General features: G+C 67.2%; 106 protein-coding genes, 1 pseudogene and 1 riboswitch (2 of these 108 cut by a window edge). Of the genes and pseudogenes, 48 read left to right on the top strand and 59 right to left on the bottom strand.

Features of this window, described 5'->3' with window-relative positions; genetic code table 11:
* Positions 1-155, bottom strand: the start of a protein-coding gene (locus tag ACSYS9_RS03735; protein ID WP_005408173.1) for an NAD(P) transhydrogenase subunit alpha. The gene continues 166 nt to the left of window position 1, outside the view; 155 of the gene's 321 nt are visible here — the first part of the coding sequence; the start codon lies at positions 153-155; the stop codon falls past the left edge of the window.
* Positions 156-253: 98 nt separating this feature from the next.
* Between ACSYS9_RS03735 and ACSYS9_RS03730 the strand changes: the two genes are divergently transcribed.
* Genes ACSYS9_RS03730 through ACSYS9_RS03720 form a run of 3 tightly spaced genes read left to right on the top strand, consistent with a single transcriptional unit; the run spans position 254 to position 1,626 of the window.
* Positions 254-838, top strand: coding sequence for an RNA polymerase sigma factor (locus ACSYS9_RS03730; protein WP_080356593.1), 585 nt, complete (start codon positions 254-256; stop codon positions 836-838).
* On the top strand, positions 835-1,161 hold the full coding sequence (locus tag ACSYS9_RS03725) for a hypothetical protein (protein WP_032130086.1): 327 nt from the start codon (positions 835-837) through the stop codon (positions 1,159-1,161). Before ACSYS9_RS03730 ends, ACSYS9_RS03725 begins: the two co-directional genes overlap by 4 nt.
* Before the next feature lie 3 nt (positions 1,162-1,164).
* A complete protein-coding gene (locus ACSYS9_RS03720; protein WP_049463518.1) occupies positions 1,165-1,626 on the top strand; it encodes a DUF3106 domain-containing protein in 462 nt (153 codons plus the stop codon).
* 100 nt (positions 1,627-1,726) lie between these two features.
* On the opposite strand, the gene ACSYS9_RS03715 is transcribed toward ACSYS9_RS03720, so the two are convergent.
* Complete coding sequence (locus tag ACSYS9_RS03715; RefSeq protein ID WP_032130088.1) at positions 1,727-2,806, bottom strand: NAD(P) transhydrogenase subunit alpha; 1,080 nt, start codon at positions 2,804-2,806, stop codon at positions 1,727-1,729.
* Positions 2,807-2,858: 52 nt separating this feature from the next.
* A complete protein-coding gene (locus tag ACSYS9_RS03710; RefSeq protein ID WP_049463516.1) occupies positions 2,859-5,180 on the bottom strand; it encodes a DUF1631 domain-containing protein in 2,322 nt (773 codons plus the stop codon).
* 331 nt (positions 5,181-5,511) lie between these two features.
* On the opposite strand from ACSYS9_RS03710, the gene ACSYS9_RS03705 reads away from it, so the two are divergent.
* Genes ACSYS9_RS03705 through ACSYS9_RS03690 form a run of 4 tightly spaced genes read left to right on the top strand, consistent with a single transcriptional unit; the run spans position 5,512 to position 8,381 of the window.
* Positions 5,512-6,093 (top strand): nitroreductase family protein, encoded by a 582-nt coding sequence (locus tag ACSYS9_RS03705; protein ID WP_049399990.1) that lies wholly within the window; start codon positions 5,512-5,514, stop codon positions 6,091-6,093.
* On the top strand, positions 6,090-7,040 hold the full coding sequence (locus ACSYS9_RS03700) for a 5'-3' exonuclease (protein WP_049463514.1): 951 nt from the start codon (positions 6,090-6,092) through the stop codon (positions 7,038-7,040). The genes ACSYS9_RS03705 and ACSYS9_RS03700 overlap by 4 nt, the downstream gene beginning before the upstream one ends.
* Entirely contained in the window at positions 7,037-7,591 is a 555-nt protein-coding gene (locus tag ACSYS9_RS03695; protein WP_010481791.1) for an NUDIX hydrolase, read from the top strand. The genes ACSYS9_RS03700 and ACSYS9_RS03695 overlap by 4 nt, the downstream gene beginning before the upstream one ends.
* Positions 7,584-8,381 carry an N-formylglutamate amidohydrolase gene (locus ACSYS9_RS03690; RefSeq protein WP_049463512.1) on the top strand — a complete coding sequence of 266 codons (798 nt, stop codon included), beginning with the start codon at positions 7,584-7,586 and terminating at the stop codon, positions 8,379-8,381. The genes ACSYS9_RS03695 and ACSYS9_RS03690 overlap by 8 nt, the downstream gene beginning before the upstream one ends.
* Positions 8,382-8,693: 312 nt before the next feature.
* On the opposite strand, the gene ACSYS9_RS03685 is transcribed toward ACSYS9_RS03690, so the two are convergent.
* Positions 8,694-9,365, bottom strand: a complete 672-nt coding sequence (locus tag ACSYS9_RS03685) for a hypothetical protein (protein WP_071229183.1) — start codon at positions 9,363-9,365, stop codon at positions 8,694-8,696.
* On the bottom strand, positions 9,362-10,780 hold the full coding sequence (locus ACSYS9_RS03680; protein WP_049463643.1) for an MFS transporter: 1,419 nt from the start codon (positions 10,778-10,780) through the stop codon (positions 9,362-9,364). Before ACSYS9_RS03680 ends, ACSYS9_RS03685 begins: the two co-directional genes overlap by 4 nt.
* A 105-nt stretch (positions 10,781-10,885) precedes the next feature.
* Here ACSYS9_RS03680 and ACSYS9_RS03675 point away from each other — a divergent pair, with 105 nt between their 5' ends.
* Positions 10,886-11,770, top strand: coding sequence for a LysR family transcriptional regulator (locus ACSYS9_RS03675; protein WP_049463645.1), 885 nt, complete (start codon positions 10,886-10,888; stop codon positions 11,768-11,770).
* Between the two features lie 197 nt (positions 11,771-11,967).
* Here ACSYS9_RS03675 and pip read toward each other — a convergent pair whose 3' ends face one another.
* Positions 11,968-12,909 carry a prolyl aminopeptidase gene (pip, locus tag ACSYS9_RS03670; protein ID WP_014646006.1) on the bottom strand — a complete coding sequence of 314 codons (942 nt, stop codon included), beginning with the start codon at positions 12,907-12,909 and terminating at the stop codon, positions 11,968-11,970.
* 48 nt (positions 12,910-12,957) lie between these two features.
* Complete coding sequence (gene prmC / locus ACSYS9_RS03665; RefSeq protein WP_049463646.1) at positions 12,958-13,815, bottom strand: peptide chain release factor N(5)-glutamine methyltransferase; 858 nt, start codon at positions 13,813-13,815, stop codon at positions 12,958-12,960.
* 349 nt (positions 13,816-14,164) lie between these two features.
* Between prmC and ahpC the strand changes: the two genes are divergently transcribed.
* From ahpC to ACSYS9_RS03640, 5 genes are all read left to right on the top strand, one after another.
* Positions 14,165-14,728 (top strand): alkyl hydroperoxide reductase subunit C, encoded by a 564-nt coding sequence (gene ahpC / locus ACSYS9_RS03660; RefSeq protein ID WP_005408159.1) that lies wholly within the window; start codon positions 14,165-14,167, stop codon positions 14,726-14,728.
* Positions 14,729-14,953: 225 nt separating this feature from the next.
* Positions 14,954-16,546 carry an alkyl hydroperoxide reductase subunit F gene (ahpF, locus tag ACSYS9_RS03655; protein WP_049463647.1) on the top strand — a complete coding sequence of 531 codons (1,593 nt, stop codon included), beginning with the start codon at positions 14,954-14,956 and terminating at the stop codon, positions 16,544-16,546.
* Between the two features lie 85 nt (positions 16,547-16,631).
* Positions 16,632-17,594: a LysR substrate-binding domain-containing protein gene (locus ACSYS9_RS03650; protein WP_032129919.1), complete on the top strand. Its 963-nt coding sequence runs from the start codon at positions 16,632-16,634 to the stop codon at positions 17,592-17,594.
* A 123-nt stretch (positions 17,595-17,717) separates the two neighbouring features.
* Positions 17,718-18,122, top strand: coding sequence for a nucleoside diphosphate kinase regulator (gene rnk / locus ACSYS9_RS03645; RefSeq protein ID WP_005408156.1), 405 nt, complete (start codon positions 17,718-17,720; stop codon positions 18,120-18,122).
* 50 nt (positions 18,123-18,172) lie between these two features.
* Positions 18,173-19,129, top strand: a complete 957-nt coding sequence (locus ACSYS9_RS03640) for a transaldolase (protein ID WP_049463648.1) — start codon at positions 18,173-18,175, stop codon at positions 19,127-19,129.
* A gap of 591 nt (positions 19,130-19,720) precedes the next feature.
* Here ACSYS9_RS03640 and msrA read toward each other — a convergent pair.
* Both msrA and ACSYS9_RS03630 read right to left on the bottom strand, forming a co-directional pair.
* Positions 19,721-20,386 carry a peptide-methionine (S)-S-oxide reductase MsrA gene (msrA, locus tag ACSYS9_RS03635; RefSeq protein WP_049460935.1) on the bottom strand — a complete coding sequence of 222 codons (666 nt, stop codon included), beginning with the start codon at positions 20,384-20,386 and terminating at the stop codon, positions 19,721-19,723.
* Positions 20,387-20,416: 30 nt separating this feature from the next.
* A complete protein-coding gene (locus ACSYS9_RS03630; RefSeq protein WP_049460931.1) occupies positions 20,417-20,680 on the bottom strand; it encodes a putative signal transducing protein in 264 nt (87 codons plus the stop codon).
* Between the two features lie 258 nt (positions 20,681-20,938).
* On the opposite strand from ACSYS9_RS03630, the gene ACSYS9_RS03625 reads away from it, so the two are divergent.
* The 6 genes from ACSYS9_RS03625 (at position 20,939) to ACSYS9_RS03600 (ending at position 26,308) form a co-directional block, all read left to right on the top strand.
* Entirely contained in the window at positions 20,939-22,687 is a 1,749-nt protein-coding gene (locus ACSYS9_RS03625) for a glutamine--tRNA ligase/YqeY domain fusion protein (RefSeq protein ID WP_049460929.1), read from the top strand.
* Between the two features lie 43 nt (positions 22,688-22,730).
* Positions 22,731-23,384: a membrane protein gene (locus ACSYS9_RS03620; RefSeq protein WP_049460927.1), complete on the top strand. Its 654-nt coding sequence runs from the start codon at positions 22,731-22,733 to the stop codon at positions 23,382-23,384.
* A gap of 46 nt (positions 23,385-23,430) precedes the next feature.
* Positions 23,431-24,153, top strand: a complete 723-nt coding sequence (locus ACSYS9_RS03615; protein ID WP_049460925.1) for a DUF6348 family protein — start codon at positions 23,431-23,433, stop codon at positions 24,151-24,153.
* A gap of 98 nt (positions 24,154-24,251) precedes the next feature.
* Complete coding sequence (locus ACSYS9_RS03610) at positions 24,252-24,812, top strand: nucleoside deaminase (protein WP_004154307.1); 561 nt, start codon at positions 24,252-24,254, stop codon at positions 24,810-24,812.
* Positions 24,796-25,863, top strand: coding sequence for a 23S rRNA (cytidine(2498)-2'-O)-methyltransferase RlmM (gene rlmM, locus ACSYS9_RS03605; RefSeq protein ID WP_049460923.1), 1,068 nt, complete (start codon positions 24,796-24,798; stop codon positions 25,861-25,863). The genes ACSYS9_RS03610 and rlmM overlap by 17 nt, the downstream gene beginning before the upstream one ends.
* 49 nt (positions 25,864-25,912) lie before the next feature.
* Positions 25,913-26,308, top strand: coding sequence for a hypothetical protein (locus ACSYS9_RS03600; protein ID WP_049460920.1), 396 nt, complete (start codon positions 25,913-25,915; stop codon positions 26,306-26,308).
* A 211-nt stretch (positions 26,309-26,519) separates the two neighbouring features.
* Here ACSYS9_RS03600 and ACSYS9_RS03595 read toward each other — a convergent pair whose 3' ends face one another.
* Both ACSYS9_RS03595 and ubiH read right to left on the bottom strand, forming a co-directional pair.
* A complete protein-coding gene (locus tag ACSYS9_RS03595) occupies positions 26,520-27,701 on the bottom strand; it encodes a UbiH/UbiF family hydroxylase (protein WP_049398145.1) in 1,182 nt (393 codons plus the stop codon).
* Positions 27,698-28,906, bottom strand: coding sequence for a 2-octaprenyl-6-methoxyphenyl hydroxylase (gene ubiH, locus ACSYS9_RS03590; protein WP_049460918.1), 1,209 nt, complete (start codon positions 28,904-28,906; stop codon positions 27,698-27,700). The genes ACSYS9_RS03595 and ubiH overlap by 4 nt, the downstream gene beginning before the upstream one ends.
* 105 nt (positions 28,907-29,011) lie before the next feature.
* Between ubiH and ACSYS9_RS03585 the strand changes: the two genes are divergently transcribed.
* From ACSYS9_RS03585 to ACSYS9_RS03540, 10 genes are all read left to right on the top strand, one after another.
* A complete protein-coding gene (locus ACSYS9_RS03585) occupies positions 29,012-29,596 on the top strand; it encodes a hypothetical protein (RefSeq protein WP_019338105.1) in 585 nt (194 codons plus the stop codon).
* Between the two features lie 8 nt (positions 29,597-29,604).
* The gene (locus ACSYS9_RS03580) at positions 29,605-30,159 is read left to right on the top strand and encodes a cob(I)yrinic acid a,c-diamide adenosyltransferase (protein WP_049460916.1); all 555 of its coding nucleotides are present in this window, start codon (positions 29,605-29,607) and stop codon (positions 30,157-30,159) included.
* A gap of 9 nt (positions 30,160-30,168) precedes the next feature.
* Positions 30,169-31,107, top strand: a complete 939-nt coding sequence (locus tag ACSYS9_RS03575; RefSeq protein ID WP_049460914.1) for a histone deacetylase family protein — start codon at positions 30,169-30,171, stop codon at positions 31,105-31,107.
* Positions 31,108-31,196: 89 nt separating this feature from the next.
* Positions 31,197-33,698 carry an LPS-assembly protein LptD gene (gene lptD / locus ACSYS9_RS03570; protein WP_080291831.1) on the top strand — a complete coding sequence of 834 codons (2,502 nt, stop codon included), beginning with the start codon at positions 31,197-31,199 and terminating at the stop codon, positions 33,696-33,698.
* Entirely contained in the window at positions 33,695-35,041 is a 1,347-nt protein-coding gene (locus ACSYS9_RS03565; protein ID WP_032129906.1) for a peptidylprolyl isomerase, read from the top strand. The genes lptD and ACSYS9_RS03565 overlap by 4 nt, the downstream gene beginning before the upstream one ends.
* A 3-nt stretch (positions 35,042-35,044) precedes the next feature.
* The gene (pdxA, locus tag ACSYS9_RS03560) at positions 35,045-36,025 is read left to right on the top strand and encodes a 4-hydroxythreonine-4-phosphate dehydrogenase PdxA (RefSeq protein ID WP_049460912.1); all 981 of its coding nucleotides are present in this window, start codon (positions 35,045-35,047) and stop codon (positions 36,023-36,025) included.
* On the top strand, positions 36,022-36,825 hold the full coding sequence (gene rsmA, locus ACSYS9_RS03555) for a 16S rRNA (adenine(1518)-N(6)/adenine(1519)-N(6))-dimethyltransferase RsmA (RefSeq protein WP_049460910.1): 804 nt from the start codon (positions 36,022-36,024) through the stop codon (positions 36,823-36,825). Before pdxA ends, rsmA begins: the two co-directional genes overlap by 4 nt.
* 13 nt (positions 36,826-36,838) lie before the next feature.
* Entirely contained in the window at positions 36,839-37,222 is a 384-nt protein-coding gene (gene apaG, locus ACSYS9_RS03550) for a Co2+/Mg2+ efflux protein ApaG (protein ID WP_005412297.1), read from the top strand.
* 15 nt (positions 37,223-37,237) lie between these two features.
* Entirely contained in the window at positions 37,238-38,257 is a 1,020-nt protein-coding gene (locus ACSYS9_RS03545; protein WP_049460908.1) for a symmetrical bis(5'-nucleosyl)-tetraphosphatase, read from the top strand.
* Positions 38,254-38,901, top strand: a complete 648-nt coding sequence (locus tag ACSYS9_RS03540; protein ID WP_032129902.1) for a DUF1287 domain-containing protein — start codon at positions 38,254-38,256, stop codon at positions 38,899-38,901. The genes ACSYS9_RS03545 and ACSYS9_RS03540 overlap by 4 nt, the downstream gene beginning before the upstream one ends.
* Positions 38,902-38,990: 89 nt before the next feature.
* Here the strand turns inward: ACSYS9_RS03540 and ACSYS9_RS03535 are convergent, their stop codons facing one another.
* The 10 genes from ACSYS9_RS03535 to ACSYS9_RS03490 all read right to left on the bottom strand — a co-directional run bounded on the left by ACSYS9_RS03535 (position 38,991) and on the right by ACSYS9_RS03490 (position 46,893).
* On the bottom strand, positions 38,991-39,482 hold the full coding sequence (locus ACSYS9_RS03535; protein ID WP_049460906.1) for a dihydrofolate reductase: 492 nt from the start codon (positions 39,480-39,482) through the stop codon (positions 38,991-38,993).
* A 13-nt stretch (positions 39,483-39,495) separates the two neighbouring features.
* Complete coding sequence (locus tag ACSYS9_RS03530; protein ID WP_223224670.1) at positions 39,496-40,059, bottom strand: hypothetical protein; 564 nt, start codon at positions 40,057-40,059, stop codon at positions 39,496-39,498.
* Entirely contained in the window at positions 40,056-40,850 is a 795-nt protein-coding gene (locus ACSYS9_RS03525) for a thymidylate synthase (protein WP_049460905.1), read from the bottom strand. Before ACSYS9_RS03525 ends, ACSYS9_RS03530 begins: the two co-directional genes overlap by 4 nt.
* Positions 40,847-41,734 (bottom strand): prolipoprotein diacylglyceryl transferase, encoded by an 888-nt coding sequence (gene lgt, locus ACSYS9_RS03520; RefSeq protein WP_049422854.1) that lies wholly within the window; start codon positions 41,732-41,734, stop codon positions 40,847-40,849. Before lgt ends, ACSYS9_RS03525 begins: the two co-directional genes overlap by 4 nt.
* A 51-nt stretch (positions 41,735-41,785) precedes the next feature.
* A complete protein-coding gene (locus ACSYS9_RS03515) occupies positions 41,786-42,280 on the bottom strand; it encodes a TPM domain-containing protein (protein ID WP_049460903.1) in 495 nt (164 codons plus the stop codon).
* Positions 42,280-43,167 carry a TPM domain-containing protein gene (locus tag ACSYS9_RS03510; protein ID WP_049460901.1) on the bottom strand — a complete coding sequence of 296 codons (888 nt, stop codon included), beginning with the start codon at positions 43,165-43,167 and terminating at the stop codon, positions 42,280-42,282. Before ACSYS9_RS03510 ends, ACSYS9_RS03515 begins: the two co-directional genes overlap by 1 nt.
* Before the next feature lie 3 nt (positions 43,168-43,170).
* Positions 43,171-43,791, bottom strand: coding sequence for a LemA family protein (locus ACSYS9_RS03505; protein ID WP_049460899.1), 621 nt, complete (start codon positions 43,789-43,791; stop codon positions 43,171-43,173).
* Between the two features lie 543 nt (positions 43,792-44,334).
* Positions 44,335-45,495 (bottom strand): MFS transporter, encoded by a 1,161-nt coding sequence (locus ACSYS9_RS03500; RefSeq protein ID WP_032129923.1) that lies wholly within the window; start codon positions 45,493-45,495, stop codon positions 44,335-44,337.
* A 220-nt stretch (positions 45,496-45,715) separates the two neighbouring features.
* On the bottom strand, positions 45,716-46,465 hold the full coding sequence (locus ACSYS9_RS03495) for a TerC family protein (protein ID WP_004144462.1): 750 nt from the start codon (positions 46,463-46,465) through the stop codon (positions 45,716-45,718).
* A 32-nt stretch (positions 46,466-46,497) separates the two neighbouring features.
* Positions 46,498-46,893 (bottom strand): diacylglycerol kinase, encoded by a 396-nt coding sequence (locus ACSYS9_RS03490; protein WP_032129924.1) that lies wholly within the window; start codon positions 46,891-46,893, stop codon positions 46,498-46,500.
* A 213-nt stretch (positions 46,894-47,106) separates the two neighbouring features.
* On the opposite strand from ACSYS9_RS03490, the gene ACSYS9_RS03485 reads away from it, so the two are divergent.
* Positions 47,107-47,808 (top strand): SGNH/GDSL hydrolase family protein, encoded by a 702-nt coding sequence (locus tag ACSYS9_RS03485; protein ID WP_049461812.1) that lies wholly within the window; start codon positions 47,107-47,109, stop codon positions 47,806-47,808.
* Between the two features lie 231 nt (positions 47,809-48,039).
* On the opposite strand, the gene ACSYS9_RS03480 is transcribed toward ACSYS9_RS03485, so the two are convergent.
* The 3 genes from ACSYS9_RS03480 to ACSYS9_RS03470 form a co-directional block, all read right to left on the bottom strand.
* On the bottom strand, positions 48,040-49,311 hold the full coding sequence (locus tag ACSYS9_RS03480) for a sensor histidine kinase (protein WP_032129926.1): 1,272 nt from the start codon (positions 49,309-49,311) through the stop codon (positions 48,040-48,042).
* Positions 49,312-49,466: 155 nt separating this feature from the next.
* Positions 49,467-50,180 (bottom strand): response regulator transcription factor, encoded by a 714-nt coding sequence (locus tag ACSYS9_RS03475; RefSeq protein ID WP_002811889.1) that lies wholly within the window; start codon positions 50,178-50,180, stop codon positions 49,467-49,469.
* Positions 50,181-50,267: 87 nt separating this feature from the next.
* The gene (locus ACSYS9_RS03470; protein WP_049461574.1) at positions 50,268-50,912 is read right to left on the bottom strand and encodes an arylesterase; all 645 of its coding nucleotides are present in this window, start codon (positions 50,910-50,912) and stop codon (positions 50,268-50,270) included.
* 75 nt (positions 50,913-50,987) lie between these two features.
* Here ACSYS9_RS03470 and ACSYS9_RS03465 point away from each other — a divergent pair, with 75 nt between their 5' ends.
* The 3 genes from ACSYS9_RS03465 to ACSYS9_RS03455 all read left to right on the top strand — a co-directional run bounded on the left by ACSYS9_RS03465 (position 50,988) and on the right by ACSYS9_RS03455 (position 54,742).
* The gene (locus ACSYS9_RS03465) at positions 50,988-51,635 is read left to right on the top strand and encodes an ABC transporter ATP-binding protein (RefSeq protein ID WP_049461575.1); all 648 of its coding nucleotides are present in this window, start codon (positions 50,988-50,990) and stop codon (positions 51,633-51,635) included.
* On the top strand, positions 51,632-54,148 hold the full coding sequence (locus ACSYS9_RS03460; RefSeq protein WP_049461576.1) for an ABC transporter permease: 2,517 nt from the start codon (positions 51,632-51,634) through the stop codon (positions 54,146-54,148). Before ACSYS9_RS03465 ends, ACSYS9_RS03460 begins: the two co-directional genes overlap by 4 nt.
* Before the next feature lie 108 nt (positions 54,149-54,256).
* Entirely contained in the window at positions 54,257-54,742 is a 486-nt protein-coding gene (locus ACSYS9_RS03455; protein ID WP_228355089.1) for a hypothetical protein, read from the top strand.
* Positions 54,743-54,957: 215 nt separating this feature from the next.
* On the opposite strand, the gene ACSYS9_RS03450 is transcribed toward ACSYS9_RS03455, so the two are convergent.
* From ACSYS9_RS03450 to ACSYS9_RS03420, 7 genes are all read right to left on the bottom strand, one after another.
* On the bottom strand, positions 54,958-55,359 hold the full coding sequence (locus ACSYS9_RS03450) for a hypothetical protein (protein ID WP_143048246.1): 402 nt from the start codon (positions 55,357-55,359) through the stop codon (positions 54,958-54,960).
* Positions 55,346-55,876 carry a hypothetical protein gene (locus tag ACSYS9_RS03445; RefSeq protein WP_049461579.1) on the bottom strand — a complete coding sequence of 177 codons (531 nt, stop codon included), beginning with the start codon at positions 55,874-55,876 and terminating at the stop codon, positions 55,346-55,348. Before ACSYS9_RS03445 ends, ACSYS9_RS03450 begins: the two co-directional genes overlap by 14 nt.
* Positions 55,877-56,130: 254 nt before the next feature.
* Positions 56,131-57,057, bottom strand: a complete 927-nt coding sequence (locus tag ACSYS9_RS03440; protein ID WP_049461580.1) for a DUF6607 family protein — start codon at positions 57,055-57,057, stop codon at positions 56,131-56,133.
* Between the two features lie 73 nt (positions 57,058-57,130).
* Positions 57,131-57,730: a hypothetical protein gene (locus tag ACSYS9_RS03435; RefSeq protein WP_032129934.1), complete on the bottom strand. Its 600-nt coding sequence runs from the start codon at positions 57,728-57,730 to the stop codon at positions 57,131-57,133.
* Between the two features lie 4 nt (positions 57,731-57,734).
* Positions 57,735-59,978, bottom strand: a complete 2,244-nt coding sequence (locus ACSYS9_RS03430) for a TonB-dependent hemoglobin/transferrin/lactoferrin family receptor (protein ID WP_349675293.1) — start codon at positions 59,976-59,978, stop codon at positions 57,735-57,737.
* A gap of 153 nt (positions 59,979-60,131) precedes the next feature.
* A complete protein-coding gene (hemP, locus tag ACSYS9_RS03425) occupies positions 60,132-60,326 on the bottom strand; it encodes a hemin uptake protein HemP (RefSeq protein ID WP_005412278.1) in 195 nt (64 codons plus the stop codon).
* Positions 60,327-60,615: 289 nt separating this feature from the next.
* Entirely contained in the window at positions 60,616-61,587 is a 972-nt protein-coding gene (locus tag ACSYS9_RS03420; RefSeq protein ID WP_049461583.1) for an aldo/keto reductase, read from the bottom strand.
* A gap of 193 nt (positions 61,588-61,780) precedes the next feature.
* Here ACSYS9_RS03420 and ACSYS9_RS03415 point away from each other — a divergent pair, with 193 nt between their 5' ends.
* The 5 genes from ACSYS9_RS03415 (at position 61,781) to ACSYS9_RS03395 (ending at position 66,795) form a co-directional block, all read left to right on the top strand.
* Entirely contained in the window at positions 61,781-63,079 is a 1,299-nt protein-coding gene (locus tag ACSYS9_RS03415) for a NupC/NupG family nucleoside CNT transporter (protein WP_010481870.1), read from the top strand.
* Positions 63,080-63,104: 25 nt separating this feature from the next.
* Positions 63,105-64,070 carry a ribokinase gene (locus tag ACSYS9_RS03410; RefSeq protein WP_032129936.1) on the top strand — a complete coding sequence of 322 codons (966 nt, stop codon included), beginning with the start codon at positions 63,105-63,107 and terminating at the stop codon, positions 64,068-64,070.
* Positions 64,071-64,218: 148 nt separating this feature from the next.
* Positions 64,219-64,650 (top strand): hypothetical protein, encoded by a 432-nt coding sequence (locus ACSYS9_RS03405; protein WP_049425064.1) that lies wholly within the window; start codon positions 64,219-64,221, stop codon positions 64,648-64,650.
* 147 nt (positions 64,651-64,797) lie between these two features.
* Entirely contained in the window at positions 64,798-65,793 is a 996-nt protein-coding gene (dusB, locus tag ACSYS9_RS03400; protein WP_049425080.1) for a tRNA dihydrouridine synthase DusB, read from the top strand.
* 174 nt (positions 65,794-65,967) lie between these two features.
* A complete protein-coding gene (locus ACSYS9_RS03395) occupies positions 65,968-66,795 on the top strand; it encodes a class I SAM-dependent methyltransferase (protein WP_032129690.1) in 828 nt (275 codons plus the stop codon).
* 172 nt (positions 66,796-66,967) lie between these two features.
* On the opposite strand, the gene ACSYS9_RS03390 is transcribed toward ACSYS9_RS03395, so the two are convergent.
* From ACSYS9_RS03390 to ACSYS9_RS03375, 4 genes are all read right to left on the bottom strand, one after another.
* Positions 66,968-68,035 (bottom strand): metal-dependent hydrolase, encoded by a 1,068-nt coding sequence (locus ACSYS9_RS03390; RefSeq protein WP_049461582.1) that lies wholly within the window; start codon positions 68,033-68,035, stop codon positions 66,968-66,970.
* A gap of 87 nt (positions 68,036-68,122) precedes the next feature.
* The gene (locus ACSYS9_RS03385) at positions 68,123-69,085 is read right to left on the bottom strand and encodes an IS110 family transposase (RefSeq protein WP_228355044.1); all 963 of its coding nucleotides are present in this window, start codon (positions 69,083-69,085) and stop codon (positions 68,123-68,125) included.
* 298 nt (positions 69,086-69,383) lie between these two features.
* The gene (locus tag ACSYS9_RS03380; RefSeq protein ID WP_032129692.1) at positions 69,384-70,184 is read right to left on the bottom strand and encodes a UDP-2,3-diacylglucosamine diphosphatase; all 801 of its coding nucleotides are present in this window, start codon (positions 70,182-70,184) and stop codon (positions 69,384-69,386) included.
* On the bottom strand, positions 70,181-71,896 hold the full coding sequence (locus tag ACSYS9_RS03375; protein WP_049461607.1) for a lysophospholipid acyltransferase family protein: 1,716 nt from the start codon (positions 71,894-71,896) through the stop codon (positions 70,181-70,183). The genes ACSYS9_RS03380 and ACSYS9_RS03375 overlap by 4 nt, the downstream gene beginning before the upstream one ends.
* A 335-nt stretch (positions 71,897-72,231) precedes the next feature.
* Between ACSYS9_RS03375 and metK the strand changes: the two genes are divergently transcribed.
* Positions 72,232-73,443 carry a methionine adenosyltransferase gene (metK, locus tag ACSYS9_RS03370; RefSeq protein ID WP_010481882.1) on the top strand — a complete coding sequence of 404 codons (1,212 nt, stop codon included), beginning with the start codon at positions 72,232-72,234 and terminating at the stop codon, positions 73,441-73,443.
* 138 nt (positions 73,444-73,581) lie between these two features.
* The gene (locus tag ACSYS9_RS03365) at positions 73,582-74,088 is read left to right on the top strand and encodes an acyl-CoA thioesterase (protein WP_049399791.1); all 507 of its coding nucleotides are present in this window, start codon (positions 73,582-73,584) and stop codon (positions 74,086-74,088) included.
* Positions 74,089-74,204: 116 nt separating this feature from the next.
* Here the strand turns inward: ACSYS9_RS03365 and ppc are convergent, their stop codons facing one another.
* Positions 74,205-76,916, bottom strand: coding sequence for a phosphoenolpyruvate carboxylase (gene ppc, locus ACSYS9_RS03360; RefSeq protein WP_049461628.1), 2,712 nt, complete (start codon positions 76,914-76,916; stop codon positions 74,205-74,207).
* 172 nt (positions 76,917-77,088) lie between these two features.
* Positions 77,089-79,605, bottom strand: coding sequence for a S9 family peptidase (locus tag ACSYS9_RS03355; RefSeq protein WP_049461608.1), 2,517 nt, complete (start codon positions 79,603-79,605; stop codon positions 77,089-77,091).
* A 120-nt stretch (positions 79,606-79,725) separates the two neighbouring features.
* A riboswitch (S-adenosyl-L-homocysteine riboswitch) is annotated at positions 79,726-79,809 on the top strand.
* A gap of 36 nt (positions 79,810-79,845) precedes the next feature.
* Between ACSYS9_RS03355 and ahcY the strand changes: the two genes are divergently transcribed.
* The 4 genes from ahcY to ACSYS9_RS03335 all read left to right on the top strand — a co-directional run bounded on the left by ahcY (position 79,846) and on the right by ACSYS9_RS03335 (position 83,361).
* A complete protein-coding gene (ahcY, locus tag ACSYS9_RS03350; RefSeq protein ID WP_014036003.1) occupies positions 79,846-81,291 on the top strand; it encodes an adenosylhomocysteinase in 1,446 nt (481 codons plus the stop codon).
* Between the two features lie 59 nt (positions 81,292-81,350).
* Positions 81,351-82,082 (top strand): GTP pyrophosphokinase, encoded by a 732-nt coding sequence (locus ACSYS9_RS03345; protein WP_161802495.1) that lies wholly within the window; start codon positions 81,351-81,353, stop codon positions 82,080-82,082.
* A 302-nt stretch (positions 82,083-82,384) separates the two neighbouring features.
* Entirely contained in the window at positions 82,385-82,858 is a 474-nt protein-coding gene (gene ybaK, locus ACSYS9_RS03340; RefSeq protein ID WP_049425053.1) for a Cys-tRNA(Pro) deacylase, read from the top strand.
* Positions 82,858-83,361 carry a hypothetical protein gene (locus ACSYS9_RS03335; RefSeq protein WP_049461611.1) on the top strand — a complete coding sequence of 168 codons (504 nt, stop codon included), beginning with the start codon at positions 82,858-82,860 and terminating at the stop codon, positions 83,359-83,361. Before ybaK ends, ACSYS9_RS03335 begins: the two co-directional genes overlap by 1 nt.
* On the opposite strand, the gene ACSYS9_RS03330 is transcribed toward ACSYS9_RS03335, so the two are convergent.
* Positions 83,358-83,990, bottom strand: coding sequence for an energy transducer TonB (locus ACSYS9_RS03330; RefSeq protein ID WP_080356504.1), 633 nt, complete (start codon positions 83,988-83,990; stop codon positions 83,358-83,360). The genes ACSYS9_RS03335 and ACSYS9_RS03330 overlap by 4 nt on opposite strands.
* Positions 83,991-84,081: 91 nt before the next feature.
* On the bottom strand, positions 84,082-84,639 hold the full coding sequence (locus ACSYS9_RS03325; protein WP_049461613.1) for a DUF3228 family protein: 558 nt from the start codon (positions 84,637-84,639) through the stop codon (positions 84,082-84,084).
* Positions 84,640-84,775: 136 nt separating this feature from the next.
* Here ACSYS9_RS03325 and ACSYS9_RS03320 point away from each other — a divergent pair, with 136 nt between their 5' ends.
* Positions 84,776-86,293: an amidohydrolase family protein gene (locus tag ACSYS9_RS03320; protein WP_049461614.1), complete on the top strand. Its 1,518-nt coding sequence runs from the start codon at positions 84,776-84,778 to the stop codon at positions 86,291-86,293.
* 6 nt (positions 86,294-86,299) lie between these two features.
* Here the strand turns inward: ACSYS9_RS03320 and ACSYS9_RS03315 are convergent, their stop codons facing one another.
* The 3 genes from ACSYS9_RS03315 to ACSYS9_RS03305 are packed head-to-tail and all read right to left on the bottom strand — an operon-like array spanning position 86,300 to position 89,025.
* A complete protein-coding gene (locus ACSYS9_RS03315; RefSeq protein WP_049461615.1) occupies positions 86,300-87,031 on the bottom strand; it encodes a LytR/AlgR family response regulator transcription factor in 732 nt (243 codons plus the stop codon).
* A complete protein-coding gene (locus tag ACSYS9_RS03310) occupies positions 87,028-88,074 on the bottom strand; it encodes a sensor histidine kinase (RefSeq protein WP_049461616.1) in 1,047 nt (348 codons plus the stop codon). The genes ACSYS9_RS03315 and ACSYS9_RS03310 overlap by 4 nt, the downstream gene beginning before the upstream one ends.
* A 24-nt stretch (positions 88,075-88,098) precedes the next feature.
* The gene (locus tag ACSYS9_RS03305; RefSeq protein WP_049461617.1) at positions 88,099-89,025 is read right to left on the bottom strand and encodes an alpha/beta fold hydrolase; all 927 of its coding nucleotides are present in this window, start codon (positions 89,023-89,025) and stop codon (positions 88,099-88,101) included.
* A 203-nt stretch (positions 89,026-89,228) separates the two neighbouring features.
* Between ACSYS9_RS03305 and metF the strand changes: the two genes are divergently transcribed.
* Positions 89,229-90,056 carry a methylenetetrahydrofolate reductase [NAD(P)H] gene (gene metF / locus ACSYS9_RS03300; protein WP_049399801.1) on the top strand — a complete coding sequence of 276 codons (828 nt, stop codon included), beginning with the start codon at positions 89,229-89,231 and terminating at the stop codon, positions 90,054-90,056.
* A 40-nt stretch (positions 90,057-90,096) separates the two neighbouring features.
* Positions 90,097-90,687, top strand: coding sequence for a DUF4124 domain-containing protein (locus ACSYS9_RS03295; RefSeq protein WP_049461618.1), 591 nt, complete (start codon positions 90,097-90,099; stop codon positions 90,685-90,687).
* Positions 90,688-90,738: 51 nt separating this feature from the next.
* On the opposite strand, the gene ACSYS9_RS03290 is transcribed toward ACSYS9_RS03295, so the two are convergent.
* The 3 genes from ACSYS9_RS03290 to ACSYS9_RS03280 form a co-directional block, all read right to left on the bottom strand.
* Entirely contained in the window at positions 90,739-91,695 is a 957-nt protein-coding gene (locus ACSYS9_RS03290; RefSeq protein ID WP_049461619.1) for a Nudix family hydrolase, read from the bottom strand.
* A 113-nt stretch (positions 91,696-91,808) separates the two neighbouring features.
* Positions 91,809-94,541, bottom strand: a complete 2,733-nt coding sequence (secA, locus tag ACSYS9_RS03285; protein ID WP_032129708.1) for a preprotein translocase subunit SecA — start codon at positions 94,539-94,541, stop codon at positions 91,809-91,811.
* A 341-nt stretch (positions 94,542-94,882) separates the two neighbouring features.
* Entirely contained in the window at positions 94,883-95,839 is a 957-nt protein-coding gene (locus ACSYS9_RS03280; RefSeq protein WP_049461620.1) for a M23 family metallopeptidase, read from the bottom strand.
* 12 nt (positions 95,840-95,851) lie between these two features.
* Here ACSYS9_RS03280 and ACSYS9_RS03275 point away from each other — a divergent pair, with 12 nt between their 5' ends.
* The gene (locus ACSYS9_RS03275) at positions 95,852-96,301 is read left to right on the top strand and encodes a DUF721 domain-containing protein (protein ID WP_005408086.1); all 450 of its coding nucleotides are present in this window, start codon (positions 95,852-95,854) and stop codon (positions 96,299-96,301) included.
* 282 nt (positions 96,302-96,583) lie between these two features.
* Here the strand turns inward: ACSYS9_RS03275 and lpxC are convergent, their stop codons facing one another.
* From lpxC to rsmH, 14 genes and pseudogenes are all read right to left on the bottom strand, one after another.
* Complete coding sequence (gene lpxC, locus ACSYS9_RS03270; protein WP_005408085.1) at positions 96,584-97,495, bottom strand: UDP-3-O-acyl-N-acetylglucosamine deacetylase; 912 nt, start codon at positions 97,493-97,495, stop codon at positions 96,584-96,586.
* A 205-nt stretch (positions 97,496-97,700) separates the two neighbouring features.
* A complete protein-coding gene (gene ftsZ / locus ACSYS9_RS03265) occupies positions 97,701-98,936 on the bottom strand; it encodes a cell division protein FtsZ (RefSeq protein ID WP_043397963.1) in 1,236 nt (411 codons plus the stop codon).
* A 170-nt stretch (positions 98,937-99,106) separates the two neighbouring features.
* Complete coding sequence (gene ftsA / locus ACSYS9_RS03260; RefSeq protein WP_005408083.1) at positions 99,107-100,342, bottom strand: cell division protein FtsA; 1,236 nt, start codon at positions 100,340-100,342, stop codon at positions 99,107-99,109.
* Positions 100,343-100,410: 68 nt separating this feature from the next.
* Positions 100,411-101,088: pseudogene (locus tag ACSYS9_RS03255) on the bottom strand (cell division protein FtsQ/DivIB); the annotation flags it as partial.
* Entirely contained in the window at positions 101,085-102,047 is a 963-nt protein-coding gene (locus tag ACSYS9_RS03250) for a D-alanine--D-alanine ligase (protein WP_049399805.1), read from the bottom strand. The gene ACSYS9_RS03250 and the pseudogene ACSYS9_RS03255, both read right to left, overlap by 4 nt.
* On the bottom strand, positions 102,044-103,480 hold the full coding sequence (murC, locus tag ACSYS9_RS03245; RefSeq protein ID WP_012510048.1) for a UDP-N-acetylmuramate--L-alanine ligase: 1,437 nt from the start codon (positions 103,478-103,480) through the stop codon (positions 102,044-102,046). The genes ACSYS9_RS03250 and murC overlap by 4 nt, the downstream gene beginning before the upstream one ends.
* A 40-nt stretch (positions 103,481-103,520) precedes the next feature.
* The gene (gene murG, locus ACSYS9_RS03240) at positions 103,521-104,609 is read right to left on the bottom strand and encodes an undecaprenyldiphospho-muramoylpentapeptide beta-N-acetylglucosaminyltransferase (RefSeq protein WP_049461621.1); all 1,089 of its coding nucleotides are present in this window, start codon (positions 104,607-104,609) and stop codon (positions 103,521-103,523) included.
* A complete protein-coding gene (ftsW, locus tag ACSYS9_RS03235; RefSeq protein WP_049399807.1) occupies positions 104,606-105,928 on the bottom strand; it encodes a putative lipid II flippase FtsW in 1,323 nt (440 codons plus the stop codon). Before ftsW ends, murG begins: the two co-directional genes overlap by 4 nt.
* Before the next feature lies 1 nt (position 105,929).
* Positions 105,930-107,015 (bottom strand): phospho-N-acetylmuramoyl-pentapeptide-transferase, encoded by a 1,086-nt coding sequence (gene mraY, locus ACSYS9_RS03230; protein ID WP_010481929.1) that lies wholly within the window; start codon positions 107,013-107,015, stop codon positions 105,930-105,932.
* Positions 107,005-108,399 carry a UDP-N-acetylmuramoyl-tripeptide--D-alanyl-D-alanine ligase gene (locus ACSYS9_RS03225; RefSeq protein ID WP_049461622.1) on the bottom strand — a complete coding sequence of 465 codons (1,395 nt, stop codon included), beginning with the start codon at positions 108,397-108,399 and terminating at the stop codon, positions 107,005-107,007. The genes mraY and ACSYS9_RS03225 overlap by 11 nt, the downstream gene beginning before the upstream one ends.
* A complete protein-coding gene (locus ACSYS9_RS03220; protein WP_049461623.1) occupies positions 108,396-109,904 on the bottom strand; it encodes a UDP-N-acetylmuramoyl-L-alanyl-D-glutamate--2,6-diaminopimelate ligase in 1,509 nt (502 codons plus the stop codon). Before ACSYS9_RS03220 ends, ACSYS9_RS03225 begins: the two co-directional genes overlap by 4 nt.
* Entirely contained in the window at positions 109,901-111,745 is a 1,845-nt protein-coding gene (locus ACSYS9_RS03215) for a peptidoglycan D,D-transpeptidase FtsI family protein (protein ID WP_049461624.1), read from the bottom strand. Before ACSYS9_RS03215 ends, ACSYS9_RS03220 begins: the two co-directional genes overlap by 4 nt.
* Positions 111,742-112,005 carry a cell division protein FtsL gene (gene ftsL / locus ACSYS9_RS03210; RefSeq protein WP_005412242.1) on the bottom strand — a complete coding sequence of 88 codons (264 nt, stop codon included), beginning with the start codon at positions 112,003-112,005 and terminating at the stop codon, positions 111,742-111,744. Before ftsL ends, ACSYS9_RS03215 begins: the two co-directional genes overlap by 4 nt.
* Positions 112,002-112,131 carry the end of a 16S rRNA (cytosine(1402)-N(4))-methyltransferase RsmH gene (gene rsmH / locus ACSYS9_RS03205; protein WP_012510046.1) on the bottom strand. Its footprint extends 839 nt past the window's final position, so the window shows 130 of its 969 coding nt (coding positions 840-969); the start codon falls outside the window, past its right edge — the gene reads right to left on this strand; it ends in the stop codon at positions 112,002-112,004. The genes ftsL and rsmH overlap by 4 nt, the downstream gene beginning before the upstream one ends.

Genomic DNA, 112,131 nt, shown 5'->3' with positions numbered 1-112,131 from the left:
AGCACCACCATTGCACCGATCAGCACGATGCCGTGGATGAAGTTGGAGCCCGACATCAGCGGGGTATGCAGGATCACCGGCACCCGCGAAATGATCACGTGGCCGGCGATGGCTGCCAGCATGAAGATGTACAGCGCTACGAACCCGTCACTCACCGGCAACGCTCCTGCTCTGTCTTCGTCGTCCCATCATAACCATGGGCTGAACCCGGTGCGCGCCCGGCGTCAACCGAAGCCGCGCTCACGCGTTGTCGATGGTGACCCCGAGCGAGGAACCGTACCCTGTGCTGGTGAGCAGCCCCGTCCCCCCGAGCGCCGAGACCGATGCCCTGCCGGCGTCGCTGGAGGCGTTCCTGGCCAGTGTTGGCCCGCGCGCGTTCCGCTTCGCCGAGGCCGGCCTGCGCCAGCGCGAAGACGCCATGGACGCGGTGCAGGACGCGCTGCTGCGCATGCTGGACTACGCCGACAAGCCGGCTGCCGAATGGGCCCCGCTGTTCTGGAGCATCCTGCGCCGGCGCGTGATCGACGTGCAGCGCCGGCGCCGCTTCCGACTGCCGTTCTGGCGCGACAACCAGGACGCCGACGGCGGCGAGATCGACTGGGCCGACCCCGGCCCGGACCCGGCACAGGCGCACGAACAGCGCCAGCAGTACCAACAGCTGGTGGACGCGTTGCGCCGCCTGCCCGCCCGCCAGCGCGAGGCCTTCACCCTGCGCGTGCTGCAGGACCTGGACGGGGCCACCACCGCCCGCGCCATGGGCTGCAGCGAAGGCGCGGTAAAAACCCATCTGGCACGCGCCCGCCAGGCGCTGCAGGATTATCTGGAGACCCACCCGTGAACCGCTCCCTGCCTTCCGATGACACCCTGCGCAGCCTGCACGCGCAGTCGCTGCACGCGCTGTCGCCGGCAACGCTGGCCCGGCTGCGCCAGGCTCGCCACGGCGCCACGGCCGCCCATCGCGGGCGCTGGCGCTGGTGGCTGGCCAGTGCCTGTTCACTGGTGGTGGCACTGGGTATCGGCCTGCAGTTCACCGGCCACGGCACCCTGACGGGCCCTGCGCCGGCACCTGTGCTTGCCTCGGCGGAAGACAACAGCGCGCTCTACGACGAAAATCCCGATCTGTACCTGTGGCTGGGCGATACCGACCTGGCGATGGAGTGAATCATGTCCCGACTGCACACCCTGCCCCTGCTGATGACCCTGTTGCTGCTGCCGGCCTTCCCGGCCCTGGCGCAGAGCGCCGCGCCCGCCCCTGCCGCACGCCCTGCGCCGGCCGCACCGCTGCCGGCGTGGGAACACCTCAGCGAAGCGCAGCGCGAATCCCTGCTGGCGCCGCTGCGCGACCGCTGGAACAGCGCCGATGCCGGCCAGCGCCAGCGCATGCTTTCGCATGGCCAGCGCTGGCAATCGATGAGCCCGGAGGAGCGCGACAAGGCCCGCCGTGGCCTGCGCCGCTTCGAGCACATGAACCCGGAACAGCGTGAGCAGGCCCGGGCCCTGTTCGGTCAGATGCGGAACATGCCGCCGGAACAGCGCGACGCCCTGCGCGAGCGCTGGTCGCAGATGACGCCGGAACAACGCAAGGACTGGGTGCGCGACAACCCGCCGCCGGCGAAGCCGCGGTAACGCCGGCATCCGCAGGGTGGGTGCGGACCCTGGTCCGCACGCTGGGCCGTTCCTCCACGCATGGCGTGGATCTACCGGGAAGGCAACCGGCGCTACCGGCTCACGCCTGCCAGCGTGTCTTCGCCAGCAACTCGTCGTCCCAGTCGAAACTGAGCTCCCCTTCGCGCACGAACAAGGCGACGAAGTTGAGCAGGTTGCGCGCGTACATCTCGCTGGCCTGGGTCGCGCCGCGGCTGGCCAGGCCAAGCGGGCCATCGATGGTCACGCCCTGATGTTCGATGCACTGCCCCGGCTGGGTCAGTGCGCAGTTGCCGCCGCTCTCTGCCGCCAGATCGACAATGACGCTGCCGGTGGCCATGCCTTCCACCATCGCGGCAGTCACGATCGTCGGCGCCGGTCGCCCCGGTACCGCTGCCGTGCAGATCACCACATCCACGCTGCGCAGGTGGTCGGCCAGCCGGCGCTGCTGCTCGGCGCGTTCCTCATCGGTCAACGCACGCGCATAGCCGCCTTCACCGGCTGCACTCACACCAAGATCAAGGAAGCGCGCGCCCAGCGACTGGATCTGCTCGCGGGTTTCCGGGCGCACGTCGAAACCTTCCACCTGTGCACCGAGACGACGCGCGGTGGCGATGGCCTGCAGACCGGCCACACCGGCACCGATCACCAGCACCTTGGCCGGGCGCACGGTACCGGCGGCGGTGGTCAGCATCGGGAAGAAACGCGGCGCACGCTCGGCCGCGATCAGTGCCGCCTTGTAACCGGCCATGCCGGCCTGCGAGCTGAGTACATCCATCGCCTGCGCGCGGGTGGTGCGCGGCAGCTGCTGCAGTGGGAACAGGTGCAGGCGGTCGCCAGCGGCCAATGCCGCAAGCGCCGGATCGCTGGCCGGGGTCAGCAGGCCGACCACGCTGGCAGTGGGCTTGAGCTGCTCCAGCACCGCCACCGGCGGTGCCTGCACGCACAGCAGGATATCGATCTCGGCCCAGCGACCTACATCGAACACACGTGCACCGGCGTCGTCATAGGCAGCATCGGTAAATCCCGCCGCCAGACCGGCGCCGGCCTCATACCAGACAGTGATGCCCAAGGCACCGAGCTTGCGCGCGGTTTCCGGCGTCAACGCCACGCGCCGTTCGCCCGGCGCGGTCTCCTTGATCCCCAGCAACGCCACGGCCATGCAGGTCCCCGCTGATCGGTGAGTTTTCCCGATCCTAGCAGGCGGCCACGGCTCAGTGCAGTGTTGCGCTGCCCGGGTCCAGCCGATCGATCACACCCTGCATCGCGCTGTCGAAGGCGCCATCGTCGACGTGGGCGCGCAGGCGGCCCAGCCGCACCATCACTGCCAGTTCTTCCGGCGAGGCCACGCAGAAGCGCACGCCGCGGCGGTTGACGAACAGCAGGCGCGAGGAAATCGGGCTGACCCAGGACAGCTTGCCGGCCTGCACCTTGCCGTCCTTGTCGACGAAGTCCAGCCAGTTGCCGATTTCCATGCGGCGGAAGCGGTCGGCGTCGGCGTTGTCGAAATCGTCGGCGTCGATCTGCCCGCCGAGCTCCACCGCTGGCGACTCAGCCACCGGCGGCGCCGGCAAGGCAACCTGCGGCAGCTCCGGCAGCGCGCGCTGCAGTTCCGGTCGCGATTCCGCAATGCCCTGCAGGGTGTCGTGCAGGGCGTCGATGGCACCGGTGGCGGCATCGCCGTGCACGCCGACGCTGGCAAATACCTTGGCCAGCACCGGCTGCCAGGCCTGCAGCCACGGCTTGCCGACGATCTGGCGGCGGGCCTCGGCCACTTCCTCCAGCAGGCCGTCAGCCAGGCTCAGTGCCTCGGCCACCGACGCGCCCTCCTCGCCCTCGCGCAGCAGCGCCAGGGTCAGGTGGTGCTGCCATGGCTGGCGCAGGAACTCAGCGATGGCCGGCGGCAGGGTGGCATCGCCGATGCGGCGATCCAGTTCGGCACCCGCCCGGCTGCGGGCCATTTCCAGCTTCTCCTGGCCGCGCTGCGTTTCGGCGGCGCGGCGCTCGGCGATCTCCACGCGGCGGCGATGCTGCACCAGGAACTCGCGGAATTCTTCTTCCAGGGTCAGGAAGATCGCCAGGTTCTCGTTGAACTCGGCCACCAGGCGCTCGATGATTTCCTCGACCTTGGCCATCAGCATGCGCTCGGCCTGGCTTTCGCCGGTATTGCCCTCGCAGGCTTCGGCCAGCGAGTTGAGCAGCTTGCGGGCCGGGTGGGTCTTCTGCACGAACATGCGGCGGTCGAGCATCGCCACCTTGACGAAGGGCACCACCAGGCGGCCGATCAGCTCGCGCGAGCGACCTTCCAGTTCGCGTTCGTCCAGCATCACGTCGAACAGCATGCCGACCAGATCGATCGCATCTTCGTCCTGCGGGTCCAGCCGGGTCTGGCCAGGATCGACGCCGAGACGGGTGGCGCTGGACAGCACTTCACTCTTCAGCCGCTGCGCCAGTGATTCGCCGTCCTCGCCGATGGCCGCACGCAGGGTGGCGCTGGGCGTGGCCTGCAGCAGCGACAGCACCGACATCATCTCGCGCTGGCTCAACGGGCGGTGCTGGCCGACCGCGACCTGCGCTGCCGAGGTGGCGTCCTCGCGAACGTGACGGGTCTGCTGCAGCAGCTCATGCAGGGCCTCCAGCAGCATTCCCTGCTGGCCGGCATACGCCTCGCCGTTGCCGGCATCCTCGCTCCCGAGGTGCTGCTGCATGTGGCCACGGCGCTCGGACCAGCGCGCAGCGAAGCGCTGTGCCCAGGCCGGCGCGGCCTGTTCATCATCGCTGAATTCGGATTCGAAGCCCGCCGCGTGGCGCGGCTCGACCAGATCGTCCGACCCGGGCGCCATGCGCGGGTCGGGCGCGGCAGACATTGGACGCCGCGGCGCCCCCATCTGCGACATCACGCCAGCGGCGGCCAGCTGCTCGTCCAGCTTCTCGTAGATGCGGCCCACCGGCGCGCGCAGGTCACGCTCGCACAGCTTGATCAGCACCAGGTGCACTTCCGGCGCCAGTTCGCAGCCGGCAAAGGCCTCATGGATGGCCACGCCCAGATGTTCGGGGCTGACCGGGTTGTGATCGGCATCCAGCTCGGCGCCGCCGATCAGGCGGCCGAGGCGGCGGTCCAGCCGCGCCAGCACCGGCTTGAAGTCACGCAGCAGCACGGTGGCGAAATTGCGCACCGCCAGCCGCGATTCCAGTACATGTTCAGCCAGCAGGCTCAGGCCATCCTCGGCCGGCCCGGACAGGGTGGCTTCGGCCGACAACGGCTCGCCACTGGCCAGTGCATCCCAGGCCCGCTGCAGGTGGCCGGCGAAGGCGGCGGCGATGTCCTCACGGCGACGGCGCAGCTCGCGCATCGCATCCAGGAACAGCAGCTGCGACGAGCCAGCATTGCCGGCGCGGTCGAACAGTGCATCGTCGAAACGCGCCAGTGCGGCCCCGAACGCCTGGCACAGCGCCGGCAGGACCATGTCCCGGGCACGCTGAAGCTGGACCGGGTCACGGCCCGGCGATCCCATCGGTGTGGGCGCGCTCATCATTCGGGAAGGCTCCCCACCTTCTCTGGTACGACAGACAGCATGGACATCGCGACGGCCGGCACACCCCATGTGCCGGTACGTCGATGGTAGGCCGGCCAGCCCGTCACGGACAGTGAAACAGTCCTCACTTCAAACCTCATGACCGGCGGCCCGGCAAGATAGATATCGTAAGCCGTGCGAGGCCCACGAGGCGAGAGGAAGCGGTCGTCCCTTTCCCGCCAGTGGCATGATGTTCATCACAGTTTGATATTCAGGGGCGGGACGCGACACAGACGGCGTCATTGACCACCCCGACTATAATCAAACACCCGTGATGACCGGTTCAGACTCCATGCCCGACCCCGCTGCCCTGCTTGCCCTGGATGCCCGCCGCTCGGTGCCCTCGCGGCAACTGGGCGAGCCCGGACCGGATCCAGCCACCCTGCAGCGCATGCTGGCCTCGGCCGTGCGCGTGCCCGACCACGGCAAGCGCGTACCGTTCCGCTTCCTGAAGATCGCCGGCGATGCACGTCACACTCTGGGCGACTTCCTGGCCGAGCGCAGCCGCCAGCGCGACCCGCATGCGGGCGAGGCGGTATTCGAGAAGGACCGCCAGCGTTTCAGCCATGCGCCGCTGGTGATCGTGGTGGTGGCCAGCCCGCGGCCGGACCCGAAGGTGCCCGAGCAGGAACAGCTGATGACCGCCGGCTGCGTCTGCTTCGCCCTGCTGCAGGCCGCGCAGGCGCTGGGCTTCGGCGCGCAGTGGCTGACCGCCTGGATGGCCTTCGATCCGGCGGTACAGGCCCACTTGGGCCTGGTCGAAGGCGAACGCATCGCCGGCTTCATCCACATCGGTACACCCAAGGCTGATGTACCTGAGCGCGAGCGCCCCGATCCGGCGGCCCTGCTGCGCGACTGGACGCCGCCGGCATGAGCCTGCCGGCTCCGCCGCCGTCGCTGTATCTGGTCGACGCCAGCATCTACGTGTTCCGCGCCTGGCACTCGCTGCCGGACCAGTTCCAGGACGCGCAGGGCTGGCCGACCAACGCCGTGCACGGCTTCGCCCGCTTCCTGCTGGACCTGCTGGAGCGCGAGCGCCCCCGGCACATCGCCATCGCCTTCGACGAAGCGCTCGACAGCGGCTTCCGCCATCGCCTGTACCCGGCCTACAAGGCCAACCGCGACCCGGCACCGGAGGCGCTCAAGCGCCAGTTCGTACACTGCAAGGCGCTGTGCGCGGCATTGGGCCTTGCGGTGCTGGCCCACCACGAATTCGAAGCCGATGACCTGATCGGCAGCGCCCTGCACGTGCACCGTGGCAGCCACCGCGGGGTGATCATCTCCGCCGACAAGGACCTGTCGCAGCTGCTGCTGGATCACGACGAGCAGTGGGACTACGCACGCAACCAGCGTTGGGACGTAGCCGGAGTGAAGGCGCGGCACGGCGTGCACGCGCACCAGATCGCCGATTACCTGGCACTGTGCGGCGATGCGGTGGACAACATTCCCGGTGTCAGTGGTGTCGGCAGCAAGTCCGCCGCCGTGCTGCTGGCCCACTTCGGCAGCATGGATGCGCTGTACGAACGCCTGGACGAAGTGCCGTTCCTGCGCCTGCGCGGCGCGGCACAGATGGCGGTGCGCCTGCGCGAACAGCGCGAGCACGCCCAGCTCTGGCGCCAGCTGACCACCATCGCGCTGGACGCGCCGCTGGAAGGCAGCCAACCCGGTCTGCTGCGCCAGGCGGCCGACCCGGAGCTGCTCGGTGGCCTGTGCCAGACCCTGCGCTTCGGCCCGATGACCCGCCGCCGGCTGTTCGATGCCGCCGGTGTGGCCGACCCCGTTCCCACTCCATCCTTTTCCAATTCCAGCGAGCCCGCATGAGCCAGCGCAACACCGAAGCCCCGCGTGTCGTCTATGAAGGCAAGTACCAGCGCATGCTGGTGCGCGGCACCTGGGAATACAGCGAACGTACCCACGCCGGTGGCCTGGCCGCGATCATCATCGCCGTCACCCCTGAGGACAAGGTGCTGTTCGTCGAGCAGTTCCGCGTGCCGCTGCAGGCACCCACCATCGAGATGCCGGCCGGCCTGGTCGGCGACATCCACGCCGGCGAATCGATTGAAGTCTCGGCCGTGCGCGAACTGGAAGAAGAAACCGGCTGGACCGCCGATCACGCCGAAGTGCTGATGATCGGCCCGACGTCGTCCGGCGCCAGCAGCGAGAAGATCGCCTTCGTCCGCGCTACCGGCCTGCGCCGGATCGGCGAAGGTGGCGGTGATGACAGCGAGGACATCACCGTGCACGAGATTCCACGCAGTGAGGCCGCGGCCTGGCTGGTGCAGAAGATGGGCGAAGGCTACGAGCTGGACGCCAAGCTCTGGGCCGGCCTGTGGATGATCGAGCACCACCTGGACGGGCGCCCGCGTGGCTGACGCCGACCTGCATGCGCTGCCGGCGCTGCTCGGCGCCGATGATCCGGCAATCTACGCGATTCACCGGCCGCAGGGCGCTTCGCCGTACCTGCTGCTGGCCGACCATGCCGGCCAACAGGTGCCGGGTGCCCTCGCCGGCCTGGGCTTGCCACAGGTCGAACTGGACCGCCACATCGGCTGGGACATCGGCATTGCCGGCACCACCCGCGCGCTGGCCGAACGGCTGGATGCCTGGGCGATCGAACAGACCTATTCGCGGCTGCTGATCGACTGCAACCGCCCACTGGCCTCGCCCACGCTGATTCCGGAAGTGAGCGACCACACCGTGGTCCCGGGCAATGCCGGTCTGTCAGTGGCACAGCGGCAACAGCGCATCGATGCGATCCACGCGCCGTACCACGCACGCATCGACGCCGAACTGGACGCACGCCGCGATGCCGGTCGCCCCACCCTGCTGGTGATGATGCACAGCTTCACCCCGGCGATGAACGGCGCGCAGCGGCCGTGGCATGCCGGCGTGCTGTACCACCAGGACACGCGCTTTGCGCATGCACTGCTGCAGGCACTGCGCGACGAAGGCGACCTGGTGGTGGGCGACAACGAACCGTATTCGGTCAGCAGTACCAGCGACTACGCGGTGCCGGTGCATGGCGAAGGCCGCGGGCTGGTGCACGTGGAACTGGAGATCCGCCAGGACCTGATCGCCGATGCCGCCGGGCAGCTGGCATGGGCGCAGCGGCTGGCGCGGATCTTCAGCGCGCTGCAACCGCAGTTGCTGGCCGCCGGGTGATTTACCCAGGCTTGGTAGTGCCGGCCGCTGGCCGGCAACTGCAATGATCCAACGAACCTGAGGTTGCCGGCCAGCGGCCGGCACTACCGCAATACGGGCGCATCCATCCACGGGAACGGCTTGACCCCGTGCACCTGCACGGTCGCACCGGTGGCGTCGAAGTCATCCTTGGGAGCGGCTGGCGCGGATCTTCAGCGCGTTGCAACCGCAGTTGCTGGCCGCCGGGTGATTTACCCAGGCTTGGTAGTGCCGGCCGCTGGCCGGCAACTGCAATGATCCAACGAACCTGAGGTTGCCGGCCAGCGGCCGGCACTACCGCAATACGGGCGCATCCATCCACGGGAACGGCTTGACCCCGTGCACCTGCACGGTCGCACCGATCGCTTCGAGATCATCCTTGATCGCCTGCGCGCGGCGACGATCCAGCGCCTCACCCAGCACCAGCGGCAACGCACGGCAGCGCGCCAACGCCTCGCCCACCGGCATCTCCAGCAGGCGCGCCACGCGCTGCGCTGCGGCTTTGATCTGCCCCTCCGAGCACGCCTTCAGCGTCAGATCGAAGGAAGCGAAGATGCCTGCGCCCAGCCCTGCCTCGCGCGCCTCCGCTTGTTCCTCAGCACCCGCTTCGCCCAGGGCCTCGTCGATACCTTCGACCTGCTGGAATGCGTCGTACTCGGTGTAGTACGCCAGCGCCTGCGCGTAGTCCTGCAGCGACGACAGCGGGCGTTGCCGCTTCTGCACATCCAGCACGTCGGCAAACATGGCCGGTTCCAGATACGGGAACAGCCCCATCGCTGCCGAAGCGGCCGATCGCTCGCCGTCGTCATCCAGCGCTTCATCACTGGATGACGGCAACCACAACCGCGCAGCCAGCAGGTCCTCGTCGCTGGCCATCACCCAGCCGAAGGCGTTCCACACCTCATCGTCATCGTTGCAGGCAGCGAAGGCATGCAGGGTCTGTTGCAGATCCAGCAGTTCGATCATGCGTCGGTGCTCAGGCAGGCAGTCGCTGCCGAGTCTACCGGCGCCGGGCGCAGGCCCAGCGCGATCACCACGCCGAGCGCGGCGAACAGCGCGGCGCCGTACTGTGCATTGACCATGCCCTGCAACGCATCAGGGCTGGTTGCCGCCTGCGTGCCGCGCGCAGCGTTGGCGACCATCACCAGTACCGCCAATCCCAAGGCGCCGCCGATCTGCTGGGCGGTGGCCGCCATGCCGGACGCGACGCCTTGCTGCGGACCCGGCACGCCCTGCCCGGCCACGATCCACATCGCCGTCCAGCTCATGCCCTGGCCGATGCTGAGCACCACGATGCCCGGCAACAGCGGCCAGTAGCTGGCGCCATGCGGCATCGCCAACGCAACCGCGGCGATGCCGACGGCACCTGCGGCGAAGCCCCAGGCCAGCACCTGCCGTGGCGAACGGCGCCGCAGCATGCGTTCGGCAATCCGGATGCCGAAGGTGCACACCAATGTCGGCAGCAGGAAGGCCATACCGGCCTGCAGCGGGCTCCAGCCATAGCCATCCTGGAAGTAAAGCGCCAGGAAGTAGTACTGCACGCCATAGCTGCTCATGAAAGCGAAGGTCAGACCCAGCGCGGCGCGGAGGCCGGGCAGGCGCAACAGCGAAAACTGCATCAGCGGGTCACGGCTGCGCTTTTCGATCTGTACGAACACCGTCAACAATACGGCTGAAAGCAGCAGGCAGATGAGCGTAGCCGGCGCCGTCCAGCCCCACTCCGGCCCTTGCACCAGGGTGGTGACCAGCAGGCTGCCGCCAGCGGTGACAGTGAGACAACCGGCCAGATCGAAGGAACGGCCCTGCACGCGTGGACCATCGGCCGGCAGCCATGTACCGGCCGCGACCGCGCACGCCGTGGCCAGCGGCACGATCACCGCGAGCACCGCCGGCCAGCCGAACGCCTGGGTCAGCACGCCACCGAGCAGCGTGCCCAGCGCCAGGCCGACCGCGCTGGCCATGCTCCAGATCGCCAGCGCACGATTGCGTACCGGGCCTTCGGCGTACAGCGTGTTGATCAGCGCCAGCGTGGCCGGGAACAGCAGCGCCGCCCCGACGCCTTGTGCGGCGCGCGCGATGATCAACAGCGTGGCGTTCGGCGCCAGCGCACCGAGCAGCGAGGCCAGCGCGAACAGCAGCATGCCCAGCCGGTAGAAGCGGCGGCGGCCGATCAGGTCGGCGGCGCGCCCGCCGAGCAGCAGGCTGCCGCCGAAGGCCACGGTGTAGGCACTGACCACCCATTGCAGCTGCTGCGCGTTGATCTGCAGCGCGCGGCCCATGTCATGCAGGGCAACGAAGATGATGGTGGCATCCAGGGCGATGATCAGCTGGGCGGTGGCCAGCAGGGTCAGCGCCCAGCGCGGGTATTTGAGGGGAGGCATCGGCGGTCTGGCGCGGTGGGGGAGCGCAGTCTCATTGATGCGAGCCAATCAATAAACCCCTCCCCGACCATATCTGTCATGATTTTCGGCATGAATGGAGCCTCGATGGACCTCAATGCGGTGCGCATGCTGGTGCAGGTGGCCGAAGCCCGCAGTTTCACCGTGGCCGCCGGCCAGCTCGGCCTGAGCCAATCCGGCCTGTCGCGCGCGATCGGGCGGCTGGAAGTGTCGCTGGGGGTGAAGCTGCTGCAGCGGAACACCCGCAACGTGGCGCTGACCCCGGATGGCCGCCAGTTCGTGGAACAGGTGGCACCACTGCTGGCCGGCCTGGACGATGCCGAACGGCAACTGGCCGACCGCCCGTGCACGCCCTCGGGCACGTTGAAGATCAGTGCGCCGTCGATGTTCGGGCGCAAGGTGCTGGTGCCGATGCTGGCGCCGTTGCTGCAACAGCATCCGCAGCTGCAGGTGGAAGCGGTGCTCAGCGACCGTCTGGTCGATCTGGTCGAGGAAGGCTTCGATGCCGCGCTGCGCACCGGCGTCATCGCCGACCAGCGCATCGTCGCGCGGCCATTGCGGCCGCTGCGCTGGGTGACGGTGGCCAGCCCCGCCTATCTGGCCCGCTGTGGCGCACCGGACGATGTGGCCGCGCTGCAGGACCATGCCTGCCTGGCGGTGCGCAACCTGCGCAGTGGCCGGCTGGTGGACTGGCAGTTCCTGCAGGACGGGCAACTGCGCGAGTTCACGCCGCCGACGCGGATGGTGTTCGACAGCGGCGATCCGCTGGTGGAAGCGGCCATCGCCGGTATCGGCATCGTGCAGGTGATGGATTTCGCCGTGGCCGATGCGTTGGCCGATGGCCGCCTGCAGCGCGTGCTGCAGCCGTTTGAAGGCCGCAGCCGTGCACTGTCACTGATCTATCCGCCCTCGCGGCAATGCTCGCCGAAGCTGCAGGTACTGGCCGACGCGTTGCTGGCTGGGGAGTGGTAGCGCCGGCCGCTGGCCGGCGCCTCCAGGAATCCAACCGTCTCAGGTTTGCCGGCCAGCGGCCGGCACTACCGCAGCCAGGCGTGGCCTGGCTCTACTGATCAGTGCACCGAACCCGGTCTGGAGCAGAGCCCCCTTGTTGTTCAAGGGGGCGCGCCGACAGGCGCGGGGATAAGGTGGAATGCGTGGATAGTTTTGCCTCAAGCAAAACTGTCGGTGGCGCGCACCAGCGCGTCCACGTTCTCGGCTTCGAACGCCGAGTGACCCGACGCCGGCGTGATTTCCAGCTTCGCCTTCGGCCACACCTTGGTCAGGTCCCAGGCGTTGGCCAGCGGGCAGACCACGTCGTAGCGGCCGTGCACGATCACGCCGGGAATGTCAGCGATGCGGTGTGCGTCGCGCAGCAGCTGGTCTTCCACTTCGAAGAAGCCGCCGTTGACGAAGTAGTGGTTCTCGATGCGGGCAAAGGCCAGCGCGAAGTGCGGGTCTTCGTGGCTGTTGATGAAGTCATCATCGACGTGCAGGAAGCTGGTCGCGCCTTCCCACACCGCCCACGCCTTGGCCGCTTCCAGGCGGGTGGTTTCGTCGTCGCTGGTCAGGCGGCGGTGGAAGGCCGAGATCAGGTCATGACGCTCCACCGAAGGAATCGGCTTGAGGTAATGCTCCCACGCATCCGGGAACAGGCGGTTGGCGCCTTCCTGGTAGAACCATTCCAGCTCCCAGCGACGCAGCATGAAGATGCCGCGCAGGACCAGTTCGGTCACGCGCTGCGGGTGGGTCTCGGCATAGGCCAGCGCCAGGGTCGACCCCCAGCTGCCGCCGAACACCTGCCAGCGATCCACCTTCAGGTGCTCGCGCAGCTTCTCGATATCGGCGACGAGGTCCCAGGTGGTGTTGTCCACCAGGTCCGCGTGCGGGGTGGAACGGCCGGCACCGCGCTGGTCGAACAGGATGATGCGGTACTTGGACGGGTCGTGGAACTGGCGCATCTTGTCGCTGCAGCCGCCGCCCGGGCCACCGTGCAGCATCACCACCGGCTTGCCGTCCGGGTTGCCGCACTGTTCGAAGTACAGCGTGTGGCGGTCGTCGACCTTCAGGGTGCCGACGTCGTAGGGGGTGATGGCGGGGTACAGCGTACGCATGCTTGCAGCTCCAGGGTGATGCCCTGCCGGGGCAGGAGAACCTCCATTCTAGGCCGGACGCCGGCCCAGGGTGATGCGGTCGCGCTGCTCCAGATCCTGCACGGTCTGCACTTCCGCAAAACCCGCCGCGTCGAATAGCGCGCGGATCGCCACGCCCTGGTCCCAACCGTGCTCGATCAGCAGCCAACCGCCGGGCAGCAGGTGGGCCTGGCCACCGTCGACGATGCGGCGGATGTCATCCAGCCCGTCCACGCCGGAGGCCAGCGCGGTGGCCGGTTCGAAGCGCAGGTCGCCCTGGGCCAGGTGCGGATCGTCGCTGGCGATGTACGGCGGGTTGCTGGCGATCAGGTCGAACCGCGCGCCCTGCAGCGGCGCATACCAGTCCTGCCCGCCCTCGGCGAAGCGGACGTTGCGCAGTTCATGGCGCGCAGCATTGCGCGCGGCCACGGCCAGCGCGCCCGGGCTGGCATCGGTGGCCAGCACCTGCGCTTGGGGCCGTTCGCTGGCCAGCGCCAAGGCGATCGCGCCGGTGCCAGTGCCGAGGTCGGCCAGCTGCAGCGATTGGTCTGGCGGCAGCCGCTCCAGCGCCAGCTCGACCAGCAGCTCGGTTTCCGGACGCGGGATCAGCGTGGCCGGGTCGACCTCCAGGTCCAGCGTCCAGAAACCGCGGCGGCCGGTCAGGTAGGCCACCGGCTCACCGGCCACGCGGCGGGCCAGCAACGCTTCGAAGGCGGCCAGGTCGGCGGCGGCCAGCGGATCGGTGGCATGCGCGAACAGCCAGCTGCGCGGGCGCTCCAGCACATGCAGCAGCAGCAGTTCGGCCTCGTGGCGGGCCTCGACGCCGCCGAGGCGGGCACTGGCCTCGGCCACGATCTGGCGCAGGGAGGGTTCGGTTTGGGAAAACATGCCGCAATTGTAGAGCGGAGCCCATGCTCGGCTGCTTCTGGCGCAGTCGAGCTACACATCCACAGGTCCGCAGTCGAGCATGGCTCGACTCTACAAAAGGCTGCAATCCGTTCAGGTTCTGCCCGAGGGGATAAGGAGGGACTATTGGCCCTATTCAGCCGTTCCGGAAGATTTCCCTTGTCACACAGCCAGTTGCAGGATGGGAGCGGCAAGGTTCAGTGCCTGCTCATGACCAAATGATAGATTCCATCTATCAAATAGATGCAATCAATGGATTGTTCTTATCGCCAGCGAGTCGGTAACCTAGCTCCTGTCGATTCACCCACTCCCCTTCACCAGAGGAAAAACGATGTCCCTGATCAACACCCAGATCCAGCCGTTCGAAGCCAACGCTTACCACAATGGCGAGTTCATCAAGGTTTCCGACGCCAGCCTGAAGGGCCAGTGGTCCGTCCTGATCTTCATGCCGGCCGCCTTCACCTTCAACTGCCCGACCGAGATCGAAGACGCCGCTGACCATTACGCCGAGTTCAAGAAGGCCGGCGCCGAGGTCTATATTGTCACCACCGACACCCACTTCTCGCACAAGGTGTGGCACGAAACCTCGCCGGCCGTCGGCAAGGCCCAGTTCCCGCTGGTCGGCGACCCGACCCACCAGCTGACCAACGCCTTCGGCGTGCACATTCCGGAAGAAGGCCTGGCCCTGCGCGGCACCTTCATCATCAACCCGGAAGGCGTGATCAAGACCCTGGAGATCCACTCCAACGAGATCGCCCGTGACGTCTCCGAAACCCTGCGCAAGCTGAAGGCTGCCCAGTTCACCGCCGCCAACCCGAACCAGGTGTGCCCGGCCAAGTGGAAGGAAGGCGAGAAGACCCTGACCCCGTCGCTGGACCTGGTCGGCAAGATCTAAAGCAGTACCGGCCTGCCGTGGCCCCACGCCACGGCGCGCCTTTCATCCCCGTGCCGGTCCCCCCGCCGGCGTGGGGGTGAACCCAAGACAGCCAACGCTCGCCCGCCTTGGCCAGCCAGCCCCTTCCACGGTCGCTGTCTTGGGTTCACCCCTACCCCCTGCTGGTCCGCTACCTTCTACAGCGGTGCCACGCCCCCTGTTTGCCTGAAGCCAGGAGATGACCCGATGTTGGACGCCAACCTGCAGTCGCAGCTGAAGACCTATCTGGAGCGCGTGACCCGCCCGATCCAGATCACCGCGCACGCCGACGACGGCGCCAAGTCGCAGGAAATGCTGGAACTGCTGCAGACCCTGGACAGCCTGTCGGACAAGATCTCGCTGCAGGTGCTGCGCGATGGCCAGGGCCGTGTGCCGTCCTTCGACCTGGGCACCCCGGGCCAGGATATCCACCTGACCTTCGCCGGCCTGCCGATGGGCCACGAGTTCACCTCGCTGGTGCTGGCGCTGCTGCAGGTCGGCGGCCACCCGTCCAAGGCCACCGCCGAGCTGATCGAGCAGGTGCAGAACCTGGAAGGTGAATACAGGTTCGAAACCTACTTCTCGCTGTCCTGCCAGAACTGCCCGGACGTGGTGCAGGCGCTGAACCTGGCCGCGGTACTCAACCCGCGCATCCAGCACGTGGCCATCGACGGTGCCCTGTTCCAGGACGAAGTCGAGAAGCGCGAGATCATGTCGGTGCCGACCGTGTACCTCAACGGTGAAGTCTTCGACCAGGGTCGCATGACCCTCGAGCAGATCGTCGCCAAGCTGGACACCAATGCCAGCAAGCGCGATGCCGAGAAGATCGCCGCCAAGGACGCCTTCGACGTGCTGGTGGTGGGCGGTGGCCCGGCCGGCGCAGCAGCGGCGATCTACGCCGCGCGCAAGGGCATCCGCACCGGCATCGCCGCCGAGCGTTTCGGTGGCCAGGTGCTGGACACCATGGCGATCGAGAACTTCATCTCGGTGAAGGAGACCGAGGGCCCGAAGCTGGCCACGGCGCTGGAACAGCACGTGCGCGAGTACGAGGTGGACATCATGAACCTGCAGCGCGCCAGTGCGCTGGTGCCGGCCGGTGAAGACGGCCTGGTGCAGGTGCAGCTGGAGAACGGCGCGGTGCTGAAGTCGCGTTCGGTGATCCTGTCCACCGGCGCACGCTGGCGCCAGATGAACGTGCCGGGCGAAGACCAGTACCGCAACAAGGGCGTGGCCTACTGCCCGCACTGCGATGGTCCGCTGTTCAAGGGCAAGCGCGTGGCGGTGATCGGCGGCGGCAACTCCGGCGTGGAAGCGGCCATCGATCTGGCCGGCATCGTGTCGCATGTAACCCTGCTGGAGTTCGATTCCAGCCTGCGCGCCGACGAAGTGCTGCAGAAGAAACTGCGCAGCCTGGCCAACGTCACCGTGCTGACCAGCGCACAGACCACCGAAGTGCTGGGCGACGGCAGCCGTGTCACCGGCCTGGTCTACAAGGACCGTGTCGGCGGCGACGCCCACCGCGTCGAGCTGGAAGGCATCTTCGTGCAGATCGGCCTGCTGCCCAACACCGAGTGGCTGAAGGACACCGTGGCGCTGTCGCCGCGTGGCGAGGTCGTCATCGATGACCGCGGCCAGACCAACCTGCCGGGCGTGTTCGCTGCTGGCGATTGCACGACGGTACCCTACAAGCAGATCATCATCGCCATGGGCGCCGGTTCGACCGCCGCACTGAGCGCGTTCGACCACCTGATCCGCTCGTCGGTGAGCAGCAGCAGTGGTGCTGTTGCTGAAGCTGCCTGATCCATCGTTCCCAGATCACCGGGAACATTGTCTGCCTGTCGGGTAACCATGCCGTCAGCCGGTCCGTTACCCCTGGGGTGTAAGGATGAACCTACGTGATCTGAAGTACCTGGTAGCCCTGGCCGACCACAAGCATTTCGGCCGGGCTGCCGCCTCCTGCTTCGTCAGCCAGCCGACGCTGTCCACGCAGATCCGCAAGCTGGAAGAAGAGCTGGGCCTGCCGCTGGTGGAACGTGCACCGCGCAAGGTGATGCTGACCCCGGCCGGCCAGGAAGCAGCAGCACGGGCACGGGTGATCGTGTCCGAAGTGGAACAGCTGAAGGAAGCGGCACGTCGCAGTCGCGATCCGGAAGCCGGTACGGTGCGCCTGGGGATCTTCCCGACCCTGGGCCCGTACCTGCTGCCGCATGTGATTCCGCGCATCCGCGATCGCTTCCCGGAGCTGGAACTGCTGCTGGTCGAGGAAAAGAGCGATGTGCTGCTGGACCGCCTGCGCGAAGGCAAGCTCGACGCTGCACTGCTGGCCCTGCCGGTGATCGACGACCAGCTGCATGCCGAGTTCCTGTTCGAGGAACCCTTCCTGCTGGCCGTATCCGGGCGCCACCCGCTGGCCCGTCGCGAACACCTGGACGTGCAGGAGCTGGCCACGCAGAAGCTGCTGCTGCTGGAAGATGGCCATTGCCTGCGCGACCAGGCACTGGAAGTCTGCCGCCTGTTCGGTGCCAACGAGAAGTCCGAGTTCCGCGCCACCAGCCTGGAAACCCTGCGGCAGATGGTCGCCGCCGACGTCGGCATCACCCTGCTGCCAAGCCTGTCGGTGCAGCCGCCGGTGCCGCGCTCGAACAACATCCGCCTGCTCGACTTCACCGGCGAAGGACGCCCCAGCCGCCGCATCGCGATGATCTGGCGCCGCAGCTCGGCCATGAACGACTTCCTGATGGAGCTGGCCGATCAGTTCAAGCGCCTGCCGCAGGCGCTGTTCACCCTGGAAGCGGTCAACGCCGCCGGCGACACGACCGCCCTGCCCGGCCCCGCGCTGAACGGCTGAACCCCCGCAGCACCGGCCTGGAATCGGCAGGAGTCGATTCCGGTCGCATTTGTCCCCACAATACAGACAGGCGGCGCCAGCAGGTGCCGCCTTTTGCATGGCTTTCAACCAAGGAGCTTCACCATGAGTACCGCCAGCGGCCTGCCGCCGTCGATCACCGTTTCCACCTTCGACATGGACCGCCTGGACGCCATGCTCGAATCCCCTGCGCTGAGCCAGACGCCTGCCGCGCTCGCGCTTGCTGAAGAACTCAACCGTGCCACCGTGCTGGCACCGGACCAGATTCCCGAAGGCATCGTCATGATGCATTCGCGCGTGGAGTGCGAAGATGAAGTGTCGGGCGAGAAGCACGTCCTGACCCTGGTCTTCCCCCGCGAAGCCAACGTCGATGAAGGCAAGGTTTCCGTGCTGGCCCCGGTCGGCAGTGCCCTGCTCGGCCTTTCGATCGGCCAGAGCATCGACTGGAACGCGCCCGGCGGCCGCAAGCTGCGCCTGCGCGTGACCGCGGTCCACAACGACCGCCCCTGATTACCGCTGCGCACCGCGCGCGATTCGATCCCCCTGCACCAGGAGCCGTAATGAGTACCCCGTCCAAACTGTCCCAGCTGCGCGAACTGTCCGTGGTCGTTGCCGATACCGGTGACTACGAGGCGATCAAGCGCCTGCAGCCGGTGGACTGCACCACCAACCCGACCCTGGTGAAGAAGGCGCTGGACCTGCCGGTCTACGCCGAGCTGATCGAACGCGAACTGGCCTGGGGCCGCCAGCAGAGTGGCGACCGCGAAGCCGTGGTGCACGCCGTGGCCGACCGCCTGACCATCGGCGTCGGCGCGCTGCTGAGCACGCTGGTGCCGGGCCGCGTGTCCACCGAAGTGGATGCCGACCAGGCCCACGACACCGCTGCCACCGTAGCCAAGGCCCGCCAGTTCATCCAGATGTACGCCGATGCCGGCGTGCCGCGCGAGAAGATCCTGATCAAGATCGCCGCGACCTGGGAAGGCGTGGAAGCCGCGCGCATCCTGCAGGCCGAAGGCATCGACTGCAACCTGACCCTGATCTTCAACCCGACCCAGGCGCTGGCCTGCAGCGAAGCCGGCGCGTTCCTGATCTCGCCGTTCGTCGGCCGCATCCTGGACTGGTACGTGGCCAACGGCCAGACCCCGGCCAACATCGATGAAGACCCGGGCGTGAAGTTCGTGCGCGGCGTGTATGCCGAATTCAAGCGCCGCGGTTCGCCGACGGTGGTGATGGGCGCCTCGTTCCGTTCGACCGCGCAGATCGAAGCGCTGGCCGGCTGCGACCGCCTGACGATTTCGCCGGACCTGCTGGAGAAGCTGGACGCCGACCACGGCGAGCTGCCGCGCAAGCTGGTGGCCGGTGCGGCGGATGGCGTGGCGGTGACGCCGATCGATGCGGCGAAGTTCGCATCGGATCTGGCGGCCGATCCGATGGCGACCGAGAAGCTGGCGACCGGTATCGATGCGTTTGCCAAGGATCTGCAGGCGCTGCGCGAGCGCATTCGTTCGGAACTGTGAGGATTTCGGCCAACGGCTGAGCCCCTCGTGGCGGATCGATTTGTAGAGTCGAGCTTGCTCGACTGACTGCTAAAGCAAAAGCCGCGCTGGGTCGGGCGGGTTGGGTTCGCGGGAGACGCCGTGAATCCGTCCCTGGAGGCTTGGCCGCGGCATCCATGCCGCGGACACTCCCGCGAACCCAACCCGCCCGCCCTCTGACAGTTTCCGGTGGCCGCGCGCCACGGATGAAAGAAAGAAGAGCAAAGCGGGTCGCGCGCTTCGCTTGCTCGGAGCGGAGCATGGCTCCGCTCTACAGAAAGCACTGCAGGATCAAACAAAAAGGACGCGGCGAACGCCGCGTCCTTTTTGTTTTCCTTCAGTTCGTCAGTAACCCAATGCTCTTGCCCCCCGTCACCGGGAAACTGTCGAAGGCGGGACGGGTGCAGATGGCGGGACCGTCCACGGCATGGATGCCGTGGCCGAGCCCCCATGGACGGGTTTACGGCGTGTCCCGCCATCTGTACCCGTCCCGCCAAACTCACAACAACCCAGAGCCGCTTTGGCTGTTGACGTTGATTTTGACGTTGCCCGCCGCAGGCGGACCACCGCGCGTCAGCGCGGCGCCTCCACATCCAATCCGATCGGGCAGCTCACCCCGGTGCCGCCGATGCCGCAGTAACCGTTCGGGTTCTTCGCCAGGTACTGCTGGTGATAGTCCTCGGCGTAGTAGTACGCCGGTGCCGGGTACACGATCTCGGTGGTGATCGGCCCGTAGCCGGCTGCGGCCAGCTGCGCCTGGTAGGCCTCGCGGCTGGCCAGCGCGGCGGCGTACTGCGCCTCGTCGGTGGCGTGGATCGCCGAACGGTACTGGGTGCCGGTGTCGTTGCCCTGGCGCATGCCCTGGGTCGGGTCGTGGCTTTCCCAGAACAGCTGCAGCAGCCGCTCCAGGCTCACCACCGCCGGGTCGAACACCACCTGCACCACTTCGGTGTGGCCGGTCAGGCCCGAGCACACCTCTTCATAGGTCGGGTTCGGGGTGATGCCGCCGGCGTAGCCCACCGAGGTGCTGTACACGCCCGGTTCGGTCCAGAACTTGCGCTCGGCGCCCCAGAAGCAGCCCAGCGCGAAGCGGATCTGCTGCAGGCCGGCGAAACGGTCCTTCAGCGGATGGCTGTTCACGAAGTGCTGGTTGCTGTGCAGCGGCAGCGGTTGGTCACGCCCCGGCAGTGCTTCTTCCGGGCGCGGCAGGCGCTGCTTGAAGGCGCCGATGCCGAGGATGCCCTGGCCAATTCCCAACATGATGCGCTCCTACGCCGGAAGGCCGGCTATGTCGTCTGCATCGGAAATGGGGGCGTCCGGCGCGTGGCCCAAGTCCAGCGCCGCCACGATGTCCTCGGCCTGCGGCCGTGCCGCACCAGGGATGCCCACCCGCAGCACGCCGAACAGTGGCAGCTCGCCCATGCCGCCCAGCAACGACTCGCCGAACACGAAGGCCGGGATGCCGGCATCCTCCAGCGCGTGCTTGACCAGGTGGGCGTCGAACAGGTTGTCGGCCTTGTACACGATGTGCATGCGGCAGCTCCGTGGGACAGGGTTCCAGCATACGCCCGGGGGCTGAATGGTGGTGGTGACGGCGCATGACCGTTCTGCCGGCCAGCGGCCGGCACTACCCATCCACTTTCCGGTAGCGCCGGCAGCGGGCCGGCGGAATGTGGATCGCCGTGCAGTTGGGTAGTGCCGGCCGCTGGCCGGCATCCCCACACCCTACCGGGCAGCCCTGCCCCGTACGCGTTAGACTGGCGATCTTTCTGCCTTTCTTTTCGCCGACTCATGTCCGAGCACACCCCCGCCAGCCCCGAGACCCCCGCCGACAGCCACGAAAAGCGCGATTTCATCCGCCAGATCGTGCGCGAGGACCTGGCCAGCGGAAAGCACCAGGCGATCAAGACCCGTTTCCCGCCGGAACCGAACGGCTACCTGCACATCGGCCATGCCAAGTCGATCTGCCTGAACTTCGGCATCGCCGGCGAGTTCAGCGGCGTGTGCAACCTGCGCTTCGATGACACCAACCCGGCCAAGGAAGACCCGGAATACGTGGCCGCGATCCAGGACGACGTGCGCTGGCTGGGCTTCAGCTGGAACGAACTGCGCCATGCTTCTGACTACTTCCAGACCTATTACCTGGCCGCCGAAAAGCTGATCGAACAGGGCAAGGCCTATGTCTGCGACCTGTCGGCCGAGGAAGTGCGCGCCTACCGCGGCACCCTGACCGAGCCGGGCCGCCCGTCGCCGTGGCGCGACCGCAGCGTCGAGGAAAACCTCGACCTGTTCCGCCGCATGCGCGCCGGTGAATTCCCGGATGGCGCGCGCACCCTGCGCGCCAAGATCGACATGGCCAGCGGCAACATCAACCTGCGCGATCCGGCGCTGTACCGCATCAAGCACGTCGAGCACCAGAACACCGGCAACGCGTGGCCGATCTACCCGATGTACGACTTCGCGCACGCGCTGGGCGACTCGATCGAGGGCATCACCCACTCGCTGTGCACGCTGGAATTCGAAGACCACCGCCCGCTGTACGACTGGTGCGTGGACAACGTCGATTTCGCCCATGACGACACGCTGACCCAGCCGCTGGTCGACGCCGGCCTGCCGCGCGAAGCCGCCAAGCCGCGCCAGATCGAGTTCTCGCGCCTGAACATCAATTACACGGTGATGAGCAAGCGCAAGCTGATGGCGCTGGTTACCGAGCAGCTGGTGGACGGCTGGGAAGACCCGCGCATGCCGACCCTGCAGGGCCTGCGTCGCCGTGGCTACACCCCGGCCGCGATGCGCCTGTTCGCCGAGCGCGTGGGCATCAGCAAGCAGAATTCGCTGATCGACTTCAGCGTGCTGGAAGGCGCGCTGCGCGAAGACCTGGACAGCGCCGCGCCGCGCCGCATGGCGGTGGTCGACCCGGTCAAGCTGGTGCTGACCAACCTGCCGGAAGGCCACGTAGAGCAGCTCACCTTCAGCAACCACCCGAAGGACGAGAGCTTCGGCAGCCGCGAAGTGCCGTTCGCACGCGAAGTGTGGATCGACCGCGAGGACTTCGCCGAAGTGCCGCCGAAGGGCTGGAAGCGCTTGGTCCCGGGTGGCGAAGTGCGCCTGCGCGGTGCCGGCATCATCCGCTGCGATGAAGTGATCAAGGATGCCGACGGCACCATCACCGAGCTGCGTGGCTGGCTGGATCCGGAATCGCGTCCGGGCATGGAAGGCGCCAACCGCAAGGTCAAGGGCACCATCCACTGGGTCAGCGCCGTACATGGCGTGCCGGCCGAGATCCGCCTGTACGACCGCCTGTTCTCGGTGCCGAACCCCGACGACGAATCGGAAGGCAAGACCTATCGTGATTACCTCAATCCGGAATCGCGCCGCACCGTCACCGGCTATGTCGAGCCGGCCGCGGCCAGCGCTGCCCCGGAGCAGTCGTTCCAGTTCGAACGCACCGGCTACTTCGTGGCCGACCGCCGCGACCACACCGAAGCCAAGCCGGTGTTCAACCGCAGCGTGACCCTGCGCGACACCTGGTCGGCCTGAGGACCTGCGCGGGCGCCAGCACGGCGCCCGCATGACTCCGACGATGATCACCGCCCTTTCCGTCCTGTTCTGGTTCATCTCGCAGCATCCGCTGCTGACGTTCTTTTCGGCGATGGTGCTGGCCGGGCTGGTCTCGTGGTGGCGGCGTTTTCCGGGCTACGCCATCGTGGTGTTCCCGCTGGCGATGCTCAACATCTTCCTCGGCCACTTCCTCAACGCCGCCTTCCTCAACGTGGTGGGCGAGCGTGGTGAAGCGGTGATCGTGAAGTCCGAGCGCACCAGTTCGACGATGAACGAGCAGTACATCTGGCGCTACGAAGGGGTGCTGCGCACCGCCGAGGGCCGCGACGTGGAGGTGGTGTTCCACACCAACACCGCCTCGCTGTGGCCGCTGGAGAACGCGATCCGCATCCCGGCGCCCGACCAGCCGTTCGTGGTCAAGTACACGCCGGGTTTCCCGCGCAACTTCGTCATCCTCACCAACGAATCCCCGCACGGCATCGCCCAGGCCCGTGCCAGCGCGCGCGAGCGGGTGGAAGTGGCGGCACGCAAGCTGCATTTCAGCCCCGGCAACGCCGATTTCCGCGCGGACTATCGCCGCGAGTTGGAAACCTGGCTGCGCGACCACGGCAACGATCCGCAGCAGCAGTCCGACGCGCAGCGATATCGCGCCGAACTTGACGCGCTCGACCGCTAGATCCCCAGGCCTTGCCTGGATGTTCCACCCCATCCACAGGCCTGACATGACCACGACCTCCACCGCCCTCCTCCCGCTGCTGCAGCAGGTCCTGCAGGAGGCCGGCATCGCCAGCCACGTCGACGGCGACGCGCTGCTGCTGGACAGCGGCCTGCACCTGACCCCGCATGCGATGGCCGCGCACGCGCGCGACAACGGCGGCTGGCAGACCTCCACCGTCATCGAGAGCCAGCATCCGGTGCTGTTCGCCGATGGCCTGTTCGAGTACCAGCACGCCAACGGTGCCGATGAGCAGGCATCGCTGCTGTCCGGCTTCCAGGCCTGGGTGCGGGTGGACCTGGCCACGCTGCAGACCGCGATCGGCGCCGAAGACGCGCAGGGCCTGCCGATGATGGGCCTGACCTATCCGGCCGGCGATGACGGCGAGGAACACCAGCGCACCGTAGTGCTGGGGCCGCTGGCGCACTACCGCGCACAGGAGGTGGATGCCTCCACCTGCAGCGAGGACGACCACGGTTCCTGCCCCTGCTGCCTGTTCACCCGCAGCATGGAGGCCTTCGATGAGCTGCTGAAAGCCCGCCAGTTCCTCGCCATCCGCCTGTTCGCCTCGCGCGATGCCGACGGCCTGTGCGAAGCCGACTGCCGGGTCAACGGCCACGACTTCGCCGCCGCCCTGCCCCTGCTGCGCGCCTACGCGGCCAGCTGGCCGCAGGCCGGGCTGGAGTTCCGCAAGCAGTACGTAGTGATCCGCACCGGCTCGCCGGGCTGACCCACCGCCACACCCGATACAGGCCGGTGCGGCTACACTGCGCGCCGGTTTCCCAAGCAACCGCACCTTCTTCCATCCCATTACGAGGCACCCCCGCGATGCTGTACGCGCAAGTCCACCTGACCCTTCCCGCCTGGATCCACGACCAGATCGACCTGGATCGTCGATATCCGGGCGATGAGGCCAAGGTCGCGCTGGCGATCGAGCTGTCGCGGCTGAACGTCGAGCACGCCAGTGGCGGCCCGTTCGGTGCAGTGGTGTTCGGCCCGGATGACAAGGTCATCGCCGCCGGCGTGAACCGGGTGATGCCGCACGCGACCTCGCTGGCGCACGCCGAGAACATGGCCTACATGCTGGCCCAGCAGCGCCTGCAGACCCCGCGCCTGAACGCAGTGCTGTCGCCGGTCACCCTGGCCACCAGTTCGCAGCCGTGCTGCCAGTGCTACGGCGCCACCGTGTGGGCCGGCATCGACCGCCTGCTGATCGGTGCCAACTCGGCCGACGTCGAAGAGCTGACCCCGTTCGATGAAGGCCCGCTGCCGGCCGACTGGGTGGGTGAACTCAACAAGCGCGGCATCGAAGTGGTGCAGGGCCTGAACCGCGACGCCGCGCGCAGCGTGCTGCGTGCCTATGGGGAAAGCGATGGCGCCCGTTACTGAGGCCGGCATCGGCCTGCTGTGCCTGTGCCGGCAGGGCTTCGAGCCCGAGCTGGCCGGCGAACTGCAGTTCCGCGCCGGTGAAGCCGGTTTCGCCGGTTATGCGCGCACCCAGCGCAATGATGGCTACGTGCTGTTCATGTGCGACGAAGCCGCCGCCCTGGCACCGCGCCTGCGCTGGCGCGAGCTGATCTTCGCGCGGCAGAAGCTGGTGGTGCTGGCCGAGCTGCCGCAGCTGGACCCAGCCGACCGCATCACCCCGATGCTGGAGGTGCTGGCCGATGCGCCGCGCTTCGGCGACCTGTGGGTGGAACATCCCGATTCGGACGCCGGCAAGCCGCTGTCCGGGCTGGCCCGTGCCTTCGGCAATGCGCTGCGCCCGGCGCTGCGCAAGGCCGGCAAGCTCACCGACAAGCCGAACGACCGTCTGCCGCGCCTGCACGTGGTGTTCGTCGACGGCACCCACGCCTTCGTCTGCGTAGCCGACCCGGCCGACAGCGCACCGTGGGCACTGGGCATTCCGCGCCTGAAGCTGCTGCCCGAAGCGCCGTCGCGTTCGGCACTGAAGCTGGACGAAGCCCTGCTGACCCTGCTGGCGCCGGAAGAACGCGAAGCGCTGGCCAGGCCCGGCATGCGCGCGGCTGACCTGGGTGCCGCACCCGGCGGCTGGACCTGGGTGCTGACCCGCCAGCACATGCACGTGCTGAGCATCGACAACGGCCCACTGCGCCAGCACGTGCTGGACACCGGCCTGGTCGAGCACCTGCGTGCCGATGGCTTCCACTGGCTCCCGGAACAGCCGCTGGACTGGATGGTCTGCGACATGGTCGAGCAGCCGCGGCGCGTGGCCGAACGCATGGCCACCTGGTTCCGCGAAGGCTGGTGCAGGCACGCGATCTTCAACCTGAAACTGCCGATGAAGAAGCGCTGGGACGAAACCCGCTTGTGCCTGGACCTGTTCCAGGAGCAGGCCTGCAAGCCGCTGGTGGTCCGCGCCAAGCAGCTCTATCACGATCGTGAAGAGATCACCGTGCTGGCGTCGCCGCTGCGCTGAGGCCGTCGTGCCCGCCGGGCGTGGCCCGGCGCTACCGAGGAATGGGACCATGCGATACCGCTCGATTCCGATACTGATCGCCCTGCTGGCAACTGCAACGGCCCTTGCACAGCAGCTGCCGTCCATGCCGGCGCAGGTCCAGCCGCTGGGCCCGACCGGCGGCGCCATCCGCCAGCAGCCACTGGGCGCCGGCCAGGTCACCGGCAGCGTCGAGATTGCACGGCCGGCCGGCGAGGCACAGGTGACCGTGCGTTCGCTGGAACCGAGCAGCGTGGTCGGCCAGTACCGCATCCACTTCGCCGCGCTGGATGTGAACGGTGATGGCTTCATCAGCCGCGAGGAAGCGCAGGCCAATCCGGCGCTGGCCGATGAGTTCAATGCGTTGGACGTGAAGCGTCGCGGCAAGCTGGATCGTGCCGACCTGGCTGGTTGGCTGGTTGATTGATCCACCGGCGCGATCTTCATCCACGCATGGCGTGGATCTACTGGATCAACGGCGGTAGCGGAGCCCGCTTCTGGTAGGTGCCAACCTTGGTTGGCACATCCATCAGGCATCCTGGGCCCAGATGAGGCGAGGGTATTTCCAGCCTTGTGCCAACCAAGGTTGGCACCTACCAGAGCGGCGTTGGCACCTGCCAGAGCGACCTGTATTCCGGTCAGACCCCGGCGGCGCGCTTCCAGAACGCCTGCACCAGCGGCGGCCATTTGCCGACGCAGCCCAGCGCGCGTCCACGGGCCAGGGTCAGGTGCATTTCGTCGTTGGAGAACAGGCGGTTGATCGCATCGAAACTGTAGGCGGCGATGTGGTTGTCGCTGCGCCGTTCGCGTGCCCAGCGCTGCAGGCGCTGCGGCGACAGCCGCGGCTGGCCGCGGCGTTCGGCCGACGGCGCCAGCCACTGCTGCAGGGCGGCGACATCGCGCAGGCCCAGGTTCACGCCCTGCCCGGCCAGCGGATGCACCACATGCGCAGCATCACCCAGCGCCAGCACGCGGCCAGCCACGTAGTGACGGGCCAGCTGGCGACGCAGCGGGAAGGCCGCACGCGGTGACGCCAATCGCAGTTCGCCCAGGCGCGCAGCGAAGGCACGGGTCAGTTCGCGGTTGAAGGCGTCCTCGTCCAGGGCCAGCACGCGAGCCGCTTCATCCTCGGGCAGGGTCCAGACGATCGAACTGCGACGCTCGGCCACCGGCAGCAGCGCCAGCGGCCCGGTCGGCAGGAAGCGCTGCCAGGCCGTGGCCTGGTTGGGAAGATCGCTGTCCACATAGGCCACCACGCCACGCTGGTGGTAGTCATGCTTTTCAACCTCGATCCCGGCCAGCTGGCGCAGGGTTGACTCGGCACCGTCGGCGGCCACCGCCAGTGCCGCTTCCAGGCGGCGCCCGTCATCCAGCCGCAGGCGCACGCCGTCTTCATCCTGTTCCAGCGCTTCCACCCGTGCTGGGCAGTGCAGCTGCACGCCCGCCGCCGGCAGCGCCGCCCACAGACGATCCTGCAGCAGGCCGTTCTCGACGATGTAGCCCAGCTCACGACGGCCGAAGCGATCGGCGTCGAACAGCAGATCCTCGCCACCGGCCGCATCCCACACCTGCATGCGCCGGTAAGGCCAGGCGCGGGCCTGCGCGATCGCCGGCCACACACCCAGGCGGTTCAACAGCTGCACGTTGTCAGCGGCGAAGGCGAACACGCGCAGGTCCGGCTGTGCGGCCTGCCACGGTGCCGGTTCGCGGCCTTCCACCAGCGCAACCGACAGGCCGGCATCGGCCAGCGCCAGCGCACACGCGGCACCGACCACGCCACCACCAACGATGGCCACATCAAGACGCGTGCGCCGGCTCATGCGGCTTCTCCGCGGCACAGGCGCGGCACGTCACCACGGAAGCCCATCGCACCACCGACCAGCATCGACTGCACCGACTCGCGCTGTGCGGCCACCAGGCCGAGGCTGCGCAGCGGCCGCATCAGCGGTGCCGGGTTGCTGGTCAATCGTGCCAGCCCACCGGAGAACGCCACCGTCTGCCGGCGATCTTCCTCGCGCCGCGCGACGTAGGCCTTCAGCAGCGCATCGCTGCCGGCATCCTCATGCGCATCCTCCAGCAGTTCGGCCAGGGTCAGCGCATCGCGAAGGCCCAGGTTGAAGCCCTGTGCGCCCAGCGGATGGATGGTCTGCGCGGCATTGCCGAGCAGCACCGTGCGCTCACCGGCCAGCGCGCGCGCCAGCACCTGGATGAGCGGGTAGGCGCTGCGCGGGCCGGACTCGAGCAGGCGGCCGGCACGCCAGCCGATCGCGCTCTGCAGGCGTTGCAGCCAGGCCGCATCGTCCAACGCCATCACCGCATCGGCCTGGTCGCGCGCTACCCCGTGCACGGTGCCGAAGTGACGATCGCCACGCGGCAGCAGGGCGGTTGGGCCGGTATCGGTGAAGCGTTCCCAGGCGGTGCCATCCGGCGCGCGCTGGCTGCGCACGCGGGCCACGAACAGGGTCTGCTGGAAATCATGGCGGTCGACTTCGATGCCCAGCGCGCCACGCACGCCGCTGGTGGTGCCATCGGCCCCCACCACCAACCGTGCCAGCAGCACGCGTTCGCCAGCCTCGTCAGCCACCCGTACCTGGCGGTAACCATCGACCACCTCACCCAGCCCCAGGAACCGCATCGGCCGGTAACGGCGCAGGCGCGGCAGTTCCTGCAGGCGCGCTTCCAGCGCCTGGCCGAAATCGCGCGCGACCACCACCTGGCCGAACCACGGCCGGTCGTAATCGGCCGCTTCGAGCTGCACACGGCCGAAATCGCCGGCACGACTGACATGGATGCGCCGGATCGGGCCCGGTGCCATCGCCAGCTTCTGCATCACCCCCAGCGCGGTCAGCGCATTGACGGTGGCAGCGGCGAAACTGAGATTGCGCTGGTCGAACACCGCAGGCAGCTCGCCGGCCGGGCTGGCCTCAAGCAGGCCCACGTCGCGGCCCAGCCGGTCCAGGGCGATGGCCAGGCTGGCACCGACCAGGCCACCACCGACAATCAGCACGTCATGTCGTTCACTCATGTGTTCATGATACGCGCTCGCCCCGACTGTACGCCGAACGGGCGGCACCTGCGCCAACCTGCGCGGCGGGCTAGAATGAAACCTGAATCCGCTCCGGGCCCCACCATGTCCGATACCGCCAACCGCGCCTTCGTCCTGTCCGTACTCGTACTGCTGCTGGCGGCGACCCGGGTCAATCACTTCGCGGCCATTCCGGATGCCTCCTGGGCCGTGTTCTTCATCGGTGGCTTCTACCTGGCGCGCTGGACGCGCTGGGCGTTCCCGCTGCTGATGGTGTTCGCGGTGCTGGTGGACTGGATCGTGATCCGCAGCAGCGGTCTGGATTTCTGGCAGCACTACTGCGTGTCGCCGGGCTACTGGCTGCTGCTGCCGGCCTACTTCTCTTTGTGGGCCGGCGGCATGCTGCTGGGCCGCAACTACCAGAGCGCGCGCTGGCCGGTACTGGCCAAGGGCGCACTGCTGCTGGTCGCTTCGGTGGCGGTCTGCCACCTGCTGGCACAGGGCGGTTTCTACTGGAGCAGCCGCAACGTGGCCGAGCCGACCCTGGCCGGCTGGGCACAGAACTACGCGCAGTGGTTCGGGCCCTACCTTCGCACCACGGCGATCTATGTGGCGCTGGCCGCCGCCCTGCAGCTGGCCGTGGAGCAGGTGCTGAAGCTCCAGCAGGCCCGCCGCGACATCCGCCACTGAGCCGCGCCATGGGTCATCGCCTCTCGCGCATCTACACCCGCACCGGCGACGACGGCAGTACCGGCCTTGGCGACGGCCAGCGCGTAGCCAAGGATGACGCCCGCGTGGCGTCCTACGGCACCGTCGACGAGGCCAATGCCGCGCTCGGCCTGCTGTTGGCCGCGCCCCTGCCCGAGGATGTGCGCGCGCTGGTGGTGCATCTGCAGCACCAGTTGTTCGACCTGGGCGCCGAGCTGTGCATTCCCGGCCATGCCGCGATCCACGCCGCCGACGTCTCGGCCCTGGAACAGCAGCTGGACCATTACAACGCCGACCTGCCGATGCTGAAGGAATTCATCCTGCCGGCCGGCGGCGAAGCCGCCGCGCGCTGCCATCTGGCCCGCACCATTGTCCGCCGCGCCGAGCGCGAAACGGTCACCCTGGCCCGCCACGAGGCTGTGCGCAGCGAGGCGCTGCAGTACCTCAACCGGCTGTCGGACCTGCTGTTCGTGCTGGCCCGGGTGCTGGCCCGAGCCGATGGCCACGGCGAAGCGCTGTGGCAGCCACAGCAGCGCCAGCGCTGAGTCGGCACGATGCTGGTCTATACCCACCCGTCCTGCCTGCTGCATGACCCCGGCCCCGGCCATCCGGAGTGCCCGCAGCGCCTGCAGTACGTACTCGACGCACTGCACGCCGCCTTCCCTGATCAGCTGGACTGGCGCGAGGCGCCGCCGGCCAAGTTCGGCGAACTGACCCGGGTCCACGACAGCGCCCTGCTCGACTTCGTGCTGCAGCCGCAGACCGCGCCGCTGCGCCAGCTGGACATGGACACCTGGACCTCGCCAGGTTCGGCCAGCGCCGCCGTGCACGCCGCCGGTGCCGGTGTGGCCGCGGTCGATGCGGTAATGCTGGGCGAGGACCCGCTGGCCTTCTGCGCGGTACGCCCGCCGGGCCACCACGCCACCAGCAGCACGGCGATGGGCTTCTGCCTGCTGAACAACATCGCCATCGCTGCCGCCTATGCCCGTGACCGCCATGGCCTGGAGCGGATCGCGGTGGTCGATTTCGACGTCCACCACGGCAATGGCACCCAGGACATCTTCCAGCACGATGCCCGGGTCTCCTACTACAGCACCCACCAGGCCGGGCTGTTCCCCAATTCCGGCCTGCGCCGCGACCGCGGTGCCGGCAACCTGATGAACATCCTGTTGCCACCGGGCAGCGGCGGCTTCCGCTTCCGCAACGTCTGGGCCGACGAGATGCTGCCAGCCATCGACGACTTCCGTCCGCAGCTGCTGCTGATCTCCGCCGGCTTCGACGCCCACCTGCGCGACCCGCAGGCCGATCTGATGCTGGAGACCGACGATTTCGCCTGGATCACCCGTGAACTGCATGCGCTGGCACGCCGTCACGCCGCCGGCCGGGTGGTCTCGATGCTGGAGGGCGGCTACGACCTGCAGGCCCTGGCCGAGTGCAGCATGGCCCATGTCCAGGCCCTGATCACCCCCTCTGCGGGTGCCTCCGCCGGATGAACCCGAACCGGCAGGCTCCGGCGCCCTTCATTGCCCCTATGCAAGGGATGGGGCAAGCTACCGTCCGTTTTCGCCCGAATCCGAACCGCGTGCGCCGAGCCCTCCGCCTGCTTCCCCTGCCTCTGAGCATCGCCATCAGCCTGCCGGCGATGGCCGATGATAAGCCGCTCAACTGGGGCCTGTGCCCGGCCACCGACGTCATTCCCGCGTTCACCGACGCCCCCACCCCGGTCCCGGCCCAGGACAAGGCTGCTGCCGCAGCCGCCCGCGAGAACCAGCCGACCGACATCGAAGGCGACCAGCTGCTGGGCACCACCACGGTGCCGCAGTACGAGGGCAACGTGGCGCTGCGCCGGGGTGACCAGTTCGTCGGTACCGACAAGCTCAGCTTCGACACCGAGACCGGCAACTACATCGCCGACGGCAATGTCCGCTACCAGGACGGGTCGATCCGGATGGTCGCCAAGCGCGCCGAAGGCAACCAGGAAAGCGACACCCACAAGATCTCCGACATCAAGTACCAGCTGGTATCGCGCCGGGGCAACGGTGATGCCGAGTCGGTCGACCTGCAGGGCGCGGTCGGCCAGATGCACCGCTCCACCTACACCACCTGCGACCCGTCGCAGCCGGTGTGGAAGCTGTCGGCGCCGCAGATCGAAGTGGACAACGACGAAGGCTTCGGCACGGCCCGCAACGCCGTGCTGCGGATCGGCAAGGTGCCGGTGCTGTGGGCGCCCTACTTCAAGTTCCCGATCGATGACCGCCGCAAGACCGGCCTGCTGTTCCCGCAGCTGGGCATGTCCGGGCGCAATGGCTTCGATTATGCGCAGCCGATCTATTTCAACCTGGCGCCGAACTACGACGATACCCTGACCCCGCGCTACATGAGCCGGCGCGGCCTGCTGCTCGACAACGAGTTCCGCTACCTCTACAACGGCGGCCGTGGCGAGGTGCTGACCAGCTACATGCCCAACGACAAGCTGCGCGACCGCGACCGCGGCCGGGTGATGTTCGACGGCTACCACAACGTGAACAGCCACTGGCAGGCCCGCGCCAACCTGGCCTGGGTGAGCGACGAACGCTATGTCGAGGACTTCGCCAACCGCCTGGTGGGGGTGACCGCCTCCAACCTGCAGAGCACCATCGGCCTGTACGGCACCGGCCAGAACTGGACGGCCGGCATCATGGCCGACCGCTGGCAGCTGACCGACTACACCCTCGACGAGCGCGCCCTGCCCTACAACCGCGAGCCACGCCTGTTCTTCAACTGGAACAAGCCGGTGCTGCCGTGGCTGGAAACCGGCATCTACACCGAAGCGGTGCGCTTCACGCATGACGACATCAACTTCAAGAATGCCGTCGGCGCCGGCGAGGATCTGCAGTACACCCGTAATGGAGTGCAGTGGACCGACGGCGTCGGTGTCAGCGGCGGTTCGCGACTGGACGTGAAGCCGTATGTGTCGTTCCCGATCAGTGGCGCAGCTTGGTATGTGACCCCTACCCTGGCCTACCGCTACACCGCCTATCAACTGGACCGTGGTCTAGTGGATGGGGTAAGGGGCATCCAGGCCCAGATCCTGCGCTCGCAGGGCATCGACCCGGCCACGGCCACTCCGGAACAGCTGCGCGGCAATACCTCGCCCAGCCGCAGCCTGCCGATCGGCAGCCTTGATGCCGGCCTGTTCTTCGATCGCGAGACGTCGATCGGAGGCAAGTCATTCCTGCAGACCCTGGAGCCGCGCCTGTTCTACCTGCGCACCCCCTACCGCAACCAGGACGAGCTGCCGATCTTCGACACCCGTGACTTCACCTTCAGCTGGGGCCAGCTGTTCCGCGACTCGCGCTATACCGGCGCCGACCGCCAGAACGATGCCAACCAGCTGACCCTGGCACTGGGCACCCGCTTCATCGACCAGACCACCGGCAAGGAACGCTTCTCGGCCGCGATCGGCCAGATCCAGTACTTCGACGAATCGCGGGTGAGCACCACGCCGGGCGGCGCGCCGGTGGAGAAGGGCAAGTCGGCGTGGATCGCCGACGGCAACTACATGATCAACGACCGCTGGACCCTGGGCGCCACCTACCAGTGGGACCCGAAGTACAAGCGCGAGGATCTGGCCAGCGTCCGCGCCCGTTATCTGATGCCCAACGATGGCGTGATCAACCTCAGCTACCGCTACCGCATCAATGCCGGCGCCCCGGCAACCGCCAACAAGCATGACCGGACCCTGCTGGAGCAGGCCGACCTGTCGTTCCTGTACCCGCTGAATGCGCGCTGGAGCCTGGTGGGCCGGTATTACTACTCGCTGCAGGACAAGGAACCGCTGGAGATCATCGCCGGCGTGCAGTGGGACAGCTGCTGCCTGGCCGTGCGTGCAGTGGCCCGCCGCTACGTGCGCAACCGCGAAGGCGACATGAACAATTCCATCCAGCTGGAGTTCGTCCTCAAGGGCCTCAGCTCCATCGGCCAGGACACGGACCGTACGCTGCGCCGTGCTATCCTCGGCTACAACCGCGACGACCTCTATCTCGTGCCGCCCAGCAACACCGGGGCGACCCGGGATGACTACGATCCGAATCAGATCCCATGACCAAGCGCTTCCCCGTTCTTCTCGCCTCCCTGCTGGCGGTGTCCAGCGTGTCCGCCCCCCTGCAGGTGCTCGCGCAGGAGGCGCAGCCGTTGGACCGCATCGCCGCCGTCGTCGACGAGGACGTGATCCTGCAGAGCGAGCTCCAGCGTGCGATCGCCAACATCAAGGCGCAGTACGCCGGCCGTGAAAACCAGCTGCCGCCGGAAGACGTACTCAGCCGCCAGGTGCTCGAGCGCCTGGTGCTGGTCAAGCTGCAGGTGGCCCGCGCACAGGGCAGCGGCATCCGCGTCAGCGACCAGGAGCTGAACCAGGCGATGAATGCCATCGCTCAGCAGAACGGCTCGAACCTGGATGCACTGCGCCAGCGCCTGGCCCACGACGGCATCGACTTCAACGATTTCCGCGCTTCAGTGCGCGATGAAATCACCGTGCAGCGCCTGCGCCAGAGCTTCGCGCAGAGCCGCATCAGCGTCAGCGAGGGCGAAGTCGACGCCGCCCTGAAGCAGCAGGCCACGGTTGGCAACCAGTACCACCTGGCGCACATCCTGATCGCCCTGCCCGACGGCTCCAACGCCGACCAGATCGCCACCGGCCAGAAGAAGGCCGAAGGCGTGAAGGCCCTGCTGGACAAGGGTGAGCTGGACTTCAACGCCGCCGCCGTGCGTTATTCGGACAGCCCCAACGCGCTGGAAGGCGGCGACCTGGGCTGGCGCAGCCTGGACGAAATCCCGCAGGCCTTCGCGCAGATGATGGAAAAGATGAAGCCCGGCGAAGTGGTCGGCCCGATCCGCGGCCCCAGCGGCTTCCAGCTGCTGAAGCTGGTGGAAGTGCGTGATGCCAGCGCCGCCAGCGGTGGCGAGCACACGGTCACCGAGTACCACGGCCGCCACATCCTGGTGCGCGTGGACGATCACCAGACCGACGCTGCCGCCAAGGCCAAGATCGATACCCTGCGTGCCCGCATCGCCGGTGGCGCGGACTTCGAGACCGTGGCCAAGGAGTCCTCCGAGGACAACAACAGCAAGGGCCAGGGCGGCGATCTGGGCTGGTTCCCGGCCGACGCGTTCGGTCCGGCGTTCGGCCAGCAGGTGTCCGGCATCCAGGACGGTGGCGTCAGCCAGCCGTTCCGCACCGATGCCGGCTGGCACATCGTGCAGCGCGTGGGCACCCGCCAGACCGACGTGACCACTGACAACCAGCGTGCCCAGGTCCGCGAGACCATCGGCCGCCGCAAGCTGGAAGACGAGTACAACCGCTTCCTGCAGGAACTGCGTGGCGAAGCCTACGTCAGCTTCCGCAGCGGCGACCGCGCGGAAAACACCGCCACGCCGCCGCAGTCCTGACCGATGCGCCCCGAGCTCGCTCTGGTACCGGGCGAGCCCGCCGGGATCGGCCCGGAGCTGTGTGTCCGCCTCGTCCAGCAGCCGCGTGAAGATTGCCGGCTGCTGGCCTTCGCCGACCCGGATACCCTGCGCGCGGCCGCGGCCGCGCTGAACCTGCCCCTGCAGCTGTTGCCCGAGGACGCCGAAGCACGCGTCCCCGGCGATCTGCGTGTGCGCGTGGTAGCCAATACCGTGCCCAGCCACTTCGGCCAGGCCAATCCGGCCAACGCCGGCGCCGTCATCGGCGCCCTGCTCGGTGCCGGCCAGGCGTGCCTGTCCGGCGAACTGCACGGCGTAGTCACCGGCCCGGTGCACAAGGCGGTCATCAACGAAGGCGGCATCGCCTACAGCGGCACCACCGAACTGCTGGCCGACCAGGCCGGGGTGAAGGTGGTGATGATGCTGGCCAACCACATCGTGCGCGTGGCCCTGGCCACCACCCACCTGCCACTGCGCGAGGTGGCCGACGCGATCACCGCGCCCGGCCTGGAACACACCCTGCGCACCGTGCACGCTGCGCTGCGCCGCGAATTCGGCCTGCCCGCGCCACGCATCGCCGTGCTCGGCCTGAACCCGCATGCCGGTGAAGACGGTCATCTGGGCCGCGAGGAACTGGACCTGGTCATCCCGCTGCTGCAGCGCCTGCGCGCGGAGGGCATGGACCTGATCGGGCCGCTGCCGGCCGATACCGCCTTCCTGCCGGCCAAGCTGGCAGGCTTCGACAGCGTGCTGGCGATGTACCACGACCAGGGCCTGCCGGTGCTGAAGTATTCGGGCTTCGAGCAGGCGGTGAACCTGACCCTGGGCCTGCCCTACCCGCGCGTGGCGGTGGACCATGGCACCGCGCTGGACCTTGCCGGCCTCGGCATTGCCGATCCTTCCAGCCTGCAGGCGGCAACGACGTTGTGTGCGCAGCTTGCGCGGCAACGTACACTGAGCGCATGAATTCCCCGCATTCCCCCTCCGGCCCGGTGTTCACCGCCCCGGCCAAGAAGCAGCTTGGCCAGCATTTCCTGGCCGACCGCCACTACATCGACAAGATCGTGATGGCGGTCAACCCGAAAGACGGTGACCGCCTGGTCGAGATCGGCCCGGGCCAGGGCGCGATCACCCTGCCGCTGCTGCGCGTGCATCCGAAACTGACGGTGATCGAGTTCGACCGCGACCTGATCGCGCCACTGACCGCCGCCGCCGAGCCGCTGGGCGAGCTGACCATCGTCCACCGCGACGTGCTGCGCGTGGACTTCACCGAGCTGGCTGCCGGCCAGTCGATCCGCCTGGTCGGCAACCTGCCCTACAACATCTCCTCGCCGATCCTGTTCCATGCACTGGAACATGCGGCGGTGATCCGCGACATGCACTTCATGCTGCAGAAGGAAGTGGTCGACCGCATGGCCGCCGGCCCCGGCAGCAAGGTGTACGGCCGGCTCAGCGTGATGCTGCAGGCCTACTGCCAGGTGACCTCGCTGTTCGTGGTGCCGCCGGGCGCGTTCCGGCCGCCGCCGAAGGTCGATTCGGCCGTGGTGCGGCTGGTGCCGCGTGACCCGGCCACGATCAACATCCACGACCACAAGCGTTTCGCCGAGGTGGTCAAGGCCGCCTTCGGGCAGCGCCGCAAGACCCTGCGCAACGCCCTGAACAACGTGGTGTCCGCCGAACAGTTCGTTGCCGCCGGCGTGCGTCCCGATGCCCGCGCCGAACAGCTGGACGTGGCCGAATTCATCGCTTTGGCCAATGCCTCCTGATTACACTGCCGGTATGGAAGACGCTGACGTTTATGCCATCTCCGTCGAAGTCGCACCGCGCTTCCTCGACGATCAATCCGCGCCGGAAGACGGGCGCTATGCGTTCGCCTACACGATCCGCATCCACAACCAGGGGCGTGTTGCCGCGCGCCTGGTCGCACGCCACTGGCGCATCACCGATGCCAACGGCCGCGTCGAGCACGTCGATGGTGACGGGGTGATCGGCGAGCAGCCGCGCCTGCGTCCCGGTGAAGACTTCCATTACACGTCCGGTGTCATGCTGGGGACCGATCACGGGACCATGCAGGGCCACTACGACATGGTCGCCGACGACGGCACCGAATTTGCCGCGCCGGTCGCACCTTTCGTGCTGGCCATCCCGCGTACCCTGCACTGACACGGAGGCCGAACGATGAGTGTGTGGGCGATCGGCGACCTGCAGGGCTGCTATGACGTCACCCAGCGACTGCTGGAGAAGATCCGTTTCGACCCGGCGCAGGACACCCTGTGGTTCTGCGGCGACCTGGTCAACCGCGGTGGCCAGTCACTGGAAACGCTGCGGCTGGTGCATTCGCTGCGCGAGCACAGCGTGGTGGTGCTGGGCAACCATGACCTTTCGCTGCTGGCCGTCGGTGCGCGCACCGAAGAGGAACAGCGCAAGGTCAACCCGGACCTGCTGCGCATCGTGCAGGCCGAGGACCGCGACGAACTGCTGGACTGGCTGCGCCTGCAGAAGCTGGTGCACGTGGACCGCGAGCTGGGCTGGATGATGGTGCACGCCGGCCTGGCGCCGAAGTGGACCACGCAGATGGCCGAGAAGCATGCGGCCGAAGTCGAGGTGCAGCTGCACGGCGCCGGCTACCGCAAGCTGTTCCGCAACATGTACGGCGACAAGCCGAGCTGGGCACCGAACCTGTCCGGCTACGACCGCTCGCGCGCGATCATCAACGTGCTCACCCGCATGCGCTACTGCACCCCGCGCGGGCGCATCGGCATCGAGGACAAGGGCACGCCGGGCACCCAGGAACAGGGGCTGTATCCCTGGTTCGAAGTGCCGGGCCGGGTCGAGCGTGACCTCAAGGTGGTCTGCGGCCACTGGTCGGCGCTGGGCCTGACCATCACCCAGGGCGTGCACGCCATCGACACCGGCGCGGTCTGGGGCGGCAAGCTGACCGCGATCCAGCTCGATACCGATGAACTGCGCGTGGTGCAGGTGCCAGGCCGCGATGTACCGGCACCCGTGCCCAACGCCCGCCCGCCAGCGCGCCCGGCGCGCGAGCGCCCGGCTGCACCGGCGCAGGGCAAGGAACAGGGCGGCGGCAATGCTCCGGCCGCCAACCCGGGCAACCGCGGCCCGCGCCGTCGTCGTCGCCGTGGTGGTGGTGGTGGCTCCGGCGGTCCCAACAACAACAGCACCCCGCCGCAGGCATGACGCGGCACGGCTGGGCACCATGGACGGTGCTGCTGCTGACGCTGGCCCTGGCCAGCGGCTGCCAGCCCGGCTCGCCGACTGCTCCCACGGCTGCGGACAGCGCTGAACGCACACCGACGCCACCACAGGCGCCTTCGCCGCCACTGGTGGCTGCGGCGCGCGCGCAGATCGGCGTCACCACCCGCTACGACCCTGCCTATCAAGTGCTGGCCTATCCCGGCGGCGACGTGCCACTGGATCGCGGCGTGTGCACCGATGTGGTGGTGCGCGCCCTGCGCAGCCAGGGCCTGGACCTGCAGGCACGCGTGCATGAAGACATGCGCGGCAACTTCAGTGCCTATCCGGCGATCTGGGGCCTGTCACGGCCGGACCGCAACATCGATCATCGTCGTGTACCGAACCTGATGCGCTGGTTCGAACGGCAGGGCTGGCAGCAACCGATCACCGCCCTCGCCACCGACTATGCGGCCGGTGACATCGTTGCCTGGAAGCTCAACGGCAACGGCCTGCTGCACGTGGGCATCGTCTCCGACCGGCAGCTGGCCGATGGCACGCCGCTGGTGCTGCACAACATCGCGCGCGGCACCCGCGAAGAGAACCTGCTGTTCCGGCACGCCATCATCGGGCATTACCGGATGCCGTAGGCAATCCTGTAGAGCCGAGCCATGCTCGGCTACGGGATGTGTCCGGCAACAGCAGCCGAGCATGGCTCGGCTCTACAGATGGGCGGCGGTCAACGGCGCACGTAGTGCACGAAGCGGAACGCGTACGCGTGACGTTCGTCGGCCGGATGCGGCTCGCTGCTCACTTCCCGCCAGTCCTGCACGTCCACTTCGGGGAAATGGGTATCGGCGGGGACTTCGGCATCCACCCAGGTCAGGTACAGGTCACTGACCTGGTCCAGCAGCTGGTGGAAGATCTCGCCGCCGCCGATGATGCATAGCTCGCTGGCGCCCTCGCCTTCGGCAATCGCCTTCGCCTCGTCCAGCGACGCCACCGCGCGCATGCCCTCGAACGGCACCTGGCCGCTGCGGGTCAGCACTAGGTTGGTCCGCCCCGGCAGCACGCGGCCGATCGACTCGGCCGTCTTGCGCCCCATCAGGATCGGCTTGCCCAGGGTGAGCGCCTTGAAGTGCTTGAAATCATCCGGCAGGTGCCAGGGCATGGCATTGCCCTGGCCGATGCCACGGTTGCGGTCCAGTGCCACAATCATCGAGAGCTTCATTGCTGCCACCTCCTCAGCTGGCGTCGATCTGCAGGCGTTCGCAGGCAGCGTTCGCGGCACTGGCAGCCTGCAACGCCGCAGCCAGCGCAGGGTTGGACGTGGACCGCTCATCCAGGCCACCGAGGATCTTCTGCTTCTGCGCCTTTTCGATATCCTTCAGGCCCGGTCCTGACAGGATGTCTGCCGACAGCGCAGCGGTGTCGGTGCTGGCACGACGTGCCAGAAATGCCTTCAACTGGTCGCTGGAATAGACGTTGGCCAGCTGCTGCTCGAGCGTGCGCTGATAGACCGGATCCTCGATACCGGCCTTCAGATGCTCGGTCATCGCCGTGTACATCCCGGTTACCGCCTCATGCATCTGCGCCCGGCACCCTTCCGGAACATCCTGGGGCATCATCGTGCTGCCGTTGAATGCCCCGGCGAACGCCTGCACTTCCTCGCGCATGTGCTTGTGCACGATCTGCTCGTTGACCTGCCTGGCCAACGACAGCGCATCGGCCGGTCCGGCCTGCACCATGGCCAGCGGCAGCATGCCGCACAGCGCCAGCAGGCCGCTGGAAATCAGGCGGGTACTCATACCGCCACCGGCGCCTTGATGACCGGGTGCGGATCGTAGCCGTCGATGCGGATGTCGTCGAACTGGAAGCCGAACAGGTCGGTCACCTCCGGGTTCAACCACAGCGTCGGCAGCGCGCGCGGTTCACGCGACAGCTGCTCGCGCGCCTGCTCGAAGTGGTTCGAATACAGGTGCGCATCGCCCAACGTGTGCACGAAGTCACCCACGCCCAGGCCGGTGGCCTGCGCCACCATGTGGGTCAGCAACGCGTAGCTGGCAATGTTGAACGGCACGCCGAGGAAGATGTCGCCGCTGCGCTGGTACAGCTGGCAGCTGAGCTTGCCGTCCACCACGTAGAACTGGAACAGGTTGTGGCACGGCATCAGCGCCATCTGCGAGAGCTCGCCCACGTTCCAGGCGCTGACCACCAGCCGGCGCGAGTCGGGGTTGCGCTTGATCTCGTCCACCAGCCATTGCATCTGGTCGATCTCACCGCCATCGGCGGTAGCCCAGCTACGCCACTGCTTGCCGTAGACCGGGCCGAGGTCGCCGTTCTCGTCGGCCCACTCGTCCCAGATCCGCACCTGGTTGTCCTTCAGGTAGCCGATGTTGGTGTCGCCCTTCAGGAACCACAGCAGCTCGTGGATGATCGAGCGCAGGTGCAGTTTCTTGGTGGTGACCAGCGGGAAGCCTTCGTTGAGGTCGAAGCGCATCTGCCAGCCGAACACGCTGCGGGTGCCGGTGCCGGTGCGATCGCTCTTCTCGGCGCCGTGTTCGAGCACGTGCGAGAGCAGGTCCAGGTAAGCCTTCATGCCTTGCCCTCGGCAGCTACCAGCGGCTGCGGCTGCAGTACCGGCGCGCGGCGCGACATCACCAGCAGCACCAGGCCGAAGGCGATCAGCGGCAGGCTGAGGATCTGGCCACGGGTCAGCCAGTCGAAGGCCACGTAGACGCCGTTGTCGGGCATGCGCACAAACTCCACCGCGAAGCGGAACAGGCCGTACATCAGCGCGAACAGGCCACCGACCAGGTAGCGATGACGCGGCTTGGCCGACACCGTCCACAGCACCACGAACATCACCAGCCCTTCCAGCAACGCTTCATATAGCTGGGAGGGATGGCGTGCGAACTGATTCAGCGCGCCGGTGGCGAACTGCGCCTGCAGCGTCGCATGGTCCAGCTGGTTCAGCGGGGCCGGCAAGCCGGACGGGAACACCACGCCCCAGCTACCGTCGGTGTACTTGCCCCACAGCTCGGCACCGATGAAATTGCCGATACGGCCGAAGCCCAGGCCCAGCGGCACCAGCGGCGCCATGAAGTCCATGGTGTCGAAGAAGTGCAGCTTGTGCTTGCGCGACCACCACCAGCAGGCGGCAATCACGCCCAGCAGGCCGCCGTGGAAACTCATGCCGCCATCCCACACCTTGAACAGCAGCAGCGGGTTGTGCAGGAAATCGCCCAGCGCGTAGAACAGCATGTAGCCGATGCGCCCGCCCAGCACCACGCCGAGCATGGCGTAGAACAGCAGGTCGGAGAAGCCGTTGGCATCGACACCCGGCAGGCGCCCGTCAGCGATGCGCTTGCGGCCCAGCAGCCAGGCCGCAGTGAAGCCGAGCAGGTACATGATGCCGTACCAGTGCACCTTGATCGGCCCCAGCGAGAGGGCGATGGGGTCGATGTCGTGGAAATAGATCATGGAAGGTGCCTTGCGGTTGAACGCCTATTCTCGGGCCAGTGCCGCCCCGGCTCAACCAAGGAACTGGGGCGAGTTCGGCAACGCGTCATCGTTCGACCGCGTCGAGGCCGGAAAGTGCCCTTCGATCAGGCTGGAGACCTCGTCGATGGCATCCTGCAGCGCTTCCACCGGATGGGAACCACGCAGGCCCTCGCGCAGGTGGGTGCAGACCCGCTGCCACTGCGCCGGACTGACCCGGCCCTGCAGACCCCGGTCGGCGACGATCTCGATGGCGTGGTCAGCCAGCAGCAGGTAGATCAGTACACCGTTGTTGTGGGTGGTATCCCAGGTGCGCAGGCGGGCAAAGGCATGCTCGGCGGCCTGGCGCGGGGTCACCCTGTGCCACAGCGCCCCCAGCGGCAGGTCCGCTTCCACCGCGAACATCACCTGCCCACCGTGGCGCTGCTCACCGGCCGCGATGGCCTCGGTGATCGCCTGCAATGTGGCGGGCGGGAACGCGCGCCGTACCGACGGCGAAAACACGTGCCGACATAGACGTTGGATCATCACCAGCCCCCCGAAGCACCGCCACCACCGGAGCGGCCACCACCGCCACCCCAGCCGCCACCACCACCAAATCCACCGCCCCCACCGAAGCCGCCTCCGCCGCCCCAGCTGCCACCGCCCCAGCCGCCGCCACCGGCAAAGCGGCCCGGATGGCCGGAGAGCATGGCCACGATCAGCCCTACGACGCCTGCCAGGCCACTGGCCAGCAGCGTGGACGTGAACAGGAACGCCGCCAGCGCCGCACCGGCACCGCCGAGCAGGCCGCGCAGCGGGCGCGGCACGCGCGAGAACACGCCGCGCAGGATGCTGCCGGCGAACACACCGATGAACAGCGCTAGGAACCAGGTATCGCCACCACTGCTGGGCTCACGCCCGCGATGGCCGCTGACCGGTGCCGGCAGCGTTTCGCCGTCGATCAGCTTGACCAGCACCGCCGTGGCGTCGGTGATGCCACCGGCGTAGTCGCCGCTGCGGAAGCGCGGCACCAGGTATTCCTGGATGACCCGGTTGGCGATGGCATCGGGAATGGCGCCTTCCAGACCGTAGCCCGGCTCGATGCGCACGCGCCGGTCGTCCTTGGCCACCACCAGCAGCACCCCGTCATCCACGCCCTTGCGGCCGATCTGCCACTGGTCGAAGACCCGCGTGGTGTACTGCGCGATGTCCTCCGGCTGGGTGCTGGGCACCACCAGCACCTGCAGCTGGCTGCCCTTGCGCTGCTGCAGGTCAGCCGCCTGCTGCACCAGTGCCTGTTTCTGCGTGGTGTCCAGCGTGCCGGTGGTATCGACCACCGGCGAATCCAGCGCCGGAATCGGCGCCAGCTGCTGCGCCTGCGACGCCAGCGGCAGCCACAGCAGCAGGGCCAGCAGCGCAGTGGCCAGGCGCATGGGTCAGTGACCCGGCTGCGGTGCCGGCTGCTGCTGCGGCGCGTTGCCGAAATCGACCGCCGGCGCGTTGGAGATCTGCGCTTCGTTGTCCACCGTGAAGTTCGGCTTGGTCTTGTAACCGAAGATCTTGGCGGTGATCACCTGCGGGAACGAGCGGATGTAGGTGTTGTAGTCCTGCACCTGCTGGATGTAGCGGCCGCGGGCGACGGTGACCCGGTTCTCGGTACCTTCCAGCTGCGCCTGCAGGTCGCGGAAGTTCTGGTTGGACTTCAGTTCCGGATAGTTCTCGGTGACCACCAGCAGCCGCGACAGCGCGCTGCCAAGTTCGCCCTGGGCCTGCTGGAACTGCTTGAGCGAGGCTTCGTCGTCGGCGTTGACGTTGATCTGGCCGACGCGCGAACGGGCGTTGGTGACTTCGGTCAGCACGCGCTCTTCCTGGCTGGCGAAGCCCTTCACGGTCTGCACCAGGTTGGGCACCAGGTCGGCGCGGCGCTTGTACTGGTTGATGACCTCCGACCAGCTGGCCTTGACCGCTTCATCCTTCTGCTGGATGGCGTTGTAGCCGCAGCCGGAGAGCAGGGAGGCCAACAGCATCAGGGGCAGGACACGGGTGAACAGGCGCATGGCGGAGGTTCCGGGTGGGCTTGGCGCCGAGCATGCCATGGTTCGGGTGAAAGACCGGCCATCGGGCGCCGCCCCCTCCGCGGTGGTTGGCGGGCTCTCTGTGGTTGGCCGGGAGGGTGGGTTGGCTGGGGGGCGCTGCAAGTACGTCCATGTAAGCTCGATCGCCGCATCCATGCGGCTCACGCCCCCAGCCAACCCACCCTCCCGACCAGGGACAATTTCCTGCCACCGCGGGAAAGATCAGAAAAAAGCAAAAGCAAAAGCAAAAGCCGGTTCTTCAGGCATTCGTGTCGACCAAGGTCGACACCTGCCAAAGCAGAACGACGTTCCGACAGACCGCGGGAATCTGTCGAAGGCGGGGTGGGTCCGGTTGAGGGGGCGTGAGCCGCATGGATGCGGCGACCGAGCTTACATGGACGTACTTGCAGCGTCCCCCTCAACCGGACCCACCCCGCCAACCCACGGAATGCAGGCTTTTGCCGTTGACGTTGACGTTGATTCGGCGGGTGCAGGGCTGCAAGCCCTGCCGGAATCCAACACTCCTCAGCAAGCCTCGGCCACCGCAGTGCGCGGACGCCCCAGCCATGCCAGCAGCAACCCCGAGGCCGCCAGCAGGCCACCGGCCACCGGAATCGCGGCGTAGCCCAGGCCCGAACTGATCACCGCACCGCCCAGCGCCGCACCCACGGCATTGCCCAGGTTGAACGCACCGACGTTGATCGACGACGCCAGTCCCGGCGCCTCGCTGGCCGCCTGCATCACTCGGATCTGCAACGGCGGCACGATGGCGAAAGTCGCCGCGCCGAACAGCAGCACGCCCAGCGCCGCCGTGGCGTGATTCATGAAGGCCAGCGGCAGCACGAACATCAACACGGCCAGGACCGCCAGCAGGATGCGGGTGGCGCCATCCAGCGACCAGTCGGCCATGCGCCCGCCGATGCCGTTGCCGAAGGTGAAGCCGATGCCGATCAGCGCCAGCGACATCGCGATGAAGGCGTTGGAGGCACCGGTCAGCTCGGTCAGCACCGGCGCCACGTAGGTGTAGAGGGTGAACATCGCGCCGGCGCCAAGCACGGTGGTAGCCATCGCCAGCAGCACCTGCGGCTGCAGGATCGCTCTCAGTTCGCGGCGCACGTCCGGGCGCGGCCCCGGCGCGGATGCCGGCAGTGCGAGGCCGAGCGCGGTGATCGCGACCAGGCCCAGCACCGCAGTACCGGCGAAGGACAGGCGCCAGCCGAGCTGCTGGCCCACCCAGGTGGCCAACGGCACACCGCCGATGTTGGCGATGGTCAGGCCCATGAACATGGTGGCCACGGCGGCAGCCTGCTTGTCCTTCGGCACCAGGCTGGCGGCAACCACCGCACCGATGCCGAAGAAGGCACCGTGATTGAGGCTGGTGACCAGACGCGACAGCAACAGCAGGCCGTAGTTCGGGGCCAGTGCCGAGAGCAGGTTGCCGACCACGAAGATCGACATCAGCAGCATCAGCGCGGTGCGCTTGCCAAACCGTCCCATCAGCAGGGTCATCACCGGCGCGCCCAGCATCACGCCCACGGCATAGGCGGTGATCAGCATGCCGGCGGTTGGAATGTTCACGCCGACGCCGTCGGCAATGACAGGCAGCAGGCCCATCGGCGCGAATTCAGTGGTGCCGATGGCGAAGGCGCCGACGGCAAGGGCCAACAAGGCGGCTCTGGAGTTCATGGGGTCATCCTGCGTGGGGCAGGTCCTGGAAAAGAGCGCGTAGCCTGCGCGCTTTGTCGGCCCGGATTAAGCCTCGCCCCGGGAAAACACTGTTGACCCCAATTCACAGCTGGCGGGAACCTCCCCGCCGGGCATGGCCCGGCGAGCCCAATGGGTCCCATAACGCAGAACCCCCGGCGCTGGCCGGGGGTTCTGGGACACACATTTGCCTGTGATCTGCTTACCAGTCGCCAGCACCCGGCACGTGGTGATCGCGTGCGCGGCGGCGCATCAGCAGGTTCAGCCATTCCACCAGCACCGAGAAACCCATGGCCGCATAGATGTAGGGCTTGGGCACGTGCACGTCCAGGCCATCCAGGATCAGCACCGCACCGATCAGCAGGATGAAGGCCAGTGCCAGCATCTTCACGGTCGGGTTTGCGTCGATGAAGCGGCCCAGCGGGTTGGCGGCCAGCAGCATCACCAGCACCGACAGCAGGATGGCGGCGACCATCACCGGGATGTGATCGGCGATGCCGACGGCGGTGATCACCGAGTCCAGCGAGAACACGATGTCGATGATGGCGATCTGCAGGATGACCATGCCGAATACACCCGAGGCCTTGCTGGTGGCCGGGTTCTCGTCTTCGCCACCGGTGATCAGCTCCTTGATCTCCATGTAGCCCTTGATGATCAGGAACAGGCCACCGACGATCAGCACCAGGTCGCGGATGGAGATGCCCATACCAGCCACGGTGAACAGGTTGGCGGACATGTGCGCCAGATAGGCCAGCGACACCAGCAGGGCGATGCGGGTGATGCAGGCCACGGCGATGCCGAGCTTGCGCGCGAACGGGCGACGCTCTTCCGGCAGCTTGCTGACCGCGATGGAAATGAACACCAGGTTGTCGATGCCGAGCACGATTTCCAGTGCGCTCAGGGTGAACAGGGTCACCCAGGCATTGGGGTCGGCGAGGAACTCAAAGGACATGGAAACTCTTCAGGGCAGTGGGGGAATGGGGATCAGCCGTAATTGCCGGCCATTGCATGCGGGACCACGACCAGCGCCCAGCACAGAAGCACGTTCATCATCAGCACGAACACTGCCGCCGAACCCATGTCCTTGGCGCGGCCGGCCAGCTCGTGGATCTCGCTGCCGTAACGTTCGATCACCGCCTCGATGGCCGAGTTGGCCAGTTCCATCGCCAGCACCAGCAGCATCGAGCCGATCAGCAGCGCACGCTCGACCGGGGTCTGGCCCAACCAGACCGCGACCGGGGTCAGCAGGATCAGCAGGTAGACCTCCAGCCGGAACGAGGACTCATGCAGCCAGGCGGCGCGCAGGCCCTGCCAGGACCAGCGCGCGGCCTGGAAGATGCGGCGCGGGCCGCGGGGCAGATGGCCGAACTGATCAGCCACGGGTGGAACATCCAGCAACAGGGGCGCGGCGCAGCGACCGCTCAGACGCACGGCAGGGAATCATGGGTGCACAGGGATAGGCAGATGGCCGCCATTTTGCCACAAGGCCGCCAGCCGCATCCCGGCACCGGCCCGGTGAATGGACTGCCAGGGGCAAGCCCCGGCCCGCCCCAGCTTCTATGATGGCTTTCCCCTTCCCTGCTGGAGCGCCTGATGTCCCGTCGCCGTACCTGCCTGCTGATGCTGGGCCTGCTGACCGCCGCCCCCCTGGCCCAGGCGCTGAGCCCGGCCAAGCCGCCGCGCGTGCCCGAGCAGGTCTCCAACGTGGCCTGGGCCGGCGACATGGCCCACTTCGCCAGCGCCGACCAGGCCAGCCCGCCGCCGCGTGGTGGCATCGAGTTCATCGGCAGCTCCTCGATTCGCTTCTGGGAGAGCCTGGCCACCGACTTCCCCGGCCAGCCGGTGTTCAACCGCGGCTTCGGCGGCTCGGAAGTCCGCGACAGCACCTGGTACGCCGGCCGCATCGTGGTGCCGTATGCGCCATGCAAGGTGTTCTTCTACGCCGGCGACAACGACCTCAACAGCGGCCGCAGCGCCGTGCAGGTGCGCGACGATGTGGTTGCCTTCGTGCAGCGCGTGCATCGCGACCTGCCGAAGACGAAGGTGGAGTACCTGTCGATCAAGCCAAGCCCGTCGCGCGCGCACCTGCTGCCGGCGATCAACGAGGCCAACACGCTGATCAAGGCCGCGCTGGCCAAGCTGCCCAATACCGGCTTCACCGACGTCTACACGCCGATGCTGGGCGCCGACGGCCAGCCGGATGCGTCGCTGTTCCGCGAGGACATGCTGCACATGACCCCGGCCGGCTATGCGATCTGGACCAAGGCGCTGGCGCCGAAGGTGAAGTGCAACTGAGCAACCCCATCCACGCATGGCGTGGATCTACTGCGGATCGCGGGAAACTGTCGAAGGCGGGGCGGTGTGGGTTTGCAGGACCGTTGGCGCCATGGATGGCGCCATCGAGCCCCCATGGACGGGTTTACGGCGTGTCCTGCAAACCCACACCGCCCCGCCATTTCACGGAATGCCCGCTTTTGATGTTGATGTCGCCTCGGCGGGTGCCGGGCGCAGCCCGGCAAAAGCCCTCTACCGGAAGATCACCGTGGCCTCGGTGCCCTGACCCGGCTCGCTGGCCAGGCTGACCTTCCAGCCAAAGCGATCGCACAGCCGGCGCACGATCGACAGGCCCAGGCCGGTGCCCTGCGGGCGGCTCGGCTCGGCGCGGTAGAACGGCTCGAAGGCCCGCGACAGTGCGTCGGCCGACATGCCGATACCGGTATCGCGCACCACAACCCGATCGTTGTGCACATGCACGTCGATGCGCCCCTCATCGGTGTAACTGCACGCGTTGCGCACCAGGTTGCTGACCACCACCTGCAGCACCCGCGGCGGCGCATGCAGCTGCACCGGGCCATCGCTGTGCAGATGCACCGACACCGGGCGCGTACCCAGCAGTTCGTTGGCGTTGTCCACTTCGTAGCGGACGATGTCATTGACGTCGAACAGCTCGACCTGGGGTTCGACGTCGGCCTCGCGGGCCAGGATCAGGAAGGCATCGATCACCGCCTCCATGTCACGGCCGGCACGCTGGATGCGCTGCAGGCTGCGGCGCAGGCGCGGCTCCAGGCTGTCATCGCCCAGCGCCATGTCGCTGGCCACGCGGATGACGGTCAGCGGTGTGCGCAGTTCATGGCTGGCATCGCGGGTGAAATTGCGCTCGCGCGCCACGTGCGCGCTGACCCGGTTGGCCAGCGAATGCAGTGCGGCCGCCAGCTGGCGGGTCTCGCCCTGCATGTCCGCCGGCAGCTTGTTCGGCTCCAGGTCGGCCGCCTCCGGGTGGCCCGGGTCCCAGCGCGAGACGCGCCGCGCCAGCCAGTTCACCGGCGATACCAGGCGCTTGGACGCACGATAGGTGACCCAACTGGCGCCATACACCGCCAGCAGGGTCAGCAGCACCGGCACGATGCCGAACCAGAACGCCAGCATCTCCGCACGCGAACGCAGGAATACCAGGTAGAGGCGGCCGGCCGGGCGCACATCGACCAGCACCAGCTGGTCGTCCTTGGGCAGTTCGTGGAAGCCGGGCTCCAGGTTGCGCAGATTGGCCGGCAACGACAGGGCCGACTGCCCGCTTTCCAGCAGGTAGCCACGGATGTTCTGGGTGTTGGGTGGCGGCTGCACCGGCGAGGCCTCGTGCAGCGTCCAGAAGTACGCCGCCTCCTCGCGCAGGGCGGCGCCGACCAGGCTGTGCTTGATCACCAGCGAAACCAGCCACGCACCGAGCAGGATGCCCAGGCTGGCCAGCACTGCCTGCAGGATGAAAGCGATACGGATCTTGCGCGGCAGGCCGTGCGGCATTGCGGGGTCCCGGTCAGAGCGCTGCGATTATAGGCAGCGCACCGCGCCGTTGGGATGCACGGGCGATGACCGGCGGCACTGCCGGACGGTCATCCCCTGCCCTTGTGCCTGGCCGCAGCCCGGCCCGGCCTGCGGCTGCACCGGCGCGGGCCTGCTCAGGCCATCGGCTGGGCGATGTCGGCAATGCGGTAGCCGGCACTCTGCACGGTATGCAGCAGCGGACGGTCGAACGGCTTGTCGATGATCTTGCGCAGGTTGTACAGGTGGCTGCGCAGGGTGTCCGAATCCGGCAGGCCGTTGCCCCAGATCTCGCGTTCGATCTCCTGGCGGGTGACCACGCGCGGCGATTCGCGCATCAGGATGGTCAGCAGGCGCAGGCCGATCGGCGACAGCTGCAGCTCGGTACCGGCACGGGTGGCACGCATGCTGACCGGATCGAGCACCAGGTCGGCGACCTTCAGCACTTCCGAACCGACCTGGCGACGCTCGCGGCGGATCAGCGCGCGCAGGCGGGCTTCCAGCTCCTGGATCGCGAACGGCTTGGTCAGGTAGTCATCGGCGCCGAAACCGAGGCCGGTGAGCTTGTCGTCCAGCGTGTCGCGTGCCGTGAGCATCAGCACCGGGGTGGACTTGCGCGCATCGTTGCGCAGGCGACGGCACACTTCGATGCCATCCAGGCGCGGCAACATCAAGTCGAGCACCACGACGTCATAGCTGTTCTCCGCCGCAAGGCGGTAGCCATCCAGGCCGTCCTGTGCATAGTCGACTTCGAAGCCGCGACCTTCCAGGTATTCCCCGATCATCTCGGAGATGTTGCGGTTGTCTTCGACCACCAGCACCAAGCCGGAGGTCTCCTTCGTCTGACGCATGTGATTCCCTCTAACTTCAGCTTTGTGAAACATGCCGGATCGACGGTGGACGCGATGTGAAGTTCCGTCAAGAGGTAAACAAACGGTTCAGAGCAGCGGTCTGAGCAGCGGCCAGACGTTGTCCAGCACCTTCGGCTGCGCCTGTGCGGTCGGGTGCAGGCCGTCGGCCTGCATCATGCCCGGCTGCAGGGCCACGCCCTCCAGCAGGAAGGGCAGCAGCGGCAACTTGTACTGCGTGGCCAGCGCCTTGTAGGCCGCCGCAAGGCGCTGGCGATAGGCTGGCCCGTAATTGGGCGGCACGTCGATGCCCAGCAGCAGCACCTTGGCACCGGCCTTCTGGCTGGCCTGCACCATCTTTTCCAGGTTGCCCTGCACCTGCGCCGGGGTCAGCCCGCGCAGTGCGTCATTGCCGCCGAGGGCAATCACCACCACGGTCGGCTTTTCCTTCGCCAGCAGGCCGGGCAGGCGGGTCAGCGCGCCAGCGGTGGTCTCCCCGCTCATGCTGGCGTTGACGATGCGCGCCGGCGTTTTCGACTGCTGCGTGACCCGCTGCTGCAGCAGGCTCACCCAGCCGGCGTCGGCAGGGATATTGTGGGCAGCACTGAGGCTGTCGCCGAGCACCAGCACGGTGCCAGCCGGACCTTTGGCACACGCCAGCCCGGGCAGCAGCAGGAACCCTAGCAGCAGCACCATCATCACGCCGGCTCGCCGGCTCCATCCCGTCTTGCGCATTGGAGTCTCCTCATCGACAGCCTGTCCCCCCGCAGCGCGTCCGTTGCCATCGCCGTCGACCGGGTCGGCAAATCCGTGCAGGGCCCGGAGGGTGAAGTCCACATACTGGACAACATCACCCTGACCGTCCATGAAGGGACCAGCGCGGCCATCGTCGGCGCCTCCGGTTCCGGCAAGACCACCCTGCTCGGCCTGCTGGCCGGGCTGGACCTGCCCAGCCGCGGCCGCATCGCGCTGGCCGGCCAGGACCTGGCGGCGCTGGACGAGGAGGCCCGCGCCCAGCTGCGCGCGCGTGAAGTCGGCTTCGTGTTCCAGAGCTTCCATCTGCTGCCGGCACTGACCGCCGCCGAGAATGTCGCGCTGCCGCTGGAACTGGCCGGGCGCGAAGACCGGGCGCGGGTCGAAGAAGTGCTGGCCCAGGTCGGCCTGGCCCATCGCGCCCGCCACTATCCGCGCCAGTTGTCGGGCGGCGAGCAGCAGCGCGTGGCACTGGCACGTGCCTTCGTCACCCGCCCGCGCATTCTGTTCGCCGACGAACCGACCGGCTCGCTGGACCACGCCACCGGCCAGCACATCAGCGACCTGCTGTTCGAACTCAACGCCGGCAGCGGCACCACCCTGGTGCTGGTCACTCACGACCTGCGCCTGGCCCAGCGTTGCCAGTACATCCACCGCATCGACGACGGCCGCCTGCTGCCGGTCGAGCGTGGGGCGCAGGCATGAACCTGCTGCAACACGCGTGGCGCGCGCTGCGCCGCGAGGCGCTGGCCGGCGACCTGCTGACCGTGTTCGCCGCGCTGGTGCTGGGCGTGGCGGTGATGACCGCAGTCGGCACGCTGGTGAACCGGGTCAACCTGGCACTGACCGGCAGCGCAGCGGAAATGCTAGGCGGCGACCTCGGCATCGCCGGGCGCGATGACCCGCCGCAGGCGTTCGCCGACGAGGCGCAGCGGCGCGGACTGGCCTACACCCGTATCGCCAGCTTCGGCAGCGTGCTCTTCAACGGTGATGCCAGCCAGATGGCCAGCATCAAGGCGGTGCAGGCGGGCTATCCGCTGCGTGGCACGCTGCGGGTGCGGGCCACGCCCGGGGGCGCCCTGATCGACAACGCCGGCATGCCGGCCAAAGGCCAGGCCTATGCCGACCCACGCCTTCTCCAGGGGCTGGGACTGAAGGCCGGTGACGACCTTGAATTCGGCGCTGGCACGCTGCGCATCGCCGGCATCATCGAGGCCGAGCCGGATACCGGCGGCGACCTGCTTACGCTTTCCCCCACCCTGCTGGTCAACCGCGCCGATGTGGAAGGCACCGGCCTGCTCGGTCCGGGTAGCCGCATCAACTACCGGCTGATGTTCGCCGGAGCAGCAGAACCGATCGCGGCACTTCGGCAATGGCTGCTGCCGCAGGTGAAGGGCCTGCGCCTGCTGAGTGTGGACGACACCCAGCGTGGCGTGCGCCAGGCGTTCGACCTGGCCGGGCGCTTCCTCGGCCTCAGCGCGCTGCTGGCGGTATTGCTGGCCGGTGTTGCCACGGCGCTGGCGGCGAACCGCTTCGCCCTGCGCCGCATCGACCAGGTGGCGATCCTGCGCTGCCTGGGCGCGCGCCAGCGCGACATCCTGTCCGGTCTGGCACTGCAGCTGCTGATGCTGGCGGTGCCGGCCTGCGCACTCGGCATCGGCCTGGGCATGGCGGCGCAGGAAGGCCTGGTGCAGGTGCTGGGCAGCCTGGTGCCGCAGCGCCTGCCGCTGCCCGAGGCAATGCCTGCGCTGACCGGTGCCGGCATCGGGCTGTTGCTGCTGTTCGGCTTCGGCCTGCCGCCGCTGCTGCGCCTGCGCGGGGTGCCGCCGATGCGGGTGCTCAACCGTTCCTTCGCCGCCCTGCCGCCGGCCTCGCTGCTGGCCTACGTGGCTGCCCTGGCGGCCAGCCTGCTGCTGGCGGTGCAGGTCACCGGTGATCTCAAGCTGGCGCTGTGGGTGCTGGGCGGGTTGGCCGCGCTGGCGGTGGCGGCCGGCGTGGTCGGCTTCGTGCTGCTGCAGCTGCTGCGCGGCCTGCAGCACCGCCTGCATGGCCACTGGCGGCTGGGACTGGCCGCGCTGACCCGGCGCCGGATGCTGGCGGTGATGCAGCTGGTGGGGCTGTCGCTGTCGCTGTGCGCGCTGTTGCTGCTGGCGGTGACCGGCCCCGGCCTGCTGCAGCAGTGGCGCGAGCGACTGCCCGCGGATACGCCGAACTACTTCCTGATCAACATCCAGCCCGAACAGCGCGACAGCGTGCTGGCCGCACTGCGTGGACTGGGCGCCAACGACGCCAGCATCGAACCGATGGCCACTGGCCGCCTGATCGCGATCAACGGCAAGCCGCCGCTGCGCGTGGACCGCTCGCCTGAGCAGAACGGGCAGCCGGCACAGGGCGAAGGCCAGCGCGATGACGACGACGAGAACCGGCCGTTGAACTTCAGCTGGCGCAGCAGCTTCCCGCCGGCCAACACACTGGTCAACGGCACCTTCTGGAAGGCAGACAGCACCGCCGCCGAAGCCTCGGTGGAAATCGGCTGGGCCAAGCGCTACGGCGTGCATCCCGGCGACCGCATCACCATTGCGGTGGGCGAGCAGGAACGCGAGTTCACTGTCACCAGCGTGCGCAAGGCCGACTGGAACACTTTCCGTCCGAACTTCTTCGTGCTGCTGAACCCGAATGCGGTGGGCGATACGCCACACAACCTGCTGTCGGCATTCCATCTACCGGCCGGCAAGGCCGCCGGACTGGGCGAGCTGGTACGCGCGCAGCCGAACCTGTCGTTGCTGGACGTGGATGCGGTGATCTCGCAGGTGCGCGATGTGATGGAACGGGTGGCACAGGCGGTGCAGCTGGTGATGGTGTTCAGTCTGCTGGCCGGCGTGCTGGTACTGCTGGCCGCGCTGCAGGCCACGGCGGGCGAACGGCGCTACGACAGCGCGGTGCTGCGCACGCTGGGCGCGACCCGTCGCCAGCTGCGTGGCGCGGTGCTGGTGGAATTCGGTACGCTGGGCACGCTGGCCGCGTTGCTGGCGGTGGGCGCGGCCGCTGCGATCGGCGTGGCGGTCTCGCAGAAGGTGTTCGAACTGCCGTTGCTGCCGCCGTGGCCGGGCCTGCTGATCGGCGGCGTGGTCGGCATCGGCTTGAGCCTGCTGGCAGGCTGGTGGGGTACGCGCGCGATCCTGCATACGCCACCGGCACTGGCCCTGCGCGAAGCCTGACGCGATCGTGACACGCTCGGGGGGGCGCTATGCTGCGCGCCCCACCCGATCAGATCGTCCGGAAGCGCGGAACGTTGCTCCCGCGCTCCCGAGGTTCAAGGAATGAAGATGAAATACAGCCTCTGTCTGCGCATCCTTCTGGCCAGTTCCCCGCTGCTCACCGCGGTGCTACCCGCAGGCGCCCGCGCGGCGGAGGGCTATGTTCCTGACGCGGTGCAGGCCTTCGTGCTGGAAACGGTGCTGGCTGATGAAGCGCAAGCCTTCCTCGAGGGCCACCCGACCTATCTGGTTCCGGCCAGCGTGTCACGCACGCGCAGCGATGCCGGCGTGGTGGCCGACCTGCGTGCTGAGTTCGACCGGTTCTACCGGGGCCAACCGAAGCCGAGAAAGGAAGTGGCGCACATGGCGATCCTCGTCGCACAGACCGCGCTGCTGCTGCCGGACCGTAGCGCCTGCAGCACGGATCGAGTGCGTTGCCACCAAGCTGTCATGGGCGTCCGCACCCGCGATGACGAGGCCAGCCTGCAGGCCACCTTGCGTGCGTTCCAGGACGCCGGGCTGGACCTGACCACCTTGGGCGAGAAGGCGTCTTGAGTGCACCGCATCCACGCATGGCGTGGATGCAGCGTGCGATCACCGATGGAGAGCGTGCCGAGCAAGCTCGGCACCTACCAGGAGCAGATATCCGGCACGGCACATCCACATCACGCGTGGATGCGGTGTGCGATCACCGGCGAAGAGCCTACCAAGCAAGCTCGGCACCTACCGGAAGCAGGGGTTGGTAGATCCACGCCATGCGTGGATGCGGCTCACAACGCCTGCTGCTTTGCCCAAGCCACGGTCGTATCCATCGCACGCTGCATTCCCGAAAGCGCTGTGAACACGCAGAGCTCGTCCTTGGCATTGTCATCCCCTACCCGGTTGTGGACTTCGGTGTAGTCCGGAGGGCTTTCGAAAATGACGATACGGACGATGTTGCCGCTGATCAGATGCTTGGCGGAGAAAATGGGGTTGGCTTCGCGGTCTTTCGTACCATCGACGAAGAACACGTTGTAATGCGGGCTGCGGAAGTCTTCAGCACGCAGATTGGCCGTCTGGATGCCGGCCGTGAACGCGTCGAGGAAATGCTGTTCGAGACGATCATGAACTGCGGATCGGACAGGTACGTTTCGAACAACTGGCGCTCTTCCACGAGCATCAGCGAACCTCATTTTCGAGCAATGGAATCGCAAGGACACGAACCACGTCGTGACCTGGAGGACCATCAGTGCGGCTCTCGCAGAAGCGAAATCCAGCGAGCATGCCAGCATCTTCGAACACGGAGCGCACGATGTCGATTTCAGCCGAAGCCGCCCTGTCGGATTCGTGCCGACGGTGGCTCCCGAACGCAACCCCTTCGGGGCCTGGATAATAGAAGACGCTTGGAAGCAGGATGCCCTCTTGCGCGTGCAGCTCGAAGTCGGTGAAGCTCAATGCGAGGAACATCTTCGCATCGGCTGAATCACGTGCACGACCGGAAATGCGGACTGTTGAAAGCACGTGACTGCAGAGACTGAGCAGATAGGCCGAGGTCCATCGAGGCCCAAGGCGCTCCAGCACTCCATCAATCCGACTCAAGCGCGAGACAAGTTCCACCTCCTCGAAGTCGTCGATTTCGAGATGGAAACTGTCGATGTCGTCACAGGCTTCGCCGGACAACAGTTGACTACAGAGGTCGGAGAGCTTCATCGGTGGGATGATCAAGGGCGGCGTGGGCAGCCACCCTATCGCACACCCAACCTCCGAGCGGAGGTTTCGAGAGAATGTGGCGAATTACGTCAAAGCGATACGCATCAGGCGCCATGTAACGCGACCCCGAGCATGGATGCCACGTGCAATCGCCGGCGAAGAGCGTGCCGAGCAAGCTCGGCACCTACCAGAAGCGGATACGCGGCGCTGCACCTGACCAGAGGATCTGCGCCATGAGTCGAGCAGGGCTCGACTTACTGGGCCTTTTCCACGTACTTGGCGAACACGTCGTCGATCTGCTTGTCCTTCACCTTCTTGCCGGCCTGGATCTCTTCGGCCTGGGTGAACATCGGGATGATCATCGCCATGCCGTCGATCTTGGTCTTCAGGTGCACCCCCGGGGCCTGGCCGAGGAAGCCATCCCAGCGCTGGCGCACCTTGGCCCAGTATCCGGCGGTGGCCTTCCAGTAGTTGCGCGCCGGGGTGAAGTCGACCTCGGTGGTCTTCACGTAGTCGTTGAAGCCGAACTCGCGGGCGGTCTCCACCTGGCTGCCATCGGCGTTGCGCTGCACCTTGGTGTTGAACTGCTCGTGGGTCCAGCCGTTCGGGGTCAGCGTGTGGCGGTTGATCACGGCCAGCGCGTTGTAGTCACTGCGCTTGGTGTACTCGCGGCGCGGCAGCGGACGCCAGCTCAGGTCGCTGGTCCAGCTCGGCACGTTGTTGGTGTAGGTCCAGGTGCCGGTGCCGCAATAGCGCGGTGCGTCGCTCACTTCGTATACGCACTGGGTCCAGGCGCCCTGGTTCACCGCCGCCGGAATGCTGCGCACCTTCCAGGTCTGGTCGGCACTGAACTCGAAACGGTTCGGTGCTTCGTACACCCAGTCCTGGCGCCAGTGCTTGGTGATGTGGCCGCTCTTCTCGTCCAGCAGCAGGTGCTGCAGCACGATGCGCTTCGGCGTGTCTTCGACCACGATGACCACTTCGCTGCCGCCGCTGCGCATCGCCGGCGCGCGCTCGTAGCCCGGCTTCAGCAGCACGGTCTCGTCGAAGGCGAAGTCCACGGTGTACTCACCCTGCATGGCAAGGATGCTGTCGTGGTCACGGGCGATATCGGAGGGCTGCGCGCTGGCCACGCCGCTGGCGGCGAGCACAAGCAGGGCGCTGGCTGTCTGGAGCTTCATCGGGGTCTTCCTTCGGGGTTGCAGATGCGTTGAGAGGCCGTCCGTGGCCGACAGGCGTTCCATCAGGAGTGGGTCACAGGCGGATCAGCGGCAGGTCGCCGGGAATTCGCGGCGCCGGACGCCGCGCGGCATCGGCACAGCAGCAATCGTCGATTGCCAGCTCGCCTTCGGCACCTTCCAGCCGTGCAATGCGGCGCGCGGTGGCTGCGCCCAGCGAGGACAGGGTCGACAGACTGGCGGCCAGCGTGCGGCCATCGTCGGCGGCATGCAGGCGCAGCGCGCACAGGCGCCAGCGCTGGCCACCCAGATGACCGGCCAGGCGCCGCCACAGGCGTTCGCCGACGCTGCCATCGCTGTCGTGCTCGGGCCCCGGCGGCAGCGCAGCCACCAGCCGGTCCCAGGCCAGGAAGTCGCTGTCCGGCAGCAGGTACAGGCGCCACACGCAGCGGCCGCGGCCATCGAGGAAGCACAGGCTTTCGCGCAGGCCTTCGCTGTCCACGCCCTGGCAGGCATGCACGCGTACGGCCTGGCGCCAGCCGCCCAGCTCGTTGCCGTCGGCGTGGTACAGGCACAGCACGGTGCCGAGCGTGGCCAGCTGTGCCGGGGTCGGCCAGGCCGCGCTGTGCGGCGCGGCGATGGAGTCATTCCTGCGTGCGGACAGTGCTCGGCTCATGAGGTCACCAGGAAACGGCAAGGCTGGCGGAGAAGGTGCGGCCCGGGCTGCTGAAACGATCGCTCAGTGCGCGATTGGTGATCAGGCTCGGCGTGATGGACGACCATTCGATGTAGCGCTTGTCGGCCAGGTTGAACACGCCGACATTGAAGGTCGCACCCGGTGCGAAGTTCCAGTGCGCCATCAGGTCCAGCACGCCGTAGCCGGCCGGCTGGTAGACGAACGGCGCCGGTGCGTTCGGATTGGTCTGCGCAGCAGGCGGCGGCAGGCGCTTCTTGCGCTGCACGAAGGTGCCGGCCAGTTCGACTCCCCATGTATCGGTGTCGTACATCAGGCCCAGCGTGCCACGCAACGGATCGACCGAGGCCAGCGGTTCGTCATCGGTCCGGTTGTCACCACGCGACCAGGCCAACGCACTGCGCAGCGCCCAGCCCTTCAGCGCCGGACTGAGCTCACCGAATTCGATGCCGGCCTTCATTTCCGCACCATAGATGCGCGCGTCGGCGATGTTCTGCGACTGGAACACGGTCAAACCCTGTGCGTTGCGGCCGGTATCGACGTTGGACTCGATGAAATCCTTGTAGTCGTTGTAGTAGCCACTGACGCTGACGTACGCCGCCGGCGCGATGAAGCGCAGGCCAAGCTCGTAGCCGTCGCTGGTTTCCGGCTTCAGGTCCGGGTTGGCGATGGCGGTGTAGCCGAAGGCCACGTTGGTCAGGCCGATGTTGACGTCGTTGTACGGCGGCGAACGGAAGCCACGCGCATAGCCGGCGAACAGCGACCACTGGTCGGTGAAGCGCCAGACCATGCCCAGCTTCGGCGACACGCTGGTCTTCTTCAGCTGCGCCACGGCCGTGGTCGGGTTGTCTTCGGCGAAGATGCTGTCCACTTCCGGCTTCAGCTCGTAACGGTCCACGCGCACGCCCGGCACCAGCGACAGCTTGCCGTCGGCCAGGCGCATTTCATCCTGCGCGTACAGGCCCAACTCGGTGGTCTTGCTGATCGGGAAGTCACGCACCGGGAAGGTGTCGGGGGTAACGGTGTTGCTGACCACACCGGCACGGTTGACCTGGTAGCCGTCGCGCTTCTGGCGGATCTCGGTACGGGTGCCTTCGAAGCCGTAGGTCAATGCGTGCTCGACGCTGCCGGTGCTGAACGCCTTGTTGAACTGCGCCTGCAGGCCAAAGGCATGCTGGTCGAAGGAGAACACGCGGTGACGGCGGCTGCCGTCGGTGCGGGTCTCGTCGGTCTGCTGCCGCGTTTCGCTGTTCTGCGCATACACCTGCCAATGCAGGCTGTCGGCGAACGGCTGGTCCAGCGCATCCATTTCGTGGGCAAAGGACACGCGGGTACGCTTCTGCGTGTCGTGGGACTTCATGCCAGTAGCCGCAGCCATCGCGCCGGGGCGCGGTGCAACGCTGGCAATCGCCGACAACACATTGGTATCGGTGGTGTCTTCGTTGCCTTCCACGGTCAGGCGGAAGCGCTGGTCTTCGCTCGGTGCGTAGACCAGCTTGCTGAGCAGGCTGCGGCCGTCGCGGTCCTGCGGATTGGACGCCGTACGGGTGTCGTTGTCGCTGCGCACCGTGCCCTTGCTGTCCGTTTCCTGGCCTTGGTGGTGGTTGACGTTGACCAGGCCGCTCCAGTGGTCGCCACCAAAGGCGGCGGTGGCACCGCCGAGCAGGCCCTTCCACTCACCGTCGTAGCCGAACTTCAGGCCGAAGTAGCTGTTCTTGCCGTCCTTGAGGTAGTCGGCCGGGTCCTTGGTGACGAACGCCACCACGCCGCCCAGTGCATCGGAGCCGTACAGCGAGCTGGCCGGGCCGCGCACGATCTCCACGCGCTTGAGCGTATCGAGGTCGGTGAAGTTGCGGTTGGAACTGGCGAACGAACCGATGTCGAACCGGGTCGGCATGACGATGCCATCGGTCTGGATGCGCACACGGTTGCCGTCCAGGCCACGGATGCGGAAACCATCCAGGCCGAAGCGGGTCGCGCTGCGGGTGACCGACAGGCCCGGCTCGTAGCGCACCAGATCCTTGATGTCCTGCACCAGGTGCCGGTCCATCTGCTCGCGGTCGATGACGTCCACGGTGGCCGCCACGTCACTCACGGCCCGCTCGGTGCGGGTGGCGGTGACCTGCACCCGATCGAATTCGCGCGCATCAGGGGCGGCGGTGGCAGCAGCGTGGGCGGACAGCGGCAACGCCATCCAGACAGCAAGACACAGGGCGGTATGGCGGGTCATCGGGTTCGTTCGGTCAGGCAGGGGAACCCCCGGTTACCGGCACACCCGGAAGGTGCACGCGGTAGACCGAGGGGGAGAGAGCGGGAGCGGACGGGTCGCCCACCCTGTCGGCGCTGCCGGCAGGAGGGAGGGAGGCGGGCGACCAGGCCGCGATTACTTGGTCAGGATCAGCTTGTCGTTGCTGGTGTGCCGCAGGCGATAGAAGCGGTCGCCGTGCTGGATCAGGATTTCACGACGGCCCTTGAGCAGGGCTTCGCTGTCGATGACCTCTTCCGGCGGAACGACGCGGACCGGTCGATCGCGGAGGGTCAGCGTTTCGGGGCGCAGCAGTACAGGTTGAGCATTCATGAGCATCTGGACTCGTGCGAGGGACGAGTTAAATGATAATGATTCTCAGTTGACAATCAACAACCATTCTCAATTTGATTGATGAGATTAATGATCGAATTCTGAAATTCGATAGATTTCATATATTGAAAGGTGGGGGCACACGGCTTTTGTAGAGTCGAGCCACGCTCGACTGCTCTCGCGCCGTCGCCTGGAAATGCCCGCGCTACGTGCGGAGTCGAGCATGGCTCGACTCTACAAAGGCCCGACCAACCTGGAGTCGAGCGTGGCTCGACTCTCCAAAGGGTTGTCAGGCGAAGACGGCTTCGACCTGGGCCCAGCCGGCCGCGTCGACCTGCTCCAGCACGTCCAGTGCCTGCAGGTTCTGCAGCAGCTGGCTGACCCGGCTTGCGCCGAGGATCACGCTGGAAACGTTCGGGTTGCGCAGGCACCAGGCGATGGCCAGCGTGGCCGGGGCATGGCCGAGCGCGCGTGCCACCTCGCTGAAGCGCCGCACCTGGCCCAGGCGGGCCCCGGCGTCGGCCCCCAGCACCAGGCCCTGCAACCACTCCATGCCTTCCCGCCCCAGCCGCGCATCGGCCGGGATGCCCTGGTCGTACTTGCCAGTGAGCAGGCCCGAGGCGAGCGGCGAGAAGATGGTGGTGCCCAGGCCGGCACCCGCATACAGCGGCGCGTACTCGACCTCGACCCGCTCGCGGTGTAACAGGTTGTACTGCGGCTGCTCCATCGACGGGCCCTGCAGGTTGCGCGCCTCGGCGATGTCCAGCGCCTGCTGGATCTGCGCCGCCGACCACTCCGAGGTGCCCCAGTAGAGGATCTTGCCCTGCCGTACCAGGGTATCCATGGCGTGCACGGTCTCGGCGATCGGCGCGTCCGGATCCGGGCGGTGGCAGTAATAAAGGTCCAGGTAGTCCACCCTCAGGCGCTTGAGCGCGGCATGGCAGGCGTCGGTCACGTGCTTGCGCGACAAGCCGCGCTGGGTCGGCCGCGGGTCCTTGGCACTGCCGAAGAACACCTTGCTGGACACGCAGAAACCGTCGCGCGGCAGGCGCAGGTCGGTGATCACGTCGCCCATGACCTGTTCGGCACGGCCGTTGGCATAACCCTCGGCGTTGTCGAAGAAGTTGACGCCATGATCCCAGGCGGCGGCCACCAGGTTGCGGGCCTCATCGCGCGGGACCTGGTCGCCGAAGGTCACCCAGGCGCCGAAGGACAAGGCGGAAATCGGCAGGCCGGTGGAGCCCAGGCGACGGTATTGCATGCGAATCTCCTGCTGCGGGCCCGCATCCGGGCCGGGATCGAACCCCATTCTACCCGCCGCCGCCAGCCGCAAGCCCTTGCCGTTGCTGGCCTGATCGGTACCGTTGGCCGCGCGCACGCTGCTTTTTCTTGCCCCGGCCCCTGCCCTGCACTAGGCTTCCCGTTTTTCGCGACGCCCTAGGGGAGTCACTCACATGGTCGAAGGTTTGGGCAGGATCGGCTTCGGCCTGTTCGGGTTGGCGGTGCTGATCGGCATCACCTGGTTGTTTTCCAATAACAAGCGCGCGGTTGACTGGAAGCTGGTTGCCACCGGTATCACCCTGCAGATCGCCTTTGCGGCGCTGGTGATCCTGGTGCCGGGCGGGCGCGACGTGTTCGACGCGCTGGGCAAGGGCTTCGTCAAGATCCTCAGCTACGTCAACGAGGGCTCGGGCTTCATCTTCGGCTCGTTGATGGACACCAAGAACTACGGCTTCATCTTCGCCTTCCAGGTGTTGCCGACCATCATCTTCTTCTCTGCGCTGATGGGGGTGATGTACCACCTCAACATCATGCAGGGCATCGTGCGCGTGATGGCCTGGTCGATCACCAAGGTGATGCGCGTGTCGGGTGCGGAAACCACCAGCGTCTGCGCCAGCGTCTTCATCGGCCAGACCGAGGCGCCGCTGACCGTGCGCCCGTACATCGCCAGGATGACCCAGTCCGAGCTGCTGACCATGATGATCGGCGGCATGGCGCACATCGCCGGCGGCGTGCTGGCGGCCTACGTGGGCATGCTCGGCGGTGGCGATCCGGCGCAGCAGGCCTTCTACGCCAAGCACTTGCTGGCGGCCAGCATCATGGCCGCGCCGGCCACGCTGGTCGTGGCCAAGCTGCTGATTCCGGAAACCGGCACCCCGCTGACCCGCGGCACGGTGAAGATGGAAGTCGAGAAGACCTCCAGCAACATCATCGACGCGGCCGCAGCCGGCGCCGGTGACGGCCTGAAGCTGGCGCTGAACATCGGTGCGATGCTGCTGGCCTTCATCGCCCTGATCGCGCTGCTGAACGCCCCGCTGACCTGGATCGGCGATGTGACCGGCCTGGCCGCTGCCATCGGCAAGCCGACCAACCTGTCGACCATCTTCGGTTACGTGCTGGCCCCGATCGCCTGGGTGATCGGCACCCCGTGGGCCGATGCCACCACCGTCGGTTCGCTGATCGGCCAGAAGGTCGTGATCAACGAGTTCGTGGCCTACACCGAGCTGTCGCAGATCGTGAACGGTCAGATCGCCGGCGTGAGCCTGTCCGAGGAAGGTCGCCTGATCGCCACCTACGCGCTGTGCGGCTTCGCCAACTTCAGCTCGATCGCGATCCAGATCGGCGGCATCGGCGGCCTGGCCCCGGAACGTCGCCACGATCTGGCCAAGTTCGGCCTGCGCGCGGTGTTGGGCGGTACCATTGCCACCTTCATGACGGCGACCATCGCCGGCGTGCTGACGCACTTCAGTTGAACCCTTGGTTGAGAAAAGATTCCCTATGAGCAGCAGTGTCGTTGTCGTCGGTTCCTTCAATGTCGATCACGTGTGGCGGTGCGAGTCGCTGCCGGCACCGGGTGCGACCATTGCCGGCCGTTACAGCACCGGCCCCGGTGGCAAGGGCTTCAACCAGGCCGTGGCGGCCTGCCGCGCCGGTGCCGACACGCACTTCGTATGCGCGCTGGGCGACGACGCCGGTGGTGCCACCGCCCGTGAGCTGGCCGCGCAGGATGGATTCGCGCTGATCGCCGAGGCCAGCAGCGAGCCGACCGGCACCGCCGGCATCTACGTCGATGCCCGTGGCCGCAACACCATCGTGATCGGACCGGGTGCCAACGCCGCGCTGAGCACCGACTTCCTGCAACAGCAGCAGGCCCTGCTGACCGGCGCCAAGGTGGTGCTGGTGCAGCTGGAATCGCCGGTGCAGACCATCGAAGCGGCGCTGGCCACGGCCCGCGAGGCCGGCGTCACCACCGTGCTCAACACCGCACCGGCCGACGCCCCTTCGACCATCGGCCTGCTCAAGCTGGCCGATGTGATCACCCCGAACGAGACCGAGTTCGCAGCCCTGCTCGGCCGCCATGTCGGTGAGCGCGTGGATGCCAACGACGTCGCCGCGCTGGATGGTGCCAGCCTGCATGCGCTGTGCCGCAAGCTGGTCGGCAACGGTACCGTGGTGGTGACCCTGGGTTCGGTGGGTGTATTCGTGTCGCATGCCGACGAGAACCTGCGCGGCGATACCCAGCCGTACTACCGCGTGGGTGCCGAACAGGTGCAGGCGATCGACACCACCGGTGCCGGTGACGCCTTCAACGGTGCGCTGGCCGCGTCGCTGGCGCAGGTGGCCGACGCCCCGTTCGCCCGCCACGTGCGCTTCGCCAACCAGTTCGCCGGTCGTTCGACCGAGAAGGAAGGCGCTGCTGCGGCAATGCCGCGCTTCACCCCGGCCGACGTGGAAGTGAAGTAGATCCACGCCATGCGTGGATGGGAAGGCCCGGGTGCGCTGGCATCCGGGCCTTTCTTTTGCCCATTGTCCAGCTCTGCGACCGCCTGCCGCATTGCCCTCACCCCGCCCCTCGCCGAACATCCGCGCAGCTTCTCTGCACGGGCAGGACATGGACGGATTCCCCTGGTTGCTGGTTGCCGCCGCCGGCAGTGCCATCGCAGCCTTGCTGCATATCGGCTGCATTGCCTTTGGGGCACCCTGGTACCGGTGGTTCGGCGCTGGCCAGCGCATGGTCCGGCTGGCACAGGCGGGGCATTGGTGGCCACCACTGATGACCGCCGGCATTACTGCCGTGCTGGTGGCCTGGACGCTGTACGCGCTGGCAGCCGCAGGCTGGCATTCGCCGCTGCCGGCCAGCCGTCCGGTGCTGTCGGGCATCGCCCTGCTGTTGCTGGTGCGCGCGGCGATGGGCTTCGGGCTGGCGCTGCTCCGGCCCGGCTACAACGGCCGGCACTTCTGGGTACTCAGTTCACTGGCCTGCCTCAGCCTGGGGCTGGCCTTCGCGCTGGGGACCCGCCAGGCCTGGCAGAGCCTGGGGTAGCCGCCTACCATCGCCCGCCCTTGGGGGCGGCGGAAGCAACCGTCAAGCATCTGTTGATGCCGGTACGGCATGAGCTGGGTGCGGATCGGCCTGAACCGGACCGCGCCCGACACGGCCGTACCGCCGCCCGCGCCCTACAATGGGCGCATGCAGATCGGCCCGTACACCATTGCCCCCAACGTCGTGCTGGCGCCCATGGCCGGCGTCACCGACAAGCCTTTCCGCCTGCTGTGCAAACGGCTGGGCGCGGGACTGGCCGCCTCGGAAATGACCATCAGCGACCCGCGCTTCTGGACCACGCGCAAGTCGATCCATCGCATGGACCATGACGGCGAGCCGGCACCGATCAGCGTGCAGATCGCCGGCACCGAGCCGCAGCAGTTGGCCGAAGCCGCCCGCTACAACGTGGACCACGGCGCGCAGATCATCGACATCAACATGGGCTGCCCGGCCAAGAAGGTGTGCAACGCCTGGGCCGGTTCGGCACTGATGCGCGACGAACAGCTGGTGGCGCGCATCCTCGAAGCCGTGGTCAACGCGGTGGACGTGCCGGTCACGCTGAAGATCCGTACCGGTTGGGACTGCGACCATCGCAATGGTCCGGTGATCGCGCGCATCGCAGAGAACAGCGGTATCGCCGCACTGGCGGTGCACGGCCGCACCCGCGACCAGCACTACACCGGCCAGGCCGAGTACGCCACGATCGGCGAGATCAAGGCCGCACTGCGCATTCCGGTGATCGCCAACGGCGATATCGATTCGCCGCAGAAGGCCGCCTACGTCCTGAAGGAAACCGGCGTGGATGCAGTGATGATCGGCCGCTCGGCACAGGGCCGGCCATGGATCTTCCGCGAGGTGGCGCATTACCTGGCCACCGGCGAGGAACTGCCGCCGCCGTCACTGGCAGAAGTGCGCGACATCCTGCTCGGCCACCTGCATGCACTGCATGCGTTTTATGGCGAGCCGCAGGGCGTGCGCATCGCGCGCAAGCACCTGGGCTGGTACGCCAAGGATCGACCGGAGAATGCCGCCTTCCGCGCGGTGGTCAACCGTGCCGAAGATCCGGCCAGCCAGATCGCATTGACGACCGAGTACTTCGACCGCCTGATTGCCGGGGAACCGGCGTTGTCTTCGGCAGCCTGAGCGCGCCAGCCCCTCGTAACCCGCCCGACTGCCTTGATCCGTAGAGTCGAGCTTGCTCGACTGCTCCACACCGTAGAGTCGAGCGTGCTCGACTGGCTTTCTGAACAGTCGAGCACGCTCGACTCTACGCGCCCCTTCCATTGATCACGCTCGACGCTACAAGAGCCCGCCCCCATGACCCCGCCGATTTCCTCCCCGACCTACCTGCACGGATTCTCCGGCACCGAGCAGCAGCGCCTGATGACCCAGGCACGGCTGCTGGAATCGAGCATCTTCGGCCAGATCGACTACAGCGGCGCGCGTCGCCTGCTGGAAGTCGGCAGCGGCGTCGGCGCGCAGACCGAAATCCTGCTGCGCCGCTTCCCCGATCTGCACGTGACCGGCGTGGACCTGAGCGAAACACAGCTGGCCACCGCGCGCGAGAACCTGGCGCGCACACCGTGGTGCAGCGACCGCTACACCCTGCAGCAGGCCGACGCCGGCGAGCTGCCGTTCGAAGCACGCAGCTTCGACGCGGCGTTCCTGTGCTGGGTGCTGGAGCACGTGCCGTCACCAGCACGCGTATTGAGCGAAGTGCGCCGCGTGCTGGCCCCGGGTTCGCCGGTCTACATCACCGAGGTGATGAATGCCTCGTTCCTGCTCGACCCGTATTCGCCGCATATCTGGCGCTACTGGATGGCCTTCAACGATTTCCAGTACGACCACGGGGGAGATCCGTTCGTCGGCGCCAAGCTGGGCAACCTGCTGCTAGCCGGCGGCTTCCGCGACGTGCACACCGAGATCAAGACCATCCACCTGGACAACCGCGAACCGGCCCGTCGCAAGACGATGATCGCGTTCTGGGAACAACTGCTGCTGTCGGCTGCCGACCAGCTGTTGCAGGCCGGATCGGTGGACGAGGAAACCGTGGAAGGCATGCGTCGCGAGTTCCGCCTGGTGCAGAACGATCCGAACGCGGTGTTCTTCTATTCGTTCGTGCAGGGCCGCGCCACGGTGTATTGATTCGGTGGAGCCACGTCATGCGTGGCTGCCTTGGCCGATGCACCCCGCCATCCACGCATGGCGTGGATCTACGGATGCGACACTGCACCGCCGATGGAGGCAGTAGAGCCACGCCATGCGTGGCTGCCATCGCCGATGTCCGCGCCATCCACGCATGGCGTGGATCTACGGATCAATGCACGGCGCTGTGGTCGACCGCACCCGGCTGTGCTGCCGGCTGATGCCAGATCCGCTGCCACATCGCGGCCAACCGGCGTCCGACGTCGGCGCGTGCAGCCGGGCTGCTGTAATCCACCCGCACCTGCTCGGGCGTGATCGCCCGCCACTGCCCATCAGCCTGCTCGGCCACCGCGAAGTTGAAGGTGTAGTCCGGTTCCAGCCCCATACGCAGGTCGCTCAGCACCAGCCGGCCGTCCACCACCTGCGCACGCATGAAGCCACGATTGAACCACGTCAGCTGCTGCACCGCCGGGATGGCCTGCGCTTCGCGCAAGGCCTGCACGTTGGATGCGTGGCCTTCGAACCGCATCGGCCCGTGGTCGGCCACCAGCGAGCGGTCGCCCACCACGTAGCCGTTCGGCGTCATTGCCACCACGCGCCACAGCAGGGTGTTGAACGGCATCGGCACCGAGAAGCGCGGCGCATCGCCCAGGCCCATCGCCGCCAGGCTCTGCTGGGCAGCACGGTCGACCTGCGCCTTGGCGATCAGGCCCCAACCCAGGTAGGCACTGCTGACCAGCAACGCCACACCCAGCACCTTGCCAGCCCAGGGGCGGGCGCGACCAAACCAGGCCAGCACGCAGCCCAGCAGCAGCCATACCGTGTAGCCGAGATCGATGATGAAGACACTGGAACCCATGGTCGGGTGTGGGCGCAGCGGCCACCACAGCTGGGTGCCGTAGACGGTGAACGCATCCAGCATGGGATGGGTGACCAGCGCCAGCTGGATCGCCCAGAACCAGCGCACCGGTGACTGGGCGACGCGGCCATTGCCGAAGCGCTTGAACAACCACCAGATCAGTGCCGCCACCCAAGGCAGCACCAGCAGCGAGTGGCTGAAGCTGCGGTGCTCGATCATGTTCGCCACCGGGTCGGCGGCAGTGAAGCCGAGCCACAGGGCGTCGAGGTCCGGCAGGGTGCCGAGCGCGGCACCGGCCAGCAGGGCCGCACGGCGATGTCCGGGCGGGGCGATGGCAGCAGCGACGGCGCCGCCGAGCACGATCTGGGTCAGGGAATCCATGGGCCGATGCTAGCGGCTTGCGGGCGTGCCGTCTTGATGGCACAGCCGCTCGCGCTCTTTTGTAGAGTCGAGATCCTATGTTCGTGGTCAAGCCTGCTGGAAGCAGGCTTGACCCACCTTCAGCATGGCCGGATCGAAGTCCCGGCCGCTTTTGAAGACACCCCAGGCGATCCTGGCCAGCTTTCTGGCCAGGATGTTGAAGACGGCGGTGCTGGGGTGACCGCGTTTTGACAGCTCGTCGTAGAGCGGTTGCCCCTGGCGACACCGCTTGAGCCCCATTGCGGCCATGTAGAGCATCTGGCGCAGCACTGGCGCGCCCTGTTTGGACAGCCGACGCCGTCCCGTTCTGCCGCCAGACTCGTTAGGCCGGGGATCCAGGCCCGTGCAGGCGATCCACGCGTTGGCGTTGGCCAACGGCCAGCGCGTCATGTAGTAAATCAGGTGAGCGGCGACGGCAGGGCCGATACCAGGGATGGTCAACAGGCGCTTGTAGAGCGCGCCATGCTCTCCATCGCGACCCAAGCGCTGCAGTTCGCTTTCCAGCTCGGACAGCGTCCCAGCCAGAGCGCAGAACAGATCTGACAGCTCCCCGGGGGCACTTTTGCTTACCCCGAAGGATTGCTCCAGGCGCGCGCGTGTCTTTACCAGCGTCTGCCGCTTGCGCAGCAAATCGTGCATCTGCTGCTGCTCATCGGTACGCGGTACGTATTCACGCAGGCGATCGTTCTCCTTCTTCACGTACCGGGCGATCGCTTCGGCGTCCATGGCGTCCGTCTTGCCACGCGAGCCCGTCGCCCGGCCGTAGTGCTTGATCAGACGTGGATTGATCACATAGACAACGTGGCCTGCCTGGCCAGCCATCCGAGCCAACAACTCGTAGTACCGCCCCGTCGCCTCCATGCCAATCCGGCATCGCTGGGGCAAGGTGTTGAGCCACTGGGCTATGCCGGCCCGGGTGTTGGCGATCCTGTCGCCGGCCTTGCGGTCGGCCACTGCCGGTACGAACTCCTTGGAGTCCACGTCCACGCCAATATCGAGAGAATCAGACATTTGTACGGCTCCCAGCTATCTTTAAGGGGCTGGGGTGGTACCGCACCGACGTTAGCTTGCCTACATCGACGATCCCCTTTGGGGGCCGTACGATCCTTTATCGACGTTCGTGTGCGGGATGGGGATCGCTCGACTCGTCTGTCGGCTAGTATCCGCAGATGCATGCTTGACGGTCCCTCCACCCTGGCTCCTACATACCGCGTAGGAGCCGGGAGGAACATACAAGCCATGCTCGACTGCTGTACGCGGGGCAGTCTGAGAAGAGCAGTCGAGCATGGCTCGACTCTACAAGAGTGGGTCAAGCCGCTTGCTTGATGCGCGCGCCCGGCAGTTCCACCAGGGTCTGGCCATTGTGGTCAAGCAGGCGCAGCGCGCCATCATGGTCTTCGGCCAGCGCGGTCAGGCTCTCCACCCAGTCGCCGTCGTTGGCATAGACCAGGCCATCGCGCTCGATCAGCGCGGCGCGGTGGATGTGGCCACAGACGATGCCATCCAGTCCGCGCCGCCGCACGTCGTCCAGCCCGGCCTGCACGAAGCGTTCGATGTAGCGTTCGGCCGCACCGCTGCGCTTCTTCAGGAACTCCGACAGCGACCAGTAGCGCATCCCCAGCAGCCGCCGCACCGCATTCAACGCCTGGTTGCCGGTCAGGATGCGGTAGTACAGCCAGTCACCGAACTTTTCCTGCAGGCCACCGAAGTGGGTCACGCCGTCGTACTCGTCCCCATGCGCAACGAGCAGGCGACGGCCATCGGCGGTCACATGGATGGCGCGGCGGCGCACCTGCATCGCTGGGAGCATCAGCCCGCACACGTGGCGCAGTGACGCGTCATGGTTGCCGGGGATGTAGACGATCTCGGTCCCGGCACGGCGCAGCGCGTGCAGGGCCTGGATGACTTCGCTATGCGACTGGCGCCAGTTGGCGCGGCGATGCGCCATCCACCACAGGTCGATGATGTCGCCCACCAGGTACAACCGTTCGCAGCGCAGCTGCGAGAGGAACCGCGCCAGCTCGGTGGCATGGCAATGACGTGACCCCAGGTGCACGTCGGAGACGAACACTGCGCGCCGGTGCGGCGACAGGTTCGCCAGCGCGCTCATGCCGGCGCCCCCGCGTCGCGCAGGTAGCGTTTGCGCTTGTTCGGCCTGATCGCGCACAGGTCCACTTCAATCAGGCCGTCGATCGAATCACTGAAGTCCGGGTCGACACCGAAGGCAAGGAAACGGGCGCCACCGGGTTCGCACAGATCGGTGTACTGGCGATACAGCGTCGGCACGCCGGTGCCGAGTGCGGCCAGGTTGGCCTTGAGCACATCGAACGCGGCACCTGCATCCAGCTCGCCGAAACTTGGCGGCGCGGCGAAGTACTGGAACGGGCGGTTCGATTCGGCCAGGCCGGCGGTACCGCTGTAGTAGCGCTGGTAGTACGCCACCAGCTGCTCGCGTGCATCGCGTGGCAGCGCTGCGCTGATCGACACGGCGCCGAACAGGTAGCGGATGCCGGGCCGGCACTGCAGGTAGGCACCGATGCCCTGCCACAGGTAGTCCAGGCTGCGGCTGCCCCAGTAATCAGGCACCACGAAGCTGCGGCCCAGTTCCAGGCCTTCGGCGATGTGGGTGATGGCGTCGTCGGAATAGCGGAACAGCGACGCGCTGTAGAGCCCGGACAGGCCGTGCCGGGCCAGCGCGTGGGCACCACGCATGATCCGGTAGGCGCCGGCGATGCGCTGCGCGGCCGCGTCCCAGATCACGATGTGTTCGTACCGCGGATCGTAATCGTCCAGATCGCGGCTGCGCCCGGTGCCCTCGCCTACCTGGCGGAAGGTCAGCTCGCGCAGACGCCCCAGCTCCAGCAGCAGCGGCGAATCGGCGGTACAGGTCGCCAGCAGGATCTGCTTGCCGTCGGCGGTCTGGCCCAGCTGGGTCGCCGCGGCGATGCCTGCGGCCACCTGTGAAGGCGGCACCGGGGACGCCAGCGGCTCGGGGCCTGCTACAGCAGCTGCATCGCCCGCGGCCCCATTACGGCCCAGCGCATACAGCGCGCGGCGCACCGCCAGCAGCTGTGCGCCCGGGTCGCCGCCCTTGCCCAGCTGCATCGGCTCACCGATGCGCAGCCGCAGCGGACGGCCACGACGGGTGAACATCTCGCGCGCCAGCAGCGCGGTGCCCGCCGGCTTGAACAGGGTCGAGGCGCCGTAGAACAGCGCCGAGTTGCGCGCCTCCACACGCACCGGCAGCACCGGCGCGCCAGCGGCACGGGCAAAGCGGACGAAACCGCGCTGCCAGCGACCATCACGGATGCCGCGCAGCGACAGCCGCGAGACCTCGCCGGCCGGGAACACGATCACGCACTGCTCGGCGGCCAGCGCCTCTTCGACGGCATGCAGGCTGCCACGCTGGGCCTTGCCACCGAGGATGCGTACCGGCAGCAGCAGGTCCTGCAGTGGCGCGATTGCCCCCAACAGGTCGTTGGCCACGATCCGCACGTCACGGCGGATGCGGCCGACCGCGTCCAGCAGAGCGAGGGCATCCAGTGCCCCGGAGGGATGGTTGGCGACGATCAGCAGGCGGCCGGTGGCCGGGATCCTGGCCAGCGCGGCCGGATCCACCTGGTACTGGCCGTCGATGAACTCCAGGCCGGCGGCGACGAAGCCGAAGCCACGCAGGCCTGAGCTGCGCTGCAGGAAGGCTTCGATCTGGTCCAGCCGCGACCAGCGACCGACGCTGCGCAGCAGTGGTCGCGCCAGTTGGCCCCGGCGGCCATGGAACCAATCGGGGAAGCGTTGCTGGAGACGCTGTTCAAGTTCCTGCATGGCGGATCCACTCATGCCCGGCGGCCGGATTGGCCGACAGCCTGCGCCCGGCAGGCGGCAGCCAGATGGCGGTTTTTGGGCAGAACGATGACGGCCGCACAGCCGCTGCCGGGCGTTGTGGCCCGCGCAGTCGGGGCCGGTAGCCGCCCGCTGCGTTGTCACGCTGGTGGAACACTGGACCTCGAGGCTGAGCCCCAATCCCGGCCGGACGGCCCCTGCCGGGGCTACGCGGGCTTAACCACCGGCAACCGGTACAGGTTCACAATGCACAGGCGGCGCACCCCGTGTATCATTCGCGCCCATCTTTCCATCCGAATCAAGGGATATTACGCCTGATGTCCAGCTATCTCTTCACCTCCGAGTCGGTCTCCGAAGGCCATCCGGACAAGGTTGCCGACCAGATCTCCGATGCGGTGCTGGACGCGATCCTGACCCAGGACCAGCGCGCCCGCGTGGCCTGCGAGACCATGGTCAAGACCGGTGTTGCCATTGTGGCCGGTGAGATCACCACCAGCGCCTGGATCGACCTGGAAGCGCTGACCCGCAAGGTCATCACGGACATCGGCTATGACAGCTCCGACGTCGGCTTCGACGGCGCCACCTGTGGCGTGCTGAACCTGATCGGCAAGCAGTCGCCGCACATCGCCCAGGGCGTGGATCGCAAGAAGCCGGAAGAAATGGGCGCTGGCGACCAGGGCCTGATGTTCGGCTATGCCACCAACGAGACCGACAGCTACATGCCGGCCGCGATCCACCTGTCGCACCGCCTGGTCGAGCAGCAGGCCAAGATCCGCAAGAAGAAGAACTCGCCGCTGTCGTGGCTGCGCCCGGACGCCAAGAGCCAGGTCACCCTGCGCTATGAAAACGGCGTGGTCTCGGCCATCGACGCCGTGGTCCTGTCGACCCAGCACGCCCCGGGCATCAAGCAGAAGGACCTCATCGAGGCCGTCCGCGAAGAGATCATCAAGCCGGTGCTGCCGGCCAAGTGGCTGCACAAGGGCACCAAGTTCCACATCAACCCGACCGGCAAGTTCGAGATCGGCGGCCCGGTGGGCGACTGCGGCCTGACTGGCCGCAAGATCATCGTCGATACCTACGGCGGCTGGGCCCGTCACGGTGGTGGCGCCTTCTCCGGCAAGGACCCGTCCAAGGTCGACCGTTCGGCAGCCTACGCGGCCCGCTACGTGGCCAAGAACGTGGTTGCCGCCGGCCTGGCCGACCGTTGCGAAGTGCAGGTCTCCTACGCCATCGGCGTGGCTGAGCCGACCTCGATCTCGGTCACCACCTTCGGCACCGGCAAGATCAGCGACGACAAGATCGAGAAGCTGATCCGCAAGCACTTCGACCTGCGCCCGTACGGCATCATCAAGATGCTGGACCTGGTGCACCCGATGTACCAGCAGACTGCGGCCTATGGCCACTTCGGCCGCAAGCCGAAGGAGTTCAGCTACCTCAACGGCGAAGGCGAGACCGTCAACGCCACGGCCTTCTCCTGGGAGAAGACCGACCGCGCTGCCGCCCTGCGCGCCGATGCGAAGCTGAAGTAAGAAACACGAAGGGCCGCTCACGCGGCCCTTCTGCTTCTGGTAGAGCCGGCCGCTGGCCGGCTTTTTCATGGCCTCCGGAAACAATCGCGTGGTTGCCGGCCAGCGGCCGGCACTACCGGTTGCCGATACAATCGCCCCATGTCGACCGAACTCAAAACCCACCAGCTGTCCATGACCGTGCTGATGTCGCCGGAGATGGCCAATTTCTCCGGCAAGGTCCACGGCGGCGCCATCCTGCGCCTGCTCGACCAGGTCGCCTACGCCTGCGCCAGCCGTTACGCCGGCAGCTACGTGGTCACCCTGTCGGTGGACCAGGTGATGTTCCGCCAGCCCATCGCGGTGGGCGAGCTGGTCACCTTCCTGGCCTCGGTGAATTACACCGGCACCTCGTCGATGGAGATCGGCATCAAGGTGGTGGCCGAGGACATCCTCAAGCGCAGCGTGCGCCACGCCAACAGCTGTTTCTTCACCATGGTGGCCGTGGACGAGGAAGGCCGGCCGACGCCGGTGCCGTCGTTGCAGCCGGTCACGTCGGACGAGAAGCGCCGCCAGGCAGCCGCATTGATCCGCCGCCAACTGCGCCAGGAAATGGAGCAGCGCCATCTGGAACTGCTGGCGTCGAACCCGCCGTCGCCGGAAGAGTGAGGTAGCGCCGGCCGCTGGCCGGCAACCTCGCGCGTGCTGCCAGACATCATGAGGTTGCCGGCCAGCGGCCGGCACTACCATTTCGAATTCGCCGGGCCACGCCCGGCGGATGCATTTCACCCGGTGTTCTGCACACCCTGCGAAACACCGTTCACGCAGGCCACCAGCGCGCGCAGCAGCTCGTCATCCTCGCGCCCGCTTTCGCGCCAACGCTGCAGCAGATCCACCTGCAGCACGCTGATCGGATCGACATAGGGATTGCGCAGACGGATCGACAGCGACAGCCGCGCATCGTGGTCGAGCAGCGTCTGCTGGTCCATCAGCGCCAGCAGCCAGTGCCGGGTCAGTTCCAGTTCGCGCTGTACCTGCGGGAAGAAGCGCCCGTGCAGGTCGCCCGACAACAGCGAGAACTGCTCGGCAATGGTGATATCCCCCTTGGACAGCACCATCGCGATGTCGTCCAGGAAGGTACGGAAGAACGGCCAGTCACGTGCCATCTCGCGCAGGGTCTGCTCGTGACCAGCATCGACCGCCGCCTGCAGTCCGCTGCCCACGCCATACCAGCCGGGAATGACGGCACGCGCCTGGCTCCAGGCGAACACCCACGGAATCGCACGCAGGTTGCCCAGTGCTGCGTCCTGACCGAGCCGGCGCGACGGACGCGAACCCAGCGTCATCCGCTCGATCACGTCGATCGGCGTGGCCGTGCGGAAGTAGTCCATGAAGCCAGACTGGCCGACGAAGGTGCGGTAGACCTCGCTGCTGGAGCCGGCGACCACATCCATCACCGGCCGCCAGTCATCCTCGCGCGGCTCCGCTGCACGCGGGCGCAGGCTGGCGCGCAGCACCGCACCCGTGGCCTGTTCCAGCGAGCGCAGGGCCAATGCACGGATGCCGTACTTGCGGTGGATCACCTCGCCCTGCTCGGTCACCCGCAGGCGGCCATCGATGCTCCCGCGCGGCGAGGCGTCGACCGCATGCGTGGTCTTGCCACCACCACGGCTGATCGAACCGCCACGGCCATGGAAGAAGGTCAGGCGGATGCCCGCCTCGGCCGCCACTTCCATCAGTTCCACCTGTGCACGTTGCAGGCCCCAGCGTGAGGCAGCGATGCCTCCGTCCTTGCTGCTGTCCGAGTACCCCAGCATCACCATCTGCACGTCATCGCGTGCACGCAGATGCGCACGGTACACCGGGTCGGCCAGCAGGTCGCGCAGGGTCGCGGTGCCACGCTTGAGGTCGTCCACGGTTTCGAACAATGGCGCAATATCCAGCGGCACCGCCCCGCCCGCTTCCACCAGGCCGCCACGGCGTGCCAGCGCAAGCACGGCCAGCACGTCACTGCGGTCGTGTGCCATCGAGATGATGTAGCTGCCCAGCGCATCGCCACCATGGCGCACACGCGCATCGGCCAACGCCGCAAATACCGCATCCAGACGCTGGTTGCCTTCGTCGTCGCCCTTCGGCAACGGCGCGTCACCACTGGCATGCGGCGCCAGCAGACGCGCACGCCCCACGGTATCGAGACTGTCCCACGCTGCGTCGCCGCCCAGCACGGTGGCCAGCGCGCGCGCATGCACGCTCGATTCCTGGCGCACGTCCAACCGTGCCAGGTGGAAGCCGAAGGTCTTCACCCGCCACAGCAGGCGCTGTACGGCGAAGCCACCGGCATGTTCGCCGCGGTTGGCGCGCAGGCTGTCGAGGATCAACTGCAGGTCCTCGATCAGTTCATCAGGGCCGGCGTAGGCGCCTTCGCCGTCATCCAGCGTGGCCTGCAGGCGTGCACGCATGCGGTCATTGAGCAGGCGGTAGGGCATGTCGGCATGGCGCGGGCGCGACTGCACCTGCGGCAGCAACTGGTGGTACTGCGCCACGCGCGCCTGCAGTGCATCGCTTACGCCCACCCGCTCGGTGGACTGGCTGAGCAGGCTGGCCAGCTGCAGCAGTTCCTTCTGGTAACGGCCCAGTACCGCCTGCCGCTGCGCATCCAGCGTATTGCGGATGGTATGGGCATCCACGTTCGGGTTGCCGTCCATGTCGCCGCCCACCCAGGTACCGAAACGCAGCAGGCGCGGCAGCGGCAGTTCTTCGCCATAGGTATCGCGCAACGCCTGCTGCAGCGATTCGTACAGCACCGGAATCACCCGGTACAGCACCTGCACCAGATAGAAGCCGACGTGCTCGCGCTCGTCATCCACGGTGGGCCGCACCGGTGAGGAATCGGTGGTCTGCCACGACGCGGTGAGCGCCATGCGGAAGCGCGCGGCATCGGCGGCGGCCTCACCCGGGGTGCGCTGGCCGTCGAGGTTGTCGACCAGGCTGGCCACCATCAACTGCTCTTTTTCCAGCAGCGCGCGGCGTACCGCTTCGGTCGGGTGTGCGGTGAACACCGGTTCAATGTCGATGCGTGGCAGCCACTGCGCCAGCTCGTCCAGGCCCACACCCTGCGCCTTCAGGTGCTGCAGTGCATCCTGCAGGCCATCGGGCTGCGCCCCTGCGGTACCGGCGCGCTGGTAGTCACGGCGACGGCGGATGCGATGCACGCGCTCGGCGATGTTGACCACCTGGAAGTAGGTGCTGAAGGCCCGCACCATGGTTTCGGCCTGCTGCGGCGTGCGCCCGGCCAGGCCATCGGCCAGCTCCGACAACGGCGCCTGGTTCTCGCGGCGGGCGATGGCGCGGGTGCGCACGTCTTCCACATCGTCGAGGAAGGCGGCGGAGACCTGTTCAACCAGCAGGTCGCCAACCAGCGCGCCGAGCCGGCGCACATCATCGCGAAGCGGAAGATCGGGGGAAGCAAACTCGATGCTGCTGCGGTACTCGTTCATCGGCGACGCACAGGCCTCGGTCATCGGATCCAGACCCCAAGCCTATCCCAGAACGGGCATCGTGCTGCGTTGCAAAAATGGTTTCATCTGGTAGTGCCGGCCGCTGGCCGGCAACCTCAGGTCGCGTAGGTCCATGAGGTTGCCGGCCAGCGGCCGGCACTACCGGGTCACGTCAGCGCTTCTTCTTCGCCTTGCCCTGCTCGGCCGGGCCGATGGTCTGTTCCAGCCAGCGCTCGCTTTCGGCCAGCATGGTCATGATCGACTCGCGTGCACGGTAGGCATGCGATTCGTTCGGCAGCATCACCAGGCGCGCGGTACCACCCAGGCCCTTCACTGCGGCGAACATGCGCTCGCTCTGCATCGGGAACGTGCCGGAGTTGTTGTCGTCCACGCCGTGGATGAAGAGGATCGGATCCTTGATCCTGTCGGCGTAGTTGAACGGCGCCATCTTCTGGTAGACGTCCTGCGCCTGCCAGTAGTTGCGCTCCTCGGCCTGGAAGCCGAACGGCGTAAGCGTGCGGTTGTAGGCGCCGCTGCGCGCGATGCCCGCCTTGAACAGGCGCGTATGCGCCAGCAGGTTGGCGGTCATGAACGCACCGTAGGAATGGCCACCAATGGCGATGTGATCGCGATCGGTCACGCCACGGCGCACCACTTCATCCACGGCTGCCTGCGCGTTGGCCACCAACTGTTCGATGTAGGTGTCGTTCGGCTCCTTGTCGCCCTCGCCGATGATCGGCATCGACGGGCTGGCCAGCACCACATACCCCTTGGCCAGGAACGCCTGCGGGCCCCAGTAGCTGACCGAATTGAAGCGGTACGGCGAATCGGTCACCTGGCTGGCCGCAGCCGCACTCTTGAACTCGCCCGGGTAGGCCCACATCAGCAGCGGCCGCGGGCCGTCGCGCTTCGGGTCGTAGCCCGGCGGCAGCAGCAGGGTCGCGGTCAGGTCGACGCCATCCTTGCGCTTGTAGCGGATCTGCTCCTTCTGCACGCCCTTCAACTGCGGCAGCGGATGCGCGAAGTGAGTCAGCGCACGCGGTGCAGCACCGGCATCGGCCAGCGACTGCACGTAGAAGTTGGCCGGCTCATCCGGGCTCTCGCGGCTCAGCAGCAGCGAGCTGGCCTGGTTGTCCAGCAACGCCACCGGCAGCGCATAGCTCGGCGCCTGCGAGTGGAACAGGCGGGTGGCCTTGCCCGTGGCAACGTCGAAGCGGTCCACGAACGGACGATCGCCTTCCGGCGATGCACCGGCACCGGCCAGATACAGGCTGCTGCCATCGGCGCTGGTCTGCAGCAGCGAGCGCCCGCGGTCGTCGCTGGACAACAGCGGCCGGCCCGGATCGGAATAGCGGTCCTGCCCGTCGCGATCCCACAGCAGGCGCGGCTCGGCTCCGGCATTGTCCGGGGCGATCAGCCAGGTCCTGGTCTTGCGCGTCTTCCACCACGACTCGGTCAGCAGGGCCAGGTCGCCACGGCCCCAGTTGATGCCCACCAGACGGCTGCCGAGCTGGGCCAACGTGACCGGCGGCTTGTCGAACGGCGCAGCCTGCATCAGCACCGCATCGCGCACCTTGGCCTCCCTGTTCGGGTCGCCGCCGTCCTGGGCTTCGGCCCAGACCAGCGTGGCATCGGCATCACCACGCCAGCTGATATCGCGCACGCCGGTCACTTCAGCGTCGTTGCCGGTCGGCAAACCTTCCACCAGCGGACGCACGGCCACGGTGTGCACCAGCTTGCCGCTGGCACGGTCGATCACTTCAATGCGGCGCGGGAAACTGCTCACCGGCACCACGTAGGAATACGGCCGCTGCACCGGCTGGCGCAGCACGAAGCGGCCATCCGGCGACACCGCAAAGCCCATGAAGATGCCAGCTGCGCCGATCGCGCGGGTGTTGCCATCCAGGCTGACTTCCATCGGCTGGGTGGTGGCGTAGTAATCGAACTGGCGCGCGTCGGCCTCGTTCTTCAGCAGGTCCTGGTAGGTACGGATCGACACCACGCCGCCGCCCTGGCTGGTCTGCTGCACGGCCGGGCCGGTCGGAATGCCGTCGGCGGCCGGGGCCGCACCAAGGTTGGCCGGACGGGTGAACACCACCAGGCCGCGGCTGTCCGGCAGCCACTGGTAGCCACTGCCGATCACCGTGTTCAGGCCGGCGACCAGACGACGGGCGCTGCCGCCGGCCACATCCACCAGCCACAGTTCATTGGCGCCGCTGGCGGCGTCGACCTGGTTGAAGGCCAGCCACTTCTGGTCCGGCGACCACATCACGCTGGCGATCGACAGCGTGGCCGGCAGGCCGCTGATCTGCCGTTCCTTGCCGTCGGCCACGTTCATCAGCCACAGCTTCTCGCCGAAGCTGAAGCGGCTGTCGGAGAAGGTGCGCGGGTTGATGCGCAGGCCGGCCAGCTTCAGTTCCGGCTGCGCCACCACCTGGATCGACGGCAGCGACGGCATCTGCATCATCGCGGCGACATCGCGGCGTGGCGACAGGTACAGCGAGGGCGCGCGCGGCGCGTCCACCACCGCCTGCAGCGCCGCCGACGGCAGTTCGTAGCCGTTGACGCCCTGGGCCTGTACCTGGGCGGGCTGCGGGGACGCGGCCCAGGCCAGCGGAGCCACCGCCAGCAGTCCCATCGACAGGACCAGGCCGGTCCAGCGCCGTGTGCGGCGCGCGTGCATGCTCATCGTTCCACCTGTGTGATGCGTGAAAACACCGACCTTAACAGGCCGTGCACGTGATCCCACCTGCCGATGGTTGGGTCATCCGGATGTCACGCCGGGGCCGCGATATAATGGGGGTTCTCCCCTGCCGAGGGGCGCTGCGACCGGATCCCATGAGGCCCGGCCAGGCTCGGTAAGGTGGCTTTGTAACAACGGCGCCCGGCTAGATGCGAGCACCCGCTCGCCCACAACCGGAGCACACGAATGAACGCTGTTGCCAAGACCTTCTCCACCGAAGGTGATTACAAGATCCGCGACATCACGCTGGCCGACTGGGGCCGCAAGGAACTGGACATCGCCGAGCACGAAATGCCGGGCCTGATGTCGATCCGCCGCAAGTACCAGGCCGAGCTGCCGCTGAAGGGCGTGCGCGTGACCGGCTCGCTGCACATGACCATCCAGACCGCGGTGCTGATCGAGACCCTGAAGGACATCGGTGCCGACGTGCGCTGGGCCTCGTGCAACATCTTCTCGACCCAGGACCACGCCGCTGCCGCCATTGCCGCCACCGGCACCCCGGTGTTCGCCTGGAAGGGCGAGACCCTGGAAGAATACTGGGACTGCACCCTGGACGCGCTGACCTTCACCCTGGCCGACGGCACCCTGACCGGCCCGGAGCTGGTGGTCGACGACGGCGGTGACGTGACCCTGCTGATCCACAAGGGCTACGAGCTGGAAAACGGCAGCGACTGGGTCAACACCGCCTCTGCCTCGCACGAAGAACAGGTCATCAAGAACCTGCTCAAGCGCGTCGCCAAGGAGCGCCCGGGTTACTGGGGCCGCGTGGTCAAGGACTGGAAGGGCGTCTCCGAAGAGACCACCACCGGCGTGCACCGCCTGTACCAGCTGGCCCAGGCCGGCACCCTGCTGATCCCGGCGATCAACGTCAACGACTCGGTCACCAAGAGCAAGTTCGACAACCTGTACGGCTGCCGCGAGTCGCTGGCCGATGGCCTGAAGCGCGCGATGGACGTGATGCTGGCCGGCAAGGTGGCCGTGGTCTGCGGCTACGGCGACGTCGGCAAGGGCTGCGCGGCCTCGCTGCGTGCCTACGGCGCGCGCGTCATCGTCACCGAGATCGACCCGATCTGCGCCCTGCAGGCGGCGATGGAAGGCTATGAAGTCAACACCATCGAATCGACCCTGGGCCGTGCCGACCTGTACGTTACCACCACCGGCAACAAGGACATCATCCGCATCGAGCACCTGAGCGCGATGAAGGACCAGGCCATCGTCTGCAACATCGGCCACTTCGACAACGAGATCCAGGTCGATGCGCTGGTGTCGTTCGCCGGCATCAAGCACGTCAACATCAAGCCGCAGGTGGACAAGTACATCTTCCCGAACGGCAACGCGATCTTCCTGCTGGCCGAAGGCCGCCTGGTGAACCTGGGCTGCGCCACCGGCCACCCGAGCTTCGTGATGTCCAACAGCTTCGCCAACCAGACCCTGGCACAGATCGACCTGTGGGCGAACAAGGACAGCTACGAGAAGAAGGTCTACCTGCTGCCGAAGAAGCTGGACGAAGAAGTGGCCCGCCTGCACCTGGAAAAGATCGGCGTGAAGCTGACCACCCTGAGCCAGGAACAGGCCGACTACATCGGCGTGCCGGTGGAAGGCCCGTTCAAGCCGGACCACTACCGCTACTGATCGTTTTTATCTATCCGACGGGGCCTTACCGCCCCGTCGGTTTGAGGGACACAACATTGTTGAGCAACAGCAGTGTTACACGACTCGGCGAGCAGCTGAAGAATGGTAATGACGATGCCAATACGCTCACCGAGCTAGAAGCATATCGTTCAGAATTCGTACCCGCATACAACCACGTAGTTCGAATCCTGAAAGATAAGCTGCTTCTTTCGGTCACCGGGCGCTTCAAATCAACAATTTCGATCATTGAAAAATTGAGACGAAGCAGCAGCAGACTTGCTCAAATTCAAGATATTGCGGGTTGCCGCGTCGTCGCCACTACGACAATGGAGCAGAGGGAGATTGCCGACTCTCTCAGACAGTGGTTTCCTGACATTAAATTCATTGATCGCACTACACGCCCAAGTAACGGTTACAGAGCTATACACGCACTTGTTCGACATGATGGCCGCGTTGTCGAAATTCAAATCAGAACGCTCATTCAGAATTTCTGGGCAAGCATCTCAGAGAAGGTCGCCGATCTCCATGGTCAGGAAGTCAAATACGGAGGGGGGCCTCCGGAATTGCAGCGCCACCTCATTGATCTCTCAGAAGCATTCAGAGTGGCCGAGGATCGCAACGAGCAGTATGCACTGACGCACGTTAGCGTGGTGCAAGCGAAGCGTTCTGGCGTCTCCAAAGACACTTGGAAGAAGCTTCGCGACGATAAATCTAGCGCCAAGAAGAGATATGAAAGCGCCATGAGCCACGTTAGCAAGCTACTTGCTAGCAAGCTGCTTAAGGGAATCTAAATATGTATTACCTTGTTCACTACAATCGGCGCTCCAGATCAGTCCTCAGGCTAAGTGAGTTTGTGGACAGACCTTCTGCATCACGCGAAAAGCTCGCAATTGAGATCAGCCTAATTGGGCACGACGACGGACACGAGGTCGTCATACTGGAAGCTAAGGACATGACAGACCTTCAGCGCAGTCATAGCAGATACTTCGCTGATTTGACGAAGCTAAATCCTTTTGGCCGCAGGACCGAATAGGTCTGATGGTGCAGTAGCCTCGGTCAAGGCAACACCCCTGCCCCGCGCTACGATGCCCCCATGACCCCGGCCATCAACCTGCTCAAGCGCGAGAAGATCGCCCACACCGTGCGCAGCTACGTGCACGACGCCCACGCCGAATCGTATGGGGGCGAAGCCGTCGACAAGCTCGGCCTCGACCCGGCCCAGGTGTTCAAGACCCTGCTGGCCAGCACCGAAACCCACGAGCTGCTGGTGGCGATCGTGCCGGTGGCCGGCCAGCTGGACCTGAAGGCGCTGGCCGAAGCAGCCGGCTGCAAGAAGTGCGAAATGGCCGCGGCCGATGCCGCGCAGCGCGCGACCGGTTACCTGGTCGGTGGCATCAGCCCACTCGGGCAGAAGAAGCGCCTGCGCACCTTCCTGGACGCCAGCGCGCAGGCATTGCCCGCGCTGCATGTCAGCGCCGGTCGCCGCGGCCTCGAGGTGGAACTGGCGCCGACCGACCTGCTGCGATTGACGGCCGGCCACTACGCCGCCATCGGCAAGTCACGCTGATGCGCTGGCCGTGGTCTGCAGCACCGATACCCCGGCTCGACGAAGCACAGGCCGACGTGCTGCTGCAGGACCTGTTGTCGCGCGATGCAACGCGCATCACCGATGCCGCGCGTACGGTCGCTCGGCTGTTCAGCGCCTCATCGTTGGACGCGCTGGTCGCGCATGTGGATACGATCGAACGCAGCTGCCAAGGCATCGCCCTTGGCGGCATGCTGATCAGCAACCAGGCGCACCTCAAGGCGGCCCTGCAACGGCTGCGCTACTGGCAGGCACGCGAAGGCTGCCTGTGCGCGCTCTACCCATCCTATGTGTTCTTCAGTCCCGAGCCGCTGCTGGAACAAGGTCACGTGCAGCTGCGTGCACGGGGCGAAGCGGAGGACGGCTGGGGCGAATGCTACCGGCTGACGTGCACCTGCTGCGCGCAGCAATGGAGCGCGACCGAGCGCGAATACCACTACACCTGGTGGGAGTGGAAGCCCGAGCCCGCCCTGCAGACGCCTTAGTTGAGCTTGAACGTGACCGTGCCGCGTATCAGGCTCATGCTTGGTGCCTTGCCTGCCGCTTCACGCTCGTAGCGCCAGTCACGCGCGTGCTTGAGCGCCGCCGCATCGAGCAGCGGGTAGCCGCTGGATCGGGACAGGATGATCGCCTGGGTCTTGCCCTGCGCATCCAGCAGCAGCATCAGCTCGACACCTCCCTGCTGGGCCTCGCGCATGGCGGCCGCAGGATACGTCGGGACCGACGAAAGTCGCCGCTGGTGCCAGCCTCCTTCCCGGGCAATCAACGGCGTGCTGGAAGAGAGTGGGCAACGTGCAGGCATCTGCAGGTCGAAGCCTGCAGCCCCTTGCGAAGGCCGGGTGGTGGCTGGCGCACCACAGGCGATCGCAGACACGCTCTGCAGCAACGACTGCTGACGCGAAAGCGCTGCAGCGTCATCCGCTTCCACATGGAACGTGCAGCGCCCCAACGTTGCCTGCGCCTGCAGTGAACCCACGCCGGCATCACGGATCGGCGTCACGTCGGACAGGGCACCACAGGCGGCGCCTGCATCGTACTTTGCTGCCGAGCCTTCACTTGCGGCCAGCAGACCTGCGGCGACCCATGCAAACGGCATCCAACTGCGAACATCCATCCCTGTGCTCCCTGCGTTGATTCACTGCCATGGTAGCGCCCCGCTGCAATCCTCCCTGTTCACATGCCGACTGTCCGGCCGCAGCGTGGGCTCACGGCCGCCAGTTGGCGTTGTTCTCCCAGAACGCGACGGAGCGCTGGTAAGCCTCGCGATCCAGCGGCACACCGGAACCGCCCTCCTCCACGCCCAGTGCATTGCGCATCATGGTGATTGGTGCCATCGGCACTTCCTCGGGCTCGGAGGTATAGATGCAACCGACGATGCCCCAGTCGGCTTCGATCGGTGAACCCTCCTTCGCCAGCTGCCCGGCGCTGTACAGGATTACCACCAGGTAGTTCGCGCGCGGTGATTCCACGCCCTCGAACCAGCGCACCAGCACCGGCAGTTCCTCACGGTTGCGCGCCTCATAGCCGCTGCGCAGCTGGTGGCGGTTGGCGTCGGTGACCGGCACCGTCAGGCAACGCGTGCTGGTCCAGTTCTCGTAGACGAACAGCTTGCAGAACGGGGCGTAGCCATCGAGCACCTTCAACGGCGCGTGCGCATTGAGGTGTGCCTCGAACTGCTCGGCAGTACAGTCCTGGATGGTGTTGCCGCGCGGCACGCGCGGGAACAGGCGGGGACGGGCGAAATCGGTGAGGACGATGGACATAGCAGGGCGTGGTCAGGAGTTCCACCGCACAGGGTAACCGCCCCGGAGGCAGGCAGGGCCGGATGCCGATGGTCACTGGCGCCCGCGTCCGGCTTGCAGCACTCTGCGGGCGACCCAATGCAAGGATCGCCGGCTCATGGATGCAGCACACGCCTTGCCCCGTTCCGCCCGCCGTCGGCGATGGCCGATCGCCCTGGCCGTCCTCCTGCTGGCGCCGCCATTGCTGTTCACCGCCGCCCTGCTCTGGCCGCTGTCGGCACCGCCGTTGCCCGAGCCGGGCAACAGCCGCATGATCGTCAACGCGCGGGTGGTGGACGTCGCGCGCGGCCAGGTCAGCGAACCCACCACAGTGACAGTGCGCAACGGCACGATCACTTCCATTGGCGAAGCTCCACGGGACACCGCGTTGCCGGTGCTCGATGCCGGTGGCCGCTGGCTGCTGCCCGGTTTCTGGGACATGCACACCCATGCACTGCAGTTGTCGCCGCAGCTGCAGTTCCCGCTGATGCTGGCCAACGGCATCACCGGCACCCGCGACATGATGGACTGCCCGCAGGCCACCGATCCGCTGATCGCCTGCGTGGCCGACAAGCGCCGCTGGACCGCACAGGCCATTGCCGGGCAGCAGGTTGCACCGCGCTTCGTGCAGATCGCCAGTTTCTACTTCGAGGATCCATCACTCGCGCCGGAGGCCGCCGCCGAGCGTGCACGCACGTACAGCGCGCGCGGTGTCGACGCGTTGAAGGTCTACAACCAGCTGCGTGCGGACACCTACCAGCGGCTGGCCACCGAGGCGCAGCAGCTGCGCCGTCCGTTGATCGGCCACCTGCCCAAGGCCGTGCCTCTGGACGCCGCGGTGCGGGCGGGCCAGCGCAGCTTCGAGCATGCCCATCTGTTCGTACGCCACTGCTTCGACAACGCGGCGGCGTGGCGCGGTGGCACGCTCGACAGTGAGGATCCAACCGCGCTGGCCGAACGCATGGTCGGCGGCTACCAGCCCGCGCTCTGCAACGAGGCGTTCGGTGTGATGCAGGCCAGCGGTGCCGCGTTCGTACCCACCCATGTCACCCGCGAAGAGGATGCGCGTGCGCGCGACCCCGCCTTCATCAACGATCCACGTCTGGCCTATCTCGATCCACTTTCGCGCTGGGCATGGCGCGATGATCTGACGGCCACCACCGAACGCTATCCTGGCCTGCGCGGCGAAGACGCGTTGAAGGCGTACTTCGAGCATGGACTGGCCCTCACCGGTGCCGCGCATCGTGCCGGCGTCACCGTGCTGGTCGGCACCGATACCGGGCTGGGTGGCTTCCGCTATCACGAGGAACTGCAGTGGCTGCGCCAGGCAGGCCTGAGCCAGGCCGACGTGCTGCGCGCGGCAACGCTGCACGCGGCGCGTCATCTGGAGCTGCAGGCATCGCATGGCAGTGTCGAGGTCGGCAAAGCCGCCGACCTGGTATTGCTCGACGGCAACCCGCTGCAGGACACCGCCAACACCCGTCGTGTGCACGCGGTGCTGCTGGCCGGGCACCTCTACGACCGCTCGCGGCTGGATGCACTGCTCGCCTACACCCGCGCGCAGGCACGTTCACCGGCGGTGATGGCGCGCCTGCTGTGGGGCTTCATCACCAGCCCGGTCAGTGCCGAGCTGTAGCGGCAACTACAACGCCATCCGCTCGCGCAGTTCACGCGCCTGCCGGCGCGACACCTCCACCTCGCTGCCGTCGTCCAGTGCCAGGTCATAACCATCAGCGATGCTGGGCGTCACGCCTCGGATACGGCGCAGGTTGACCAGCGTGTTGCGGTTGGCACGGAAGAACAGATCCGGCGGCAGGCGTGCCTCCAGCGCACTCAGGCTGCGGGTCAGCAACGCGTTCTGGTCGCGGAACCACAGCCGCGTGTAGTTGCCATCCACCACCAGCCGGCGGATCTCCGAGACCGCGACGAACCAGCAGCGTTCGCCCTCGCGCACGAACACCTGGTCCTGAGCGCCCAGCGTGCTGCGCGGCTCCGGCGTTTCGCCCGCCACCACCTCGCGCTGGCGCGCCCGCTGCAACGCTTCCAGCAAGCGCGGTGCCTCGACCGGCTTCACCAGATAGTCCAGCGCGTTGGCCTGGAACGCGCGCACCGCGTAGGTGTCATAGGCGGTAACGAACACCACCGCCGGCACCGCCTCCAGCCCGTCCAGCACATCGAAGCCACTGCCGGACGGCATCTGCACATCCAGCAGCACCAGGTCCGGCGCCAGTGTGGCGATCGCCTCGCGTGCGGCAGGCACATCGTCGGCTTCGCCCACGCACTGCACCCACGGCAGCGCCGACAACAGCGTGCGCAGCTCCTGCCGCGCCAGCCGCGCATCATCAACGATCAATACGCGCAGCACGCCACTCATTGCGGAATCTCCAGCAGGGCCTGCATGCGGTCGCCGACCGGCTGCAGGGTGAAACGACCTTGCGTACCGAGCTGCGCACGCAGGTAGGCCAGGCCGACGCCATGCCCAGGGGTGGGCTCGTTGGCGCTGCCCAGCGGATTGTCCACCTGCAGGCGCAGCACGTCATTGTCCAGCGTGGCACGGATCTGCACCTCGCCGCCGCCGGGGCGGCTGGCGATGCCGTGCTTGATCGCGTTCTCCACCAGCAGCTGCAAAGCCATCGCAGGCAGCTGCGCCTGCATGGCATCGGCATCGATCTGCTGCCGCACCTGCAGGCGCTGCTCGAAGTGGATGGCCTCGATGGCCAGATAGTCGTCGACCACCGCCAGTTCCTCGGCCAGCGTGACCTGCTCGCTGCGGTTGTGCGCCAGCGCCTGGCGCAGCGTGCGCGACAGGCGGGTGACCATGTCGCGCGCACGCTCAGGATCTTCCAGGATCAGCGCACGCAGGTTGTTCAGCGCATTGAACATGAAGTGCGGGTTGAGCCGCGCACGCAGCGCATCGCGTTCCAGCGCACTGCGCTCGGCTTCGGCGCGCAGGCGGGCCAGTTCCGCCCCGCGTATCCGGCGCAGGCTGTGCAGGCTTGCCCAAAGCGCTGCCCACAGGGCCAGCATCACCGCAGTGGTGTACCAGTAGAGCAGCAGCGCCTTGGGGCTGAAGTCGGCCGTCTGCCGCCCCAGGCTCACCCAGTTCCAGGCCAGCGCCGAGTGCAGCGCGATGTTCACCAGCAGCTGCGCCACTGCCGCGCCCAATGCCACCGACAGCGCCAGCCGCAGCAACAGCCCGGCCGTACCGCGCGCCCACCAGTCGGCGCGCAGCGCCAGCGCACGGATGGCACCGCTGCACCCGAACAGGGCCAACGCCAGGCCCAGCGTGATCAACACGCCCGCGCTTCCGGCATCGCTGAAATAGGTCTGGCGCAGGCCGATTCCGGCAACGCCATAGAGCGCCCACACCAGCGCATTGAGCAGCCAGAAGCGTACCGTCGAGGAGGAATCCGGCATGTCCATTTCCAGGCGTGTTGAAACTCAGTGGTGGTGGTCGAGGAAGGCCTGCACCTGACCGCGCAGCCAGCGCGGATCATCCCACATCAGGAAGTGGAAACCCTGCGCGCTCATCGCGATCTGCACGCCCCGCAGTTTCGCGTACTGCGCCTGGAACACCGCGCGCGTGCTGTCCTCGGTGCCGCCCATCGGCTGGTAGCCGGCCCAGCTGCCCAGCACCAGCGTCGGTGCGGTGATCGAGGCGATGCTGTCACGCAGGTCGGTGGTCATCACCGCATGCATGGCGTCAGCGGTGGTCTGGCGGTCGCTGGCTTCGCCCCAGCGCCCCAGCTCGGCCTGCCGCTGCGGATCGCGGGTCATGCCCGGCAGGCCGGCCTTCAGCTGCGCCTGCCACTGCGCGGCATCGGCGGCGAGCATGCCCTTGCGCAGCTGGTCAGCCATTGGCCGCACGCTGTCTGCGGTGGCGTTCGGGTCACGCGCCGCCGGCAGGAACGGCAATGCGTCGACCACCGCCAGCGCACTGACTGCCTTCGGCTCGGCCTGCGCCACCTGCAGCCCCAGCAGGCCGCCAAGACTGTGGCCGATCACCACCACCGGGCCCAGCTGTTGGTCATGCAGGTAGGCAAGCAGCTGCCCGCGCATGGCCGGCAGGAATTCGGCCGGGCGCGGGTCGGCTGGCGCAGCGCCGGCAAAGCCCGGCAGCTGCACCAGATGGCACTGCACGTCCTTCAGCGCCAGGCAGGTCTCGCGCCAGACCTCGGCGCTGCTGTTCAGGCCGGGGATCATCAGCAGCGGACGGCCCTTGCCGACCACCTCGACCTGCACCTTGCCCGCCGCCGGGGCGCTGGCGGCGTGCGCCGAGCCGGAGCCGAGCACGGCCATCGCCATGCCGATCATCGCCAGCCGGGCCAGGGCCTTCATTGCATACCAGAGTGCCAGGAAGATCTTCATCGTCTGCTCCTTCGTCAGGTGGGTGGTCCCGGAATGGGCTCAGCGTGCCGCCGGCCACGGCACCCGGAGGGCGATTTCGGAGCAGCGGCCGATCGCCGGGGCGAACGGTCGCAGGCGGCTGACGATGTACGTCCGCATAAATTGACAACATCCATCTTGATGAAGCGATATACTAATCCGCACCCGCCGCTGCCGCCCGTGCCATGACCGCCATCAGCTTCGAGTTCTATCCGCCCAAGACCGACGAACAGCGCAGCCAGCTGGACCGCGCCGCGGCCAGGCTGAAGGACTACGGTCCCGAGTACGTGTCGTGTACCTTCGGCGCCGGTGGCTCGACCCTGAGCTATACCTCCGAGACCGTGCGCCATCTCAACCAGCACCATGGCTTCGATGCCGCACCGCATCTGTCCTGCGTCGGCGGCACCCGTCAGGAAATCCGCGAGCTGCTCAAGCTGTATCGCGCCATCGGCTGCCGCCGCCTGGTCGCGCTGCGCGGCGATCTGCCGTCGGGCATGGGTTTCCCCGGTGACATGCGCTATGCCGCCGAACTGATCGACTTCATCCGCGCCGAGCACGGCGATGCGTTCCATATCGAAGTGGGCGCGTACCCCGAAACGCACCCGCAGGCTTCCGACGCACTGGCCGACCTGAAGCATTTCAAGGCCAAGATCGACGCCGGTGCCGATGCGGCGATCACCCAGTACTTCTTCAACCCTGATGCCTACTTCCATTTCGTCGACGAAGTGCGGCGGCTGGGCGTGCAGGTACCGATCACGCCCGGCATCATGCCGATCGCCAACTTCAGCCAGCTGCGCCGCTTCTCCGAACAGTGCGGTGCGGAGATCCCGCGCTGGATCAGCCGCAAGATGCAGGCTTATGGCGATGATGCAGAGTCGGTGCGTGCATTCGGCACTGAAGTGGTGGCCAAGCTGTGCCAGCGCCTGATCGAAGGCGGCGCACCCGGCCTGCACTTCTACACCTTGAACCTGGCCAAGCCGACCACTTCGGTGCTGAAGCTGCTGCAGGGCTGAAAGCACGGCGCGCAAGCGTGATCGGCGCTACCCTGCGAGGATGATCCGGCTTTCCTTCCTGCTGTTGCTGTTGCTGCTGCCGCTGTGCGTGCTGTCGAGCGTCGCCCACGCACAGTCCACGCGCCTGAACCGCTGCACCGATGCCCAGGGCCAAAGCGTCTACACCGACCGGCCCTGCGACAGCCTGGGCGCGCGGTCGCGGTTGCCACCGCCTGCGCCCGCCGGCAATACCCTGCAGCGCGACACCTTGGGGGCACGCTGCCCGCGGCGGCTGAGTGAACTGGTGGACGCGCTGCGCATCGGCATCGTCAGCAACGATGTGAATCGGCTGTCCTCACTGTATCTGTGGGGCGCGGTTTCCGATGCGGGCGCGCAGCGCATCCTCGGCCAGCTGGAATCCTTGGCGCGGCGGCCCCTGGTGGACGTGGTGCCGGTGTATCCGTCACAGGCGCTGCAGCAATCGCAGGATGAGGATCAGAGCCCTGCCGTGTTGGGATCCGACCCTGTGGCCTCTGTGGCGCGGCAACCCATCGGCCTGCGCCTGGAGCAGACGTTGCCCGGCAGCGCGTCGCGCGCGTCGACGGTGCTGGGGTTGCGGCGCCAGTACGGGTGTTTCTGGATCACGTTGTGATCGGGCGGGGTCAGAGCCCTGCTGCGCAGGGATCTGACCCCGCATGCCGGCTCACTCCGGCCACAGCGCGCGGATGGCGGCGATGCCCTGCCCACCATGGCGACGCGCTTCGGCGATGTGACCGCGGCCCATGCCGCCCAGCGCATAGATCGGCAGTGACACCTGCGCGCGCAGCTCGGCGAACGCGTTCCAGCCCAGCGGCACGGCATCGGGATGGCTGGCCGTGGCCTGCACCGGGCCCAGCACGGCGAAGTCGCAGCCCAACCGCTGTGCGGCCTGCAGCTGCTGCAGGTCATGGCAGGACGCGGCCACCAGCTGGCCTTCGGGCAGCGGACGCTGCGACAGCTCCAGCAGCTGCTCGCTGCCCAGGTGCACCCCAACGCCCAGTACGCGCGCGCGTTCGATATCGCGGTTGAGCAGCCACTGCACCCCGCTGCGACGATGTGCGCGCACGGCCTGTTCGACCATCGCCTGGCGCTCCGGATGTGCCGTCGGCAACCGCAGCTGGATGCGCTGCTGGCCCGCCGCCACCACACGCTGCAGCTGCTCATGCCAGTGCTGCACGCCGTCGGCGTCATCGGCCGGCGCCGGGGTGATCAGGTAGCTGTCGGGTTGGCGCAGCGCGGCCACCACCGGCAGATCGGCCGGTGGCATCGAATAGCGACCAAGTTTATCCGGCGCCACCCAGGTAATGGCCTGGCCCTCGCGGCCACGTGGCGTCCCCTTCCAGCTGCGCACGTGGCGCACTTCCAGGGTCAGGTGCTTGTCCGGGTAGCGCTGCGGCACATCCATCAGCCATTCGCCGACATCGGCTTCGATGCCCAGTTCCTCGCGCAGCTCGCGAACCAACGCCTGCTCGGAGGTCTCGCCGGATTCGCGCTTGCCGCCGGGGAACTCCCACAGGCCGGCCATGTCGCGGTTCTCGGTACGACGGTTGAGCAGCACGCGGCCACGGGCGTCGGTGATGACGGCGGCCACGACGTGGATCGATCGGGTGGGGGGAGCCATGGGGGAAGCATGCCCAGAACAGGGCGGCCCGCGCAATCTCGGATCGGGCCGGATCAGCCCCACGAAACAGCCGCCATGAAAAAAGAGCCCCGCTTTCGCGGGGCTCTTCGGGGTCAGCTCAGCTGGCCGTGGCAGTGCTTGTACTTCTTGCCACTGCCGCACGGGCATGGATCGTTGCGGCCGATCTTCGGCTCATCGCGCTGCGCCTGTGCAATGCCCTGCTGGGCAGCCTGCACCTGCGCGGCTTCCTCGTCGGCACTGTAGCCGCCCACGTCCTGGTGCTGGAACTGCGACTGGCTCAGGCGCGCTTCGGCCTGCTGGCGTTCGGCTGCTTCCAGCGCCTGCACTTCCTCGTCGCTGCGGATGCGCACGCGCGACAGCAGGGTCACCACTTCGCGCTTGACGTTCTCCAGCATGTCCGAGAACAGCTCGAAGGCTTCCTTCTTGTACTCCTGCTTCGGCTGCTTCTGCGCGTAACCACGCAGGTAGATGCCCTGGCGCAGGTAGTCCATGCGCGCCAGGTGCTCCTTCCAGCTCTGGTCCAGCACGGTCAGCATCACGTGCTTCTCCAGCGCACGCATGGTTTCCTCACCGACACCGGCTTCCTTCTCGGCGAAGTGCTGGTTGACGCGCTCCTGCACCTTGGCGGCGATGGCTTCGGCGTCCAGCTCTTCGTGCGACTTGACCAGATCGGTCAGCGACATCTGCAGGCCGAAGTCCGACTCCAGGGTTGCTTCCAGGCCACGCAGGTCCCACTGCTCGTCGATCGAGTTCGGCGGCACGAAGCGGGCCACCACGTCGAAGATCACGTCGTCGCGGATGCCGTCGACGTTGTCCTTCACCGACTCGGCGTCCAGCAGCTCGTCGCGCTGGGCGTAGATCACCTTGCGCTGGTCGTTGTTGACGTCATCGAAGTCCAGCAGGTTCTTGCGGATGTCGAAGTTGTGGGCCTCGACCTTGCGCTGCGCCTTCTCGATCTGGCGGCTGACCAGGCGGTCCTCGATGACGTCGTCTTCCTTCATGCCCATCATGCGCATGGCCTTCTGCACCCAGTCGGAGGCGAAGATGCGCATCAGGTTGTCTTCCAGCGACAGGTAGAAGCGGGACGAACCCGGGTCACCCTGGCGGCCCGAACGGCCGCGCAGCTGGTTGTCGATACGGCGCGATTCATGGCGCTCGGTACCGACGATGTGCAGGCCGCCGGCAGCCTTGACGGCCTCGTGGCGCTTCTGCCAATCGGCCTTGACCGCGGCCTTCTGTTCGTCGGTCGCGCCTTCGCCCAGCTCGTGGATCTCCGCTTCCAGCGAACCGCCCAGCACGATGTCGGTACCGCGGCCGGCCATGTTGGTGGCGATGGTCACGGCCGCCGGACGGCCGGCATTGGCGACGATGGTCGCTTCGCGGTCATGCTGCTTGGCGTTGAGCACTTCGTGCTTCACGCCCGCCTTGCGCAGGTGCTCGGACAGCATTTCCGAGGTTTCGATCGAGGTGGTACCCACCAGCACCGGCTGGCCGCGCTTGGCGCACTCTTCGATGTCGGCCAGCACCGCATTGAACTTGCCCTTGCGGTTCAGGAATACCTGGTCCGGGCTGTCCTTGCGGATGGTCGGGCGGTTGGTCGGGATCACCACCACTTCGAGGCCGTAGATGCTCTGGAACTCGAAGGCTTCGGTATCAGCCGTACCGGTCATGCCGGACAGCTTCTTGTACATGCGGAACAGGTTCTGGAAGGTGATGCTCGCCAGCGTCTGGTTCTCGCGCTGGACCGGCACGCCTTCCTTCGCTTCCACCGCCTGGTGCAGGCCATCGGACCAGCGGCGGCCGGACAGGGTGCGGCCGGTGAACTCATCGACGATGACCACTTCGCCATCGCGCACGATGTAATCCACGTCACGCTGGTAGATCGCGTGCGCGCGCAGCGCGGCGTTCAGGTGGTGGACCACGGTCAGGTTCTGCGGCGCGTACAGGCCTTCGGTCTCGCCGTCGAGGATGCCGGCCTCGACCAGCAGCTGCTCGGCGTGCTCCATGCCCGCTTCGGACAGGTGCACCTGCTTGCCCTTCTCATCGACCCAGAAGTCGCCTTCGCCGTCTTCCGCTTCCTGCTTGACCAGGTTCGGCACGACGCGGTTGACGCGGATGTACAGCTCCGGGGAATCGTCGGCCGGGCCGGAGATGATCAGCGGGGTACGCGCTTCGTCGATCAGGATGGAGTCGACTTCGTCGACGATGGCGTAGTGCAGGCCGCGCTGGTAGCGGTCGGCCTTGGACAGCGCCATGTTGTCGCGCAGGTAGTCGAAGCCGAATTCGTTGTTGGTGCCGTAGGTGATGTCCGAGGCGTAGGCTTCGCGCTTGTCGCTGTGCGGCATGCCCGGGTACACCACGCCCACGCTCAGGCCCAGCCAGTTGTACAGCTTGCCCATCTGCGCGGCGTCGCGGCGGGCCAGGTAGTCGTTCACGGTGACCACGTGCACGCCCTTGCCTTCCAGCGCGTTGAGGTACACCGGCAGGGTCGCCACCAGGGTCTTGCCTTCACCGGTGCGCATTTCTGCGATCTTGCCCAGGTGAAGCACCATGCCGCCGATCAGCTGCACGTCGTAGTGGCGCATGCCCAGCACGCGGCGACCGGCTTCGCGGCAGACCGCGAACGCTTCCGGCAGCACCTTGTCCAAGGCTTCACCGTCGGCGATGCGCTGCTTGAACTCCGGCGTCTTGGCCTGAAGCTGCTCGTCGGAAAGCTTCTCGATCTCCGGCTCCAGCGCATTGATCTTGGCGACGATGCGGTTGAGCTGGCGCAGCTGTCGTTCGTTACGACTGCCAAATACGCGGGTAAGCAGGCTGTTGATCATTGAAGGAACCGGGTTGGATGGACACGACGCCCGGCCTCCCCCTTGGGATCCGTCCGCCGCAAACGAAACAGGGCGCCTGGCGCCCTGTCGATGGCAACACCCATTGTAGCTTGGGACGGCCGCAAGGGGTTTCAACCCTTTGGCGGCAATGGCATCCGAACACTCCCGGTAGTGCCGGCCGCTGGCCGGGTACGCGTCAGCGCATGCGCGCTGGCGCTCCCACGCTTCGCTGCGCGAACCGTGGGCCCCACTTACCTCGCCTCCACACCCCCGCGCCTACGGCGCTGCCCCCGTACTCCGGGGGCGGTAGTGCCGACGGCAGCCGGCACCCCAATGGGGCATCAGCCGCGGCTGACGCGGCCGACCGGCGTGTTGCCGCCGTCGCCGAGGAACTTGCGCGGGTTGACCACGTTGCCGTTTTCCCACACTTCGAAGTGCACGTGGGCGCCGGTCGAACGACCGGTGGAACCGGCCTTGGCCACTTCCTGCCCGGCACGGACCAGGTCGCCGACCTTCACCACCAGGCGCGAATTGTGCGCGTAGCGGGTGACGTAGCCGTTACCGTGGTCGACGTCGACCACGTTGCCGTAGCCGCCCTTCACGCCGGAGAAGCTGACCACGCCTTCGGCCACGGCCATCACCGGGTCACCGACCCTGGCGTGGAAGTCCATGCCCTTGTGGGTGGCGGCACCGCGGCCGAACGGGTCGGCACGGGTGCCGAAACCGGAGGTCACGTAGCTGTTGCGGATCGGCATGCGCGACGGCACGGCGTTCTGCTGCAGCTGGTGGTCGAACATCAGCGATTCCATCACCGACAGCTGGCGGCCTGAAGCAGCGAAGCGCTGCTCCAGCACCTGTAAGTCGGCGTTGACGTCCTTGACCGGGATGTCGCTGGTCGGGCCGCCGGCGTCGCCGTCACCGAGACCGGGGGTCTCGTTGAAGTCGAACTCGCCGTCTTCCAGCTTGCCCATCTGGGTCAGCCGTTCGCCGAGGGCGTTGAGGCGGGTGGCCTGGGCCTGCAGCTCGCCGAGGCGGGCCGCCAGCGCGTTGACCTGGGTCTGCGCATCGCGCTTGATCTTGGCCAGCTCTGCATCCTGGCGCTCGACCTTGGCCTGCAGGCGGGAATCATTCAGCGCGCTGGCGCCAATGCCGCCGGCAAGGCCGATAATGCAGCCTACCCCGAGCACGCTGCCCAGCAGGGCGCGGGGGCGGTCCTCGAAATAGAACCGCAAACGCGCGATCGGCGACGCTTTGGCCTGTCCTTCACGCGTTTTGATTACGATCTTTTTGAATGCCATCAGTGAGTTTTCATGTCTGAGCCGAAATCCAGCGTTCGCCCCGCGTCAGTGCCGAAGCCGGCGCTGGATGCGGTGATGGCGGACAAAAGCGGGAACCCGCTGCGGCGTGCCTTGTGGCTTGACGCGCTGGACCGTCAGTTGCGCCCCCAGTTGCCGCCACCTCTGCGCAGCCGTTGCCGGCTGGCCAATGTGGACGGGGAACACCTCGTTTTTCTCGTCGAGTCCCCGGTCTGGCATGCCAAGTTGCGGCTTGCCGAAGCCCAGTTGCTCGACGCGGCCCGTTCCATCGGGCTGAAGGCCACCAGGGTGACCATCAAGACTGCGTCTCCCACTCCCACGCGCTCCCCAGCGCTCGACAACCGGAATGGACCCCACGCAGTTTCAGCCGCCACGCACAAAGGGCTACGCGACGCCTTGGCTTGCCTGCAGGACGTTCCTTCGAAGCCGAAGAAGCGGTCCTGACGACAACGGAGCATCCGGCTCCGCTCCCCGTCGCGCGTGTCACCACGGCGTGAAACATTTCGGGGGCCGGGTCGCATCCTAGCTGCCATCCGGGGGCCTGTCGTTAGATTGTTGTTAAAACTACGTTAAATTCAGGCTTCCGATCCAACAGGTTCACAAAACCGTGACCTCGAACCGGCCTTGACGCGCGTCAAGCATGCTGAATGCGCCGGACACGCCTGAAACGACAACGCCGCCCTGGAAGGCGGCGCTTTTGTCTTTCAATTCAACGATCTACAGGAATCAGGCGTAGGCCGGAGTGGCATATTCCACCGGGTCCGGGGTGGCCGGCGAGTCGAAGCTGACCCATTCCCAGGCGGTGGCGTCGGCCATCAGCGCCCGCACCAGCTTGTTGTTGAGGGCGTGACCGGACTTGAAGCCTTCGTAGGCACCCAGCACCTGGCCACCGGCCAGATAGAGGTCGCCGATCGCGTCGAGGATCTTGTGGCGCACGAATTCGTCGGCGTAGCGCAGGCCGTCTTCGTTGAGCACGCGGAACTCGTCCAGCACGATGGCGTTGTCCATCGAACCGCCCAGGCCCAGGTTGCGCTCGCGCATGTATTCCAGGTCGCGCATGAAACCGAAGGTGCGCGCGCGGGAGATTTCCTTGGTGTAGGCCAGCGTCGAGAACTCGATTTCCTGGCGCGACTGCTTGGCCGGGATCATCGGGTGATCGAACTGGATGGTGAAGCCCAGCTTGTAGCCCTCGTACGGGCTGAAGCGGGCCACCTTGTCGCCCTCGGTCACTTCCACGGTCTTCAGCACGCGGATGAAGCGCTTGGGCGCATCCTGTTCCACGATGCCTGCCGACTGCAGCAGGAACACGAACGGGCCGGCCGAACCGTCCATGATCGGCAGCTCGGCCGAGGACAGTTCGACGATGATGTTGTCCACACCCAGGCCGGCCAGCGCCGACATCAGGTGTTCGACGGTCTGGATCTTGGCGTCGTTGCAGGTCAGGCCGGTGCACAGGGTCACTTCGGTGACCAGTTCGGCCTTGGCCGGCACTTCCACCACCGGGTCCAGGTCCACGCGACGGAACACGATCCCATGGTTGACCGGTGCCGGGCGCAGGGTCATGTAGACCTTGTCACCGCTGTGCAGGCCAACGCCGGTGGCGCGGATCGTGTTCTTGAGGGTGCGTTGCTGGATCATGGGGGATGGGCCGGAAGTGACACATTAGATTAACACGCGCCCTCCCCTACCCTGGCTGAAACGCCAGTGAAGGCTGCAGGCAGGACGCACCGGCACGCCGTGGGGACGCGCGTGAAGCAGGGCAGCCGGACCCATCCTGGCCCGGCGCCCGCGTTTTCAGGACATGGTGGCGCAACCCGGGGAGGACAAGCCCCGGGTGCCCCGCTTAGTCCGCCTGGCGGCGCAGGAACGCCGGGATGTCCAGGTAGTCGTTCGGCAGTTCCGCCGCCGCCGGGGCCGAAGCGGCCGGGGCCGAGGGAGCGGAGGCTGCCGCGGTATCGCTGCTGGCGCGACGCAGGCCCAGACCCATGCCGCCCACGGCCTTGGACACGGCGTCGCCGCCGTTGTCGAAGTCACCGAATTCCGGCTGGCCGGTGGTGGCATTGCGGACCAGCTTGATCGGCGCACGCTCGCCCGGACGCTGGGTCTTGCTGGCCGACACGCGGTTCAGGCCGGTAGCGACCACGGTCACGCGCACTTCGTCCTGCATGTCCGGATCCAGCACGGTACCGACCACCACGGTGGCGTCTTCGGAAGCGAAGCCATCGATGGTGCGGCCGATTTCGTCGAACTCGGCCATGGTGAAGTCGGCGCCGGCGGTGATGTTGACCAGGATGCCGTTGGCACCGGCCAGGTTCACATCGTCCAGCAGCGGGTTCTGGATCGCGGCTTCGGCGGCGGCCTGGGCGCGGTCATCGCCACGGGCGGTGCCGGTACCCATCATCGCCAGGCCCATTTCGGACATGACGGTGCGCACGTCGGCGAAGTCGACGTTGATCAGGCCCGGACGCACGATCAGGTCGGCGATGCCCTGCACGGCGCCCTGCAGCACGTCGTTGGCGGCACGGAAGGCCTGGATCATGGTCGCGTTGCGACCCAGCACGGTGATCAGCTTCTCGTTCGGGATGGTGATCAGCGAGTCGCAGTGCTGGCTCAGTTCCTCGATGCCCTTCAGCGCCACCTGCATGCGGCGACGGCCTTCGAACGGGAACGGCTTGGTGACCACGGCCACGGTCAGGATGCCCATTTCCTTGGCCAGCTGTGCCACCACCGGCGCAGCGCCGGTGCCGGTACCACCGCCCATGCCGGCGGTGATGAACACCATGTCCGCACCCTGCAGGGCGTCCATGATGCGCTCACGGTCTTCCAGCGCGGCCTGACGGCCGACTTCCGGGTTCGCGCCTGCGCCCAGGCCCTTGGTCACGTTGGTACCCAGCTGCAGCTGCAGCTTGGCACCGCAATTCTTGATGGCCTGCGAGTCGGTGTTGGCGGTGATGAATTCCACGCCGTCCACCGCCGAGTTGACCATGTGCGCCACGGCATTGCCGCCGCCGCCGCCCACGCCAACCACCTTGATCACCGCATTGGGTGCCATCTTTTCGATCAGTTCAAAATGCGCCATGTCCGTGTCCTCGTTGTATCCGCTTTGGCTGGCATGGGCATTCGGGCGTCCTGCCGTCCTGCTGCATGCCGACGTTGCGGCTGTGTGGGTTGTGTGTTGCCGGTGTTGCGTTGTGCTACGGGTACTGCGGGTGCTGCGCCCGGGCGATGCCCGGTGTTACGGGTTCCGCGTCAGAACTCGCCGCGGAACCAGGTCTTGAGTTTCTTGAACATGCTTCCAGCGCGCCCGGTCGGCAGCGACGGCCGCCGCGGGTGCTCGATCTGGCTGCCCATCAGCAGCAGGCCCACGCCGGTGGCATGCACCGGGTTGCCCACCACTTCGCCCAGGCCGGTGACGTGCTGCGGGATGCCCACGCGAACCGGCATCTGCAGCATTTCCTCGGCCAGTTCGACCACGCCTTCCATCTTCGAAGCGCCACCGGTCAGCACCATGCCGGCGCGTACCAGTTCCTCGAAGCCGGAGCGGCGCAGTTCGGCCTGCACCATCTCGAAGATTTCCTCGTAGCGGCCCTGCACGGCCTGCGCCAGCGAATGGCGCGGCATGCGGCGCGGCGGGCGGTCGCCCACCGACGGCACCTGGATGCTTTCCTCGGCGGTGGCCAGCTGGGCCAGGGCGCAGGCATAGCGCACCTTGATCTGCTCGGCTTCCGGGGTCGGCGTGCGCAGCATGTGCGCGATGTCATTGGTGACGTGGTCGCCGGCGATCGGCAGCGAAGCCGTGTGGCAGATCGCGCCCTGCACGAACACCGCGATATCGGTGGTGCCGGCGCCCATGTCGACCAGCACCACGCCCAGCTCGCGCTCGTCAGCGGTCAGCACCGCCACGCTGGAGGCCAGCGAGGACAGCACCAGGTCGTCCACCTGCAGGCCGCAGCGCTGGACGCACTTGCTGATGTTGGCCGCAGCCGACTGCGCGCACACCACCAGGTGGGCATGCACTTCCAGGCGCACGCCGGTCATGCCGACCGGGTTGCGGATGCCTTCCTGCGAATCGTCCAGGACGTACTCGCGCGGGATCGCGTGCAGGATCTTCTGGTCGGCCGGAATCGCCACGGCCTTGGCCGCATCGAGCACGCGATCCAGGTCGCCCCAGGTCACTTCGCCGTCGCGGATCGGCACGATGCCGGGCGAATTCTTGCACTGCACGTGGTTGCCGGAGATCGAGGCATACACCGAGCGGATCTCGCAGCCGGCCATCAGCTCGGCTTCTTCCACCGCGCGCTGGATCGACTGCACGGTCGATTCGATGTCCACCACCACGCCACGCTTGAGCCCGCGCGACTCGTGCGAGCCGATGCCGATCACTTCGATCGGGTTGCCCGGCGAGTACTCGCCCACCAGCGCCACCACCTTGGAGGTGCCGATGTCCAGCCCAACGATCAGCGATTTGTCACCCTTGCGATTCATGTCCTTTCCTGCGTCCTGCTGGCTGGGGTCGCCGGCGTTTTCGCCGGCGTGGCCGGGGTACCCCAGCTCAGCGTGAAACCATTGGTGTAACGGAGATCGGCGCGCTCGATCGGCGCGTCCTGACGGTTGAGCTGCGGCAGCACCTTGACGAAGCGCTGCATGCGCGAGCGCGCGTCGTCGCGGCCGACCACCACTTCGGTACCGTTGCTCAGCACCAGCGACCAGCTGCCGCGCGCATCCATCGTCACCCGGCGCACGTCGACGCCGGCCGGTGCGAACAATGCACGCGAGTCGCTGTACAGCTTCATCACTTCTTCGGTCTGGCTGTCGGGGCCGTCCAGTTCGGGCAGCGCCAGATCGGCCAGCTTCTTCGGCGTGGGGAACAACTTGCCCTGCTCGGAAACCAGGCGGTCGTTGCCCCAGCGCGCGAACGGCTTGTGCTCGACCAGGGTCACTTCCAGCACGTCCGGCCACTGCTTGCGCACCTGCGCGCTTTCCACCCACGGCAGCTGCTCCAGGGCGTCCTGCGCGTCCTGCAGCTTGACCGCGAAGAAGCCCGCATGCGCGTACGGCAGCAGCACCTGCTGCAACTGCTCGGCCGGCACCCGCTTGAACTCACCATGCACGCGCAGCTTCGCCAGCGGCCAGCGCTCGGCGCCGACCCAGCCATTGACCACGGCCACCACCGGCAGTGCAACCACCGACAGCGCCAACAGCCAGACGAAGATGCGCAGCACCGCGTTCATGCGTGCGAGGCCTCCAGGGTCTGTTCCAGCACGCGCCACACCAGCTCTTCGAAGCTGATGCCGGCCTGGCCTGCGGCCTTGGGCACCAGCGAATGGCTGGTCATGCCCGGCGCGGTATTCACTTCCAGCAGGAAGAAGCGACCGCTGCTGCGGTCACGCATCACGTCCACGCGGCCCCAGCCACGGCAGCCGGCGGCACGGAACGCGGCCAGCGCGATGCGGCGGATTTCCTCTTCGTCGTCACCATCCAGGCCTGGGCACAGGTACTGGGTGTCCTCGGCGATGTACTTGGCGTTGTAGTCGTACCACTGGCCCTTGGGCACGATGCGGATCGACGGCAGTGCGACATCGCCGAGGATGGCCACGGTCAGCTCGTCGCCCACCACCATCTGTTCCATCAGCAGCTGGCCGTCGTAGCGCGCGGCCAGCGCCACGGCTTCATCGAGGCCCGCGTCATCGGTGACCCGGCTGATACCCACGCTGGAGCCTTCATTGGCCGGCTTCACCACTACCGGCAGGCCCAGTTCGGCTGCCAGTGCATGCACCGTGGTCGCGTCCACCTTCCGGTACTGCGGGGTGGGCAGGCCCAGCGACAGCCACACCTGCTTGGTGCGGATCTTGTCCATGCTCAGCGCCGAGCCCAGCACGTTCGAGCCGGTGTACGGCACGCCGAAGGCGTCCATCAGGCCCTGCACGATGCCGTCCTCACCGCCACCGTTGTGGCCATGCAGGATGTTGAACACGCGATCGATGCCACCGGCGGCGAGCGCCTTGGCCAGCGCCGGAATGCCATCCACCGCGAACGCATCGACGCCGCGCGACTGCAGCGCTTCCAGTACGTTGCGGCCGGAGTCCAGCGACACCTCGCGTTCGCTGGAGCTGCCGCCGAGCAGCACGGCGACGCGGCCGAACACGGCCGGGTCGGTCACGCGCAGCGGCGGGAAGGTCAGCGCGCTCACGCCTCGCCCTCCCCCTTGAAGCCTTCCACCGCAATATGGGTGGCCACGGCACCGATGTCGCCGGCACCCATCATCAGCAGCAGGTCACCGTCCTGCAGCACGTCCGGCAGCACGCTGGCCAGCTCGGCGGCCTTGCCCACCACCACCGGCTCGCTGCGGCCACGCGCACGGATGGCGCGGGCCAACGCATGCGAATCGGCACCAGCAATCGGTTCCTCGCCGGCCGGGTAGACCTCGCTCAGCACCAGTGCATCGACGCTGGACAGCACCGCGGCGAACTTGTCGAACTGGTCGCGGGTACGGCTGTAGCGGTGCGGCTGGAAGGCCACCACCAGGCGCTTGTCGGCCCAGCCACCACGGGCGGCGGCAAACACCGCTTCCAGCTCGCTCGGGTGATGACCGTAGTCGTCGATGATGCGGACCTTGGCGCCGCTGGCGGTGGTCACTTCGCCCAGATCGTTGAAGCGACGGCCGACACCGGCGAAGCCTTCCAGTGCGCGCGCGATCGCGTCCGGTGCCACGCCCAGCTGCCAGCCCACCGCAGCGGCGGCCAGCGCGTTGAGTACGTTGTGCTTGCCCGGCAGCGCCAGCACCACTTCCTGGCTGGTGCCCTGCGGCAGGCGCAGGGTGAAGCGCATGCGCGAGCCTTCCTGCACCACGTTCTCGGCGCGCACGTCGGCCTGCGGGCTCATGCCGTAGCTCATCACGTGGCGCGGGGTCTTGGCAGCCAGAGCCGCGACTTCTGGATCGTCGATGCACAGCACCGCCAGGCCGTAGAACGGCAGGCGCTGCAGGAACTCGGCGAACGCCGCCTGCACGCGGGCAAAGTCGTTGCCGTAGTTCTCCAGGTGATCGGCGTCAATGTTGGTGATGATCGACATCAGCGGGTTCAGGCGCAGGAAGCTGCCATCGCTTTCGTCGGCCTCGGCCACCAGCCACTGTCCACCGCCCAGCTTGGCGTTGGCGCCGGCAGCCAGCAGCTGGCCACCGATCACGAACGTCGGGTCGAGCCCGCCTTCGCTCAGCACTGCAGCGGTGAGGCTGGTGGTGGTGGTCTTGCCATGGGTACCGGCCACAGCGATGCCGCGGCGGAAGCGCATCAGCTCGGCCAGCATCGCCGCACGCGGCATGATCGGAATACGCTGGCTGCGCGCTTCCATCAGTTCCGGGTTGTCTTCGCGGATGGCGCTGGAGACCACCACGCAGTCGGTGCCCAGCACGTTGGCTGCGGAGTGGCCGCGCATGATGCGCGCACCCAGGCTGGCCAGGCGACGGGTCGCCACGTTGTCGGCGTTGTCCGAGCCGGACACCTCATAGCCCAGCGTCAGCATCACTTCGGCGATACCGCTCATGCCGGTGCCGCCGATGCCGACGAAATGCACGCGCGGGAACGCGCGCACCAGGTCGTTGGTGTCGTGCAGGCGACGGATCATGCGCGGCCTCGCGCAGGGCAGGCGCGGTGGCATGCCTTCTTCATACAGCTTCCTCAAGAATGATATCGGCGATGCGCTCGGCGGCATCGACCTTGGCCAGGGCACGCGCGGCTTGCGCCATCTGCATGCGGCGGGCGGGATTTTCGGACAGATCGCGCAGCAGTGCGGCAATGCCGTCGGCCAGCGTTCCGTCCTGCTTCAGCAAAACCGCCGCGCCGCGTTCGACCAGGTACTCCGCATTGCGGGTCTGGTGATCGTCGACGGCAGCGGGGAAAGGCACCAGCACGCTGCCGACACCCACCGCACACAGCTCGGCCAGCGTCGAAGCGCCCGCACGGCACACCACCAGATCGGCCCAGGCAAAGGCCTCGGCCATGTCGGCGATGAACGGCGTGATTTCAGCCTGCACGCCGGCCTTGGCATATGCCTCGACCGCTTCGGCATGCAGCTTTTCGCCGCTCTGGTGGCGAACCTGCACCGGCACACTCGTGCCCAGCGCAGCAATCGCCTGCGGCACGCCGGTGTTGAGCGCACGCGCGCCCTGGCTGCCACCGACCACCAGCACGCGCAGCGGACCCTGGCGGTCAGCGAAACGCTGTTCCGGCGGTGCGATGGCGGCGATCTCCGCACGTACCGGGTTGCCGACGAACTCTTCGCCCTTGGCGAAGGTGCCCGGGAAGCCGGTCAGCAGCCGGCGCGCATAGCGCGACAGGATGCGATTGGTCATGCCGGGAGCGCGATTCTGTTCGTGCACCAGCAGCGGCAGGCCGTGCAGGCGTGTGGCCATGCCCCCCGGGCCGGACGCGAAACCACCGAAGGCGACCACCGCACGCGGCTGGCGCTTGCGGATGATCATGCCGGCGGCACGCAGCGCGCGCATCAGCCGCCACGGCGCGCCCAGCAGGGCCAGCTTGCCTTTGCCGCGCAGGCCGGTGATGGCCAGCGTGTCGATCGGAATGTCGTGCTGCGGCACCAGGCGGGTTTCCATCGCACCATCGGCGCCCATCCAGGTGACCGGTACGCCGCGCGCGCGCAGCACGCGGGCCACGGCCAGGCCGGGGAAGATGTGACCGCCGGTGCCACCGGCCAGGATCATCACCGGGCGCACGTTATCGGTGGCTGCGCTCATGACAGCCTCCCGAAGGTCGGTTCGATGCGCGACTGCAGGCGGCTGGTACCGCGTGCGGCGTTCGCTGCAGCGGCAGCCGTCGGCTCGGCGCTCATCGGCACGCTGGCCGCAGCCGGTGCGGCCGGCGCGTCCACGGGTGCATCGGCCACGGCCTCGTCGCCACCGCCGATGCGCACGGCCTGGCGACGCTCGGCGCGCTTGAGCTCATAGGAGACGCGCAACAGCAGGCCCATCGCCACGCAGGTCATCAGCACCGACGAACCGCCGGAGGAGATCAGCGGCAGGGTCAGACCCTTGGTCGGCAGGATACCCAGATTCACGCCGATCGAAACGAAGGTCTGCATGCTGATCCACAGGCCGATGCCGAAGGCGATGTAGCCGGAGAAGTGGCGCTTCATTTCCACGCAGCGCATGCCCAGCCAGAACGTGCGGCCGACCAGCAGCGCGTACAGGGCCACGATCACGCAGGTGCCGAGGAAGCCGAACTCCTCCGCGGTGACCGAGAAGATGAAGTCGGTATGTGCTTCCGGCAGGTAGTACAGCTTCTGCACCGAGTTGCCCAGGCCAACGCCGGTCCACTCGCCGCGGCCCACGGCCATCAGCGCGTTGGACAGCTGGTAGCCGTCGCCCTGCTGGTCGGCCCACGGGTCGAGGAAGGAGGTAATGCGGCGCATGCGGTACGGCTCGATGATCGCCAGCGCGCTCATGCCGACCAGGCCGATGATCACCGGCATCGACATGCGCGGCATGTTCACACCGCCCAGCACCAGCATGCCGGCGGTGATCGCCAGCAGCAGGGTCGAGGAACCGAAGTCCGGCTGCAGCAGCAGCAACAGCACCAGCGCACCGGCCACGCCCAGTGGCTTGAGCATCGCCGGCCAGGTCGCGTTGACCTCGTCGCGGAAGCGCACCAGGTAGCTGGACAGCCAGACGATATAGAGCACCTTCACCGCTTCCACCGTCTGGAACTTGGAGATGCCCAGATTGATCCAGCGGCGTGCGCCGTTGACCGTGCTGCCCAGGCCCGGTGCGAACACCGCCAGCAGCAGCACGAAGCAGCCCAGCAGCAGCATCTGGTTGTACTGCTCGATGGACTTCAGTTCAGTGCGGGCGGCTACGACCGCCAGCACGATACCCACCGCCAGGAAGATCAGGTGGCGGTTGAGGTAGTAGAACGGGCTGCTCATCAGAGCGATCGAGCTGGACGCCACCATCACCACGCCGATGCCCGTGAGCGCGATGATCGCGCCCAGCAGCCACTTGTCGTAGCTGCCTTCGATGGCCTCAAGGCGTGTTGCCTGGCGGGACAGGTCGTTCATCTCAGCGCACCTTCAACGTGGCCAGGCCGATCAGCACGAGCACGACCGAGATGATCCAGAAGCGCACGATCACGCGCGGCTCCGGCCAGCCCTTCAGTTCGAAGTGATGGTGGATCGGTGCCATGCGGAACACGCGCTTGCCGGTCAGCTTGAACGAGGCGACCTGGATCATCACCGACAGCGTTTCGATGACGAACACGCCGCCCATGATCACCAGCACCAGCTCCTGGCGGGTGATCACTGCGATCGTACCCAGCACCGCACCCAGCGCCAGCGCGCCGATGTCGCCCATGAACACCATGGCCGGATAGGTGTTGAACCACAGGAACCCCAGGCCCGCACCGGCGATGGCCGCGCAGATGATGACCAGCTCGCCGGCGCCCGGGATCTGCGGGATCTGCAGGTAGTTGGCAAACACCACGTTGCCCGAGGCGTAGGCGAACACGCCCAGTGCGCAGGCCACCAGCACGGTCGGCATGATCGCCAGGCCGTCCAGGCCGTCGGTGAGGTTCACCGCGTTGGAGAAGCCGACGATCCAGAAGTAGGCGATGGCCACGAATCCGATGCCGGCCAGCGGCAGCGCGATCGACTTGAACATCGGGATGTAGAAGGTCAGCGCCGCCGGCACGTCGGCCGTGTAGAACAGGAACAGGCCCGCGGCCAGGCCGAAGATCGACTGCAGCAGGTACTTCCAGCGCGACTTCAGGCCGTTCGGGTCGCGGCGGACGATCTTGATCCAGTCGTCATACCAGCCGATGGCGCCGAAGCACAGCATCACCGCCAGCACCAGCCACACGTAGCGGTTGCGCAGGTCGGCCCACATCAGCACCGACAGGGTGATGGTGAGCAGGATCAGCGAACCGCCCATGGTCGGCGTACCGGCCTTGGAGAAATGGGTCTGCGGACCGTCCTTGCGGATCGGCTGGCCGCCCTTGAACTGGGCAAGCTTGCGGATCATCGCCGGGCCGAGCCACAGCGACAGGAACAGGGCCGTCAGCGCGGCAAGGATGGCGCGGAACGTCTGGTAGTTGAACAGCCCGAACAGGCTCTCCAACTGCTGCAACCATCGAGCCAGTTCATACAACATGCGGGGATTCCTCTCCTTGCGCCAGCAGCGCTTTGACAATCGTGTCCATGGCGCTGCCACGGGAACCCTTGACCAGGCAGCGCACGCCGGCGTGCAGCTCGTCCTTCAGCGCCTGCGACAGCGCGTCATGGGTGGCGAAATGACGGCCGCCTTCACCGAAGGCGGTGGCGGCAGCGGCGCTGAGCGGGCCCAGCGCATACAGGCGCTTGAGGCCAGCAGCGCGCGCGCGGAGCCCTGCCTGCGCGTGCAGCGCTTCGGCGTCCGGACCCAGCTCGCGCATGTCGCCCAGCACCAGCCAACCCTCTTCCGGCGCGGCGGCCAGGGCGTCGATGGCCGCGGCCAGCGAACCGGGGTTGGCGTTGTAGCTGTCGTCCACCAGCACCGCGCCGTTGCGCAGCTGATGGGCGATCTGGCGGCCCGGTACCGGCTGTGCTTCGGCCAGGCCGGCCGCGATCAGCGCCAGATCGACACCGGCGGCCAGCGCCAGGCTGGCAGCGGCCAGCGCATTGCTGACGTTGTGGCGACCCGGCAGGCCCAGCACCACGCGGGCTTCGCCGCCCGGTGCGACCAGGGTGAACTGGCTGCCCTGCGCGCCGGCGCGGATGTCGCGCGCGGTGATGTCCGCGGTGTGCTCCAGGCCATAGCGCAGTACGCGGCAGCGCGGCGGGGTGCCGACGAAGTGCTGTTCGAACCAGCGGCCGTAGGCATCGTCGACGTTGATCACCGCCACGCCATCGGCCGGCAGCGCGGCATAGATCGCGCCCTTGGTCACTGCCACGCCGAGCAGGCTGCCCATGCGTTCCAGGTGCGCCGGGGCGATGTTGTTGACCAGCGCATAGCGCGGGCGGGCGATGTCGGTCAGGTAGGCGATGTCACCCGGCTTGCCCGCGCCCATCTCGTAGACAGCGTAGTCGGCATCTTCCGGGGCATCGATCACTGCCAGCGGCAGGCCGATCTCGTTGTTGCGGTTGCCCGGGTTGGCGTAGACCACCTTGTGCGCATGACGGGCCACCTGCTGCAGGATCGACAGCAGCAGGCTCTTCACGCTGGTCTTGCCGTTGCTGCCGGTGATCGCGAACACCTCGGTATCGCGGTCGCGCTGCATGCCGGTGGCGATCTTCGCCAGCGCCAGTTCGCTGTCGGCCACCAGCACCTGCGGCAGTTCGATCGGCAGCAGGCGCTCGACCAGCAGCGCGCTGGCACCGCGCGCCTGCGCGTCGGCGGCAAAGTCATGGCCATCGAAACGCTCGCCGCGCAGCGCCACATACAGGCTGCCCGGGCCGAGGCTGCGGGTGTCATTGCTGACCGCATCGATGGCCACGTCGTCGCCGTGGATCTCGCCGCCGGCCCAGTGTGCGATCAGCGAAAGCAGAGTGCGCTTCATGCGATGCCCTCCCCGGCCTGCGCGCTGAGCACACCGGCCTTGGCTGCCAACGCAGCGGCGGCCACTTCGGTGTCGTCGAAGTCATGGCGCACGCCATTCACCTCCTGGTACGGCTCGTGGCCCTTGCCAGCGATCAGGATGATGTCGCCGGCACCGGCACGCTTCACCGCCAGGCCGATCGCACGCGCGCGGCTGCGCTGCACGGTCACGGCATCGGCGTTCTGGAAGCCGGCCAGGATGTCGGCCACGATCACGTCGCCGTCTTCGCCACGCGGGTTGTCGTCGGTAACGATGACCTGGTTGGCCAGGCGCTCGGCGATCGCAGCCATCTGCGGGCGCTTGCCGGTATCACGCTCGCCACCGCAGCCGAACACGCAGAACAGCGTGCCCTGCAGGTGGCCGTGCAGGCTGTCCAGCGCCTGTTCCAGTGCGTCCGGGGTATGTGCGTAATCGACCACCACGGTCGGCAGGCCGTCTTCGCCGCCCAGGCGGTTCATGCGGCCACGGATCGGCTGCAGCGCCGACAACACCTCGGCAATGCGCGGCAGCGGCTGACCCTGCGCGTGCAGGGTGCCGGCCACGGCCAGCAGGTTGTCCACGTTGAAGCGGCCCAGCAGCGGCGACTGCACCGCCGCGCGCTGGCCGTCGATGACCAGTTCGAAGGCAATGCCACGGCCGTCCAGCTGCAGCGCCTCGGCGCGCACGCTGGCATCGGTGGCACCGCGCGAGCTCAGGCCGATCGGTTGCACGCCCGCCGGGAGGCCGGCGAACAGCTGGCGACCGAACGCGTCGTCAAGATTGATCACCGCGGCCTTCAGTCCCGGGCGATGGAACAGCCGTGCCTTGGCCGCGCCGTAGCTGGCCATGTCGCCGTGGTAGTCCAGATGATCGCGGGTGAGGTTGGTGAATACCGCCACGTCGTAGTGCACCGCATCCACGCGGCCCTGGTCCAGCGCATGCGAGCTGACTTCCATCGCCACCGCGCGCGCACCGGCATCACGCAGCTGCGCCAGCAACGCATGCATCTGCAGCACCAGCGGCGTAGTGAAGCCGGTCGGCTCAACTGCACCGTAAAGTCCGGCGCCCAACGTGCCGATACTGCCACTGGGCGTTCCGAGCAGGTGCCAGGCCTGGGCCAGCAGCTGCACGGTGGAGGTCTTGCCGTTGGTGCCGGTCACGCCCACCATCGCCATCGCCCGCGACGGTGCGCCATGGAACTGGTCGGCCATCGCACCCATGCGCGCGCGCAGGCCCGGCACCGCAATCGCATCGGCCGGTGCCGGCAGTTCGACCGGTGCCGGCGGTTCGAACAGGATGGCGCCAGCGCCGGCCGCACGGGCCTGCTCGACAAAGCCCAGGCCATGCGCGCCGAAACCGGCGATGGCGACGAAGGCATTGCCGGGGCGCACGGCGCGGCTGTCCAGCACCAGGCCGGTCAAAACGGGATCGTGGCCCGCCAGGGCCACATCCGGAAGCAACTGCGAAAGCAACATCGAAGGACTCATTGCGTGCCTCCCGTAGCGGGCGGCGTCTGGGCTTGCGCGCTGGGCAGCGCAGCGTCGAATTCAGCGGCGGCATCCACCGGCAGCGCGGCCTCGGCCGGCGGCGCGGGCAGGATCGAGGCCGAATGGCCGACCTTGCCGGACTGCTGTGCGGCCAGCCACGACTGCAGGTCGTCCAGCGGCACGTCCATCAGGCGCAGGGTGCCTTCCATCACGTTGTGGTAGACCGGCGCCGACACCAGGCCGCCATAGAACTTGCCGGCCTGCGGGTCGTTGATGACGATGACGGTGGCGAAGCGCGGATTGGTGGCCGGCACCACGCCAGCGAACAGCGCGTTGTAATGGCCGCGCTCGTAACCGCCGGGGCCGGCCTTGCGCGCGGTACCGGTCTTGCCGGCCACGCGGTAGCCCAGCACCGCCGCCTGCTTGGCGCCGCCCTGGGTGACCACGGTTTCCATCATCGCCACCACCTGCTTGGCGACGTTCTCGTCGATGATCTGCTGGCCTTCGTTGCGCTGGCCCTTGACGAAGGTCGGCGCGATCAACCTGCCACCATTGGCCAACGCCGAATAGGCAGTAGCGATCTGCAGAGGGGTGACGTTCAGGCCGTAGCCGTAGGACATGGTGGTCTTGGTGGTGCCTGACCAGCGCGCCGGGCGCAGCACGACGCCGCCGGATTCACCCGGGAAACCGCTGTGCGGCACCGAGCCGTAGCCGAAGCGGCGCACGCCGTCGTAGAACACCTGGTCCGGCATCTTTGCCGCGACCTTGGCCGCGCCCACGTTCGAACTGCGGGTGATCACGCCGGTCACGTTCAGCACGCCGTTGTTGCGCGGCACGTCGCGGATGGTGAAGCGGCCCAGGGTCATGTAACCCGGGTTGGTATCGATGATGGTGTCCTTGGTCACCGCACCGGCCTGCAGCGCAGTGGCAATGGTCAACGGCTTCATCGTCGAACCCGGCTCGACCAGGTCGGTCACTGCACGGTTACGGCGCGCATCGGGCAGCGCGCCGGTCAGCGAATTCGGGTTGTAGGTCGGCAGGTTGACCATGGCCAGGATCTCGCCGGTGGTCACGTCCATGATCACCATCGAACCGCCGGCCGCCTTGTTGGCCACCAGCGCGTTGCGCAGTTCCTTGAACGCCAGGTACTGGATGCGGCGGTCGATGCTGAGGGTCAGGTCCTTGCCCGGTTCGGCGGCGCGCAGCAGATCGCTTTCGACGGTCTCGCCCTTGCGGTTGCGGATCACCCGCTTGGCACCGGCCTTGCCGCGCAGCCATTCGTCGAACGCCAGCTCCAGGCCTTCCTGGCCGCGGTCGTCGATGTTGGTGAAGCCCAGCACGTGCGCCATCGCCTCACCCTGCGGGTAGAAGCGGCGGAACTCGCGCTGCGCGGCCACGCCCGGAATCTTCAGCGCGACCACCTTCTCTGCCTCGTCCGGATTGATCCGGCGGCGCAGGTACATGAATTCCTTGTCCGACTTCTGCGACAGGCGGCTGCTCAGCTCATCCACCGACATGCCGACCGCCTGAGCCAGCTCAGGAATCCGCTCGGGCGAACGCAGCAGGTCCTGCGGGTTGACCCAGATCGAAGCGACCGGGGTCGACACCGCCAGCGGCTCGCCGTTGCGGTCGGTGATCATGCCGCGCGAGGTCTTGATCGGCAGCTCGCGCAGGTAGCGGGCTTCGCCCTGGCGCTGGTAGAAATCGCTGTTGATGATCTGCACGTAGGCCGCGCGGCCGACCAGCGACACCGAGCACAGGCCGAGCGCCAGGGCAACCCAACGCAGGCGCTGGCGCAGGTTGAAGGCGTTGCGCGGGCGGTTGCGGCCGGTCTTGCTCATGGGCGCACCACCACGATGTCGGCGGCCTCGGGGAACTTCATGCCGAGCTTCTCGCGGGCGATGCGATCCACACGGTTGGCTTCGGCCAGGGTGGCCTGTTCCAGCTGCAGGCGGCCGAATTCCAGATTGATGTCATCGCGCTTGCGCTCAGCGCGCGACAGCTCGATGAACGTCTGCCGGTGACGGTGACGCACGAACACGACGCCGATCGCCGAGGCCACGGTCGAGGCCAACAGGATGATCAGCAGCAGCCGGCTCATGCATCGGCCTCCCGCTTCTGGGCCACGCGCAGCACGGCGCTGCGGGCACGCGGGTTGGCCGCCAGTTCTTCGTCGGTGGCCTTGATGGCGCCACCGATCAGATCCAGGGTCGGCACGAACACCTCC

Origin of the sequence: Stenotrophomonas sp. STK17_22 (assembly GCF_051983905.1) — a bacterium.
Taxonomy (GTDB): Bacteria; Pseudomonadota; Gammaproteobacteria; order Xanthomonadales; family Xanthomonadaceae; genus Stenotrophomonas; species Stenotrophomonas maltophilia_A.
Note: the sequence above shows the minus strand (reverse complement) of the source record. Positions and strands in the feature narration are given on the sequence as shown.

Bases quoted from the DNA above. Each gene is read 5' to 3' on its own strand.
- ftsL (WP_005412242.1), bottom strand. From the start codon at position 112,005: ATGAGCCGGCTGCTGCTGATCATCCTGTTGGCCTCGACCGTGGCCTCG.
- apaG (WP_005412297.1), top strand. From the start codon at position 36,839: ATGGAAGACGCTGACGTTTATGCCATCTCCGTCGAAGTCGCACCGCGC.
- ACSYS9_RS03535 (WP_049460906.1), bottom strand. From the start codon at position 39,482: ATGAAGCTCTCGATGATTGTGGCACTGGACCGCAACCGTGGCATCGGC.
- ACSYS9_RS03335 (WP_049461611.1), top strand. From the start codon at position 82,858: ATGCGCTGGCCGTGGTCTGCAGCACCGATACCCCGGCTCGACGAAGCA.
- ACSYS9_RS03505 (WP_049460899.1), bottom strand. From the start codon at position 43,791: ATGCGCCTGTTCACCCGTGTCCTGCCCCTGATGCTGTTGGCCTCCCTG.
- ACSYS9_RS03405 (WP_049425064.1), top strand. From the start codon at position 64,219: ATGGACGGATTCCCCTGGTTGCTGGTTGCCGCCGCCGGCAGTGCCATC.
- ACSYS9_RS03530 (WP_223224670.1), bottom strand. From the start codon at position 40,059: ATGAGTACCCGCCTGATTTCCAGCGGCCTGCTGGCGCTGTGCGGCATG.
- ACSYS9_RS03620 (WP_049460927.1), top strand. From the start codon at position 22,731: ATGATCACCGCCCTTTCCGTCCTGTTCTGGTTCATCTCGCAGCATCCG.
- mraY (WP_010481929.1), bottom strand. From the start codon at position 107,015: ATGTTGTATGAACTGGCTCGATGGTTGCAGCAGTTGGAGAGCCTGTTC.
- ACSYS9_RS03625 (WP_049460929.1), top strand. From the start codon at position 20,939: ATGTCCGAGCACACCCCCGCCAGCCCCGAGACCCCCGCCGACAGCCAC.
- ACSYS9_RS03410 (WP_032129936.1), top strand. From the start codon at position 63,105: ATGAGCAGCAGTGTCGTTGTCGTCGGTTCCTTCAATGTCGATCACGTG.
- rnk (WP_005408156.1), top strand. From the start codon at position 17,718: ATGAGTACCGCCAGCGGCCTGCCGCCGTCGATCACCGTTTCCACCTTC.
- ACSYS9_RS03650 (WP_032129919.1), top strand. From the start codon at position 16,632: ATGAACCTACGTGATCTGAAGTACCTGGTAGCCCTGGCCGACCACAAG.
- ACSYS9_RS03475 (WP_002811889.1), bottom strand. From the start codon at position 50,180: ATGCGTCAGACGAAGGAGACCTCCGGCTTGGTGCTGGTGGTCGAAGAC.
- ahpC (WP_005408159.1), top strand. From the start codon at position 14,165: ATGTCCCTGATCAACACCCAGATCCAGCCGTTCGAAGCCAACGCTTAC.
- ACSYS9_RS03325 (WP_049461613.1), bottom strand. From the start codon at position 84,639: ATGTCCATCGTCCTCACCGATTTCGCCCGTCCCCGCCTGTTCCCGCGC.
- ACSYS9_RS03380 (WP_032129692.1), bottom strand. From the start codon at position 70,184: ATGAGCGCGCTGGCGAACCTGTCGCCGCACCGGCGCGCAGTGTTCGTC.
- ACSYS9_RS03355 (WP_049461608.1), bottom strand. From the start codon at position 79,605: ATGAGCATGCACGCGCGCCGCACACGGCGCTGGACCGGCCTGGTCCTG.
- ACSYS9_RS03450 (WP_143048246.1), bottom strand. From the start codon at position 55,359: ATGAGGTTCGCTGATGCTCGTGGAAGAGCGCCAGTTGTTCGAAACGTA.
- ACSYS9_RS03455 (WP_228355089.1), top strand. From the start codon at position 54,257: ATGAAATACAGCCTCTGTCTGCGCATCCTTCTGGCCAGTTCCCCGCTG.
- ahpF (WP_049463647.1), top strand. From the start codon at position 14,954: ATGTTGGACGCCAACCTGCAGTCGCAGCTGAAGACCTATCTGGAGCGC.
- ACSYS9_RS03495 (WP_004144462.1), bottom strand. From the start codon at position 46,465: ATGTCCTTTGAGTTCCTCGCCGACCCCAATGCCTGGGTGACCCTGTTC.
- ACSYS9_RS03565 (WP_032129906.1), top strand. From the start codon at position 33,695: ATGACCAAGCGCTTCCCCGTTCTTCTCGCCTCCCTGCTGGCGGTGTCC.
- ACSYS9_RS03390 (WP_049461582.1), bottom strand. From the start codon at position 68,035: ATGGATTCCCTGACCCAGATCGTGCTCGGCGGCGCCGTCGCTGCTGCC.
- ACSYS9_RS03680 (WP_049463643.1), bottom strand. From the start codon at position 10,780: ATGCCTCCCCTCAAATACCCGCGCTGGGCGCTGACCCTGCTGGCCACC.
- ACSYS9_RS03385 (WP_228355044.1), bottom strand. From the start codon at position 69,085: ATGTCTGATTCTCTCGATATTGGCGTGGACGTGGACTCCAAGGAGTTC.
- ACSYS9_RS03295 (WP_049461618.1), top strand. From the start codon at position 90,097: ATGATCCGGCTTTCCTTCCTGCTGTTGCTGTTGCTGCTGCCGCTGTGC.
- ACSYS9_RS03540 (WP_032129902.1), top strand. From the start codon at position 38,254: ATGACGCGGCACGGCTGGGCACCATGGACGGTGCTGCTGCTGACGCTG.
- ACSYS9_RS03305 (WP_049461617.1), bottom strand. From the start codon at position 89,025: ATGAAGATCTTCCTGGCACTCTGGTATGCAATGAAGGCCCTGGCCCGG.
- ACSYS9_RS03445 (WP_049461579.1), bottom strand. From the start codon at position 55,876: ATGAAGCTCTCCGACCTCTGTAGTCAACTGTTGTCCGGCGAAGCCTGT.
- rsmA (WP_049460910.1), top strand. From the start codon at position 36,022: ATGAATTCCCCGCATTCCCCCTCCGGCCCGGTGTTCACCGCCCCGGCC.
- metF (WP_049399801.1), top strand. From the start codon at position 89,229: ATGACCGCCATCAGCTTCGAGTTCTATCCGCCCAAGACCGACGAACAG.
- ACSYS9_RS03695 (WP_010481791.1), top strand. From the start codon at position 7,037: ATGAGCCAGCGCAACACCGAAGCCCCGCGTGTCGTCTATGAAGGCAAG.
- ACSYS9_RS03700 (WP_049463514.1), top strand. From the start codon at position 6,090: ATGAGCCTGCCGGCTCCGCCGCCGTCGCTGTATCTGGTCGACGCCAGC.
- ACSYS9_RS03315 (WP_049461615.1), bottom strand. From the start codon at position 87,031: ATGAGTGGCGTGCTGCGCGTATTGATCGTTGATGATGCGCGGCTGGCG.
- ACSYS9_RS03280 (WP_049461620.1), bottom strand. From the start codon at position 95,839: ATGGCATTCAAAAAGATCGTAATCAAAACGCGTGAAGGACAGGCCAAA.
- ACSYS9_RS03215 (WP_049461624.1), bottom strand. From the start codon at position 111,745: ATGAGCAAGACCGGCCGCAACCGCCCGCGCAACGCCTTCAACCTGCGC.
- ACSYS9_RS03575 (WP_049460914.1), top strand. From the start codon at position 30,169: ATGCTGGTCTATACCCACCCGTCCTGCCTGCTGCATGACCCCGGCCCC.
- ACSYS9_RS03375 (WP_049461607.1), bottom strand. From the start codon at position 71,896: ATGCAGGAACTTGAACAGCGTCTCCAGCAACGCTTCCCCGATTGGTTC.
- ACSYS9_RS03615 (WP_049460925.1), top strand. From the start codon at position 23,431: ATGACCACGACCTCCACCGCCCTCCTCCCGCTGCTGCAGCAGGTCCTG.
- ACSYS9_RS03705 (WP_049399990.1), top strand. From the start codon at position 5,512: ATGCCCGACCCCGCTGCCCTGCTTGCCCTGGATGCCCGCCGCTCGGTG.
- ACSYS9_RS03715 (WP_032130088.1), bottom strand. From the start codon at position 2,806: ATGGCCGTGGCGTTGCTGGGGATCAAGGAGACCGCGCCGGGCGAACGG.
- ahcY (WP_014036003.1), top strand. From the start codon at position 79,846: ATGAACGCTGTTGCCAAGACCTTCTCCACCGAAGGTGATTACAAGATC.
- ACSYS9_RS03610 (WP_004154307.1), top strand. From the start codon at position 24,252: ATGCTGTACGCGCAAGTCCACCTGACCCTTCCCGCCTGGATCCACGAC.
- ACSYS9_RS03485 (WP_049461812.1), top strand. From the start codon at position 47,107: ATGTCCCGTCGCCGTACCTGCCTGCTGATGCTGGGCCTGCTGACCGCC.
- lgt (WP_049422854.1), bottom strand. From the start codon at position 41,734: ATGATCTATTTCCACGACATCGACCCCATCGCCCTCTCGCTGGGGCCG.
- ACSYS9_RS03225 (WP_049461622.1), bottom strand. From the start codon at position 108,399: ATGAAGCGCACTCTGCTTTCGCTGATCGCACACTGGGCCGGCGGCGAG.
- ACSYS9_RS03685 (WP_071229183.1), bottom strand. From the start codon at position 9,365: ATGATCGAACTGCTGGATCTGCAACAGACCCTGCATGCCTTCGCTGCC.
- ACSYS9_RS03310 (WP_049461616.1), bottom strand. From the start codon at position 88,074: ATGCCGGATTCCTCCTCGACGGTACGCTTCTGGCTGCTCAATGCGCTG.
- ubiH (WP_049460918.1), bottom strand. From the start codon at position 28,906: ATGAGTGAACGACATGACGTGCTGATTGTCGGTGGTGGCCTGGTCGGT.
- ACSYS9_RS03430 (WP_349675293.1), bottom strand. From the start codon at position 59,978: ATGACCCGCCATACCGCCCTGTGTCTTGCTGTCTGGATGGCGTTGCCG.
- rlmM (WP_049460923.1), top strand. From the start codon at position 24,796: ATGGCGCCCGTTACTGAGGCCGGCATCGGCCTGCTGTGCCTGTGCCGG.
- murG (WP_049461621.1), bottom strand. From the start codon at position 104,609: ATGAGCGCAGCCACCGATAACGTGCGCCCGGTGATGATCCTGGCCGGT.
- ACSYS9_RS03525 (WP_049460905.1), bottom strand. From the start codon at position 40,850: ATGAAGGCTTACCTGGACCTGCTCTCGCACGTGCTCGAACACGGCGCC.
- ACSYS9_RS03545 (WP_049460908.1), top strand. From the start codon at position 37,238: ATGAGTGTGTGGGCGATCGGCGACCTGCAGGGCTGCTATGACGTCACC.
- lpxC (WP_005408085.1), bottom strand. From the start codon at position 97,495: ATGATCCAGCAACGCACCCTCAAGAACACGATCCGCGCCACCGGCGTT.
- ACSYS9_RS03510 (WP_049460901.1), bottom strand. From the start codon at position 43,167: ATGCGCCTGGCCACTGCGCTGCTGGCCCTGCTGCTGTGGCTGCCGCTG.
- ACSYS9_RS03710 (WP_049463516.1), bottom strand. From the start codon at position 5,180: ATGATGAGCGCGCCCACACCGATGGGATCGCCGGGCCGTGACCCGGTC.
- ACSYS9_RS03275 (WP_005408086.1), top strand. From the start codon at position 95,852: ATGTCTGAGCCGAAATCCAGCGTTCGCCCCGCGTCAGTGCCGAAGCCG.
- pip (WP_014646006.1), bottom strand. From the start codon at position 12,909: ATGCGTACGCTGTACCCCGCCATCACCCCCTACGACGTCGGCACCCTG.
- ACSYS9_RS03395 (WP_032129690.1), top strand. From the start codon at position 65,968: ATGACCCCGCCGATTTCCTCCCCGACCTACCTGCACGGATTCTCCGGC.
- metK (WP_010481882.1), top strand. From the start codon at position 72,232: ATGTCCAGCTATCTCTTCACCTCCGAGTCGGTCTCCGAAGGCCATCCG.
- ACSYS9_RS03365 (WP_049399791.1), top strand. From the start codon at position 73,582: ATGTCGACCGAACTCAAAACCCACCAGCTGTCCATGACCGTGCTGATG.
- ACSYS9_RS03500 (WP_032129923.1), bottom strand. From the start codon at position 45,495: ATGAACTCCAGAGCCGCCTTGTTGGCCCTTGCCGTCGGCGCCTTCGCC.
- ACSYS9_RS03675 (WP_049463645.1), top strand. From the start codon at position 10,886: ATGGACCTCAATGCGGTGCGCATGCTGGTGCAGGTGGCCGAAGCCCGC.
- ACSYS9_RS03290 (WP_049461619.1), bottom strand. From the start codon at position 91,695: ATGGCTCCCCCCACCCGATCGATCCACGTCGTGGCCGCCGTCATCACC.
- ACSYS9_RS03435 (WP_032129934.1), bottom strand. From the start codon at position 57,730: ATGAGCCGAGCACTGTCCGCACGCAGGAATGACTCCATCGCCGCGCCG.
- ACSYS9_RS03440 (WP_049461580.1), bottom strand. From the start codon at position 57,057: ATGAAGCTCCAGACAGCCAGCGCCCTGCTTGTGCTCGCCGCCAGCGGC.
- ACSYS9_RS03330 (WP_080356504.1), bottom strand. From the start codon at position 83,990: ATGGATGTTCGCAGTTGGATGCCGTTTGCATGGGTCGCCGCAGGTCTG.
- ACSYS9_RS03415 (WP_010481870.1), top strand. From the start codon at position 61,781: ATGGTCGAAGGTTTGGGCAGGATCGGCTTCGGCCTGTTCGGGTTGGCG.
- ACSYS9_RS03470 (WP_049461574.1), bottom strand. From the start codon at position 50,912: ATGCGCAAGACGGGATGGAGCCGGCGAGCCGGCGTGATGATGGTGCTG.
- prmC (WP_049463646.1), bottom strand. From the start codon at position 13,815: ATGTTTTCCCAAACCGAACCCTCCCTGCGCCAGATCGTGGCCGAGGCC.
- ACSYS9_RS03420 (WP_049461583.1), bottom strand. From the start codon at position 61,587: ATGCAATACCGTCGCCTGGGCTCCACCGGCCTGCCGATTTCCGCCTTG.
- ACSYS9_RS03595 (WP_049398145.1), bottom strand. From the start codon at position 27,701: ATGAGCCGGCGCACGCGTCTTGATGTGGCCATCGTTGGTGGTGGCGTG.
- murC (WP_012510048.1), bottom strand. From the start codon at position 103,480: ATGATCCGTCGCCTGCACGACACCAACGACCTGGTGCGCGCGTTCCCG.
- ACSYS9_RS03460 (WP_049461576.1), top strand. From the start codon at position 51,632: ATGAACCTGCTGCAACACGCGTGGCGCGCGCTGCGCCGCGAGGCGCTG.
- pdxA (WP_049460912.1), top strand. From the start codon at position 35,045: ATGCGCCCCGAGCTCGCTCTGGTACCGGGCGAGCCCGCCGGGATCGGC.
- dusB (WP_049425080.1), top strand. From the start codon at position 64,798: ATGCAGATCGGCCCGTACACCATTGCCCCCAACGTCGTGCTGGCGCCC.
- ACSYS9_RS03640 (WP_049463648.1), top strand. From the start codon at position 18,173: ATGAGTACCCCGTCCAAACTGTCCCAGCTGCGCGAACTGTCCGTGGTC.
- ppc (WP_049461628.1), bottom strand. From the start codon at position 76,916: ATGAACGAGTACCGCAGCAGCATCGAGTTTGCTTCCCCCGATCTTCCG.
- ACSYS9_RS03730 (WP_080356593.1), top strand. From the start codon at position 254: ATGGTGACCCCGAGCGAGGAACCGTACCCTGTGCTGGTGAGCAGCCCC.
- ftsZ (WP_043397963.1), bottom strand. From the start codon at position 98,936: ATGGCGCATTTTGAACTGATCGAAAAGATGGCACCCAATGCGGTGATC.
- ACSYS9_RS03320 (WP_049461614.1), top strand. From the start codon at position 84,776: ATGGATGCAGCACACGCCTTGCCCCGTTCCGCCCGCCGTCGGCGATGG.
- ACSYS9_RS03630 (WP_049460931.1), bottom strand. From the start codon at position 20,680: ATGCACATCGTGTACAAGGCCGACAACCTGTTCGACGCCCACCTGGTC.
- ftsA (WP_005408083.1), bottom strand. From the start codon at position 100,342: ATGAATCGCAAGGGTGACAAATCGCTGATCGTTGGGCTGGACATCGGC.
- ftsW (WP_049399807.1), bottom strand. From the start codon at position 105,928: ATGAACGACCTGTCCCGCCAGGCAACACGCCTTGAGGCCATCGAAGGC.
- ACSYS9_RS03720 (WP_049463518.1), top strand. From the start codon at position 1,165: ATGTCCCGACTGCACACCCTGCCCCTGCTGATGACCCTGTTGCTGCTG.
- ACSYS9_RS03600 (WP_049460920.1), top strand. From the start codon at position 25,913: ATGCGATACCGCTCGATTCCGATACTGATCGCCCTGCTGGCAACTGCA.
- ACSYS9_RS03220 (WP_049461623.1), bottom strand. From the start codon at position 109,904: ATGAGTCCTTCGATGTTGCTTTCGCAGTTGCTTCCGGATGTGGCCCTG.
- secA (WP_032129708.1), bottom strand. From the start codon at position 94,541: ATGATCAACAGCCTGCTTACCCGCGTATTTGGCAGTCGTAACGAACGA.
- ACSYS9_RS03585 (WP_019338105.1), top strand. From the start codon at position 29,012: ATGTCCGATACCGCCAACCGCGCCTTCGTCCTGTCCGTACTCGTACTG.
- ACSYS9_RS03480 (WP_032129926.1), bottom strand. From the start codon at position 49,311: ATGCCGCACGGCCTGCCGCGCAAGATCCGTATCGCTTTCATCCTGCAG.
- ACSYS9_RS03580 (WP_049460916.1), top strand. From the start codon at position 29,605: ATGGGTCATCGCCTCTCGCGCATCTACACCCGCACCGGCGACGACGGC.
- ybaK (WP_049425053.1), top strand. From the start codon at position 82,385: ATGACCCCGGCCATCAACCTGCTCAAGCGCGAGAAGATCGCCCACACC.
- ACSYS9_RS03515 (WP_049460903.1), bottom strand. From the start codon at position 42,280: ATGATCCAACGTCTATGTCGGCACGTGTTTTCGCCGTCGGTACGGCGC.
- hemP (WP_005412278.1), bottom strand. From the start codon at position 60,326: ATGAATGCTCAACCTGTACTGCTGCGCCCCGAAACGCTGACCCTCCGC.